The sequence below is a fragment of the Chitinophaga agri genome (assembly GCF_010093065.1).
In the GTDB taxonomy this organism is placed as follows: Bacteria; Bacteroidota; Bacteroidia; order Chitinophagales; family Chitinophagaceae; genus Chitinophaga; species Chitinophaga agri.
In genome coordinates, this window is sequence record NZ_CP048113.1 from 5,536,460 (window position 1) to 5,622,500 (window position 86,041).

General features: G+C 45.5%; 72 protein-coding genes, 2 tRNA genes and 1 pseudogene (2 of these 75 cut by a window edge). 34 read left to right on the forward strand and 41 right to left on the reverse strand.

Features of this window, described 5'->3' with window-relative positions:
* On the forward strand, positions 1 to 1,358 hold the 3' portion of the coding sequence (gene gatA, locus GWR21_RS22160; RefSeq protein WP_162333859.1) for an Asp-tRNA(Asn)/Glu-tRNA(Gln) amidotransferase subunit GatA. Its footprint begins 82 nt before the window's first position; 1,358 of the gene's 1,440 nt are visible here — the last part of the coding sequence; the start codon falls outside the window, past its left edge; the stop codon is at positions 1,356 to 1,358.
* 13 nt (positions 1,359 to 1,371) lie between these two features.
* Positions 1,372 to 2,724: a lytic transglycosylase domain-containing protein gene (locus GWR21_RS22165; RefSeq protein WP_162333860.1), complete on the forward strand. Its 1,353-nt coding sequence runs from the start codon at positions 1,372 to 1,374 to the stop codon at positions 2,722 to 2,724.
* A 255-nt stretch (positions 2,725 to 2,979) separates the two neighbouring features.
* Here GWR21_RS22165 and GWR21_RS22170 read toward each other — a convergent pair whose 3' ends face one another.
* The gene (locus tag GWR21_RS22170; protein WP_162333861.1) at positions 2,980 to 4,431 is read right to left on the reverse strand and encodes a cation:proton antiporter; all 1,452 of its coding nucleotides are present in this window, start codon (positions 4,429 to 4,431) and stop codon (positions 2,980 to 2,982) included.
* 134 nt (positions 4,432 to 4,565) lie between these two features.
* Here GWR21_RS22170 and GWR21_RS22175 point away from each other — a divergent pair, with 134 nt between their 5' ends.
* Positions 4,566 to 7,103, forward strand: coding sequence for a phosphocholine-specific phospholipase C (locus tag GWR21_RS22175; RefSeq protein ID WP_162333862.1), 2,538 nt, complete (start codon positions 4,566 to 4,568; stop codon positions 7,101 to 7,103).
* A gap of 178 nt (positions 7,104 to 7,281) precedes the next feature.
* Here the strand turns inward: GWR21_RS22175 and GWR21_RS22180 are convergent, their stop codons facing one another.
* From GWR21_RS22180 to GWR21_RS22210, 7 genes are all read right to left on the reverse strand, one after another.
* Positions 7,282 to 7,707, reverse strand: a complete 426-nt coding sequence (locus GWR21_RS22180; protein ID WP_162333863.1) for a SufE family protein — start codon at positions 7,705 to 7,707, stop codon at positions 7,282 to 7,284.
* A 240-nt stretch (positions 7,708 to 7,947) separates the two neighbouring features.
* Positions 7,948 to 8,856, reverse strand: coding sequence for a DUF4349 domain-containing protein (locus GWR21_RS22185; protein WP_162333864.1), 909 nt, complete (start codon positions 8,854 to 8,856; stop codon positions 7,948 to 7,950).
* Between the two features lie 135 nt (positions 8,857 to 8,991).
* Entirely contained in the window at positions 8,992 to 11,130 is a 2,139-nt protein-coding gene (locus GWR21_RS22190; RefSeq protein WP_162333865.1) for a type IA DNA topoisomerase, read from the reverse strand.
* 45 nt (positions 11,131 to 11,175) lie between these two features.
* Complete coding sequence (locus GWR21_RS22195; protein ID WP_162333866.1) at positions 11,176 to 12,846, reverse strand: FAD-dependent oxidoreductase; 1,671 nt, start codon at positions 12,844 to 12,846, stop codon at positions 11,176 to 11,178.
* A gap of 65 nt (positions 12,847 to 12,911) precedes the next feature.
* Entirely contained in the window at positions 12,912 to 14,318 is a 1,407-nt protein-coding gene (locus GWR21_RS22200; protein WP_162333867.1) for an ATP-binding protein, read from the reverse strand.
* A 198-nt stretch (positions 14,319 to 14,516) separates the two neighbouring features.
* Positions 14,517 to 15,566: an alpha/beta hydrolase gene (locus GWR21_RS22205; RefSeq protein WP_202928978.1), complete on the reverse strand. Its 1,050-nt coding sequence runs from the start codon at positions 15,564 to 15,566 to the stop codon at positions 14,517 to 14,519.
* 158 nt (positions 15,567 to 15,724) lie between these two features.
* Positions 15,725 to 16,654, reverse strand: a complete 930-nt coding sequence (locus tag GWR21_RS22210; RefSeq protein WP_162333868.1) for a helix-turn-helix domain-containing protein — start codon at positions 16,652 to 16,654, stop codon at positions 15,725 to 15,727.
* 364 nt (positions 16,655 to 17,018) lie between these two features.
* Between GWR21_RS22210 and GWR21_RS22215 the strand changes: the two genes are divergently transcribed.
* From GWR21_RS22215 to GWR21_RS22230, 4 genes are all read left to right on the forward strand, one after another.
* On the forward strand, positions 17,019 to 20,267 hold the full coding sequence (locus GWR21_RS22215) for a sigma 54-interacting transcriptional regulator (protein WP_162333869.1): 3,249 nt from the start codon (positions 17,019 to 17,021) through the stop codon (positions 20,265 to 20,267).
* A gap of 71 nt (positions 20,268 to 20,338) precedes the next feature.
* Positions 20,339 to 21,727 (forward strand): sigma-54-dependent transcriptional regulator, encoded by a 1,389-nt coding sequence (locus GWR21_RS22220; protein ID WP_162333870.1) that lies wholly within the window; start codon positions 20,339 to 20,341, stop codon positions 21,725 to 21,727.
* A gap of 86 nt (positions 21,728 to 21,813) precedes the next feature.
* On the forward strand, positions 21,814 to 22,590 hold the full coding sequence (locus GWR21_RS22225; protein ID WP_162333871.1) for an alpha/beta hydrolase: 777 nt from the start codon (positions 21,814 to 21,816) through the stop codon (positions 22,588 to 22,590).
* A 25-nt stretch (positions 22,591 to 22,615) separates the two neighbouring features.
* Complete coding sequence (locus GWR21_RS22230) at positions 22,616 to 23,029, forward strand: OsmC family peroxiredoxin (protein ID WP_162333872.1); 414 nt, start codon at positions 22,616 to 22,618, stop codon at positions 23,027 to 23,029.
* Positions 23,030 to 23,079: 50 nt separating this feature from the next.
* Here GWR21_RS22230 and GWR21_RS22235 read toward each other — a convergent pair whose 3' ends face one another.
* Positions 23,080 to 24,417 (reverse strand): Gfo/Idh/MocA family protein, encoded by a 1,338-nt coding sequence (locus GWR21_RS22235; protein ID WP_162333873.1) that lies wholly within the window; start codon positions 24,415 to 24,417, stop codon positions 23,080 to 23,082.
* Between the two features lie 65 nt (positions 24,418 to 24,482).
* On the opposite strand from GWR21_RS22235, the gene GWR21_RS31720 reads away from it, so the two are divergent.
* Positions 24,483 to 24,617, forward strand: a complete 135-nt coding sequence (locus GWR21_RS31720) for a hypothetical protein (protein WP_262888465.1) — start codon at positions 24,483 to 24,485, stop codon at positions 24,615 to 24,617.
* Between the two features lie 50 nt (positions 24,618 to 24,667).
* Here the strand turns inward: GWR21_RS31720 and GWR21_RS22240 are convergent, their stop codons facing one another.
* The 4 genes from GWR21_RS22240 to GWR21_RS22255 all read right to left on the reverse strand — a co-directional run bounded on the left by GWR21_RS22240 (position 24,668) and on the right by GWR21_RS22255 (position 27,782).
* The gene (locus tag GWR21_RS22240; protein ID WP_162333874.1) at positions 24,668 to 25,132 is read right to left on the reverse strand and encodes a hypothetical protein; all 465 of its coding nucleotides are present in this window, start codon (positions 25,130 to 25,132) and stop codon (positions 24,668 to 24,670) included.
* A gap of 170 nt (positions 25,133 to 25,302) precedes the next feature.
* Positions 25,303 to 26,091, reverse strand: a complete 789-nt coding sequence (locus GWR21_RS22245; protein ID WP_162333875.1) for an alpha/beta fold hydrolase — start codon at positions 26,089 to 26,091, stop codon at positions 25,303 to 25,305.
* Positions 26,092 to 26,170: 79 nt separating this feature from the next.
* A complete protein-coding gene (locus GWR21_RS22250) occupies positions 26,171 to 27,190 on the reverse strand; it encodes a helix-turn-helix domain-containing protein (RefSeq protein WP_162333876.1) in 1,020 nt (339 codons plus the stop codon).
* Between the two features lie 301 nt (positions 27,191 to 27,491).
* Positions 27,492 to 27,782, reverse strand: coding sequence for a winged helix-turn-helix transcriptional regulator (locus GWR21_RS22255; protein ID WP_089834650.1), 291 nt, complete (start codon positions 27,780 to 27,782; stop codon positions 27,492 to 27,494).
* A 159-nt stretch (positions 27,783 to 27,941) separates the two neighbouring features.
* On the opposite strand from GWR21_RS22255, the gene GWR21_RS22260 reads away from it, so the two are divergent.
* Positions 27,942 to 28,880: an alpha/beta hydrolase family esterase gene (locus tag GWR21_RS22260; RefSeq protein WP_162333877.1), complete on the forward strand. Its 939-nt coding sequence runs from the start codon at positions 27,942 to 27,944 to the stop codon at positions 28,878 to 28,880.
* A gap of 42 nt (positions 28,881 to 28,922) precedes the next feature.
* Here GWR21_RS22260 and GWR21_RS22265 read toward each other — a convergent pair.
* Positions 28,923 to 28,997: transfer RNA gene (locus GWR21_RS22265), tRNA-Glu, on the reverse strand.
* 101 nt (positions 28,998 to 29,098) lie between these two features.
* Here GWR21_RS22265 and GWR21_RS22270 point away from each other — a divergent pair.
* Both GWR21_RS22270 and GWR21_RS22275 read left to right on the forward strand, forming a co-directional pair.
* A complete protein-coding gene (locus tag GWR21_RS22270) occupies positions 29,099 to 29,485 on the forward strand; it encodes a response regulator (RefSeq protein ID WP_162333878.1) in 387 nt (128 codons plus the stop codon).
* 220 nt (positions 29,486 to 29,705) lie between these two features.
* Positions 29,706 to 31,004 carry a hypothetical protein gene (locus tag GWR21_RS22275; protein ID WP_162333879.1) on the forward strand — a complete coding sequence of 433 codons (1,299 nt, stop codon included), beginning with the start codon at positions 29,706 to 29,708 and terminating at the stop codon, positions 31,002 to 31,004.
* Here GWR21_RS22275 and GWR21_RS22280 read toward each other — a convergent pair.
* Both GWR21_RS22280 and GWR21_RS22285 read right to left on the reverse strand, forming a co-directional pair.
* Positions 31,001 to 32,263 (reverse strand): chloride channel protein, encoded by a 1,263-nt coding sequence (locus GWR21_RS22280; protein WP_162333880.1) that lies wholly within the window; start codon positions 32,261 to 32,263, stop codon positions 31,001 to 31,003. The two genes, GWR21_RS22275 and GWR21_RS22280, sit on opposite strands and share 4 nt — an antisense overlap.
* Before the next feature lie 93 nt (positions 32,264 to 32,356).
* Entirely contained in the window at positions 32,357 to 33,199 is an 843-nt protein-coding gene (locus GWR21_RS22285; protein ID WP_162333881.1) for a dienelactone hydrolase family protein, read from the reverse strand.
* A gap of 148 nt (positions 33,200 to 33,347) precedes the next feature.
* On the opposite strand from GWR21_RS22285, the gene GWR21_RS22290 reads away from it, so the two are divergent.
* On the forward strand, positions 33,348 to 34,886 hold the full coding sequence (locus tag GWR21_RS22290) for a PAS domain-containing sensor histidine kinase (RefSeq protein WP_162333882.1): 1,539 nt from the start codon (positions 33,348 to 33,350) through the stop codon (positions 34,884 to 34,886).
* Here GWR21_RS22290 and GWR21_RS22295 read toward each other — a convergent pair.
* A complete protein-coding gene (locus GWR21_RS22295) occupies positions 34,883 to 35,287 on the reverse strand; it encodes a response regulator (protein ID WP_162333883.1) in 405 nt (134 codons plus the stop codon). The two genes, GWR21_RS22290 and GWR21_RS22295, sit on opposite strands and share 4 nt — an antisense overlap.
* 161 nt (positions 35,288 to 35,448) lie before the next feature.
* On the opposite strand from GWR21_RS22295, the gene GWR21_RS22300 reads away from it, so the two are divergent.
* Positions 35,449 to 35,622: a hypothetical protein gene (locus GWR21_RS22300; protein ID WP_162333884.1), complete on the forward strand. Its 174-nt coding sequence runs from the start codon at positions 35,449 to 35,451 to the stop codon at positions 35,620 to 35,622.
* Between the two features lie 27 nt (positions 35,623 to 35,649).
* Here GWR21_RS22300 and GWR21_RS22305 read toward each other — a convergent pair whose 3' ends face one another.
* The gene (locus tag GWR21_RS22305) at positions 35,650 to 36,438 is read right to left on the reverse strand and encodes a glycoside hydrolase family 16 protein (protein WP_162333885.1); all 789 of its coding nucleotides are present in this window, start codon (positions 36,436 to 36,438) and stop codon (positions 35,650 to 35,652) included.
* Positions 36,439 to 36,668: 230 nt separating this feature from the next.
* The gene (locus GWR21_RS22310) at positions 36,669 to 37,232 is read right to left on the reverse strand and encodes a Crp/Fnr family transcriptional regulator (protein WP_162333886.1); all 564 of its coding nucleotides are present in this window, start codon (positions 37,230 to 37,232) and stop codon (positions 36,669 to 36,671) included.
* A 104-nt stretch (positions 37,233 to 37,336) separates the two neighbouring features.
* Between GWR21_RS22310 and GWR21_RS22315 the strand changes: the two genes are divergently transcribed.
* Together GWR21_RS22315 and GWR21_RS22320 are read left to right on the forward strand one after the other, a co-directional pair.
* A complete protein-coding gene (locus GWR21_RS22315; RefSeq protein ID WP_162333887.1) occupies positions 37,337 to 38,110 on the forward strand; it encodes a type 1 glutamine amidotransferase domain-containing protein in 774 nt (257 codons plus the stop codon).
* Positions 38,111 to 38,279: 169 nt separating this feature from the next.
* Positions 38,280 to 38,957, forward strand: coding sequence for a sterol desaturase family protein (locus GWR21_RS22320; RefSeq protein ID WP_238429958.1), 678 nt, complete (start codon positions 38,280 to 38,282; stop codon positions 38,955 to 38,957).
* Between the two features lie 83 nt (positions 38,958 to 39,040).
* Here the strand turns inward: GWR21_RS22320 and GWR21_RS22325 are convergent, their stop codons facing one another.
* From GWR21_RS22325 to GWR21_RS22340, 4 genes are all read right to left on the reverse strand, one after another.
* Positions 39,041 to 42,025 (reverse strand): glycoside hydrolase family 9 protein, encoded by a 2,985-nt coding sequence (locus GWR21_RS22325; RefSeq protein ID WP_162333889.1) that lies wholly within the window; start codon positions 42,023 to 42,025, stop codon positions 39,041 to 39,043.
* Positions 42,026 to 42,562: 537 nt separating this feature from the next.
* Complete coding sequence (locus tag GWR21_RS22330) at positions 42,563 to 43,156, reverse strand: hypothetical protein (RefSeq protein WP_162333890.1); 594 nt, start codon at positions 43,154 to 43,156, stop codon at positions 42,563 to 42,565.
* 55 nt (positions 43,157 to 43,211) lie between these two features.
* On the reverse strand, positions 43,212 to 43,553 hold the full coding sequence (locus GWR21_RS22335) for a hypothetical protein (RefSeq protein WP_162333891.1): 342 nt from the start codon (positions 43,551 to 43,553) through the stop codon (positions 43,212 to 43,214).
* Complete coding sequence (locus tag GWR21_RS22340; RefSeq protein WP_162333892.1) at positions 43,550 to 43,777, reverse strand: hypothetical protein; 228 nt, start codon at positions 43,775 to 43,777, stop codon at positions 43,550 to 43,552. The genes GWR21_RS22335 and GWR21_RS22340 overlap by 4 nt, the downstream gene beginning before the upstream one ends.
* Positions 43,778 to 43,920: 143 nt before the next feature.
* On the opposite strand from GWR21_RS22340, the gene GWR21_RS22345 reads away from it, so the two are divergent.
* Positions 43,921 to 44,436, forward strand: a complete 516-nt coding sequence (locus GWR21_RS22345) for a hypothetical protein (RefSeq protein ID WP_162333893.1) — start codon at positions 43,921 to 43,923, stop codon at positions 44,434 to 44,436.
* 174 nt (positions 44,437 to 44,610) lie between these two features.
* On the opposite strand, the gene GWR21_RS22350 is transcribed toward GWR21_RS22345, so the two are convergent.
* Positions 44,611 to 45,225 carry a hypothetical protein gene (locus GWR21_RS22350; RefSeq protein ID WP_162333894.1) on the reverse strand — a complete coding sequence of 205 codons (615 nt, stop codon included), beginning with the start codon at positions 45,223 to 45,225 and terminating at the stop codon, positions 44,611 to 44,613.
* A 360-nt stretch (positions 45,226 to 45,585) separates the two neighbouring features.
* Between GWR21_RS22350 and GWR21_RS22355 the strand changes: the two genes are divergently transcribed.
* Complete coding sequence (locus GWR21_RS22355) at positions 45,586 to 46,047, forward strand: MaoC family dehydratase (protein ID WP_162333895.1); 462 nt, start codon at positions 45,586 to 45,588, stop codon at positions 46,045 to 46,047.
* A gap of 127 nt (positions 46,048 to 46,174) precedes the next feature.
* On the opposite strand, the gene GWR21_RS22360 is transcribed toward GWR21_RS22355, so the two are convergent.
* Positions 46,175 to 47,041: an aldo/keto reductase gene (locus GWR21_RS22360; RefSeq protein WP_162333896.1), complete on the reverse strand. Its 867-nt coding sequence runs from the start codon at positions 47,039 to 47,041 to the stop codon at positions 46,175 to 46,177.
* Between the two features lie 65 nt (positions 47,042 to 47,106).
* Entirely contained in the window at positions 47,107 to 47,976 is an 870-nt protein-coding gene (locus GWR21_RS22365; protein ID WP_162333897.1) for a helix-turn-helix domain-containing protein, read from the reverse strand.
* 189 nt (positions 47,977 to 48,165) lie between these two features.
* Here GWR21_RS22365 and GWR21_RS22370 point away from each other — a divergent pair, with 189 nt between their 5' ends.
* On the forward strand, positions 48,166 to 48,753 hold the full coding sequence (locus tag GWR21_RS22370; RefSeq protein WP_162333898.1) for a Crp/Fnr family transcriptional regulator: 588 nt from the start codon (positions 48,166 to 48,168) through the stop codon (positions 48,751 to 48,753).
* Between the two features lie 50 nt (positions 48,754 to 48,803).
* Here GWR21_RS22370 and GWR21_RS22375 read toward each other — a convergent pair whose 3' ends face one another.
* The 4 genes from GWR21_RS22375 to GWR21_RS22390 all read right to left on the reverse strand — a co-directional run bounded on the left by GWR21_RS22375 (position 48,804) and on the right by GWR21_RS22390 (position 50,539).
* Entirely contained in the window at positions 48,804 to 49,388 is a 585-nt protein-coding gene (locus tag GWR21_RS22375; RefSeq protein ID WP_202928980.1) for a hypothetical protein, read from the reverse strand.
* A gap of 176 nt (positions 49,389 to 49,564) precedes the next feature.
* Positions 49,565 to 49,936: a nuclear transport factor 2 family protein gene (locus GWR21_RS22380; RefSeq protein WP_162333899.1), complete on the reverse strand. Its 372-nt coding sequence runs from the start codon at positions 49,934 to 49,936 to the stop codon at positions 49,565 to 49,567.
* Between the two features lie 67 nt (positions 49,937 to 50,003).
* Positions 50,004 to 50,204, reverse strand: a complete 201-nt coding sequence (locus tag GWR21_RS22385) for a hypothetical protein (protein ID WP_162333900.1) — start codon at positions 50,202 to 50,204, stop codon at positions 50,004 to 50,006.
* Positions 50,205 to 50,464: 260 nt separating this feature from the next.
* A tRNA-Glu gene (locus GWR21_RS22390) sits at positions 50,465 to 50,539 on the reverse strand.
* Between the two features lie 173 nt (positions 50,540 to 50,712).
* Between GWR21_RS22390 and gap the strand changes: the two genes are divergently transcribed.
* From gap to GWR21_RS22410, 4 genes are all read left to right on the forward strand, one after another.
* A complete protein-coding gene (gap, locus tag GWR21_RS22395) occupies positions 50,713 to 51,729 on the forward strand; it encodes a type I glyceraldehyde-3-phosphate dehydrogenase (protein ID WP_012789070.1) in 1,017 nt (338 codons plus the stop codon).
* A 116-nt stretch (positions 51,730 to 51,845) separates the two neighbouring features.
* Positions 51,846 to 53,042 carry a phosphoglycerate kinase gene (locus tag GWR21_RS22400; RefSeq protein WP_162333901.1) on the forward strand — a complete coding sequence of 399 codons (1,197 nt, stop codon included), beginning with the start codon at positions 51,846 to 51,848 and terminating at the stop codon, positions 53,040 to 53,042.
* Between the two features lie 85 nt (positions 53,043 to 53,127).
* Complete coding sequence (gene dctA / locus GWR21_RS22405; protein ID WP_162333902.1) at positions 53,128 to 54,384, forward strand: C4-dicarboxylate transporter DctA; 1,257 nt, start codon at positions 53,128 to 53,130, stop codon at positions 54,382 to 54,384.
* A gap of 39 nt (positions 54,385 to 54,423) precedes the next feature.
* Positions 54,424 to 57,552, forward strand: coding sequence for a sensor histidine kinase (locus tag GWR21_RS22410; protein WP_162333903.1), 3,129 nt, complete (start codon positions 54,424 to 54,426; stop codon positions 57,550 to 57,552).
* 57 nt (positions 57,553 to 57,609) lie between these two features.
* On the opposite strand, the gene GWR21_RS22415 is transcribed toward GWR21_RS22410, so the two are convergent.
* From GWR21_RS22415 to GWR21_RS22425, 3 genes are read right to left on the reverse strand one after another with little or no spacing between them, the layout of a single operon-like run.
* Entirely contained in the window at positions 57,610 to 58,398 is a 789-nt protein-coding gene (locus tag GWR21_RS22415; protein WP_162333904.1) for a TPM domain-containing protein, read from the reverse strand.
* Positions 58,399 to 58,435: 37 nt separating this feature from the next.
* Positions 58,436 to 58,891, reverse strand: a complete 456-nt coding sequence (locus tag GWR21_RS22420) for a TPM domain-containing protein (RefSeq protein WP_162333905.1) — start codon at positions 58,889 to 58,891, stop codon at positions 58,436 to 58,438.
* A gap of 11 nt (positions 58,892 to 58,902) precedes the next feature.
* On the reverse strand, positions 58,903 to 59,493 hold the full coding sequence (locus GWR21_RS22425; protein WP_162333906.1) for a LemA family protein: 591 nt from the start codon (positions 59,491 to 59,493) through the stop codon (positions 58,903 to 58,905).
* Positions 59,494 to 59,920: 427 nt separating this feature from the next.
* Between GWR21_RS22425 and GWR21_RS22430 the strand changes: the two genes are divergently transcribed.
* Entirely contained in the window at positions 59,921 to 60,385 is a 465-nt protein-coding gene (locus tag GWR21_RS22430) for a response regulator (protein ID WP_162333907.1), read from the forward strand.
* Between the two features lie 12 nt (positions 60,386 to 60,397).
* On the opposite strand, the gene GWR21_RS22435 is transcribed toward GWR21_RS22430, so the two are convergent.
* Entirely contained in the window at positions 60,398 to 61,621 is a 1,224-nt protein-coding gene (locus GWR21_RS22435; RefSeq protein WP_162333908.1) for a FecR family protein, read from the reverse strand.
* Positions 61,622 to 61,676: 55 nt separating this feature from the next.
* The gene (locus GWR21_RS22440) at positions 61,677 to 62,042 is read right to left on the reverse strand and encodes an RNA polymerase sigma factor (RefSeq protein ID WP_162333909.1); all 366 of its coding nucleotides are present in this window, start codon (positions 62,040 to 62,042) and stop codon (positions 61,677 to 61,679) included.
* A 176-nt stretch (positions 62,043 to 62,218) separates the two neighbouring features.
* Between GWR21_RS22440 and GWR21_RS22445 the strand changes: the two genes are divergently transcribed.
* The 4 genes from GWR21_RS22445 (at position 62,219) to GWR21_RS22460 (ending at position 67,947) form a co-directional block, all read left to right on the forward strand.
* The gene (locus GWR21_RS22445; protein WP_162333910.1) at positions 62,219 to 63,589 is read left to right on the forward strand and encodes a dipeptidase; all 1,371 of its coding nucleotides are present in this window, start codon (positions 62,219 to 62,221) and stop codon (positions 63,587 to 63,589) included.
* A 74-nt stretch (positions 63,590 to 63,663) separates the two neighbouring features.
* Positions 63,664 to 64,056 (forward strand): RNA-binding S4 domain-containing protein, encoded by a 393-nt coding sequence (locus GWR21_RS22450; protein WP_162333911.1) that lies wholly within the window; start codon positions 63,664 to 63,666, stop codon positions 64,054 to 64,056.
* A 104-nt stretch (positions 64,057 to 64,160) separates the two neighbouring features.
* Positions 64,161 to 65,381 carry a diaminopimelate decarboxylase gene (lysA, locus tag GWR21_RS22455; RefSeq protein ID WP_162333912.1) on the forward strand — a complete coding sequence of 407 codons (1,221 nt, stop codon included), beginning with the start codon at positions 64,161 to 64,163 and terminating at the stop codon, positions 65,379 to 65,381.
* A 229-nt stretch (positions 65,382 to 65,610) separates the two neighbouring features.
* Positions 65,611 to 67,947: a GAF domain-containing protein gene (locus tag GWR21_RS22460; protein WP_162333913.1), complete on the forward strand. Its 2,337-nt coding sequence runs from the start codon at positions 65,611 to 65,613 to the stop codon at positions 67,945 to 67,947.
* Positions 67,948 to 68,103: 156 nt separating this feature from the next.
* Here the strand turns inward: GWR21_RS22460 and GWR21_RS22465 are convergent, their stop codons facing one another.
* Both GWR21_RS22465 and GWR21_RS22470 read right to left on the reverse strand, forming a co-directional pair.
* Positions 68,104 to 71,775, reverse strand: coding sequence for a BamA/TamA family outer membrane protein (locus tag GWR21_RS22465; protein WP_162333914.1), 3,672 nt, complete (start codon positions 71,773 to 71,775; stop codon positions 68,104 to 68,106).
* Positions 71,772 to 72,620, reverse strand: a complete 849-nt coding sequence (locus GWR21_RS22470; RefSeq protein WP_162333915.1) for an SdiA-regulated domain-containing protein — start codon at positions 72,618 to 72,620, stop codon at positions 71,772 to 71,774. Before GWR21_RS22470 ends, GWR21_RS22465 begins: the two co-directional genes overlap by 4 nt.
* 139 nt (positions 72,621 to 72,759) lie before the next feature.
* On the opposite strand from GWR21_RS22470, the gene GWR21_RS22475 reads away from it, so the two are divergent.
* From GWR21_RS22475 to GWR21_RS22495, 5 genes are read left to right on the forward strand one after another with little or no spacing between them, the layout of a single operon-like run.
* Positions 72,760 to 74,070 (forward strand): Pycsar system effector family protein, encoded by a 1,311-nt coding sequence (locus tag GWR21_RS22475; RefSeq protein WP_162333916.1) that lies wholly within the window; start codon positions 72,760 to 72,762, stop codon positions 74,068 to 74,070.
* Between the two features lie 23 nt (positions 74,071 to 74,093).
* Positions 74,094 to 76,157, forward strand: coding sequence for a polyphosphate kinase 1 (gene ppk1, locus GWR21_RS22480; protein WP_162335785.1), 2,064 nt, complete (start codon positions 74,094 to 74,096; stop codon positions 76,155 to 76,157).
* 18 nt (positions 76,158 to 76,175) lie between these two features.
* The gene (locus GWR21_RS22485; protein ID WP_162333917.1) at positions 76,176 to 76,688 is read left to right on the forward strand and encodes a thioredoxin family protein; all 513 of its coding nucleotides are present in this window, start codon (positions 76,176 to 76,178) and stop codon (positions 76,686 to 76,688) included.
* Between the two features lie 11 nt (positions 76,689 to 76,699).
* Positions 76,700 to 77,203, forward strand: coding sequence for a DUF4442 domain-containing protein (locus tag GWR21_RS22490; RefSeq protein WP_162333918.1), 504 nt, complete (start codon positions 76,700 to 76,702; stop codon positions 77,201 to 77,203).
* Between the two features lie 41 nt (positions 77,204 to 77,244).
* Positions 77,245 to 78,648, forward strand: coding sequence for an MBL fold metallo-hydrolase RNA specificity domain-containing protein (locus GWR21_RS22495; RefSeq protein ID WP_162333919.1), 1,404 nt, complete (start codon positions 77,245 to 77,247; stop codon positions 78,646 to 78,648).
* A 64-nt stretch (positions 78,649 to 78,712) separates the two neighbouring features.
* Here the strand turns inward: GWR21_RS22495 and tnpC are convergent, their stop codons facing one another.
* The 4 genes and pseudogenes from tnpC to GWR21_RS22515 all read right to left on the reverse strand — a co-directional run bounded on the left by tnpC (position 78,713) and on the right by GWR21_RS22515 (position 83,607).
* Positions 78,713 to 80,203 carry an IS66 family transposase gene (gene tnpC / locus GWR21_RS22500; RefSeq protein ID WP_162333920.1) on the reverse strand — a complete coding sequence of 497 codons (1,491 nt, stop codon included), beginning with the start codon at positions 80,201 to 80,203 and terminating at the stop codon, positions 78,713 to 78,715.
* Between the two features lie 49 nt (positions 80,204 to 80,252).
* Positions 80,253 to 80,486, reverse strand: a pseudogene (gene tnpB, locus GWR21_RS31960) (IS66 family insertion sequence element accessory protein TnpB); the annotation flags it as partial.
* Between the two features lie 122 nt (positions 80,487 to 80,608).
* Complete coding sequence (gene tnpA, locus GWR21_RS22510; RefSeq protein ID WP_162333921.1) at positions 80,609 to 80,941, reverse strand: IS66 family insertion sequence element accessory protein TnpA; 333 nt, start codon at positions 80,939 to 80,941, stop codon at positions 80,609 to 80,611.
* A gap of 128 nt (positions 80,942 to 81,069) precedes the next feature.
* Positions 81,070 to 83,607, reverse strand: coding sequence for a M1 family aminopeptidase (locus tag GWR21_RS22515; protein WP_162333922.1), 2,538 nt, complete (start codon positions 83,605 to 83,607; stop codon positions 81,070 to 81,072).
* A gap of 175 nt (positions 83,608 to 83,782) precedes the next feature.
* Between GWR21_RS22515 and GWR21_RS22520 the strand changes: the two genes are divergently transcribed.
* A complete protein-coding gene (locus GWR21_RS22520) occupies positions 83,783 to 84,283 on the forward strand; it encodes a biotin/lipoyl-containing protein (RefSeq protein ID WP_162333923.1) in 501 nt (166 codons plus the stop codon).
* 80 nt (positions 84,284 to 84,363) lie between these two features.
* Positions 84,364 to 86,041 carry the 5' portion of a hypothetical protein gene (locus tag GWR21_RS22525; protein ID WP_162333924.1) on the forward strand. 44 nt of this gene lie beyond the right edge of the window, so the window shows 1,678 of its 1,722 coding nt (coding positions 1–1,678); it begins with the start codon at positions 84,364 to 84,366; its stop codon lies off the right edge, out of view.

Consider the following 86,041-nt stretch of genomic DNA (forward strand, 5'->3'; position numbering starts at 1 on the left):
ACCTCGACCGTATCGGACAGACAAAACACCTGAATGCTTATCTGGAAGTTTTTGAAGAGGAAGCCCTTTCGAAAGCGCATGCACTGGATACCCGTATAAAAAACGGAGAACCTGTGGGAGCGCTAGCGGGCGTTGTAATAGGCATTAAGGATGTTATCTGTTATAAAGGACATAAAGTAAGCGCCGCTTCTCGCATACTGGAGGGATTCACTTCCCTGTATTCTGCCACCGCTGTTGAAAGGCTACTGGAGGCAGATGCCATTATTATTGGTAATCTCAATTGCGACGAGTTCGCTATGGGGTCTACGAATGAGAACTCCGCTTACGGTCCGGTGTTGAATGCGTTGGACAATTCCCGTGTACCAGGCGGGTCATCTGGCGGGTCCGCTGTCGCTGTACAGGCCGACCTGTGTATGGTTAGCCTCGGTAGTGATACGGGTGGGTCTGTAAGGCAACCTGCTGATTTCTGTGGGATTGTGGGACTGAAACCAACCTATGGCAGGATTTCCCGCTACGGATTGATCGCTTACGCCTCTTCCTTTGACCAGATCGGGATTTTTGGCAGGAATATTGCAGATGTGGCGTCGGTGCTGCAAGTCACAGCAGGACCGGACGAGTATGATAGTACCGCTTCCAGCGAAGCAGTACCTGAATACCAGATCGTACACAATAAATCCTGGAAAATAGCGTATCTAAAGGACGCGTTGTTTCACCCCGGCCTCGATGAGGAAATGAAGGAAGGTTATCTCCGCTTTTTTGAAGAGCTGGAAGCTGCAGGTGACAGTGTTACAGCAGCTGATTTCGCTTATCTGGATTATGTAGTGCCCGCATATTACGTGCTTACCACTGCAGAAGCGTCATCAAATCTTTCAAGATTTGATGGTGTTAAATACGGACATAGAACTTCGTTAAAGAACCTCGAACTGGCAGACTTTTATAAGAAGAGCCGGTCAGAAGGTTTTGGAAAAGAAGTAAAACGACGTATATTACTGGGAACTTTTGTACTTAGTGCAGGTTACTATGATGCCTATTTTGCTAAAGCCCAACAAGTTAGACGATTGGTGGTCGATAAGCTGAATGAAATTCTTTCAGAATACGACGCCATAATAATGCCAACAGTGCCGTCTACCGCCTTCAAAATCGGAGAAAAAACAAATGATCCGATAGCTATGTACCTGGCCGATATTTATACGGTACTGGCTAATCTGGCAGGGGTTCCGGCAATTTCCGTACCTTTGCAGCGGCATTCAAATGGGATGCCATATGGTGTACAGATCATCACAAAGCAATTTAGCGAAGCAAACCTGTTAAGTATTGCGGAACACGCGATGCAGTTACGACAGGTTACTCCTGTTTAAAATAAATATGTGTATGAGGAAAATCTTTTTACTACTGCTGTTGCCATCGCTAGGAGCAGTGCAATTGAGAGCGATTGGTGGCAATAGTGTACCTAAAGAGATGGTTACTCCTTATGGGGGACCGGATACTACGGTACTGAACCACAAAGTGCGTTTGCCCAAGGACACGATAGTCGTGCCTTCAGCAACGTCTCAGACTGTGCGTAAAAATGCGCAGAGTCTTCCGTCCAGCATCAGCAGCCCGAAGGTCTATGAACAGATCAACAACAACATCGTAGCTGGATACATCAATAACTTTGCCAGCAGGTATAGCCAACACCTGCAGGTGATGATCTCCAGGGGACAACCTTACTTCGTAATGGTAGAGAAAATCTTCAGGGAACACGGTATTCCCGAAGAAATGAAGTATCTCGCGGTGATTGAATCAAGCTTTAATACCAACGCACGTTCCCGTGTAGGTGCAGTCGGTGCCTGGCAGTTTATGTCTGGTACTGCGCGTATCTTCGGTCTCAGTGTGGGTAAAAAAGTGGACGAAAGGAAGGACTTCTATAAGTCAACTGTGGCAGCCGCTAAGTTCCTGAACGAACTGTACAATCAGTTTGGCGATTGGTTACTCGTGGTAGCTGCTTATAACTGCGGTCCTGGTGGCGTACAACGTGCTATGAACGCAAGCGGTCGCAGCGATTTCTGGGGAATGCAATATTTCCTGCCTGCTGAGTCCCGTAATCACGTATACAAATTCATCGCTACTGGTTACATCCTTGATAGATTTAATAACTTCTTTGGTGTAGGTAATGATGGTAATAATACAGTTGTCAGTGCTCCTGTAACAACCAATGCTGTAGCATTAACTGCGACAGAACTGACAGAAGAAGAAATGTTCAATACAGTTGAATTCAATATCTCCGGCAAATACCGCCTGGAAGCTATTGCAAAGAAACTGAGCATGGAAACTTCCGAACTGGAACATCTCAATCCGGATTTCGCCAGAATGATGGCCAGCCCGGAAAACAACTACGATCTGAGAATTCCTAAAGATAAAATGAAGGAGTTTCAGGCAGAGAAAGAGAACATCCTGAAAGAATCATTACAGATGATGCTGGATGACAAAGCAACTGCTGTTGACAAGTCCCGTTTCCCTGCTCCTGCGAAAGTAGGTGCTCCTGCTGAGGCGAGAGCAAAGAAAATTACGGCTACCGCTACGGCAAAGAACTCTAGTACTTCAAAAGCTACCGTTGCTAAAAAAACAACAGCAAAAGGTAAGGCAAAGGCACCTACCGCTAAAAAGAAAACAGTTGCAAAGAAAACAACTGCTAAAAAACCGGTAACAAAGAAGCCTGTTTTGAAGAAAACAACGCTGAAATAATCATACTGAAATAATAAACAGAGGCCTGATCAATTTGATCAGGCCTTTTGTTTTATCCTTTATGCCCACATTTATTCGTGGGCCAGGTTTATTGACAATGACTTAATCTGATTGCCACCTAGTCAGGGAACGTCCTCTTCTTTTATTCGTTGGCAACTGAATTATGTTCTGATGTCTCATTTATGGAAAAACGTTCTCAAAAGAAGAAAGCCGACGTCCATATATGCCACCTTTCCTATTCGGAATAAAATATTATCAACCTAACTGACTTGTGTGCAAATGGCTTTCTTCTACCTTTTTTACGATGTCAAGCAGTGGACCTGTCATAAATGTGGTAGCCAATGCCATCAGTACCATCATTGCGAATATCTCTGGAGATAGAATTCCCAGATCATATCCCATGTTCAGGACTACCAGCTCCATCAGTCCTCTTGTATTCATCAGCGCCCCTATACCAAGGGAGTCTATCCAGGACTGCCCCATTAACTTAGCGGTAATAGCGCTACCTCCCAGTTTACCGCCTACTGCCACCAGCATGATCATTCCGAACACTGCCCAAAGATGTCCCTGGCCGAGTAAACCAATCTGTGTGCGGAGACCAGTGAATACAAAGAAGATAGGCAGTAATAACAATACGCTCACATCTTCCAGTTTATCAGTCAGCAGTTTTTGTACTGATACTTCTGCCGGCATGATCACACCTGCGAGAAATGCGCCGAATAATGCATGTATACCTATTACCTCCGCAGCCCACGCCGAGAATAACATGGTCATAAACGCTACTGCCACAATAGACTTCTCTTTGTGCTGTTGTTGCAGGTGTGTGATCTTTTTTGCCAGCCATGGTTTTAAACCATACAGCATGATCACAAGGAAAACCATGGCAAGTGCGAGTGTCAGTGCTGCTGTCCACAAAGTACCTGCTTTTACTATAGCAATTACCACCGCCAGGATACACCATGCTGTTACATCATCAGCTGCAGCACAAGTGATAGCTAGCATACCCAGTGGCGTATTACTCAGTTTTCTTTCCTGTACAATGCGCGCTAATACAGGAAATGCAGTAATACTCATCGCAATACCCATGAATAGCGCAAAAGAAAGAAAGTTCACATTCGCAGGTGCGAACTGTGCATACATATAATAGGCCAGCCATACGCCCAGGAAGAAAGGGAAGATGATGCTGGCATGGCTGATCATTACGGCATCATGTGCCTTGTTTTTCATCTTATGAGTGTCTAGTTCCATACCTACCACAAACATGAAGAAGGCAAGACCTATCTGACTAAGAAATTGCAGGTTTTTAAAGCCTTCTGCGGGAAAAACAAATGTACTGGTTGCCGGTAATACCATTCCAAATAAAGATGGTCCGAGACAGATACCCGCTACGATCTCGCCAACTACTGAGGGCTGACCAATTTTATTTGCCAGCCAGCCAAAGACCCTGGCTGTAACTAATATCAGGATAACCTGTAATAGCAGTAACGCTAGAGGGTGTTGCACATTATGCACCATCGACGTCCACACACTCTCTGCTGGCGAACTCGCAGTTACTGTTTTGGCTGAACTTGCCGCATCCGCGGTGATTTGTGCGCTTGCAGGTGTTGTGCCGTCTGTGGTCAGATGACTACCCTTACTAATTATAAACCAGATCAGGCAGCCGAAAAAGCCTATAACAAGCGGGTAAAGCAACAGTCTCTTATTCATGTAAAATATCGGTTTAACTATCACGAAAGATAATAACAAAACCTGGCTGCCTCACATTAACGGGTATTAAATTACGTTGAAGATTGCTAGCTGATGATAGTACCTTGACTGACGTTGCGTATATTGTCATCATTATGGATACCAGGAGAGATTTTATAAAAAAGGCCGCGTTATTGTCTGGCGGCACCGGACTGGCAAGTGTATTACCTGCCTCCATTCAGCGTGCACTAGCTATTAATCCCGCTGCAGGTAGTACGTTCCTTGATGCAGAGCATGTCGTACTGCTTATGCAGGAGAATCGTTCATTCGATCACAGTCTCGGTACTCTTCGTGGGGTGCGCGGATTCAATGATCCCCGTGCGATCACGCTACCTGACAAGAATCTGGTATGGCTGCAATCCAATAAAAAAGGGGAGACATATGCACCTTTCAGACTTGATATAAAAGATTCAAAGGTCACCTGGATGAGTTCTCTGCCTCATTCATGGGAAAACCAGGTAGATGCCCGTAATAATGGGAAATATGACAGATGGCTGGATGTGAAACAATCTGGCAATAAAGACTACGCCGACCTGCCTTTGACCATGGGATACTTCACCCGTGAAGATATTCCGTTTTACTATGCGCTGGCTGATGCCTTTACAGTCTGCGATCAGAATTTCTGTTCTTCTCTCACTGGAACTACGCCTAATAGACTGTATTTCTGGACAGGCACGATCCGGGAGAAGCAGACTCAGGATGCAGCCCCCAACGTGCGTAACTCCGAAGTAGATTATGGTGTGCCTGCCAGCTGGACAACCTTCCCGGAAAGACTGGAAGAAAATGGTATCAGCTGGAAAGTATATCAGAATGAGCTGAGCGTAGGTGTGGGCTTTACAGGCGAGGAAGATGCCTGGCTGGCCAATTTTACTGATAACCCGCTCGAGTTCTTTGCACAATACAGACCGCAGTTCTCTGTCACACACCATAAACATTTGAAGCAAAGTCTGGAGAAACAGAAAAAGGCCGTGGCGGCCCTGGAGGAAAGACTGAAAACACTTTCAGGAGACGAGGCTGCTATCAGACAAAAGGAACTGGAAGAAAAGAAAGAGCTATTAGCCCTATTACAGGAAAGAGAAGAACGGTGGCGTCCCGAGAAGTTCGAGCTGTTGTCCGAACATGAAAAGAACATCCATAGAAAAGCTTTTACCACCAATGAAAAAGATCCGGACTACCATCAGCTGACCACACTTCAGTATCATGATGGTCATACAGAACGTACTATGCAGGTGCCCAAAGGTGACGTATTGTACCAGTTCCGTGAAGATGTGAAGAATGGGCAGCTTCCTACAGTATCCTGGATTGTCGCTCCCGAAAACTTCTCAGATCATCCTGGTGCACCATGGTATGGTGCCTGGTATGTGGCTGAAGTGATGGACATCCTGACACAAAATCCGGATGTATGGAAAAAGACCATTTTTGTGCTGGCATATGATGAGAATGATGGGGATTTTGACCACGTCCCTCCATTTATACCGCCGTATGGTCCGGGTACAGGACTGGTCTCCGAAGGAATAGATACGAGTGTAGAATATGTCACCCGTGAACAGGAACTCCGGAAAAAGGGGATGCAGGAAGAAGATGTGCGTGAAAGTCCTATCGGACTGGGATACCGTGTTCCGCTGATTGTTGCTTCTCCGTGGAGCCGTGGTGGTATGGTTAATTCTGAAGTGTTTGATCATACGTCCATTCTGCAGTTCCTGGAGCGTTTCCTGTCACATAAGAGCGGTAAACCCATCGTAGAAAACAATATCAGTGAATGGCGCCGGACGATCTGTGGTGACCTGACTTCGGTGTTCAGACCTTACAACGGAGAAGAAATTCCGATGCCTGCCTTTGGCGACAAAGACACTTTCATCGAAAGTATCCATAAAGCACAGTTTAAAGAGGTGCCTTCCGGTTTCCGGAAGCTGACTGCTGAAGATATCAGGGCCATTAATAATAATCCTGCTACAGCGCCTTACATGGCTCAACAGGAGGAGGGTATTCGTCCCGCCTGTGCTTTACCTTATGAGATGTATGCAGATGGACGCATTCACAACGGTACATTTGAAATTTCCTTTAAAGCGGGTAATGAGCTGGCAGGCAAGGCGGCCGCCGGCATTCCGTATCATGTGTATGCACCGGGCAAATACCTCGCGGCCGATAACACGTCTTTTGAGACAGTCAGAACATGGGCATATGCGGTTAAAGCAGGAGATAAACTATCCGATCAGTGGCCATTACAGGCATTTGAAAATGGTGTCTATCACCTGCTTGTATATGGTCCTAACGGATTCTTCCGTGAGTTTGCCGGTGATGCAAAGGCCCCACAGCTGGAAGTACTGTGTGACTACGAGCGCAAGGGTAAATCTTTTACAGGTAATATCGCCCTGCTATTGAACAACCCCACTATGCAGACTGTTACAATTGAAATCATTGACCATTCGTATGGAAAGGCTGCACAGAAAAAGGTATTGGCAGGCAGGAGTAAAACCAGTATTATGCTTGACCTGACGAAAAGCCATGCATGGTATGACTTCAGCGTACGTATTGCCGGGCAAACTACTTTTGAAAGGAGGTATGCGGGTCGGGTAGAAAATGGTAAGTCAGGATTTAGCGATCCAGCGATGGGGCGGGTGAAGTTGGCATAGTTAACGGTAACAGCAGAATTTGCTGAACTGATCCTGATGCAGCTGAAGCTAAACAGACGTACCTTTGTGAAAGAAACGGGAATTTGTGAACAACCCCGTTATTTAATCTTATCATATTGTTTTCGAAAAGAAAGGCCGCTCAAATTATTGAGCGGCCTTCCTCTATCAAAGTGTTTTACTACATGTGTTGCAATAACTGTATCTGGTATGCCACAGCTTGCGATTTCATTTTACGCAATATCAGTGGCCATTGTACCGTAAAGAACGGTTGAAACAGTCCTGATATCTCGCTCATGAAATAGATATCCGCATCAGCGATATCCTTTGGATGATTACCGGACAATACCCTTGCAAACATTGCCAGCAGGCTGTTACTCGCTTTATCTGTACCTGCTGCGGTAAACCATACCCTTTCCTTGATATATACAGCACGTATCCAGATATCTGAGATCCAGCCCTGCACCTGGTAGTGTTCATGCTTGTATTTATCTTCCATTAAAGGCAATGATTTGGCAATATTATCTATGTATTGCTGGCGGCTTACTTCATCGTCGAGGAGTAGTACATCCTCAATCAGCTTATCCTGTACTTCGTTTATTGACATAGATGCTCGTTTTAAGGTGAACAGTATGAAATTACGGATATAAGCTGGTTGTCGGTGAATCGAAAACGGAAAATCTTCAAACTATTCCATAAACGGATCCATCAGAATGGCGATGCTGTCCTAGAAAGATTGCACATAATTTCAATGGGGGGAGTTTATCATAAGTCCCCGTTGAAATTATAGTTAGACGTAACGGTAGCCGGATATAGTCAGCAATAACAATAACGCCTATATTATCTGTTATTCTTCCAGTTTTTTGGCGATCTTACTGATCAGTTTAAGTTTGTCAATGATCACAAGGAAAATAAACGCGCCGCACAATATACCTACTGCCGCGAACACCAGATAGGTGTAGTAATGTATGGTCCACTCCAGCGTTACTCTTACTCGGTGAATCATACTGATCTGTTTCTTTTCGGTGGCACCCTCGTACAGAGAAACTCTTACCGTACAAAATTCATTTTCCGTATCAAAATTGCCCAGTTCTACCCCCAGGTCCTGCAGCTTTCCTTCTGTCTCCAATATTTTATCATGCAGGGAAACCAGGTCAGTGATAGGGCCAGGCTTTGACTTCAGTTCATTTAGTGATTCAAGTGTTTTCAGCAGGGATGCTTTTTGTGCGTTCAGCTGACGATATTCATTGGTCTTATCTACTTTAGTGATCTGGGTAGATTTGATCACGCCTATTTTCTGAATGGCCAGGTAGAAAGAGTCAAAAGCTTCAGGATTTACGCCAATCATCAGATGGAGCTCTCTACTGCCTTTCAGCCCCAGTGCCTGTTCGTACTGAATGATTGCCTTGAATGATGTTGTTTGGTTTGCTAGTTGTTTGGCGTCTTCTTCAAAATGAGAGGATTTTGATTTAACAGAAGCTGTCTTTTCATATTTCTGGCTGGGAGTAGCCGCTGCACTAGGCGGTGGATTAACTGAACCTGCGGTATGCTGATAGCCTTTGTATTGTACTTTTTCAGAAGCGTAGTTCTTCCTCAGATCGCTGATGCTTTCAAAAAAGTCAACACTATAATCGCCTGTTGACCTGGTGTCGGTGGCGACATAACCGTAAATGAATCTAAAAATAAACAGTATAGAGAAAATCAGGGTTGCCCATCGCACCACCTTCCAGATGCGGGCTTTAAAGCTTTTAGTCATATAGGGTATAATTGAGTATGTAATTTAGCCAATAGTTGTCTACTACAGCAGTGTATTTCGTATATCTTATCTAATCTGAAATTACATAAGACAGCCATTGCAGGCTGCCACCAGGTTCCTATAGTGGAAAGGCGGTCAGGCCTTTTCTATCTCCGGTTCAAATGCTGCATTCAATATTAGCTTTCCCTCAGTATCGCCTGTTGTACCAGGTACTTTCCAGCCTTTTATTTTGCCTGTCTTTCCTTTTGTCAGCAGATCGGTCATTTGTTTGTCAGTGAGTTTTTTACCGAAGACCTCAAATGGTACCTTGAATCCGCATACATGGAAGTTAGCGCAACCGTATGCGGTATTCCCTTTCTTTAAAGGATGAGATTTGCATTTCGGACATTGCTGTTCTTCAATAGCGACAGCTTTCTTTGCTTCTTTGGGTTTTGCCTCTTTTTTAGGCTTTTCATCCTTCTCTTTCTCTGTCACTTCAGGTTGGTCATGTTTTACGATGATCACCTTGTAATTAGCGGTTTTAACTTCAATCGTCAGGTCTATTACCATCTGGATCAGCTCCTGTTTGAAGGTCTCCATGGCATATTCTCCTTTCTCTATGAGGCGCAGTTTACGTTCCCATATACCAGTCAGCTCCGGGCTTTTCAGCAGTTCAGTCTGAATAGTATCAATGAGGTCCATTCCTGTCTGTGTGGCAAAGATATTCTTCTTACGTTTCTCAATGTATTTTCGGCGGAAGAGTGTTTCAATGATATTGGCGCGGGTCGAAGGACGACCGATACCATTATCCTTCAATAGCTCGCGCATCTCGTCGTCATCTACCTGTTTACCCGCGGTTTCCATTGCACGCAGCAATGTAGCTTCCGTAAAGGCTTTAGGTGGCGTCGTTTTCCCCTGGTGGATCCTGGGTGTATGCGGACCGCTTTCGCCTACCTCAAATACCGGCAGGATCTTTTCTTCTTCCTCTCCCTCTTTTTTAGGTGCTACATCATTTGCATATACTTCCTTCCAACCCGGTTCCAATATTTGTTTACCGGTTACTTTAAACTCTACCTGACCGACTTTCCCTAACACGGTCGTATTAGCAATTTTACACTCCGGATAGAAAGCGGCTATAAAGCGTCTTGCTACCAGATCATAAATGCGCTTTTCTTCCATGCCCAGATTGGATGGGTATACGCCTGTAGGAATAATAGCATGGTGATCAGTCACCTTTTTATCATCGAAGACCGTCTTCAGTTTGGGAATAGGCTTCGCCAGTATGGGCGCCGTCAGTGCGGCATAAGGAGTAAGGTCCTGCATAATACCTGCAATTTTCGGATGCAGGTCTTCAGAGAGGTAGGTGGTATCTACCCTGGGGTAGGTCACCAGTTTCTTTTCATACAGGTTCTGGATGTACTTCAGGGTATCGTCTGCTGAGTAGGCGTATTTCTTATTCGCTTCCACCTGTAAGGCCGTAAGGTCAAATAGTTTGGGATTACCTTCTTTACCTTCTTTCCTTTCAAAGGAGGTGACTTCAAAAGGATGTTCTTTCAGATAAGTAAGTCCTTTTTCGGCTCTGTCCAGTACCTTGATACGATCGATGGTAGCGGTAAATTCCACTTCCCGGTACAGGGTTTTTAACTCCCAGTATTCTTCTGAAACGAATGCATTGATCTCTTTCTGCCTGGCCACGATCATCGCCAGGGTAGGAGTCTGTACCCTCCCAATGGAGAGTACAGTCTTTCCCATAGCAAATTTCTTGGTAAACAGCCGGGTGGCATTCATGCCCAGTAGCCAGTCACCGATGGCTCTGGCACTGCCGGCTGCATACAGATTGTTATATTGGTCTGCGTCTTTGAGGCGCTGAAATCCTTCACGGATCGCTTCTTCTGTCAGGGAGGATATCCACAGCCGTTTTACAGGTGCGGTACATTGGGCTTTGAGTAACACCCATCGCTGGATGAGCTCTCCTTCCTGGCCAGCATCCCCGCAGTTGATCACTTCTTCACATTGCTGAACGAGTTGCTCAATGATCTTAAACTGTTTCTGCACGCCTGCATTGTCAATGAGCTTGATGCCGAAGCTGCTTGGGATCATGGGTAGATCCTCCAGTCGCCAGAACTTCCATTGATCTGTATAGTCCTGGGGTTCCTTCAGGGTACAGAAATGTCCAAAGGTCCAGGTTACCTGGTACCCATTGCCTTCGTAATATCCTTCCTTGCGTTGTTTTGCGCCAATGACTTCGGCAATGTCTCTGGCAACACTCGGTTTTTCAGCGATGCAAACCTTCATAGTCAATTAAACAGGGAAGCAAATATCCGATAAATAGCTAAGAAGCTATTTAACTTCCGCAAGGTATTTATGCACAAAGCTGATCGCCATAGATCCTTCACCAACAGCAGCGGCTACTCTGTTCATAGCAGATGCCCGCACATCTCCTGCTGCAAAGATACCCGGACAGCTGGTTTCCAGCAGATAAGGATCTCTGTCCTGTTTCCAGATGCGTTTGAAGGCCTCACAATTATGCAGATCTCCACCAGTTTTTATAAAGCCTTTTTCATCTTTGATGATGTCCAGTGCTATCCATTCGGTGTAAGGTTTAGCACCTATAAAGATATACAGTGCATCTGCCCGTACTTCTTTCTGTTCTTTCGTGTCAATATTGCAAAGTACGAGCTCTCCCAATTTGTCGTGACCTCTGGCCTCGGCAATCTCCGTTTTAGGGCAGATCGTAATATTAGGTACGCCGGCAATCTGTTCGATCAGGTAGGCAGACATTGTACTGTTCAGGTCCTCCCGGCGGATAATGATGTATACGTTTTTAGCAAATTTGGAAAGATACATAGCAGCCTGTCCTGCAGAGTTACCACCACCGACTATATACACCTCCATACCTGTACAGGCAGCGGCTTCTGTCATGGCTGCACCATAATACACACCTGCGCCGGTGAAGTCAGGAACCCCTTTGGTCTCAAGCTGACGGTAATCAACACCCGTTGTAATGATGACTGCACGGGTATTTATTTCCGTACCATCTTCCAGCAGGATCTTTTTATAGCCATCTTTTTGGGTAATGTCCTTTACCGACTGTGGTGTGATCAGTTCAGTACCCAGACGGGTCGCCTGCGCAATCGCTCTTCTGGTCAGTTCCGCGCCACTCAGCCCACTGGGGAACCCAAGATAGTTTTCAATACGGGAACTTGTACCCGCCTGTCCACCAGGGGCACGTCGTTCTATTAGCAGTGTTTTGAGTCCTTCAGAAGCGCCGTAAACGCCTGCCGCCAGCCCTGCAGGGCCCGCGCCGATGATCACCACATCATACACATCCAGCTTTACCTGCGGATTTAAACCTACTTTGCTGGCAATCTCCATAATAGAAGGATTGGAGAGGTAGGTGCCATCTTCAAAGAATACCAGTGGCACGTCCTTGATCGTAAGATCATTCAGCGATAACAGTCTTGCTGCTTCATCTGAGTTCTGTACATCCAGCCACTGATAGGGGATGAGATTTCCTGCCAGAAAGTCTTTTACACTGTGTGACTTTGGAGAGAACTGGTAGCCTACCACCTTGATGCCTCTGAAGTCTGGTTTATAAACGCTCTGCCAGTTGCCCAGCAGGTCATCCAGCACAGGATAAAGCCTTTCTTCCGGCGGACTCCATGGTTTCACCAGGTAATAGTCCAGCTGCACAGAATTGATCGCTTTTATTGCCGCATCTGTATCAGAATAGGCGGTCAGCAATACTCTGCGTGCATCCGGATAGTACTCCATCGCTCTTTCCAGGAAATCAACACCTTCCATTTCAGGCATACGCTGATCTGAAATGAACATGGCGACTGTTTCCCCTTTATTTTTTAATTCCAGTAAAGACTCCAGTGCTTCACTGATAACGGTTGTACTGATGATCCTGTATTGATCACGGTATTGACTTTTGAGATCTCTGACAAGCGCACGTAACACCTGTGGATCGTCGTCAATACAGAGAATATAAGGTAAGTTCTGATTCATAATATTTCTGTTCTTAAAATGGCATAAGTCAATTCAAAATTAACTTATATAAACTTCAGTTTCACCTATCCCTGGATGGGAAGAGATACAATAAAACGTGTCTCTCCCGGTTTGGATTCTGCTTTCAGATATCCTTTGTGCTGGCGTACGATCTGTGATACGATGTCCAGTCCCAACCCCGTTCCCTTGCCAGGATCTTTTGTTGTAAAGAACGGGTCAAAAATCCTTTCTAAAATGTGTGCTGGTATGCCCGGACCATCATCTGTGATGATGACTTTAAGACAATCTTTATCCCTTTCTGTTTTGATGGTCAGTTTACCTTTTTTGTTTACCTCCATGGCATCAAGGGCATTATCAATGATGTTGGTCCATACCTGGTTTAATTCTCCGATCAGGGCACGCAGGGGAGGCAAACTGGTATCGTATTGTTCAGTCACCTCAATATTCCCTTTGCGTATTTTGTATTGCAGAATGGATAGTGTGGTGCGCAGGCCATCATGGATGTTGGTCAGCTGCTTGTCATATCCCTGGTCCATGTGGGTGAATGTTTTCACGGAACCTACAAGATCAGCGATACGTTTGGAGGCTTCTTCAATATCAGAGACGATCTTTTCTGTGATCAGGTTGTTGTTGATCCAGTTGAATACCGGAGATACATCTTTCGCTCCCAGTTTTTGTTTGAAAGTATCGAGATCGTCAATGGTGAAACCAAATTCTACAAAATTTTCGGCCAGCTCTGCACTGTTTTCCACATCCAGGTCATCCAGCCAGTCCGTGAGGTCGTCTTCCATTTGTGAACGCTGAATGAGTGTCAGTGGTGTTTTATGTGTATTATGCTTGGATAATATTTCAAACATCTTCTCTTTTACAAGATCAATGGCAGCTTCATCCATTTTTATCTCCATGATCTTTTTAAAGAATTCTGGTTGTAACTGCAGGTGTTTCTTCATAGAATGAGCCCCACGTACAACGGCTGCGGCAGGATTATTTAGCTCATGTGCCAGTCCAGCGGAGAGTTTACCCAACGCCATCATCTTTTCACCCTGACGAATGAAAGAGGTGTAATCACGTACACGATTGGTCATGATATGTACAAGCGCCTGCGTCAGTTCAAAGTGATGCCTGATCATGGGCTCTATTTTGTCCATGGGCAGGGTGTATATAATCACGTCACCAATGGCTTCACCCGCCACAGACGAAGTCATTCCGCGTGAGAATGGCAGGTAGCCAAGGATACGCCCTGACTCAGCGATCATCAGTTCCCGCAGTTCGTTATTCTGCATCTGACATATTCTGATTTCGCCTGATAATATTACATGTGTGCCGGTCATTGGTTCGCCTACATTAAAAGCGAATGACCCTGCTGGTATCTCTCTGCGTTCACTGTTGTCAATGAACCATTGCAGCTGGTTATCGGGTACGCCATGAAGTGTTTCAATAGCGCGCATCCACTCAACGGTGATAGTAGTCATGGAACTTTGATTATTGGGCAGAAAGGTACTTATTATTCGGGTACGATTTTCAGGAGATCATTGTACGGATCCTAGGAAAAATAGGATAAATCAGAGGAGGAGTTATGGGGATTGCTTTTAATATAAGAAGGATGCCTCGTGCTGGTTGCGCATTTGACGCATAATCAGCACAAGACACCCTTCTTATGATCAGGAATACTACTTTAAGGCATTTTTGAGTTCTGCCGCAGCGGCTCTTAGTGCTGATTGTACTGCCGGTACGTCAGCCAATGGGTTCAGCAGCCCGTAGTCATGTATCATCCCTTGTATTCTGACAAGCGTAACGGGTACGCCTGCTTCATCCAGTTTACGGGCATATGCTTCTCCTTCATCACGTAGTACGTCATTTTCTGCCGTTTGTACCAATGTAGGGGGTAAACCTTTCAATTGCTGCAGACTAGCCTGTAATGGTGCTGCATAGATCTCTTTACGTTGTGTTTTTGGAACGTAGTTATCCCAAAACCATATCATCATGTTTTTAGTGAGAAAGCGGGACGTTGCAAACTGGTTGTATGAAACCGTTTCAAAGTTAGCGTCCGTCACCGGCCAGAAGAGTAGCTGGAACTTCAGTTCAGGTCCTTTCTTGTCTTTCGCCATCAGTGCCGTGGCGGCGGTGAGGTTGCCTCCTGCGCTGTTGCCAACTACGGCAAGACGTGTACCGTCAATGTTTACTTCGGCACCGTGAGCCGCAATCCATTTGGTAGCAGCATAGGTTTCGTTAAGTGCCACCGGATATTTTACTTCCGGGGAGCGACTGTACTCTACAAATACTGCGGCTACACCAGCATACACTACCAGGTCCCTTACAAAGCGCTGGTGGGTTGGGAAATCGCCCAGCACCCATCCTCCGCCATGAAAGAACATGAAGGCCGGTAATGGTGTTGTTACACCAGAGGGGCGTACAATAAAGATCTTGACGTTGACGCCATCTTCCGTAATCATCTTTTCTGTAACATCGATTCCTGATAGGTCAACCTTTACCGATGATTGTGCTCCTTCAAGTACTTTGCGGGCATCTGCAGCGGTCATTTGTTCCATTGGCTTGCCTCCACCGCTGTTCAGCGCATTCAGAAAGGCTTTTGTACGTACTTCTATTGCCGGGTCTTTTGCTGGATCGAGTACTTTGGTCTGTGCCTCTGCATTATTCACTACACTGGCAGCTGCAATCGTACCTGCGGCCAGGATGTTCTTCATTGATTGCTTTGTCATTTGCTTCTATTTATGATGTTTGATAATATCCGCTATCTACAAAGCTATCATATGCGTATGCGGGCGTCAATGGAGGAATAGTGTGGTCAGTTGTATATTTGGGTGAATAGTGTGTCTGTGCTGACGTGAGAAATAACGTGATGTCAGTATCTGCATCGTTAAAGAGTGCTTTCTGCTGTAACTTCTGTTAATCCCTTTTTAAAGCTGGTAAAGTTCATACCAGAGTTGTTCTTGAAATATTTACTGAAGTGTGAATGATCATCAAACCCCAGCAGGTAGGCAATTTCCTTCATACTGACATTGGAATGCAAAGCCTGTCTTTTCGCCTCCATGATGATATGTTGTTGTATATGTGAGCTGGCAGGCGTGCCGGTTATTTTCTTCACAATCCGGTTCAGATGGTTTGCGGTCACACATAGTTCACTGGCATAATCTGCCACAAATTTCATTGTTCTGAAATGTACTTTTACCAGGGCAATAAACCGCTGTACCAGTTCTATTTCTTTTGATTGTACCAGTTCGTTGACCCTGATCTGCTGGCGCCGGGAGAAGTAGATGACCAGTATGTTAAGGAGACCAGCCAGTACCTCAGAACGTAATAGATAATGGTTAGTATATTCCTTGGACATTTTGGTCATGAGGTCTTCAATCTCGTATTGCATGTCCGCATCTGCTGCTATAACGGAAAGGCCCGTACCATATATGTGTGTGTCCAGCCATGTGGTACCCATGGTATAGGTGGCCCAGCGATACAGGAAGTCCTGTGAGAAAGAGATATAATATCCCCTTGGATCATGCCGGAGGTTACACTGCCTTACCTGTCCGGGTGTAAGACAATAGATCATATTGCTACGGATGGTATGTTGCACTGTGTCAATACCAATGCAACCCGTACCGTCCTGCATCCAGATGATTTCAAAGTATTGTAGCCGTTCCTGCTGTCCATTTACCAGATGATGGTCTTTCCTGATTGTTTCCAGTCTGTGAAATTCAAAGTGGTCATTCTTGTCAGCCTTTACTGGTTTACGGGGCGCCTGGGTTGCTGGCATTACATCTGCTACTGTGCCGTATAGGATTTTACTGCTCATAATGTAGTGGTTTCAGTTCGAGGATATAGTATGCTAATCTGGTGCCATGTTGTAAGTTGTTGTTTATTATGCTGTTATGGATGGTGCGATTTTTCTTTAATAGTCATATATCGTTAATTGGTCACTTTATTATTGGTATTTCAGGACTGAACCGTAGGCTAAAAATGTACTTTCAGCCATAGCAAGGCAGTTATTCATATTTCGATAATTTTTTGGTAATTTGTTCATATATGAACAATGTTACAAGGAAGGTTGTTCTTTTAAATAACTTATAACCAACTATTTAGGAGCGTGGCATAACGCTTGACGATAAGACTTATAAAAGTGGCCGTACTGTGCATCACCCGGCGAAAAAAATCACCACATGCCTCGATCAAAATCTGTCACGTCGAAAGACCGTTCTTCCACAGCTGTAAAGTCCTGGGAACAGGATCCGGCATTGCAGCAGCTATTGCTGTCACTCACGATGGATATAGCCAGGGTAACAGCCAAGAGTGAATTGATGCACCTGATGAAGGAGCGTCTCAGCAGTATCTTTCCGTTTACACATTGTACTATTTCGGTCCCCTCTCAAGATAAACGTTTCTACAAAGCGTTCATGCTGGATACTTCTTCTATAATAAAAGGGCATGAACAATACCAGGAACTGGTTACCAGTGAATGGCCGGTAGGGGAGGACTGGATAGCGGACGCTATCGCCACTGGTGAGCCTTTCGTCTGCTCATTGAAAGAAATGAACGAGAAGGGGCAACTAACCGCTAATATGCTCATCATATATGAAGCGGGTGTACAGGAGACACTGAATTGCGGATTACTTTCCGAAAATGAGATCATTGGTGTGCTATCATTTTTCTCAAAGACATCGGGAGATTATTCTTCTGCGATATTCCCGGTGGTCAGGTTAGTGGCTAGTCATATTTCTCTTGCAGTGGTAAATATTATGTCGAGAGAAGAGATCGAACAGCGTATGCGGGAAAGGGAAGCCATGCTCACACTCAGTGACGCGATCAGCAGAGTGAAAGACAGAAGTGGATTGCTGGACATTATCAATACCGAATTGAAACAGTTGTTCAGGTTCACTTACAGCCTGGTAGTCAGGTTTAGTGATGATGGTCTCTCTTGTGCGGCGTTTTTGCTAGACCCGCAGTCTACCAGCCGCTCCGATCCTAATTACAATGAGATCACCTCCCGTTGGCATACTGTCAGAGATGGGATTATAGATAAAGTGCTCGCTGCTGATGCGCCGGTACTGATAGATACTGAAAAAGAAGCCAGCAGAGCTGATGCGCCGGAATATACAGTTATGCAGTTCCGCGCAGGCGTGAAGGAATGTGTAGGAGTAGCGCTCAGGGATGGTAGTCAGCAGGCGTTAGGTATTATACTGTTCTGTGCTGATGGAAAAGGATGGTTTGGTGAGAACGCTATGAACCTGATCAGGGCAGTTTCTTATCAGCTGGCCACCGCTATGTCAAATATTTTTTATCATGAATACATACAGGCCAGAGATAGTGAAAATGAAATGCTGCTATCCATCAGCCATGCCATTGCCAGTATTTCTGATAGAAGGATACTCATACACCGGGTGAAGAAAACCTTGCAAACACGTTTGAAGTTTGCTGACATTGCCATTGTACAGTATAATCTCCCTAAAGGTACCTATAAGACGATCCTGGAAGATTGCGAAACTACAAACCAGCACCAGGATTTTGAAACGATTGCTTTCCGGGAATATCCGCTACAGGACGGCCTGCATAATGTGGTCATGGAAGCTGAAGGGGCTGTATTGCTTTCTGTAGCACAATTACAGCAACGGGGGGGCATTCATTTTGATTTTCTTGCCGATGCCGGAATAGCTGAGATAGCGGGTGTACGACTGATCCATAACAATGAGATCTTTGGTGGGATGGTATTGCTGGCGGAAAAGGCTCATTCATTCTCCGCGTCAGACCTGCGACTGATAGAGCGATTTTCTTACCATCTATCCGGTTCTGTAGCCAATATGCTGGCCAGCGAGGCTATTCAGCAAAGGGAAAAAGAAAAGGAGATCCTGTTGTCTCTGAGTGCAGATATAGCCAGAACAAGAGGTACGGAAGCATTGATCGCTGTAATGCGGCAGCGACTGAGAAGTATCTTTCACTTCAACGATATCACCGTCGGATTATTCAATGCAGAAAAAACAGCCTTCAGGGTAATGGTAGCACATGTTGGTGACGGACGGGCCATGCATCCGGCATTTAAGGAGATCGCTTTCGCAGAATATCCTATTGCTGATGGTATTCATGATATATTGTTACATTCTGATAAGCCGGAACTCTTTTTTATAGAGAATTTGTTAATGAAGAACCCAGGCAAGCATCCTGGTATCCAGTTTATATTTGATCAGGGAATTAAGGAAATAGCCGGTGTCAAACTGGTGAACCAGAATGAAGATATTGGTTTTATTACCATGCTATCTGAAGAAAGAAATTCATTTCGGCAGAAAGACCTGCATTTGCTGAAAGGCGTATCCGATCAGGTGGCCGTAGCCGTGGCTAATATACTGGCAGACGAAAAGATTGCCCAGCAACTAATGGAGATCAATGGGTATAAAGAGAAGCTGGAAGAAGAGAAGTTATATCTGCAACAGGAGATCAGCAGCGCCTATACCTACACCGACATTATAGGTGCAGGTCCTGAAATGCAGCGCGTATTTCATATGTTATCGCAGGTTTCTTTTGCTCAGAGTACCGTCCTGATACTGGGAGAGACTGGTACAGGCAAAGAGCTGATCGCAAGGGCCATTCACAACTCATCACCCAGAAAACATAAACTGATGGTGAAAGTGAATTGTGCCGCATTGCCTGCAAGTCTCATAGAAAGTGAGTTGTTTGGTCATGAGAGGGGAAGCTTTACCGGCGCTGTAGAACGCAGGATCGGCAAATTTGAACTGGCTAATCATGGTACGCTTTTTCTTGACGAGATAGGAGAAATGCCACTGGATCTGCAGGTAAAGTTGCTACGTGCTATCCAGGAAAAAGAGATTGAACGAGTAGGAGGGAAAAGTACTATCAAGACAGATGTAAGGATCATTGCGGCGACAAACAGGAATCTGCAGAAGGAAGTAGCAGAAGGCCGTTTCAGGAGTGATCTTTTCTACCGGTTAAACGTATTCCCGATCGTATTGCCACCGTTACGGGATAGGAAGGAAGATATTCCCTTACTGGCAGCTCATTTTATGGAACGCTTTGCGAGAAGCGCCGGAAGGAAGAATATTAAGTTGTCCAGTACCGCCATGAAACAGCTGGTGGCTTACAACTGGCCAGGAAATGTCCGAGAACTGGAACATGTGTTAGAGCGGAGCGTATTGCTGACGCAGGGAAGTGTTATCCGCGAGATCAATTTATCAGCGCAACCCCGGTCAGACATAAAAGTAAAACAGGAAGAAGATTTTACAAGAACACTGGAAGACGTAGAACGGGAATATATATTGGGTGTATTAGGTAAGTGTCGTGGCAAGATATTTGGCCCCGGTGGTGCGGCAGAAATACTGGGTATGCATGTGTCCACCCTTAATCATAGGATCAGAAAGCTCGGTATTCTTAAAGAACAGAATTATATCGTCAGGAAGCCATAACCTACCTGATCCGCGTTACACGTAATTATACCAACAGACAGGAGCATATTCAAATCATTCAGGAACAAGACATGAAGGAAAAAATACTGATAGTAGAAGATATCTTCATTGAAGCGAACAACCTACAGATGATCATGGAGCGTGCCGGCTACACAGTAAGCGGCATCGCTGTTTCTGTGGAAGAGGCATTGCAGATGATTGAAGAAGATATCCCTGACTTTGTGCTGGTGGATATCTATCTGAAAGGTAAGCAAACCGGTATTGATCTTGCCAGAATATTACGTCAGCAGAATATTGCATTTATCTACCTGTCTGCCAATTCGACCAAACAGACGCTTGATCAGGCGAAGACCACCTTCCCGTATGGTTTCCTGGTAAAACCTTTCCGGGAAAGAGAAGTATTGACAACATTGGAGATCGCGCGTTACCTGCATGCAAACAGTCTGGATGCTATCATGCGGAAAGGCGTGGACAATAATAAAAGATTTGTATTGCCTGACTTGCGGCAGTATGGGTTTGTAGGGGACGGTTTGCGGCTCCAGCAGGTATTGCAGCATCTGTCCATCGTAGCTCCTTCTGAGACTTCTGTGCTGATAACGGGGGAAAGCGGGACTGGTAAGGAAAAGATGGCTGAGCTAATACACCGGTTGTCCAACAGGGCATCCCGGCCATTGATAAAGGTAAATTGTGCTGCCCTACCGTCCGAACTAATAGAATCGCTGTTATTCGGCCATGAGAAAGGAGCGTTTACCGGTGCGCTGGAAAGACGGATCGGTAAGTTTGAGCAGGCAAATGGTGGGACTATCTTCCTGGATGAAATAGGAGAGATGCCGGTTGATATGCAGGTGAAATTGCTTCGCGTATTGCAGGACAGGGAAATAGAACGTATCGGTTCCAGCCACGCACAAAAGGTGGACGTACGGATCATTTCGGCTACCAGCAGGAACCTGGAGAAGGAAGTGGCCGACGGCCGGTTCCGTATGGATTTTTATTACCGGCTGAATGTATTTCCATTACATCTGCCGCCATTGAGGGAAAGGCGTGACGATATTCCGGCACTGGTAGATTATTTTCTGGACATCCATTGCCGTAATTTCGAGAAATCCGCAATGGCTGTCAGTCCTAAGGTCATGGAAATGCTAACATTATATTCCTGGCCGGGGAATATCCGGGAGCTGGAACATCTCATCGAGCGGGCCGTATTAATGTGCGAGGGGAATACAATTAACCATATCATTTTGCCGGAGAAGATCGACTATACCCCTCCACCCCGGGAAGAGCGTGTAAAAACGATACAGGAAAATGAACGGGAGCACATTGTTGAAGTGCTGAGGCGATGTAATGGTAAGATCTTTGGAAAAGGTGGGGCAGCAGAGCTGTTATCCATGAATGTCTCTACACTGAATTACCGTATCCGTAAGCTTGGAATTAATAAGGAAGAATTACGCTTCCGCGAATAAAATGTACAGCGGAATAACCTGATTTTACATTGATACAGCTCTGGTACTAAGGTAGCTTTGACAGCAGACCTTAAATATCAACCGCTATGGAAAAGATCAGATCAAAAACCATTGTATTTCTTACCGGAGCATATGTGAGTAACCGTTGCTGGGATGACTGGAGCCGTTATTTTCAGAGCCAGGGGTATAGAACAATTGCACCCGCCTGGCCTCAGAAGGAGGGCGATCCTGCAGCGCTAAGAAGCCGTCAGCCCAATATGGCCCTGGCGGCTGTAGACCTTCCGCAGGTATTAGAGCGACATATCACCGAGATCAAAAAACTACCTGAGAAGCCTATACTGATAGGTCACTCGTTTGGGGGTATGATGGCGCAGGTATTGCTGAACAGAGGGTACGGCGAAGCAGCTGTTGCCATTCAGGCTGTACCTCCTAAAGGAGTTTTCCCTATCGAACTGAATTTCCTTAAATCTAATACAGCAGCGCTGGGATTTTTTTCTACAGTCAATACCACCTACCTGATGCCATTCAAAACATGGCAGTTTGCTTTTACAAATGGCATGTCGCTGGCCGAGCAGCAAACCAGCTATGAGCAGCTCACCATTCCTGAATCGAGGAGAGCGATCAGAGGAGCCCTGAGCAATACCGCTAAAGTCGATTTTAAAAAGCCACAGGGGCCGTTGCTGATCCTCGCGGGAACAGAAGATCAATGTATACCACCTTCACTCTCAAAACGTGTATATAAGCGTTATAATAATTCCTCCGTAGTAGATTTTCAGGAAAGAGACCGTAATCACTATGTGTTAGGTTTACCTACCTGGAAAGAAGATGCAGACAATATCCTGAACTGGATAGCGCAACACTGAATACGTACCTAAAGTGACCCGATCCATGAAACGTTATGCGAAGGCCGTATGGCATGGTTCAGGGAAAGATGGCGGCGGGCATATGACTACACAGAGCGGAGCGCTTGATAAAAATATCTATTCTTTTGCCAGCAGGTTTACCAGTGACCGAGGCACCAATCCGGAAGAACTGCTGGCAGCTGCGCATGCGGGATGCTTTACCATGAAGCTGAGCTTTGTGCTGGATGAAACAAGCTACTTTCCTGAAGCGTTGGAAACAAACGCCTATATTAATTTCGAAAATGGCGCTATCACTGCCGTTCGTCTCGTGGTGACAGGAAAAGTGAGAGGGATGGACCAGGCTGCATTTGAAGCGTGTGTTCAGGAGGCAAAGCGGAACTGCCCCATTAGTATGATATTGAACATTACTATTACAACAGAAGCAATTTTACGTAACTAGGGCCGTCCGCCATTCCTGTATGAGTGAACTGGCGGACGGTAGTTTTTAGTCTATATTTTTGGTGCCCAGCCATTCTCATACTCTCTCTGCCAGAGTTGTGCAGCTTCCGCATTATTGAGGATATGTCCATTGGAAGGGTCAGTATGTAATATGCTGCCGCTGCGTTGTGCAATATTTCCCAGGAGCGGCAGTAGTGTACTACGGTAGCCGATATTGATCTCCGCATTCAGTTTTGCCTTACCCCTGATGCTCTCGAGGAAGTTACTGATGTGAATAGCATCGTAATATTCACCTGCAGGACTCACTAGATTGGTGGCCCGCTGCTCACTTGGTGCGGCCTGTTTTACCTCTTTGACCACTTTCCCCTGATTGTCCACTATCTTATAACTGTCATTACCGGGAACGTATAACGTACCATTTTCTCCAAAGATAGCAAAGCCCCGGTCGCTGCCTTCCAGTCCGTAGTTATTACAGCTCCGGCCTTCCCAGGAGATCGCCTTCCCGCCTTCAAACTCGAAGTTGAGCGTCTGTGTATCAGGTGTCTCCCAGTCGTCTTTCGGATAAGCATAGCGTCCACCAGCTGATGTCACTTTAGTAGGGAAGTCCAGGTCCATGAACCAACGTAGGCAGTCCAGTTCATGCGTGGCGTTATTACAGGTCTCTGCCGTGCCCCAATGCCAGCGCCAGTGCCAGTCATAATGTACGATGTTGTCCAGATAGTCGCGACGGGGAGCAGGCCCCTGCCAGAGATCCCAGTTAAGGGTATCAGGAACAGGCACTTTTTTGCCGGTGCCGATTGGCTTACGGTTGTTCAGATACCAGCTTTTGCCATAATAGACCTTACCCAGTACATGTTGTTCTTTTATTTCTCTAAATGCCTGTTGCATATTGGGCCAGGAACGTCGCTGACTGCCCATCTGTACAAGACGGTTGAATTTTTTTGCAGCAGCAACCAGCATTTCCCCTTCCGCCGGATTATGAGCGCAGGGCTTCTCTACATATACATGCTTTCCAGCGGCAGTTGCCATGATAGCTGCTGGTGCATGCCAGTGATCAGGCGTGGCTACGAAAAGCGCATCCAGATCCTTTCTCTCCAGCAGTTTCCGGACGTCCCTGATAACTGTTGGTTTCTTTTCCTGCGCACCAGCGATGGCCTTCAGTCCTTTTGCTATAGCGCCATCTTCCACATCACATACATAGCCTATTTCAGCGCCTGGTAGTTTAGCTGCACATTGTGCCAGCCAGTTTCCTCTGGAATTGACACCCATAACGCCGAGTACCAGCTTATTGCTGGGGGCGTTTTTCCCGAACACAGGAAAGTTGAGTATGGTTAACCCTGCTCCCAGGCCGGCGAGGCCGCCTGATTTAATAAAGTTTCTTCTTTTCATAACGGTGAACCTGTTTTCAATTTAAGATGGATTCATGATAGGTAGTCTAATGTATAAAAATTAAAATGAGCAAGTGGGAATTTGTGATGAGTGAGCAGGGGGGCAGCGGGAAGATAGGTGCGATGGGTAGCATAAATAAGGAACGCCTGCCAGTAGACCAGGCGTTTAAAGCGTATGTTTATAAGTACATTCTATGCTAAACATAAGTGCCACTGTTGAAGAAGCATGGTATGATAATGTGTGAATACGCTTAGGTATTATTTCCCTTTGCCATGAATGCTTTTTGGTGAACAAAGGCATTCATAAGCTGCAGGAGTTCGTCTTTTGAGTATCCTTCTTTTGTGCTGATCTGAAATTTCACCTCCTTATTCTCAATAATATCCAGCACTGAAAACCATGACGACGGGCCTGGCATACGCTTTAGCACAACATCGAAATGATCTCTCAACATCAATATAGTGTCTGCAGTCCTGAACTGACGTTTCCTGTTTTTGAGAAGTTGCATATAGGTTACTTCAAGTACTGGCCCATCGAGTAATACCGTTTTTGTGAAAGTGCGTTTTGTACGAAGCATGGCTATAACAAGAGCCAGAATGACTGCCAGCGGCCATATATCCTGAATGATCAGGGGAACGAAGAGGGGGATCAGTAAACTATAGCCTTGTAGTTTTAATAAAAAAAAGGAGATATAACTTTCTTGCGTTATTAGCTTCATAGATATTATTGATCCTCCATTTATTCAAAGCGGAGCCATTTCTGCACACATGAGCATAAAAGGTCTGAAATGAAAAAAGGTTATTCATTACTGAATAACCTTTTCTTCTGGTCGTACAACGGACCGGACATGTATCGAACTTTTTTGTACAAGATTTTCTTTTGATAAGATTAGCATACAAACTGTTCGCTTCTACAGAAATCATGAATTAGTTCAGCCACTTTTTCAGGTTGTTGTACCATTATCAGATGCCCTACCCGTGGAATAACCACCATTCGGACGCCAGGTATTATTGCCACCAATTCAGCCTGCAATCGGGCGGGGGAGTCTACAATATCATTTTCGCCGGCAATTATTAGTGCTGGTATATTAACAGATGATAATCCGGCAGACACATCCTCCGTCAATGCTGCGGCAGGCCATCCCAGCCGGGATGCTGTATTGTGCAGTTGCATATCCTCCACTATGGTTTGTCTGAGAGCAGGCGGTAAATCTGAGGCGTTAAATACATGATCTATTGTCTGATTAATATTATCCAGGCTGGTATAGGCATTTTCCATGCCCATTACCATTTCTGCTGGCAGGATAGTGGAAACGGCCGGAGATGGAGCGACCAGGATTAACTTTTTTAGTCCGGCAGGCATTCTTGCCGCAATTGCCTGGGCGATCTTTCCTCCCATTGAATGACCTACTAAAATGTAATTGTCCAGTTGCAGCTGACTGACGAGACCTAATACATCATCTGCCAAAGACTGGATATCATATCCAGTTTGTGGTTTGTCTGATTCACCCCATCCGCGTAGATCCATCCGAATACAGCGATAATCTTTCTTTAATAAATCAGAGACTTGTTTCCAGGTCCTTGAAGATCCACCCCAAAAATGAAGAAATATTAAAGCGGGATTATTGTTTCCTTCGCTTTCTACCAATAGCCGGACATCGTTTACTTGATAATACATATGATCTGATTTTTTACAGATCAAAGGTCAATATAATGGCGAGGCAGAAAAAGGTGTAAAAGTCCCATTTAGTGGTAAATTATTGCCTGTCAGAAGGGTGATGAAATTTCCGGAAAGCAGTAGGGGTTTTCCCGGTATGTTTTCTGAAAAACTTGATAAAGTTAGTTGGATCTGTGAAGCCCAGAGAATAGCCAATACTTTTACCAGCCTCGTTATTGTAAATTAATAGTCGTTTAGCTTCCAGCAACAACCTCTCGTTTATTAATTGCTTTGGAGTTTTACCGGAAAGTTTTTCTGTGGCACGGGAGAGCGCTTTTCCTGAAAGATTTAGTTGTTCAATGTAAAAGGCAACTGACTGCTGCTCCTTAAAGTGTTTCTCCAAAAGATCTTTAAAATTAAAGAAAACTTCAAGCTGGTTATCTGTAGCAGTAGCCTTATTCATAGTCAGGCCCGCTTCACGTTCTGCCTGTAGTAAAAAGTTTGCCAGGTGATTTCTTAATATCAATGGCTTATAGCTGTCGATTACTGTCTTCTCTTGCTGTTCAATCAAGTTCCAGCACTCTTTCAACGTATTTGATTCCTTTAACAGGCAATATTTGTTATTATCATATTGATTGAACAAAGAAGTTCTGGTTAAAAAACTATTATCACTAATGGTAATAGAAAAGAATGTATCTGTAAAAAGCAGCACTTTAGCTTTAAAGAGGGTATGCTGATCAAAGAATTGCAACCTGTTTTTTCCGACAAAAAGGAAGCTGCCAGGCTTAATTGTTACAGGTACGAAATCGATCATGTGTGTTGGAGCGCCTTCAATGAACCATAGCACGCAGAAAAAGGACGCTCTGTGAGGCGAGGTCAGGCTTTGGCTTTCCTGCACATAACGGTTGTCAATCGGGATGATTTCTAGGCCAATGGGCATAGTATCATCAAACTGCAGAGGTATGATTTTTCCTGGTTTCATATGATGTGCAACGATACGGAAGTTTGCCCTATTAAAGGTAGAATGTTGTCTGAGTGCTTTTAACTGTGGATAAGAAACATTACTTGATGTTCCCTTTTCCTGTACAGCGGGCCTGACAGATGTTCGATCTGGTATCATCTTTGGATGATAAAAACAGTTGGTTGAGCGCTGCGACTAAGCGTCATTGTGTCGTAGAGGTATGGCGGGTTCGAATTGCTGACTTAACATAATTAAAATCTAGTAATATCTCGGCATCGAAGTCAACTCCTCAATTCTCCTGCATATATCAATTCCTCCTTGAAGGCGGACTACTTTGTAAATATTAAAATGCCCGGCTTCGCTGACTAAAGGTACTGGTTGTTGCGTAGAAATATCATTATAGAATGTATGCAGTGCTACTATGTCTGACATTAGTTGAAGATTTTGAACGACTTTTTAATTATCCCTTCAGGATCATTTCCCTGTGTTCCATTCCCCAGTTAGTTAACTCCAGTAATATCTTTTCCAGTTTTTTTCCATATTCAGTAATCTCATATTCTACTGTAATAGGCTTGGTATTACATACCGTGCGGGAAATTAATTTATGCATTTCCAGTTCCTGCAATTCTTTCGATAACATCTTTGCAGCGATCCCATCTACTTCCCTTAACAGTTCCATAAAACGTTTCTTCCCTCCAGCCATCAGTGTACCTATGATTAGAATCTTCCATTTGCCATTTAATACTTCCATAGCATCTCTGATTGCCAGGACCAATTTTGGTTTTTGCGTGCAGGGAGTAATGCAGTTCTGTATATTCATTTGATTATCAGATTGGTTTCGTTGTGGAAACTAGTTACTAAAAGTAAACGCATAGCAAAAGTAAACTATAGGGGACTCATTTTTGCAATAATGAAACACAAGAAAATGCTGACAGGAATAATTGTTTTTATAATAGTATTGATGACAGGGATGTTTCTTTACCTGTATCGCTGGAATGTACTACATCCGTTGAAAAGTGCCACTTTAAAAATCGAAAGCAGGGAAAGGACTTTTTTATACCACTTGCCAAAGAAGATAACAGCGCATCCACGGCTAATAATCTTATATCATGGTTCCGGTATTAATGGTAATATCATGCAAATATTCACCGGGCATGAATTTGATGAGCTGTCTGATAAAGAACAACACACAATTATCGCATATCCCAATGGGTTTAAGAATAACTGGAATGGTTGCAGAAAAGTAGCTCCCTATCCTGCGGGCCAAATGAATATAAACGATATTGAATTTACAAAACAGATCATCCGTTATTTTAAGGAAAACTATCATATTGATACCTCCGAAGTATTTGCTGTTGGTTATTCAAATGGGGGAGAGATGGTAATGAGCTTAGCTAGACAATATCCTCAATGGTTTAAAGGATTTGCGGTTATTGATGCTAACCTGGGTACGCCTTCAAATGATAAATGTGAAAATGCAATACGTCCGGTATCGCTGTTTTATATAAGCGGACAACAAGACCCCATTGTTCCATACAAAGGAGGTGAGATCTTTTTGAATGGAAAAAGCTTTGGAGAGGTGAGAAGTTCGAAAGAAACTTTACAGTATTGGCTGCAACAGGATAAATTCGATATTCAATCCACAATTGCTATCACTCAAAATGCGACGCTATCAAACTATGCCACAGCTGCCGGTAAACAGATTTCTTTCCTTGATATATCGGACGGAGGACACACCATTCCTAACAGGAACTTCAGGATACCAATCAGTAAAATGGGCAATATGACTAAAGGGGTAGACGCTCCTGCACTGATATGGGATTTTTTTAAAGGGTTGAATCAGGAGTAGCATTGCATAAAAAAAAAGGAACATCATTCGATGTTCCTTTTTTGGTACCGCGTACGGGAGTCGAACCCGTCATTCCTCCGTGAAAGGGAGGCGTCTTAGCCGATTGACCAACGCGGCTGATTGCGTTTGGGATTGCAAAGGTAGACAAAATATTCATTCTGCAAAATTTATTCTAAAATATTTTCAGAAATCTCAGAATATCCCACCTTTGTACAACTATGGGAAAACTAAACATACTTATAGCAGAAAACGATGTTGATGGCAAAGTGCTGATTCAGGAGTCCTTTGCTGATACCGGTTTGTTCAATGTATTGGCCATTGCGGAAGATGGTGATAACCTCAAAAATCTCATGGAGGAATCCGATATCCTGTTTCCGGACGTTATCCTGTCTACCGCAGGACACGGATATGATATCCTGTATTATCTGAAAACAAGTGACGCTTTCAGGGAAATACCTGTGGTGACCTTTTCCGCTTCAGCAACCGGCACCGACGAAAAGAAATGCCAGCAGATGGGCGCGTTGAAACACTTTATCAAGCCGGAAAACGCACCTGGTTACCAGAAAATGGCAAAAGAACTCTATGACCTCCTGCTGGGAGAGTAAAAGGGAAATAGCGGTATTATCAGCATAGTGCCATGACCTGACAGGTCATGGTTTTTTATGCCCGCAGTGTTGCCTGCATTGTTACCGGTAACTACCTGACCATATACCCGCTTTTATCAGCTAGCAGCTGAATGCCTCAACCCCGTAGGGAGCTCTCTTAAACTGGAACAATTGAGAAAGTTATGTAATTTGGCCCCTCCGCAACTACAAACAACTAATTATGAATAGGAAACAGCTGTTTCTGCTCCTTCTGGGACTCTTTATCTTCCGGGTTATTTATGGCTTATGTTCGGAATTCTGGTTTCCTGATGAATTACAGATCTACCTGATCGGATTGAAATCATACACTACCGGTACCTGGCCTACTTATGGCCCCGATGTGGTGTATACCAATACCCAGATTCCCGGAGGCCTGCAGGGACTGTTGGTAAGCGCCGGTTTTTATATTGAGAAACTGCCCGAAATGCCTGCCATCTTACTCAATGTAATGTCTTTCGCCAGCCTTTCATTGCTGGCCTACTATATTACACGCAGAATAAAAGGCATTCCTGCCTGGATCATTTGGGTATTGTGTATGACCACTCCCTGGGTATTATATTACAGTACAAGGGTCGTAAATCCTTCCTATGCCATTGCCCTGGCAATTCCTTTCTTTATTTCCCTGCTGGAAATATTACCGGTCACAAAGGATAAATTCATCGCTCCATGGGCCGCATTTCTGATAATGGGCCTGGTGACCACCCTGATCATGCAGCTGCATATGTCATGGATACTCCTGCTGCCTTATGCAGGTATTGGTTTCCTGTTCTTCCTCCGTACAGAAGGATTTAAAAAGACTGCCGGCTGCTTAGCGATCTATCTCCTCGGACTGATCATCGGTACAGCCACATTGATCCCTACCTGGCTGCATCCCGATCCGCAGGCGGGGAACGTAGGTGCTAACATCGTTTTTAACTGGAAGAATGTTTCCAACGCGGTTACTATTCTTACCAGGTACTGGTCATTCGCTGCTTTTGAAATTCCTTATGTAGTAGGAAATTCAGAAGAAAAGTGGCAGTTGCTGAAGGAACAGATGTGGATAGCGCCACTCTTCCTGTTCCTGCTGCTGGTTGGATTTGCACAGGTAGGCCTGTTTATCCTGTCTTATTTCGTGAAAACAACCAATGAGGAATGGAAGAAAATGAGGTGGCTGAATCTCTTTACCTATCTGCTCGTATTTGCCAGTTTCTTCTTCTCTATAAAAGGGCCATCATCACATACATTCTGTATGCTGTTGCCGCTTCCTATGATCTATTCGTTTTATTGCTACGAATGGTTGGTATCGAAGAAAGCTTTCGTATTGAAACTGCTGAAAATCATCGTCATCAGTGGATTATTATTCCACCTTGGACTGGGTATTTTCAACTATCAGCACAGGTCCCTGTATAAAGACAGAGAGAAAGTGGTGAAGGCGCTGGATCAGATGAATTATAAAATATTGGGTACCAGGCGTTCCGACGATCTGGGATATGGCTACTAATGAGCCACCTGATCTTTATAGCTGTACACTGTATAAGGATAGATCTTTTTGGCAGTATACCTGGCTACTGTACTGGCGATCAGCACCGGAATGGTCAGCACAAATCCTCCCGATAAACGGCAGGCCAGTGAAGTAGAAGTCAGTGGTGCATGTATACTGCCACTTAATACAGCAGCAATACCCATGATAATGAAATTAGCTACGATCAGATGGGTATGGAAATAATGATTGCAGAAGGTCGCCAGCAGTAAACCTAAAAGCGCTCCTATTACAATACTCGGGGCAAATACGCCTCCATCTCCACCCGCGCCCAGCGTTACAGAAGAAATAACTGGTTTCAACAAAACAATGGCCACCAGCGTCAACGCAAACGGAATAGTAAAAGCTTCGGTCTGTGAACGGCCAATCATATCAGTAACAGCACTATAGCTGTCTCCGAACAATGCAGGCAGCACAAATATGCCAATACCAACAATAGCAGCCCCTGCCAGAATACGGGTATAATCATTTTTTACAGTACCGAAACGATGTTTGATGGCAATGACTGTTCTGGTAAAAAATACCGAAACGATACCTGCTATGATGCTTAATCCGATAATGTAAGGAATGGCGCTCATTTGCCAATGAGTGATACTCAGGTTTAACAACGGCTTTTCATGCTGTAACTGCAGGAAACCCCAGGCTACAAGTACAGCTGCACCTGTGCTGAGCAGTATTGTCTTAGTTACTTTACGGGCAATGACTTCTACTGCAAAGAGTAATCCTACCAGCGGACTACCAAACAGGGCGGTCAAACCGCCAGCCACTCCTGCACAGATCAGTTCTGTCTTAAAGCGGTTAGCAATATTGGCCTTTTGCCGGGTAACGGCGCCAATAGTAGCGGTTGAAACCACTGTAGATACCTCTACTCCGGTCGATCCTCCGAAGATAACTGTCAGGAAACCATTGATAAAGTGAGAGGGTATTTTATAGCTGGGTAATTCGTTACGGCGGGTATCCAGGGTCAGGTAGATCTCCTTGATGCCCTTATTAGGCTTCTTCCTGAAAGCATATTTGCGGAGAATATGTATCAGTAGCAGCCCGATCAGCGGGAAAACAAGGAACAGGTAAGAATAGCCAGAGATCCGCTTGAAGAAATGATCTTCATAATGCTCGGTGATGTGCTTCAGCACGCTGGCCAGGAAGGCTGATAACAATCCCGCCATGACAGAGGCAATAATAAGTTTCACATAGTTGGCCTGTATTATCTTCTTACGCATATGAGCATTCCCTTTTGCGCTGCAAAGTTAGGGCATGAAAAATAAAAGGAGCGCCTTATTTCAAGACGCTCCCTTAAAATCAGGTTAAAGCTCTTATTTAAAGATCTCTCCGAAGAAGGTACGCATGTCATTAAAAGATGCGGTGTCGGCAGCAGCATTATATTCAATTGGCATATTGAACTTCTTGCCATTAGCTGTTGATGCCGGATTTGTAAAAGCGTGTGTAGCACCCGCATATTCCTTGAAAGTGTAAGGAATGCTCAGGGAGTCCAGTTGTTTTTTGAAGGTTGCTACATCCTGTGCTGGTACAAATGGATCCGCCGCACCATGACACACCAGGATCTGCGCTTTTGTCAGTCCTTTCTGTGGAGGTACGGTTGCCAGTCCGCCGTGGAAGCTTACTACGCCATTCACTGGCAGCCCCAGCTTTGCACCGTTCAGGACCATGGAGCCACCAAAGCAGTAGCCAATCGCGGCAATGCGGGTAGTATCTGCCTGCGGGAAGGTCTTCGCTTTAGCGAGCGCGGCTTGCAGTCGGCCGAAACCCAGCTGTGGATTCATGTAAAATGGTGTTGCGAATGCTTTTGCCTGCTCAGGATTGTCCGCATGCTTACTGCCTCCATAGAAGTCAATAGCAAGTGCCAGGTAACCGAGTTCTGCCAGTTGCTTCGCACGGCCTTTTTCATAGTCACCCAGTCCCCACCATTCAGGAACGATCAGTACGATCGGCTTTTTAGTGGCCGTGTCGCTGCTGAATGCAGCAAAACTGTTAAGGGTAACGCTGTCTGCCTGAATGGCTACCGCTTCTTCCGTAATGGTTGGTTTGGTAGCAGTGCTGTCTGCCGTGTGGGCTGATGTAGCAGGTTGGTTGTTGCACGCAGCCATGCTCAGGGCAATAGCTACGGGAGCGATCATTGTTGCAATGTTGAATTTCATGTGATAGTATTTGAATATTAGATGTTATATGGCAATAAAGAGCAAAAATAGCTTTTCTGTTGTTTAGTCCGGTTACTGATTATTTAAATAGGAAGTGCTCTCCTGGCATTAAAATTAGCTTAGGATTATATAATTTCAACGGATGGACATGGGATTTAACACTGTAATGGCAAACAGATTATTAACGGAGGCAGGTATCTCACCTATCACTATGATACAGTTGCTACCCGTAGCCGCCTGCATCTGTGATGTGTCTAACCGTGTTATTTATGGTAATGACGCTGCTGTGCTTTTATTGGGAATAACGCCGCCTGCTAGTGGCATCATCTTCCCTAAAAACACAGCGGACGAACAGGTACCTGTGTCTTATACATGGCAGGAGGCCGTTCCTCGCCCGGGCCTTTCTGCTATCCTGGTCAGTGGAAACGCCACACCACTCAGGGATCATCAGGGAACGGCAATAGGGTGGTTGCATTATCTGCAGGACATACCTGGAATCAAACTGCCCGGGTCGGAGGTACGTACCGGTCATACTACCCATCTGAATGAAAAGCTCCTGCAAAGTGAAGAGCGTTATTATAAGATGATCGAGGAGGTAGAAGATTATGCGATCTTGCTGCTGGACAGCGCCGGCGTGATCCAGAACTGGAATAAAGGCGCGGAAAAAATCAAGGGATATCAGGAGTCGGAGATCATTGGCAGTCATTTTAGTGTATTCTATCTGCCAGAGGACCGTAATAGAAAATTGCCGGAAAAGCTGATAGCTGAGGCTATCCGTACCGGGAAAGCTGTGCAGGAAGGTTGGCGTATGAGGAAGAATGGCACCCGTTTCTGGGGAAGCATCGTCATAACAGCACTGCATGACGCAGAAAGAAATGTGATCGGTTTCTCAAAAGTAACAAGAGACCTGACGGAGAAGAAGTTATCTGAAGACAGGATACGGCAATATGCCAGTGAGCTGGAATTCCAGAACCGGGAACTGGAGCAGTTTGCCTATGCTGCTGCACATGATATGAAAGAGCCGCTGAGAAAAATACAGTTCTATAGTAACTATATATTTGATAATGCAGCTGAGGCTTTGCCCGCCAAGGAAAGAGAATATCTTAACCGGTCTATTAATGCAGCTTCCCGTATGCAGGGGCTGATAGACGATCTGCTGACTTATTCAAGGGCCTCTTCCCAATTAAAAGAGATGGAAGACACCGACCTGAATGCCATGGTTAATGAAGTACTACTGGCTCATAGTGAAACGATCGACAAGCTGGAGGCCATCATCGAAGTAGGACCACTACCTGTGATGCGCATCATTCCTTTTCAGTTCATCCAGTTGTTTGATAACCTGATCAGTAATGCGCTGAAATACCATCATCCTGAACGAACGCCCCGCATCATTATCAATGCTGAACAAATGTATATACCAGCCGGAGAGGAAGTAAATGAGGTACTGGAAGGTGCCTGTTACAAAATCTCTGTCTCTGATAATGGATTGGGATTTGAACCTCGTCATGCAGAAAAGATCTTTGATGTCTTTCAGCGCTTGCATAACCGCCCTGAGATTACAGGTACCGGCATAGGGCTGGCTATCTGCAAAAAGATCGTATTAAATCACCGGGGGCAGATCAGGGCACATGGTGTACCGGAGGAAGGTGCCATATTTGAGATTTACATTCCCTGTCAGCAGGGCTAATCTTTACCCAGATCGAGCATTTGCCTGGCGATATTATCCAGTTCTTCGGTTTTCGTGGGTTTTACAAAATAAAGTGCTGCACCCATATCCATACAGCGCTTCGCATGATCGGCCTGATTAGATGTACTCCATACCACTTTAGGGATGGTCTGCAACTGTGGAACATCCGCTATTCTCTCCAGTATTTCTACTGCATTAAAGATGGGCATTTTATAGTCAAATATGAGAAGGGAGGGTAAGTCATCGTCCGGACAATTGATCAGATAATCAATTGCCTGCTGGCCATTCATAACAGAGTGAATATTCACGGACGGCGCCTGTTTCAAAATTGCATCCTTCAGAATTTCCTGATCTTCAGGATCATCGTCCGCTAAAAAGATAGTTTTGGCCTTACTCGCCATATCAGATCGGTTTATAAACTTCCATATTTCAGCTCTTAAATTATGTAATCTTTTTAAAATAAACCCAATACTATATTAACCCGCGGGAGAAGCCGGCTGGCAGCAGTGCTAACTAATGATAAATATTATCTGGCAGACTGGTCAGATGCGCTGATAGCAGTATGTTTTGCTGTATCCGTGTTGGTGGAGACGATGTTTTCCGGTTACTGGATGACCTGATCAATGATAAAAGTGGGGATGATGCTGTTTTCAGAGAGAATATATATACAGCGGTACAGCCAGGTCATATAAATGAGAAAAGGGTTAACCAGAAGGTAGAAACCTTCCTGGCGTAACCCTCTCCATTACAAGACTTACATCATTTACGCTGCGGTAAATGAGAATGAGTGTATAATGATTTCAACTTCCTGGCTATTGGATGGTGCATTACCATTGAACAGCCAGAGATTCATGTGTACCGGCAGGGATAATGTGCTTACATTATATCCGGCTGGTGTTGTCCATGGGAAGAATGAATTTGCTTCGATAAGATTATGACCGTGATAGCCTTTATAGGAAACGGATGTTGCCGTTCTGGTGAACTTGTAAGACGTATAGGTGCCGTTCAGCGCCAGTTCATACGTCTGCGAAACATTGCCGGAACCCGTAGCCGGATACACGGTGTAATTATAATTATGCCATGCGGAATTTCCCCAGCGGGCAAATTCAATATCCACTTCATGGTGACCATCATCACCGGATTTGTAATTGAACAGACCCAGTACGATGTTCTTATCCAGTTTATCCACAGCACCTTCTATCTTCCATACATATGTGCCATACCCGAAAGACTGGGTAGACGTTACTTCGGCGCATAACCATCTGCCTGTGGCAGCGTCTTTTCTTATTTTCAGGTGCAGATGGCCATCGCTGTCCACCCATACACTGTTGGAGGCGCCGCTCCAATAATTGGGTCCTGGGCCGGAAGTACCGGATTCATTCCTTACCTCCCAGGTATAGCCACTGAAACTGATCACACTTGCGGCTGCAACCGCCTGACGGGCACCGGTATTTTCCATACCAGTAGTGGTCGTATCAGTCGTGGGAGCCGCGTCTTTTGCGCAGCTACTGAAAAAGCCAAGTACGGCTATCAGCATTGTGAGTTTGTACATAGGATAATGGTTTATTTTAAGGAAAATGAGGGCTTTTGTAATATGACAACCGACAGGATGCAGTACTTTGATATAATGGAAAGATTTTTTTGGTGTCCGGGAGACACAGAGACCTTTACTGCTGACTAATAGAGCAGTATATAGTAGTGTGTGGTGCTGTAAGTTGTTGTTGTATAATTATTTGCGCGTGTTGCCGTTGCGCGCGGACATCATATGGATGAGCTGTCTCCCTACCTGTGTAACCGGCTGAGGGTTTCCCTGCTCACCCCCAGATAAGCCGCTATCAGCGCTTTAGGTACACGCTGGAATAGGGTAGGATACTGATTGAGCAACTGCTGGTACCTGGACTGTGCATCATTTTTCAGTAATGCCATGACCCTGTTCTGCATACTGATAAAGCCAGCTGTGACTTTAAGCCGGCAGAAACGTTCATATTGATGGATCTCATCGCAAAGTCTCCTTCTGTCCTCATAGGAGATATACAGTAGTTCTACATCCTCCAGGCACTGAATATAAAAGGAAGAGGCGAGGCCGGTATGTAGCGCCTGGTAATCGGATACCCACCAGTTCTCCATAGAAAATTGCAGGATATGCTCCTTGCCGTTGTCATCCAGCAGGAACGTCTTAAGTAATCCTTTCTGTACAAAATACTCATGACTAACAGCATCGCCTGGCTGGAGAATGATGGAATGTTTCTTAAACCGCTTTTCACTGAAACAGGTGGCTATACGCTCAAATTCGGCATCTGTCAGTTCGGCCAGTTCTGCAAAATGTTTTTTCAGTGCCGGATACATATAGATCAGTTAAAGGTTGATGTGATCTACATCACATCAAATCCGTGATGCAGGTCCTTGGCGCAAGGTACCATCTAAACCTAGCTTTGTGAAAAAATAAATATATGACACGTAAGATTAAATATGTTTCAGCATTTATAGCCCTGATAGCTTTACTGGCGTTAAATATCACAAAAGCCTCCGCACAGAGAACAAAGAAAGTGCTCATCGTGGTGACTTCTTTTTCTGAAATGAAAAATGGTACTAAAATGGGCCTCTGGCTGGAAGAATTTGCTACTCCCTATTATCAGTTAAAAGAAAATGGTATAGAAGTGACCATCGCATCTCCGGCAGGTGGTAAGGGCCCCATTGACCCAAAGAGCATGTTACCTGATTATCTGACACCATCTGCAAAAAAGTTTCTGGGTGATGCCACTGCACAGGCAGCACTAAATAATACCGTGAAGCTAAGTGCTGTAAAGGCTAAAAACTATGATGCTGTATTCTATCCCGGTGGACATGGCCCTATGTGGGACCTGCCCGAGAATGCGCAGTCCATTGCATTGATACAGTCATTCGTAGCACAGCATAAACCAGTGGCGTTTGTATGTCACGCTCCCGCTGTATTGAAGAATGTGAAGACAAAAGAGGGCGCTTACCTGGTAAGTGGTAAAACAGTTACCGGTTATTCCAACAAGGAGGAAGTAGATGGTAAGAGTACCGATGTAACACCTTTTCTGCTGGAAGACATGCTGAAAGAGCGTGGTGGTAAATATGAGAAAGCAGCTACTCCATGGGCGCCATTTGCAGTGCAGGACGGTCTGCTGATCACCGGTCAGAATCCGGCATCTGCTGAACCAACGGTACAGAAATTGCTGGCTGCATTGTCTGCTAAATAAAAAGTTTGCTCCGGAACAGATATACTATTCCGGAGCAGATTATATCATATCCCGGATGTGTGATCAGTGATGTGATGTCCTGGATGGCCGCTGCCCTAAGATGAATATCAGATACGTCAGCACACTACACTGTTGCCATAGAAATGTTTACATTTACCCTGCTGTCAATATGGAACACCTGCTCAACTATCTGTTGCACCTGCCATTGTGGGCAGTATGGAGTATTTTCCTGTCGGAAAATATTATGATCACATTCGCTGTATTGCTGATAGGCAAATACTTTTACAAAGGGGAGTATACAGCGGGAGAATGGGGGATCTGTGCTGTTACCAATGTTTTAAATACAGTAGTCACCTATGCAGGATTCTGGATGTGGAAACATCACATTATCCATATCACCACTGATATTTCCTGGAAGATCATCCCTGATTTTCTTTCGTTGTTTATGGCGATGGACTTGCTGATGTTCGTTTTTCATATAACGATTCATAAGACATTCCTATATAAAGCAGTACACCGGCTGCATCATGGATCGGTTGATCCGAAACCGATAGATCTCTTTGTTTTACATCCAATTGAGGCAATTGGCTTTGGTGGGTTATGGCTCTTATTGCTTGTAGTATATCCATTCAATATGTATGCGATCCTCATGTATCTTACTATCAACGTGGTGTTCGGTCTGGCAGGGCACCTGGGAGTGGAGCCTTTACCTGCAAAAATGAGAAGTCTGCCGATGATTAAATATCTGGGCACGTCCACATTCCATCATAATCATCATCAGGATATACAATATAACTTTGGGTTCTATACCAGCATATGGGACCGGTTGTTCAGGACGTATAAATGACTCATGGGTATCATACTATAAAATGCAAAGGCTTCTGCCGATAACAGAAGCCTTTGCATTTTATAGTAGAAGCTCAGCATTATTTATTGGATCATCAGTTTGGTACTCATCACCTTTTTAGTCCTCGTACTTACTTCCACATTGTAAATACCTGTCGGGATGAAGTAAGGAACTGATATCGTCTCATTAGGTTTTGTGATCTTTCTCAGTACTACCCTGCCCGACATATCTGTCAATGTCACCATCACATTCATGATCTCAGGATCAGATACCCGTAGGGTGAAATAGCGGTGTGTCACAGGATTAGGATAGATAGCACTGGTCAGTTTTGGGATATTGGCCGCGGGCTTTGTTCTTGCTCCGGATTCTGTGCCGTTGGCTTCAAAGTGAGACCAGCCATATGGTGCTACGTAATGCACGTAGTACTTACCGTCAATCCTCGGAGGCAGATTGTTAGACCATTTATTGGTAAAGTCAACACCATTGATCTCCAGCAGACTCAAATTCCATGAATTGATATAAGAGATATTTCCAGTGATCACATAGCAGTATTCTCCTATACCATCTTTCTGGAATGGTAATGTGACCGCTGTAGGATTGTTACAACTGCCCTGGTTGGAATCCTGAATGAAGTTTGCTGTGACAGACAGGTTGCTGTTGACCGTTACTGCTAATGGATTGAGCGTATCAGAAAGGCCGCCGCTCCAGTTACTGAACACATACCCATTACCTGGGGTTGCCGTCAGGGTGACTGTAGTGCCTTCATTGTACGTGCCGCCAGCGGGGCTTAATGTAACTGTACCTGTGCCGCTGGTTGCCGTAGTCAAAGTATACTGTTTAGGTGCTACAACATTGGATACATAGATGATGATGCTGTCGCGGAAGCTGCCATCTACAGTAGTGGCAGTCACTACGGCACGACCGGCAGTCAGTGCTGTTATAAGGCCGGTACTGTTTACCGTTGCAATAGCCGGCGCGGTGGAAGTCCAGGTAACGGCCTTGTTGCTGGCATTGGATGGAGTGATAGCCGCACTGGCTTGCAGTGTGCTGTTGATGTTGATAGTATCTATGGCAGGTGTTACATCAACACCAGTAACTGCCACTACCTGTGGTGGGGTAGGGGTATTGCCATATACCAGTGCATTATCCACATACAATGGAATATTTCCCACTTCTTTCAGATTGCCATCTACGTTTTGAGAAGACCAGTCATTTGCCGGGTTCCAGGCGCTTGCAGGCGCTTCGTAAGGCAATCTTATCCGGATCTGCGATTCCTTTCTGGATTCACCCTGCCCCCCCGGCCAGATCTTAACAGTGGAGTTGAAGGTAACCTCCGTATAATATACATTCCCGGTTGTGCCCCAGCGTTGCAACGGCGTAAAAGTGACGTCTGTATTATTGGCGGATACGACATAACTGGCCGGCGTATAGCCTGCGTTCAGTCCTTCGGTAATATCCACAAACAGGCGGTAGGCGTGTTTGGTGGCAATACGTGCGGGCCATGCGGTATGGTTATTCACCCATACTGACCATTCTGTATATGTAGGGCCACTACCGTTGATCTTTGCTTCGATGATAAATTCCCCTGAAGGTATTTCTGCCACCGGGAAACCAGCGAGAGGTGTGCCCCCGTAATCCTGTATCATCTTTGACAGCAAACCGGAAAATGCAGCGTTGTAATCACAGGCTACCTCATTGTTAACGTAGTTACCACGATTGTCTGTATAGGCGTCGTTATTACCCGGACCGCCTACCAGTGCGCCATAGAGGATATGCCTGGACGCAGCAGGAGGGCCGTTGAGATTATTGGACCAGCATCCATGTGCCGTACGATGGTGTGGCTGGGTAGGGGGATTGGTGCCAAATCCGCATACATAGCTACGATTGTTCGGATTACTGCCAAGCGCATAGTTCATCTGCGTTTGTGCGAACGTATTATATTTAGTGCCCTTCGCCGTAGTGGTAGCTGCGTCTTTGTAATAGGCAGCCACAAACCCGGTATTGATGGCATATCGTAGTGCACCCCAGACATCCAGAAAAGCCAGCCCGCCGGGAGTATAGGTGATCCGCTGACCATTATAACCGTCTGTCCAGTAATCAAGATGCCTTTCTATGTCTGTTTTGTACTGGGTCTTTCCTGTCAGCTTTGCCAGTAATGCGTAGCATCCGTAGGATTTATCATCCCAGGCCAGGCCCCATTTGAAGGACTTTATGGTGGATTGTGGTTCGGTGGACAGATTAGCGTAGTAGGATTCCGCTTTATTCAGCCAGGTGGTATCGCCGGTAGCCCGGTACAGCCATATGGCGCCCCATACCAGTTCATCGTTGTAGCCACTGTAAGACTGGTAATAGCTGGCAGCATCAGTGATCGCAGCCGTATAGATACCGCGGTAGGTATCTGCAAAATTATACAGCTGTATCGCATGGGCTAACAGGGTAGCACTGTATGCCGGATCATCGGTTTTAAATACAATACTGGCAGCTGCCAGTGCGGCCGCAGTTTCACCCGCCAGGTCTGATCCGGGATGTGCCTGATCGATCTTATATGAAGTGCGCGACATGGCCATTACTTCTGCCGATCCCCACCAGGCATGGTCGATCCCACCATTGCCTACCTGCCCGTACAACTCGTTCGGGGCGGTATGACAGCGAATGAAATAGTCATTTACAAAGCGGAGATTCTTCTTCAGATAGGGGAGTTGCCCTGATGCCGTATATCCGCCGGGAAAATCGATCGCTCCCCATGCCAGCATGGTAGCAGAGAAGGCCATAGGAAAGTTGAACTTGACATGATCGCCGGCGTCGTACCAGCCACCCGAAAGGTTCTTTCCTACATCACTTCCGTCATTCACGGCAGAGTTACCACGCCAGGTAACGCGGTTGTCTGAAGGTAAAACGCCTGAGCGCTGGCACTCGTAAAAGAACATGGATTTCTGCAGGACTTCTGCATAATTGTACTGCTGAGCGTGGGTTTTGCCAAAGGCAACCATCAGCAGGAAGGTTATGAACACAGGTAGGCGCAATTTGTTGCTACGACTGGTTCGCATGAGGGAAAATCTGGTTTTCATCGTATACCGTTTAGGTGAAAAGAAAGGTGGCCAATGGGATAATTGATTGGGCCTTTTAAAAGATATTATGGTTTTACAGTTTGTCTTTTAACGTCGGATCGATATGGTGGTACAAGTTTACTTGAATTCTATGCGATATACAAGCATTCCGGGGAATGATAGCCCCCTATTTTTATAACATGCTCTGTTTTAATAAGAATCGGGTGAAAAAACATTTATATGGCTGAGTAGAAGCACTGTAAAGGTGCGGAACGGCGGGCATTAAGGGTACCTAATGCACGCTTTCGCGCCTTTCAGGTCCTGATAGTGCTTTTACAGGCATCTGATCGTCTCATTATCAGGGCACTTTAAGGTCACCAAAAGGGCACTTCAAGGGCACCTCAATATCCAAGGGATATTGAAGTGCCCTTGAAGTGCCCTTTTGGTGACCTTAAAGTGCCTATTTAGTAACGGGATCAGGTACTGTGTTCATACAGTCCAAAACATATAATAAACAATGTTAATTACTTCTTTTCCAGCTACGTTAATGGTGCGGTGTCATAAGCTTCGGATAGGAGGGGGAGGAGCGTCGTTTACATCAACGACTTTCGGTGTTTTGATCTTCCTGGCCTGCTTTAACTGTTGAATAACAGGCACATACTTCTTCAGCGCACCGGGTGTTGTTGTAAAGACAATATCTTTGATCTTTGGTGAGATCCTTTCTTTCGTCGCATCGGTCCCTTCAAAAACTACTTTTAATGCGGCAAACGGTTTGATGCCTCCTTTGCTGTCTTCTACCACCAAAACCTGTTCATACCAGATACTGCCATCTTCATTTGGTTGTGTATCAAGAGTAAGTGTTGCCGCGCCATTGTTAAAGTAGTCTTTTGGAAATGCCTTTCTGAAAGGAACGGCTTTCATATCAAGGCTGTCAAGATTAATTTGACTATTGGTGCTGAACTTCAGGTGGTGTGCTTCTTTGAAAGATTTACCATCTTTTGCGAGATACAGGATATCAGTGATATAGCCAGTGAATAACATATCCCTGCGTTCGCCGTTCCTGTTGGCGATCGAATAAATAATCGACTTGCTTTGGGAAAATGCGGGTACGGCTGCAAGTTGAAGGATGACAATCCAGAGAATTTTTTTCATTGGTAAGGGATGATTAGTGTAAAAGAAGGCGCTTCAGTTTGGGCGTGTGTGGCTTCTAACGTGGATTCCTGCGTCTGTACGCAAGGATCTTTGTCAAAGAAACCAGTTCGCTGATAAACATCAGTCCGATCATAAATACGAAAGTAGACCGGTCCATACCTAACAGGAATACGATGGCAATCGCAACAGGCACCCATAACATGCCGTATCCGCGCCAGCCCAGCAATCGTTGGAACAGGGAGATGAGCAACGCCCAGATCAGACTGTAAAATGCTGTTCCTGAAGCTAAGAGCAGGATGAGCTGGCTGGACTTCTGAGGAGACATGAAATGATAGAATAATATGCACCAGGCCACCGCCAGTATGAGATATAACAGAATGTAAGGAACAATTTTCATTGCGTATTTATAAAACGGCTGTAAATGTACAAATTAGAAGGGAAGTTCTGTAGTGTTACCCTGCCATGAAGAATGCAGTAATTAAAGAACTGTTTGGCGGTCTCTTTATCTCTTTGATATACGGCATCCCGGAATGTTTTCAGCTGGTCTATCCAGGACTGGGCGAAGCCGTTTGTGGTAACTGCGAATAACAGTAGTAGCAGGTAAGGGATGATTCTTTTCATCTTGGGATAAGTTTCAGTAGCAAATATGGATAATTTCTAAAGTTAACTTAAATAAAATAGGTAAAGCCACTCAATATGTCTCCCTGGCTGGTTAACAGTGTAACTTCTGTACTCCTGTATCGTTTCACGTTAAACCTGTCGTTATGAAAATATACGTTTACCCTGTTCTATTACTGATAATCTGTAGTTTATTTATTGCCTGTAAGAAAGATATGGAGTACGCAGATAATTTCCATACCAGTGAGCGGGTGTGGAGTAACTTCAAAGCATCTGCTGGTAATTCATACAGTTACATGGTCACTACTGGTAGCTGGACCGGTACGGTGACAGAAACCGTCCTGACTGTCAGGAATGGGCAGGTGGTAGCGCGTTCTTATGTGCACAAAGAGCGGGAGGGCACCGGACCTCAGCTGGTGGTTCTCGCGCAGTGGGAGGAGAACAATACGGATCTCGGTTCACATCAGGAAGGAGCAAAGCCTTTTACGCTGGATGACATTTATGCGCAGGCGAAGAGTGACTGGCTGAAAAAGAGGGGCGACGCGAAAACCTACTTTGAGACTTTGAATGGGGGAATGATCTCTCTATGTGGATATGTACCGGATGGATGTGCAGATGATTGTTTCAGAGGGATTACTATTGGATACATCAGGAAACTATAAGTTCTATGGCACACAACCGGTAAGGGCATCCGCTGTTACTGATGCCCTTACTGGTGCTATTACCTTGCTGGAATGACGTATCTATCTCAGTGCTGATATACACATAAAAGGAAAGCTGTCGGTACTGACAGCTTTCCTTTTATGTTATAGCGATTATCCTTGTAAGAGCACTCCTTAGCGCCCGGGCGGTGGTGGTGGTGGCGGAGGAGGAGGAGGAGCGAGTTTTTCCTCTTCCTGCATCTTCTGTATCTCATCCTTACGTACGTCTTTAAGTCGCTTTACAAATGAGACATATTTTTTAAGCATCTTAGGGTCTGATATGATAATGATGTTTTTAATCCGCTGTGTGCCTTTTTTATTGCCGGTAATATTATCATCATAGATCAGTTTTATAACCCCGAATACCTGAATCCCCCCTTTACTATCATCCCTCAGATAGATATTTTCCACCCAGGGGCTTTCCTTCGCATGATCAGGATCCATATTAAAGGGAAACACGGGAGCGCCGTTTTTATCGAAATCGTTAGGCAGACTGTTTTTAAAAGCAATGGCCGGTTTGTCCAGGCTGTCCAGGTTAATATGGTTTTCCGGACTCAGTCGTTGCTTGAATGATAGATTTTTTGTGAACGATATTCTTCCCATCACGGAAGCATACATGCAGCTATATTCCTGGAAGTACTGCCATGACTGGACTTTGTCCTCACGATTGAATAGCTGATAAATATAGGATTGAGAGAATGCCTGAATGGTTCCCAGTTGGAGGACCGCCATCCATAGTATTTTTTTCATTCGGGTATAGGTTTGGGGTGCAATAATACTTAATCGGCCGGATTATCACTCCTACCGCTGTAGAGGAATGCATCAGGCGTGAAACGACAACTGGATATTAAAGGTCTCTGGTATGATGTACTCAGGTGTAAGCTTATCATTTGTTGTTGTAAAAAATAATGAAATTCAGTAAGTTGTATTTTTGTTTATCCCTTATGCGCCTATGGGGTAATGCTTTTGCAGGGGTAGATACCTGCTAATTTTCGATGCAGCAAAATGAAAAATGTTTGGATACATGAGCAAATAGGTTATAAATTCGCTTTGTCCTGGTGACATTTGTTCTACCAGGCTCTTCTAACTTTAACACTAAACCAAAGAATTGTGGTAATTGTCAATAGTTTCGCAGAATACAAAGCCTACGAAGGCAAGGAAATCGGAGTTTCTCAATGGCATACAATAGACCAGGACCAGATCAATAAATTTGCAGATGCAACGCTTGATCATCAATGGATCCACTGTGATGAGGAAAGAGCAAAGAACGAAGGTCCCTTTCAGTCTACCATTGCCCACGGTTATTTGACACTATCTTTAATTCCTTATCTGTGGAAGCAAATTGCAGATATCCGCAATGTTAAAATGGAGATTAACTACGGTATAGAACAGTTCAAGTTTGGCCAGGCAGTGCTGGTGAACGACGAAGTTCAATTGAAAGCGAAACTCAATACTATAGTTGATCTGAGAGGTGTTACAAAAGTAGTGATCGGTGCTACGCTCAGTATTAAAGGAAAGGCGAAGCCGGCCTACACGGGTGATGTGGTATTCCTGTACCACTTTAATGACTAAGTATTTTCTTACTGATCTTATGCTATCGCTGACCGTCTCGTGCCAGGGGTAGATGAGCTGGTAAATGAATAACTCATATCATTCAAACAGGGATAATACATCTGTACTATCCCTGTTTGTGTTGGTATTACTGCGCTTTAGTCAATCCATCCAGTTCTTTCATGTCCTCGGCGGTCAGTGCGATACCAGCTGCCTTTATATTCTCTTCAAGGTGAGCGACGCTGGAAGTACCCGGGATCAGCAGAATATTATCTGCGTGATGTAATAACCAGGCCAGTGCCAGCTGATGCATGGTTACCTGCTTACGGTTCGCAATGTCTTTTAGTTGGCCTTCTAACTGTACCATCCCTCCGCCTATCGGGAACCATGGGATGAAAGCGATACCCTGCGATTTACAGTATTCCAGTACCGGCTTCCACTGCCGATCCAGCACGCTATAGCGGTTCTGAACAGACGCCACCTTAAAATGTTGCTGCGCCAGCTTAATATCGTCCACAGAAACTTCTGAGAGTCCCAGATGTCTGATCTTACCTTGTTGTTGTGCTTTGGCAAGAAAGTCAAAGCTGATCTCAGCAGGTACCTTCGGGTCAATGCGGTGAAGCTGGTAAAGTGCTATCTGCTCCAGTTTCAGTCTGCGTAAACTACCATCAAGTGCATCCTGTAAATGTTGTGGACTGGCGTCGTTGTTAATATCTGCCCATGGGCCGAAACGTACAAGCCCACCTTTAGTACCCACGACTATATGTTCCTGATAAGGATGTAATGCTTCAGCGATAAGCTGTTCAGAAGTAAACGGGCCATATTGATCAGCAGTGTCAATGAAGTTTACGCCCAGTTCAACAGCCCGTTGTAATACGTCAATTGAGTGCTGCGGATTCTCTGGCATTCCCCATATCTGCGGACCAGTTATACGCATAGCGCCATAGCCCATGCGATTGATCTCGAGATCGCCACCTAATAGATACGTTGATTTAAAGCCTGATGATGTCTTCATATGAACAATTTTATGAGGACAAAGCTAGGTAGGCTGGTGTTGTCAGTCAAAGACTTTTCAAAGGACTATTTATACTTTTCAAAGTTCTTGCGGTAGTCAAGAGGAGTGATGCCAGCATGCTTTCTAAAGAAGCGATTAAAATAGCTCTGGTATTCAAATCCGAGTCCTGATGCGATATCAGCTACGCTATAATCAGTATAACTCAGTAATGATTTCGCTTCTGCAAAGAGCCGCTCACTGATGTGCGTGGTGGTTGACTTACCTGTGGCTTTTTGCACAACCATATTCAGATGGTTAATGTGAACGGCAATACGGTCGGCAAAATCGGCTGCTTTCTTCAGTGCTATAGGCTGAAGGGGCATGTCAACCGGGAACTGCTGGTTGAGCAGGCGGATGAATTCGTTGACTACCCTGGAAGCGCCAGTATCTGTCTGCTTTTCAGTACGCCGCATCTTTATAGCCTCATGAAATATCAGACTAAGATGGCTGCGGAACAGCTCATCCTTGTCAGCATAGTCCATATCGGCCTCGGCCCGCATACGCATGAATAGCCCTGTCAGGAATTGTTTTGTAGCAGTGTCAGGAAAGTAGACAGGAGAGTCCTGCGTGGTAAACAGGCGATCTGTAAGGCCGGAGAGCTGTGCACTGGTGCGAATGAACTCATCGTTGAAAACACAGAAATATCCGTCGGAAGGAACCTGCCTTTCAGGTAGGGTCCAGTTATAGGGCACTATAGGGTTGACCAGTACCAGTACTGGACGGTCAATATAAATATCTGGCAATGAGCCATACCGAAGGCTGCATGGCGAACCTTCCGTCACAAGACTGATCTTATAGAAATCTCTGCGGTTATAAGAGTCAAGTGTGCATTTGCCCTCATTGATCCCAGCTACCCTGAATTGTCCTTTTGCCTTTTTTGTCGCTAATGCTGCCATTTGCCAAATTTATACAATTCAAATAATATCCTGGCACCCGGACAGCTCACTATATGGGTGAAACATTTGTTAAATTGGTAGCAGGTTTTAACTTAAGTTAACATGTAGTGAAGTGTGATTGGTGAAATTGGGTTTTTTTGTTGGCTACGATAGTTTCAAAGAGAACGTAGACTTTTTATTAAAACGATTATGACTGCAAATAATGAGATCCTCGCACAGCACCTGAAGAACTTTGCTGCATTATCGGATAAGGATATTGCGGAAAGCGAGGCATTCTGGAAAACGCGTAAGATCAGGAAAGGTGAATTCTTTAATATGCAGCGTATGGTCTGCAATGATCTCGGATTGGTAGTAAGAGGTATCTTCCGCATTTACTATCATGATCCAAAAACGGAATCAGATAAGAATATTTTCTTTTTTTCTGAAAATCAGTTTGTCGTTTCCTTTAGAAGTTTCATCTCCCGGAACCCTTGCTGGTACTTCATAGAGGCGATGGAGGATGCGGAAATTATCTTTATTTCCTATAGAGATCTCCATCACCTTTATGAAAGGAATACCAACTGGCTGCATTTCGGAAAGCTGCTGGCAGAATTGTTTTTTGCATATGCACAGACACGTGCGGAAGAGTTTATGTTCTTCTCACATGAAGAGCGATACCTGCGGCTATTAGACGAACATCCAAATATCATTGAACGGATTCCCGCGTATCATATTTCCTCTTTTCTGGGTATTACTAATCCGTCGCTCAGCAGGATCAGAAAACGCCTGAAAAAGTAACTGTATGTCTTGTTTGAGCTGATGCCGGCGACGCTGACTGAAGATTGCTGTTAAGCCGTTGTCTTCCTATTAGCAGTGCCAGATAGACGGAATGCGGCAAGCAGATAGTAAAAGGCGCCAAAGGCTGCATATCCGGCGAGGCTGTGGATACCCATCGTTGGTGCATGAGCCATCACGATGAAGGAAGTGCCGCCGAGTACCGATTGCCCTCCACTAATGATCATCGGCCATTGGCCTCCTAATAATTTACGGCGGCGTAGACCTAGCACCAGCTGGATGAGTCCTGTACCGATGGCCCATATACCAAACACGATCAATGCTGCCGGGATACCTTTTTGTAAGGCAAGACCCACAGCTATTGTAGTAATAGCACTGATCACAGCATTTACATATTGAGGTGTTTTGGATGCACTATTGCGGTTTGCCTGTATATCCAAGAAAGTACCTGCTACATCCCAGGCCGGATAAATGATCAGCAGCGTATAAGCCAGTGCCGTAGAGGTGTTAGCAAATAGCGAAACAAGGATCACCCAGGTGATGGAAAATGCCGCACGGAAAAAGTATAGTCTGCGTAATGACCGGGCAGTTTCAATTGATTGACTGTCTATTGACGCGTTATAAGATGATGTTGACATGACTTCAGATTTTTAGTGTGTTGTCATGTCAAAGGTCCGGAGTACTGGCCAGTTTAATTTTCACCTAAGTTAAAATCGTGAATAAGTGATAATATGCTGTGCCATGCGATACGGCCTATGCTTTAAGACGTGTGCGGTATAAAGTATTCCCGGGTGTAGATAAACAGTGCAGATCGTTACATTTTCTTTGGAGACCTGTTATAATAGAACTTCTCGCTTTCTATTAATCCTTCATGCCAGTGTTGCACAGATACCTGTATCCGCTTGCTGGATTTACCTGTTTCTTTGTTGGTGAAGTTCATTTCCCATTCGCTGAAAACAACATTGCCGGCTTCGTTGATCGCCTGATCTATCAGGATATAGTCAAGATCAAAAAGATCGAGTATCATTTTTTCATGTTCTATACACGCTTCTTTTCCTTGCCTCGGGCTATCTTCATTCTCCTGCATCTGTACATCATGTGCATAGAATAACTCCATGGCCTTTAAGGTGTCATGGCTGATGATAAGGTTATTCAGTGTATGTACGTTCTCTTTTAGTGTGGTCATGCGGAAAGTTACGACGAATAAGTTGAATGGGAGCGGCGTGTTAATTCCGTTATGCTTAAAAGGCAGATTACATAACGTTGGAAGACTTTCTCCAGAACCGGATGGAAAGGACCATGAAAATTACAGACATACAGATAGCGAATGGAAGTATTGACATCCTGTTATTGGCAATATCGGGAGCATTTGAAGTTAATATTCTGAATGTTTCTTTCAGCGCTCCAAATGTCATGAGGCTCATGAATATTGCATAAATTTTCCACTTGTTCATGTGTAGATAGGGATTTATATATTTCCGGGAAGATTGGTAATACAGCAAAAGGGAAAATATTTTGATGTTACCTTTTAGTTGTTAGTACGACAGGCAGTACAAGTATACTTTCCTTTCATTCTCCCGCAAAACTAATAGTTTTCCCTTGCTTTACAGCTTTGGGTCTTGATAAGGAGTCTTCCACTCCATCGCCCAACTGGCGCACGAATTACCACAAAAGAAAAACGGCAACAATACTTTCGTATTGTTGCCGTCCTCTTTGGTACCGCGTACGGGAGTCGAACCCGTCATTCCTCCGTGAAAGGGAGGCGTCTTAGCCGATTGACCAACGCGGCTAATCTTTAACTCCCCTTAGACATGATCACCATGTTTAAGGGACTGCAAAGGTAAGCGGTATTTTCATATTTCCAAAAAAAAGTTGCTTAACTTAAATTTATATTGCTTTATCCCACTATAGCTTGTAAATTCGCTACTCAATTTTTTTCAATCTCAACAAACTCAGTGTAAAATGGGAACTACTCTTAAAATCGGTATTAATGGTTTCGGTCGTATTGGCCGCTTAGTATACCGTCAGATCTACAAGATGCCAGGCATAGACGTGGTAGCTATTAATGACCTTACAAGTCCCGCTGTATTAGCTCATCTGCTGAAGTACGATTCTGCACAGGGTCGTTTCGATTCAGAAGTTAAGCATTCTGATAACGCCATCACAGTTGACGGTAATGAGGTAAAAATATACGCACAGAGAGATCCTTCACAAATTCCCTGGAAAGAGCATGGTATTGATGTGGTGATTGAGTCTACAGGTTTCTTTGCAGACAAAGATAAAGCAGCAGCTCACCTGACTGCTGGTGCTAAAAGAGTAGTTATCTCTGCTCCAGCTACCGGCGATCTGAAAACAGTTGTTTTCAACGTAAACCATGATATCCTGGATGGTAGCGAAACTATCATCTCCTGCGCTTCATGTACTACTAACTGTCTGGCTCCAATGGCTAAAGTACTGGATGATTCCTTCGGTATCGAACTGGGTACTATGACAACCATCCACGCTTACACCAACGACCAGAACACCCTGGATGCTCCTCATCCAAAAGGTGACCTGCGCCGTGCACGTGCCGCTGCAGCTAACATCGTTCCTAACAGCACCGGTGCTGCTAAAGCAATCGGTCTGGTACTGCCTTCCCTGAAAGGTAAACTGGATGGTAACGCACAGCGTGTTCCAACTATCACCGGCTCCCTGACCGAACTGGTGTCTGTTCTGAAAAAGAAAGTAACTGCAGAAGAGATCAACGCTGCTATGAAAGCTGCTGCTAACGAATCTTTCGGTTATACCGAAGATGAGATCGTAAGCACTGACATCGTTGGTATCAACTACGGTTCTCTGTACGATGCTACACAGACCAAAGTTATCACTGTAGGAGACAAACAACTGGTGAAAACCGTGTCCTGGTACGATAACGAAATGAGCTACGTATCACAGCTGGTACGTACCGTTAAGTACTTCGCGGGTCTGATCAACAAATAAGCCTTAACGCTATATTGTAAATGGTGAATGGTAAATGGTGCGCGTCGCAAGCCATTCACTGTTCACCATTTACGTTTTATTTTGAGCACACTTCTCCACTTTAAAATAATTGAATAATGAGTCAATTCTCCGACTTCAACTTCAGCGGCCACAAAGCTGTGGTACGCGTAGACTTCAACGTGCCGCTTAACGATAAATACGAGATCACTGATGATACCCGTATGACCGCCGCTGTACCAACTATCAAGAAAATTCTGAAAGATGGCGGAAGCGTTATCCTGATGTCTCACCTCGGCCGTCCAAAAGATGGTCCTACCGAGAAGTATTCCCTGAAGCACCTGGTATATCACCTGGTTAAATTACTGGATGGTGTAACAGTTAAATTCGCGGAAGATTGCGTTGGTCCCGTAGCAGAAACAGCAGCTGCTAATCTGCAGCCTGGAGAAGTGCTCCTGCTCGAGAACCTGCGCTTCCATAAAGAAGAAGAAAAAGGTGATAAGGCCTTCGCTGAAAAATTATCTAAACTGGGTGATGTATATGTGAACGATGCCTTCGGTACCGCTCACCGCGCACACGCCTCTACAGCGGTCATCGCTGAGTTCTTTGCTGCTGACAAACGCATGTTTGGTCTGCTGATGGAAGCGGAAGTAAGCAATGGTGAAAAAGTACTGAGCGGTGCTGGTAAACCATTCACTGCTATCCTGGGTGGCGCTAAAGTAAGCGACAAGATCCTGATCATCGAAAACCTGATGGAAAAAGCTAATAACATCATCATTGGTGGCGGTATGGCTTACACCTTCCTGAAAGCACAGGGTAAAGAAATCGGTAACTCCCTCGTGGAAAACGATAAACTTGACCTGGCCCTGGAACTACTGGCTAAAGCTAAAGCTAAAGGTGTTCAGCTGATCCTGCCTGTTGACTCAGTAGCTGCTGATAAGTTCGCCGCTGATGCAAACACGCAGATCGTTAGCAACGATAACATCCCTGCTGGATGGATGGGTCTGGACATAGGAGAAAAATCCGTAGCACTGTTCAGCGAAACTATTCAGCAATCAAAAACGATCCTGTGGAACGGTCCTATGGGCGTATTTGAAATGAAAGCTTTCCAGAACGGTACCAAAGCTGTTGCTGATGCTATTGTGATCGCTACTTCACAGGGTGCCTTCTCCCTGGTAGGTGGTGGTGACTCCGTAGCTGCGGTAAACCAGTTTGGCCTGTCTGAGAAAGTTAGTTATGTATCTACCGGTGGTGGTGCTTTGCTGGAGTTCTTCGAAGGTAAAGTCCTTCCTGGTATTGCAGCTATCAAAGGCTAGTCACCTACCCGTTATATTAAAAAGACGCTTGGCGCAGCATACTTCCTGGTATGCGGCGTTAAGCGTTTTTTTGTATCTTGATCGTATGAGTAAACTGTTCCGCCATCTCTATTTCCAGGTTATTATAGCTATCCTTATCGGTATTATCACTGGCGCCCTGTTCCCCTCCGCTGCCCCTACCGGTAAAATGATGAGTGAGGTTTTTATCAATCTGATCAAAATGCTCATTGCCCCTATTATCTTCCTTACCATCGTACTTGGTATCGCCCGTATGGGTGATATGAAAAAGGTCGGCCGCGTAGGAGGAAAGGCCCTGCTCTATTTTGAGATTGTTACCACATTAGCTATTGTCATAGGGCTCTTAGTTGCCAATATCCTGAAGCCCGGTGCCGGAATGGTCCCTCGGCAGGAGCATGCCGCCGAAGTGGCTAAGTACCAGCAACAGGCATCCGGCTTCAGCTGGTCTGAATTTCTCATGCATATCGTTCCTTCCAATGTGGTAGATTCTTTTGCTAAAGGCGATATTATTCAGGTGCTCGTATTTGCTATCCTGTTCGGCTACGGACTCACTAAAATGAAAGAAACGGGTAATTCTCTGCTAACCACCTTCGAAAAACTGTCGCAGGTCTTTTTCAATATACTTAAGTTCATTATGCGCCTGGCCCCTTTGGGTGCCTTTGGAGGTATGGTATATACGGTGGGTAACTTCGGGCTGACGGCTTTATACCCCATGCTTAAACTACTGGGATGTGTCTATCTCACCATGTTCCTCTTCATTTTTGTTATACTGGGACTGATCGCCTGGAAATATGAGTTCAGCCTGTGGAAATACCTCGTATTTATCCGGAATGAACTACTGATCGTACTCGGTACCTCCTCTTCGGAATCTGCCCTGCCGGGACTGATGGAGAAACTGGAAAATCTGGGATGTGCCAGGCAGATCGTCGGATTGGTGGTCCCAGCAGGTTATTCTTTCAACCTCGACGGTACCAGTATTTATCTTTCTATGGCAGTGATATTTCTGGCTCAGCTTTCTAAAGTACCTTTAGACCTCGGACAGCAGTTGACGATAATCGGTATACTAATGATCACTTCGAAAGGAGCTGCTGGCATCACTGGTAGTGGCTTTATTGTACTGACATCAACGCTTACAGCCATGAAAGTGATACCGCTGGAAGGGCTAGGGGTGCTGATAGGAGTAGATCGCTTTATGTCCGAAGCCCGTGCCATTACTAACCTGATAGGAAACGGCGTAGCAACGATTGTCATGGCTAAAAGCGAGGATGCATTTGATCTCGGAAAATATATAGCAGCTACCAGTAAACCACAAAAAACAACTTAACGTTTTCACCTCTTGACGAAGCTGTACTTATCGAAATATTTGTGTATATCAGCCTTTCTGCTCTGGCTGATGATCGGGCCATGTGCATTTGTGAAAGGGCAAGGCTCGTCTTACACATTCTCTCATCTGGACCGGACTGACGGTCTGGCCAGTAATCACGTGTCCGCCATACTGCAGGACAGCAAAGGGTTTATCTGGATCGCCAGTACTGCCCTTCAGCGTTATGACGGTATTAACCTGCTTACCGTAGCCAGTTTTGATAAAGTACCAGGCTCTATTTACTACGATGATATCTGCCTGTGTGAAGATAATAAAGGTCGCATCTGGATGGGCGCGCCGGATAATATCCGCTACTATGATCCGGCTACTGCCACTGTTTCTGTGTTGAAAATAGATATTCCGCCCTCCATACATGGAAGCCTGAGTTGCAGCCGTATCATTCAGGACCATGCGGGTGTTATATGGGCTACCACACAGGAAGGATTGCTCCAATATGACGACGTGCATAACCGTTTTGTTAAACCTGTCAATATTCCTGAGTCAATCCGGCGGGACCTGTATAGTACCATTATTGAAGACCGGAAAGGCAACCTGTGGATCAGCGGACGTAAAGGCATCTATAAGCTGGATCCATCGCGAAAGCGTCTCTATTATGCTGATAATAATCCTGAAAACGACCCGTTGCTAGCTATCCGAAGTAGTGTCAGGCGGTTTTATCTGGATGGGCAGCAACGTATGTGGATAGCAACCCGCGGAGGTGACTCCCTGTATCAGTATATCCCCGATACCCGTGACTTTCATGCATTCTCCTTCTCTCTGCCATTTGCCAACGGGAATATGGTGACCGATATCATTGCTGACAGGGAACAGGATATCTGGGTCTCCACGGAGAATGGTGGTATCTACAGGTATAATGAGCGATCGGGTAAGTTTGATACCAATATCCGGTCGAATAATGAAGATGATCAGGACCTGCACTATGACTTTGAAGTGAACTGTTTCCTCAATGACCGTAATGGCCGTCTATGGGTTGGAACCGATCTGGGAGTGAACATCCTGAGTATGCCTGCCGGCTCTTTCCGGATCATGGACCATCGCACCACATTTAAAGGAACAGACGAGCGGTTGCCCCGGGCTGAGGTCACTGGACTCTTCCAGGATAGTCATGGAAATATCTATGCCGGTTACTGGGGGAGAGGCATTTGCTGGCTGAATCCCTCCCTTGACCTGATGGGGCAATATCTGCATGATGCCAAAAGTCCCGCTTATCAGCTGCCGGAAGAGCGTAGCCTGGTATGGAGCTTTGCTGAATTGAGTGACGGGAAGGTATTGGTAGGACAGGAAAATGGCCGGCTTTCTGTATTCGATCCCAATAAAGGAAGATTTCTGCAGCACTATCATGTGCCCATATTCGGAGATCAGACGCTGATGACCATGTCTCCGGAAGGAGATTCTATCGTATGGATAGGCTTATATAAAAGAGGACTGGTAAAATGGAATACTGATACAGATTCCTTCACGGCTTATCCCAGTCTGCTGGAATATGTGAACAGACCGATCACCGTCATGGATATTGCCCGTAGGCATGACTCTGTGCTCTGGATCGCTACCAGTGATGCCGGGTTGCTCCGGTTTAATAGTCATAACGGACAAGTGAGTGGTTCGGAGGTCTTTACGCACGATAAATACACAGTCAGCAATATTACCTGTATTGAGTTCCTGGATGATACTACACTCATCGCAGGAACTGATCATGGCCTCTGGGTTTACAACACAGATAAAGGAACTGCCCGCCCGCTGATGATCAATGGGGCACTCTTTAATGAATGGGTCCTTAATCTGCAGGTCAATGATACGCTGGGCGTCTGGTTCAGTACGCAGTATGGTTTCTATCACTTCAACCGTAACCAGGGCGCTATAGAAACATTTGTACAGACAGGCGACATCATCGATAATAACAGAAAGGTGCGCAGGTCGGTTAGTATGCTGCTGGACGGAAGGCTGATGGTGGGTGCATCAGATCACTTTGTGATCTTTGATCCGAAAGTCCTGCAGGTAGCGCCGCCGCCACCGGATGTGACCATTCTCAGTTTCCGTACTATGGATAGTGTGGTCAATCTGGGTTTGGAAAGAGGTCGTTACGCCCCTGTGACACTTTCTTACCGGCAGAACTTTATCAGTATAGAATTTAAGAGTCTGCTCTACCACCATGAAGCGGTCGGCTATTTATACCAGATGGAAGGGGTGGATGAAGGATGGGTAAAAGCGGAAGGTTTACTCGTAGCCAGATATACCAATCTGCCACCCGGCAGTTACCTGTTTAAGGTACGTAGCGTGAATCCTGCCGGTACATTTTCTACGGGTATTACCACACTGACGATTAATATCCTGCCCGCCTTCTGGCAAACAGCGCTCTTCAGGATACTATGTGTATTACTGATCGTTGTGCTGGTCTATGTCTACTTCAAACTACGTGTGAATGCTGTTAAAAAGGAGGCCCGCCGGAGAACGGCTATCCAGCAGCAGATCGCTCAGCTGGAAATGAAAGCACTACGTGCGCAGATGAACCCACACTTTATTTTCAATGCACTGAACTCTATACAGACATTCATGATGAAACGGGAAACGGAGCAGGCATTGTCTTACCTGGGGCGTTTTGCCCGGCTGATCAGGAATGTACTGGATAATTCACAGATGAACAGTATTCCTATTTCCAACGAACTACGTATGCTGGAAAACTATCTGGAACTGGAAAAACTGCGTTTTGGAGATCAGTTCAGTTATGCGATTTCTGTAGATGACGAGCTGGATCCTGACTTTACAGATATACCTACCATGATCTTACAACCGTTTGTGGAAAATGCTATCTGGCATGGATTGCTGCACAAGAAAGGAAACGGACACCTGTCTATTACTTTCCATAAACGTGAGAAGAGCCTGCTTTGTGTGATTGAAGACAATGGGGTAGGAAGGGAGAGGGCCGTTGCGCAGCGTCAGCAGGGTAATGAACATCATTCCCGTGGACTACAGATCACTAGGGACAGGCTGGCATTATATAACAGACGTTTTAACCTGGATGCCACTTTTGAAATAGAAGACCTTTACGATGAAGCCGGACAGCCCAATGGAACGAAGGTAAATGTCTGGTTTCCACTGAGTGAAGTATAAAAAAACTCCGCCAGGAATACCTGGCGGAGTTATAATAATGAGTCAGTTATACTGTGTTTACCAGTTTCCGCTGGCACCACCTCCACCACCGGAGCCGCCTCCGAAGTCAAAGTCGCTGCCACCGCCACTGTCTCCACCGCCCCATCCACCAGAGCCACCACCACCAAAGCCACCGAAGCCGCCGAGTCCACCAATGGGGCCCATCCAACCTCCGTAACCTCTTCGGCTAACGGTAGTGCCTCCACCACCTCCACCACGGTTTCTCATGATGATGAGAATAACAATGATGACAAAAAGACCCATAAAGAGTGCATTCTTGTTTTTACTCTTGCCTGACTTTATACCAGTGCCTTTATACTCTCCGGCGGCCGCTTTAATGATCATGTCAGTGGCTTCATCAAAGCCGCGGTAAAATTGTTGTTTGGGGAAATTAGGCCTGATCGCTTCATCAATGATTCGGTTAGCGATAGCATCCGGAATGACGCCTTCCATTCCATAACCGGTTTCTATCCGGACCTTTCTGTCCTCGATAGCCGCGAGTATAACGATACCATTGTCTTTCCCCTTTGTACCTACACCCCAGTCACGAAGTATTTTGAGTGCTACTTCGCTGCTTTCGTAGTCGCCAATGGTTTTCATCGTTACGATTACGATCTGGGTAGAGGTACTGTCATTGTAGGCGCGGAGTTTCTGCTCCAGCATTTCGGCTTCATTGCCTAATAATACGCCTGCCAGGTCATTTACTGCCCGTGGAGGACTAGGTCTGGGCGGAATGTTCTGTGCCCTGACAGTCAACCCGGAAATCAATAATAAAACCAGCCATAACCAGCATATTTTCCTCATCATATAAAATTTTACAGTCCGGCAGGAACCAGCCTGTCGCTTATCTGCCGATCACTATATCGTCTGGTAATTCGTTTTCATCGTCCCCTTCAAAAGGGAAATACCGGCAAAGCGATTCCCCAATTTCCCTGATACATGTGTCAATACCGGCTATCAGTTCATTCCTGGAGAAATGGCTGACTAGTAACTCCGCTTCTTTTACCCAGAATGCGGAGCCTACTTTTTCGTGTATGCCTTTGTCGCCCAGTATGGCAAATTGCCGGTCTTTCAGAGCGATATACAGGATAACGCCATTTCTGCGTTTAGTGTTTCCCATGCCCAGCCGCAGGAATATTTCCTTTGCGCGCTCCATGGGATTGACGTATTTACAATGGCTCTCCACATATAATCTTATCTCCCCACTCGTGAGTCTTTCGGCATCACGTATAGCCTGTACCAGTTGTTGCTTTTCAGCTTCCGTCAGTAGTTCTTTTCTTTTGAATGGGAATATGCTCATGCCGGTTGCTTTTAGAATTGCACTTTAGGAGCACTATCAGCACCAGCCTGTGCTTCGAAGTATGGTCTCTGCTGGAAACCACCGAAACCTGCGATAATGTTATTAGGGAAAGTGCGGATACCGCTGTTATATACTCTTGCTACTTCGTTGAAGTCTTTACGCGCCACAGCAATGCGGTTTTCTGTACCTTCTATCTGAGCCTGCAGATCTCTGAAGTTTTGGTTAGCCTGCAGTGTAGGATACTGCTCAGATACCATCATCAATCTGCCCAGTGCCTGGGTCAGTTGCCCCTGTGCTGCCTGGTACTGCTGGATTTTCTCTGGAGTCAGATCGTCTGCTTTCACCTGGATAGACGTAGCTTTCGCACGTGCTTCTATCACCTGTGTGAGTGTTTCTTTCTCGAAATTTGCTGCGCCCTTTACTGTAGCCACGAGGTTAGGGATGAGGTCCATTCTACGTTGATACTGGCTCTGTACAGTACCCCAGGAAGTTTTTACAGACTCGTCAAGATTCACGATCTTATTGTACTTAGAGATACCACAGCCGCCAAATAATACTACAACGGCAATGATAATTACGATTACGAGCGTGCTTTTTTTCATTTTTATCAGAATTTAAGTTTAAACCAGGTTGTTTATAGATTTATATGCAACAGTACCATTTCATTTTGGTTTATCGTAACTTAGGAATGCAGTTTGGGGGCATCCATGTGAACCTCCATGAATAGTCTGGATAGTAATAGCAAACATAGGAGCTTTTTTTTAATCTGCAAGGGTATTGAGAAATACGATAAAACGGCATTATTTCACTTTCACAGAAAAGATAGTAGCATTGTCAAAAAAAACGGGCCCTGTATGTACGTTTCTCTATAATTTTAAAGCCATTTCACAGCTGAAAGGGTACGGAACAGCTTGTATTTAAAGAAGTTATCCATAATTAGGTTAGTTTAACCGCTTGTTTTTTCAGTGTTTATCTTTCATTCGTTTGTAACGCGTTTATTGTTAATTATTTGAATCCAAGGTTGCGTCAATGAGTGCACAACACATCCATATCCTGTATATTGATGACGAGGTACATAATTTAAATGCTTTCAAAGCCTCCTTCAGAAGACTATATACGGTGTTTACTGCTACTTCCGCGGAAGAGGCGGAAGAAATACTTGCCAAACAGGATATACAGCTTATTATCTCTGATCAGCGTATGCCGAAAATGACGGGAATTGAGTTTTTCGAATCTATTCTCGACAAGTATCCTGAACCGATCAGGATGCTGCTGACAGGCTATGCTGATATTAATGCGGTGATCGATGCTATTAACAAAGGGCAGGTCTATAAGTACTTTTCCAAGCCATGGAATGATGACGAGTTGAGACAAAACATAGATAAGGCATATGAAGTATATGCCCTTCGTAAAGAAAATAAGGAGCTCACAGCGAAACTGCTGGACGTTAATGAGAAGCTTGAATTTCTGCTCAGACAGAAACTGATCTCCTAGTTTGTTCCCCTGTTATCCTTTCTGCAGCGTAAAGTGTACAGTGCCGTCATAGATCTTGTAATCCAGCTTTTTCTCCCAGCACAGCTCATCCAGGAAATTAGTAATAGATTTCTCTTTTTCAAGATCGCCGGTAAACTGAATATTCGCGATGGCAGATGAAGTGAAGATAACCTTCAGCCCAAACCAGCGCTTTAACACCGGTACAATTTCTTCCAGTGGCTTATTATGAAAGCGGAATATACCGTCTCTCCAGCCAAGAGTAACGTTCTCGTCAAAACGTTTTACCCTAAAACGTTCACCGGGCTTATAAATAGCTTCATATCCCGGTTTTAACGTTACATCAAGACTATCGCCTACATCTGTTACCACGCTGCCTGTTACCAGGGAAGTCGTGATCAGATTGTTATCGTATGAATTCACATTGAAAGTCGTACCAAGTGCGATGACTGACGTTGTGCCCGTATGTACAATAAACGGATGCTTCGGATCGTGAGCCACGGTGAAATAGGCTTCCCCTTCCAGGTATACTTCCCTCGTTTTACCCGGGAAGATGAAAGGGAACCTTAGCGTGGAACTTGCATTCAGATGTACTTCTGTGCCGTCTGACAATTCAATGCGGTAGTCCGTCTTAGGGGGAACAGTCAGCGTATTCCACTCAATAGCACTACTCTGGTAAATAGTGTCATGCGTAATTCGTTTTAATGGCAGGGTTGTAAGGCTGTCAGCAGGCCTGGCCACATCTTCCCCAGGCAGCAGGGCACCTGTTGTACTGCTGATGCTGGCGGCGGTATCTGCCGGAAGTGTGTAATTGATCGTTGCCGGTTTGCCCGCGGCAGTCGTTCTGGGTTGGCGGTATGCAGTAACCGCCCGGGTGATGGATGGCCTGTCAGATAACCTGTAGTGATGTTCCAAGGCATACCAGCCCGCCGCAAATGCGGTAGCTGTCACCAATATAGCGGCTGCTGTACTATGACGTTTCACATAGCTGAATATTCTCGCATGAATGGGCTTCGGAGTAAGGATGGCTGCAATGGTGCACCAGTCGTGCTCTACACGCAGATCATCCAGGAAGGCACTGTCAGTGTAGAGTATGGCCTGTTCCTGTTCATGCCAGCATTTACGAACCTGCTCGTCGGTCTGCATGACCTGTTGGAGCAACTGATCTTCCACTTCACTTAATTCGCCAAGTTGCTTACGCAGGAGTAATGTGTATATATACTCTTGGTCGTATTTCATTTTAGTACCGTGAAGGTGATTGAGGGTTATAAAGTTGTGTGTATCATTGGTCGGGTCACGAATCTAGTAATACAGCCAGTGGATGAGGCAGTGGCTTGGGTATAAGAGCCGGCCCCGTCTTACACGGCAAACAGGCAGTCGCTGTCGTTACCTGCTGCTGCTTCACAGACAGGCATCGCTCATATAAAAGCTGATAGAAAAATCCCCCAGGTGAATGTGCGATCTTTCTGTAGGTACGGTCAAGCCATACTTCAATAAATAGCTGCTGCACCTCCTCTTTTGCTTGTTCCACATTTCCCAACATCTGGCAGGCTTTGAGGCAGAGAGGCTTGTAGTATTTCAGAAAAAAGTATCGATAAGCCTCTAATTTGTTATCCTGTTTAAGCGCGGATAACATGATGGTGTCCTCGCTGGTTTGCATACGATTGGATAATTGGTTGTAGTGTGTACCGGATTCTGTGGTAATTTCGAACAAAAGAATCAGAAAAGTGTTAACGGGCTGTTAACGGGAACAAATTTCGACAGCGGAAACTGACAAATCAATATTTCGGACTTTCCCTTAAATTGCACCTTTCTAAAAGTTTAATTTACTGGAACATGCAAGTTTGGAAAGATTATCAGGTACAGAATAAAGATCGTTTCCTGGAAGAACTGCTGGAACTGCTGCGCATTCCCTCTGTTAGTGCGGACTCCCGCTTTAGCCCGGATGTTAAAAACTGCGCTGAAGCTGTAAAAGCCCGTCTGGAGGAAGCCGGCGCCGAAAAAGTGGAAGTATGCCCTACTGCAGGTCATCCTATCGTATACGGTGAAAAGATCATTGATCCTAAACTGCCTACGGTATTGGTATATGGTCACTATGACGTGCAACCTGCCGATCCACTGGAATTGTGGGACAGTGGTCCGTTCGAGCCTGTGATCAAAGATGAAAAGATCTACGCACGTGGTAGCGCTGACGATAAAGGTCAGTTCTATATGCATGTGAAGGCATTCGAAACTATGTCCAAAACCAACACCCTCCCCTGCAATATCAAATTCATGATAGAAGGTGAAGAAGAAGTTGGTTCTGCTAACCTGGGTATTTTTATCAAGGAAAATAAAGAAAGACTGAAAGCGGATGTGGTGCTGATCTCTGACACCGCTATGCTCAGCCTTGAAAACCCATCCCTGGACACCGGCTTACGTGGCCTGTCCTACATGGAAGTAGAAGTGACCGGTCCTAATCGTGACCTGCACAGTGGCGTTTATGGTGGCGCCGTAGCAAACCCTGCGACCATCCTCTGTAAGATGATCGCTTCCATGCATGATGAAAATAACCACATCACCATCCCGGGCTTCTATGACAAAGTACAGGACCTGAGCCAGGAAGACCGTGATGCCCTGAACGCTGCTCCGTTTGACGAAGCTGAATACAAAGCTGACCTGGGCATAAATGAACTCTGGGGCGAAAAAGGTTATTCCACTATTGAGCGTACTGGTATCCGTCCGACGCTGGAAGTGAATGGTATCTGGGGTGGCTACACCGGCGAAGGATCCAAAACCGTACTGCCTTCAAAAGCATTCGCGAAAATATCCATGCGTCTCGTACCTAACCAGGACTGGGTAGAAATATCTCAGCTGTTCCAGGCTCATTTTGAAAATATCGCTCCTAAGAGCGTAAAGGTAAAGGTGACCACTCACCATGGTGGCAGCCCTTACGTAACGCCAACTGATCATGTAGCCTTCAAAGCTGCCAGCGAAGCGATCAATGCTACCTTCGGTAAGCTGCCGATCCCAATGCGTGGCGGTGGAAGTATTCCGATCGTGGCACTGTTCGAAAAAGAACTGGGCCTGAAAACCATCCTCATGGGCTTCGGTCTGGATAGTGATAACCTGCACTCTCCAAATGAAAAATACGGTCTGGCTAATTTCTATAAGGGTATCGAAACCATCCCTTACTTCCACAAGTACTTTGCGGAAATGAGTAAATAGTCTTATCACACCATATTTTAATAAATTTGAAGGCCGGCTCGTCACAAACGTGCCGGCCTTATATATTATACAAGATGAAAGCAGTAGAAAAAGTAAGACTCGACAAATATCTCTGGGCCATCAGGATCTTCAAATCCCGCTCCCTGGCTTCTGCCGGTTGTGAATCTGGTAGGGTGAAAATGAGTGGCGTACAGATCAAGGCTGCCAGAAACGTGGCAGTAGGTGACACTTACGAAATCAGGACCGAAGGCCGTAAATGGGTGATCCAGGTGACCGCCCTGCTGGCCAACCGGGTACAATATACCGAGGCCATCAAGTTCTATAATGACATTACGCCTGAAGAAGATAAGGCGCAGGCCCGTGAAGCCTCTTTCTTCCAGACCGGTAAACGTCCAAGCAAGATCGGCCGTCCAACCAAGAAAGAACGCCGTGAACTTGACGATTTCATGGAAGGCGAGGAAGAGTAAATAAAAAATATCCGTTTTCAGTAGTAAATTCGCATGCTTTTCGGGCGGCCTTGGCCTATCATCCGTCGCCTGCATGTGAAATTTTGTAAATCATTATCCAATAGATGTCTAAGCAAAGCGATCTTCTCCCTGCCGAATTCCTTGTAAAGGTGGCTGAGGAATTTGGAACTCCGGTATATGTATATCATGCTGAAAAAATAAAGATCCAGTACGAAAAGCTGCAAACGGCTTTCCACAAGACGGATGCTCGCTTTTTCTATGCCTGTAAAGCACTTACCAATATTAACGTACTGAAATATATCAACTCTCTGGGCTGCGGACTGGATACTGTATCCATACAGGAAGTTCACCTGGGCCTGAAAGCTGGTTTCACCCCGGACAATATCATCTTCACGCCTAACTGCGTAGACCTGGATGAGATTATCGCTGCGAAAGATCTGGGCGTCAATATTAACATCGATAATATTTCCATCCTGGAACAGTTCGGTAACCGCTTCGGCGATTCCTACCCGATCTGTATCCGCCTGAACCCGCATATTATGGCGGGTGGTAACTATAAGATCTCCACCGGCCACGTTGACAGCAAGTTCGGTATCTCGATCCACCAGCTGCGTCATATCGAGCGTATCGTAAAGAGTACCAAGCTGAAAGTGACGGGGCTGCACATGCACACCGGTTCCGAGATCAAGGATGTAGACGTGTTCCTGCGTGGCGTTGAGATCATGTTTGAACAGGCTGTTCACTTCCCTGACCTGCAGTTTATAGACCTGGGTAGTGGCTTTAAAGTGGCCTACCAGGCCGGTGATCCTGAAACTGATATCAACCTGCTGGGTAGGAAACTGTCTGACGCTTTCAACAAATTCAGCGCTACCTACAATCGTCCTTTACAGGTATGGTTTGAACCGGGTAAGTTCCTCGTAAGTCAGTGCGGATACTTTGTTGTAAAGGCCAATGTGATCAAACAAACCACCGCTACCGTGTTCGTAGGCGTAAATTCAGGCTTTAACCACCTGATCAGACCTATGTTCTATGATGCGTTCCACCTGATCAAGAACATCTCTAACCCGAAAGGAACAGAGCGGATCTATACCGTCGTTGGTAATATCTGCGAAACAGATACCTTCGGATGGGACCGTAAAATAAATGAAGTGAAGGAAGGTGATTACCTGGTATTCTATAACGCCGGCGCCTACGGATTTGAAATGTCCTCTAACTTCAACTCACGCCTGAAGCCTGCCGAGGTGATGGTAAAAGATGGGAAAGCTCAGCTGATCCGTAAAAGGGATACCCTGGAAGATTTGCTGCGTAATCAGATAGAGATATAGTAGCTAAATAGCTAATACTTAAAATATTAATGCAGATTTGTATAAGCAAATCTGCATTTTTTTTGAAATGTTGTAACCAGTTTTAACATAACTTTGCCAAATAATCACCACACATTCCTGCTTTTACCTGCCACTGTATAACACTGCTAAGTACCTTAAAATATTTTCTCGAGCCATTCGTCTCTTATATTAACAGTATAAGATGAGTGTTTTTTATACATTTTGATTTATGAAAGTTTTATCTGCTAAGTCCGAGGTGTTTACAGAAGAAGAAGTGCTGATAGACAGTCATATCTCGTTCGGTCCTTACGTAAAGTTCCTGAAAGAGAGGGCTGCCCGGAAGTCGGATGCGCGTGCCACTTACTATCAGCATATTGTAAACCAGTTCGAAGGTAATCCCGCCTTATTAAGTCCCATTGCTGGTGCGGACGATCTGTCTGCCTACCAGGAATACCTGGATCTCGTTGTTTCCACCATATTCCCTGTCACAGTTGATATGGATAAAGATATCTATGGCATAGGTATCCCTCACAAATTTGCCATCTTCTACTACTCCGATCTGTTCAAAAAGCTTTTCGCTGCTAACGGTGATAAGCTGGTCGCCGTGCCGGAGGGGATCTCCGTAGAGAAAGTGAAGAAAGACAAACTGGAATGGTTATATAAACTGATCCTGGAAAAAGTATATGACTTCCCGGTAGACTACCGGAATGAGATCATCCATCATGTTACGATACCAGACAGTAATGGTCTGAAGAAATATGTCAAACTGCAGATCGACGCCCGCTTTGTGGATGTCATTGTAAAAGGTGACCTGCCTAAACTCAGTTATGATAACGTTTGCCGTAACAAGTTCTCACTGGATGTCCTGCAGGAAATGCTGCCACTGCGCAACTTTGCGCTGGAAGGATTTGTGATCTGGACTATACAGGATGTGACAAAAGATGAGGTGCAGAACAGTATGAAAAATCTCATACTGAATATGCACGATGGCAATGAACAGCAAACCTACCGCCGCATGGAAGAGGAAGTAGCATCTCTCATGCAGCAGGAAGATGTCAGCGTGCATATTGTACCGATCCCTAAGATCAATGGACGTTATGTACTGGAATGTGATCTATGTGAAAGTGGTGTGATGCTGGGTGTGATCAATAACGGCAAGCAGCAGCAGCAATTATTTCAGCAGCTGCTTGATCATCTGATCCTGCAAAAAGAACCACTGTTTATTCCCGAGGTAACAGAGGCGACTTTGCTGTCTTTCCCTTTCCTGCGCTATCTGCCGCTGAAAGGTATCAGGAGTTATGTGATGGCACCGGTATGGCATGAAGGACAGTTACTCGGCATCATTGAACTGGCCTCTTCCGAACCAAACAAGATCACCGCGGAAACAATGGGCAGGGCTATGCCGGCTTATCCGCTGCTGATCATGATGCTGACCCGCGGCGTAGATGTACTGAATAATCGTATCACCCAGGTGATCAAAGAACAGTTCACCGCCTTACAGCCTTCTGTCGAATGGAAGTTCATTGATGCGGCATGGCACTATCTGCATACACCAAAAGAAGATCGTAAAGACATTGGGAATATCGCATTTGAAGATGTATACCCACTATATGGTGCCGTAGACATCCGTAACTCTTCGACTGAACGTAGTAACGCTATTCACGAAGACCTTCGAGAGCAACTGTTACTGATCAAGGAAACACTGGAACATATCAGTGAGGCTATTTACCTGCCGCTACTGGAAGAACTGAAGTTCAAAAATGAAGAGCTGATCACCGGTATTACCAGTGGGATGCTGTCAGAAGACGAGCTGAAGACCAATAACTACCTGGACGAAGAGATCGGCCCCCTGTTCCGCCATCTGCACGAAAGTCATCCGCTGCTGCAGCCAGCACTGGAGCGTTATTTCTCCCTGGTAGATACAAGCGAAGGACATATCCTGCATCACCGTCAGGAATATGAAGACAGCCTGGCCAGCATTAATACAGAGATCAATAAATACCTGGATAAAGAGAAAGACAATATCCAGCATTCCTTTCCATGCTACTTTGAAAAGTACCGTACGGATGGTGTGGAATATAATATCTACATCGGTCAGTCTATCGCCCAAAACCGCAAATTTGACCTGCTGTACCTGCGTAACCTTCGTCTCTGGCAGATCTCCTCTATGGCAGAAATAGCTAAACTGACCAATAAACTGAAGGCTAATCTGAAAGTGCCGCTGCAGACTACCCAGCTGATACTGGCCCATAGTAATCCGATCGATATTAGTTTCCGCCAGGATGAACGCCGTTTCGATGTGGAAGGAGCATATAATATCCGGTACGAGATCATTAAGAAAAGGATCGACAAAGTGCATATCCGCCAGACGGGCAAACGTCTTACCCAGCCGGGGACTATTTCTATTGTGTATGCCTATGCCAAGGAAATGGAGGAATATCTGAAATACATCACCTTCCTGCAGAATAAAGGTATCCTGCTACCTGATGTGGAAATGTTAGACCTGGAAGATTTACAGGGAGTAAGCGGACTCAGGGCCTTACGCGTGAAGGTAAACATGGACTAATAAGGATCACAAAACAATAGGTCTTCTTTTATCTGATATCGGTTTGACACCGCTTTGATATTACTGGTACTGCGTTCATATCACGTTTATGAACATAAGATGAACGCAGTATCAGCAATATCAAGCGGCGCCAACTGAAAGTCAATCAGCCCCGGATCAGAACCGGAACCCGAAAGTAATATAAGGTAATACCCCTTCTTCAGAGCGGCCCACCACAGCTGACAATACCACCAGATTAGCCGGCGTAAAGTAGAAACCTCCACCATAACCATCATGCCAGATGCCAGACTTTTGATTCTGGTACCATACTCTACCCACATCATTAAATGCAAGCAGTCCTACACTGGCTGGGAACAGATATGAGCGAAAATCAAACAGCTTGATACGCAGTTCCACATTATTATACACAGAAGCATTACCACTAAAGCGTGAATTACGGAAACCACGCAGGTTCTGTACACCGCCCAGGGTCGCAGCCTGGAAATATTCATAATCGCCCCAGATCTTATTGGCACCGAAACGGGTGACTAACACCACACTGGTAGGTACATGGAAGTTTGTGTAAAGGCTCAGATCGGTTTGCACCTGCACATAGTTACGTTTTTGTGCATTCAGTCCCTGACTACCATATACAGACGTATTCCAGTTGATACCTCTTGTTGGGATCATGCTATTATCACGGGTATCGATCTTTAATCCCACACGTAAACCTGCATAGGTTTTAGACTGGAATACGGCGAGGGAGTCCAGCCCGTTTTTCGGAAAGTCGGAGGTGATGCGACCTACCGTCTCATCTTTATCCAACGTGTAGTAAGTAAATGATGGACCGTAGTACAGCTGCAGATGATCAGAGAGTTTTGTATTCAGCAGCGGCTCTACATTATACAGGCTGAAACGGGTACGGTAATACCGGATACCGAGCGACTTATCAAAGTCGGACTCATTACCGAAACCGAAGAAGTTCACTGTATTGTTAGGCGCCTTTACATTGGCGGCGAGCGTCAGGTCGGAATTACCGATAGCATCTGTGAACTCTCCGAAATAACGGAACTGCCATGCATTGGTACCAAGAGAATGACCTGCCAGTACGGTGTGCCTTGTGGCGAATGGTTTCTTACGGAAGCCCTGTGTAGTATACTGGAAACCAAGACCAAGGGACAGACCGTCATCCTGGTTGAAGGCAGCGGTTGCCAGTGGCATCAGTTTGTTATACTGGTTTCGGAAGAAAGTACGTTCGTAACGGATAACGTCCGGGTTGGATGACAGTCTGAGTCTGTCATTACCATGCATATCGAAAGTATCCTTCTTATTGGCCAGGTCATAGATCAGGATGCGTTTACCCGCATGACTGCCAGTGCTGTCTATATAGGCATCTGCATCTTTACCACCGATGATACGGATCTTGATAGGAGAACCATTATCACCTTTTACAATGAACCTGTCTTCTCCTCCGAGGCCGAATATTCTTAACTCACGGGTATCTTTCGGGTCGAAGAGACGGTGATAGATCACCTGTTCCAGTTCACCTTTTTTACTGATCTTGGTAACGGTGACATCTATTTTCCCTTCCGGCTGACGCTCAATAGAGAACAGTTCATTCTTTTTACTACCCGTGATCTCCACTTTTTTGGAAATAAAACGGTAGAATTTCAATGCTTCATCTTCCAGGATATCACGACGTGCCTTCAATGTTGTATACACACGTTCGCCTACCTGTGCTTTGACCGGCTCAGGAAACTGGTTAGCCGCTGTTCTGATCACAGAGTCTGTGATACGTTGTACAAAAGCATGCGAGATATCTTTCCATTCCTGTTCGCTCAGTTCGTTCATGAAAGAACGGTCAAATGGCTGAGCAGTAGGGTTCTGTCCTTCAATATACCTGATCTTCGGACGGAAGCCCTGGATATTAGGCAATGCCCATTTCCTGGCAGCAATACGTGGCAGGGTGCCTTCATTGACAAAAAATGCCTGGTCACGATCACGCGGGATTGGAAAATAGACTTGTCTTTTTGCCTTCTTACCTTTTTCTGCACCCCATCTCCACTGGTCATCGTGACGGTCCCAGTCGGCTATCAGCCAGTCTAGTAAACGGGCATTCAGTACAGCCTGCTGATTGACGGTATTATCATTATCTCCCAGTATCTGCTCCAGTAGTTTCGGCGTATTCAGTGTTTTACCTTTTACGTCAGGTTCTCTTTCTTCGAATAGATACACATCATCACCATAAGTGTTCGCATACACGCCCAGTACGGTGTCTTTAGGCAGATATACAAAGGTGGGATTTGTATGATGAACACCGGCAGCATCCGCCAGTGGCACGACAGCGAGTGGCGCATAAGGATTGGCTGCAGAGATCTGATCCTGTACGACGTCTTTAGCCACGGTTTCGCGTAGTGCTTCCGGTACTGCTTTCGCAGGATATTTCTTCAGAGAACGGAGTACCCATTCGGTACCGTTCTTATCTTCCAGTCGCAGGGACAGCGTTTGCATACCACCACCACGTTTTAGGATCTTTAAGCCACCTTTTTCTTTGTTCAGGTCCAGTACATGGAAGGGGAGGGGAGTCGCCCACACTTCACGGTAGTTCCTGCCCATCAGCCAGTAATGAAAACCTGACTTACCGGTATACTGGGAATCTGCCGGCATAGTGACCGTAGCAGGTAACTGGCTGGCAGAAGGACTGGCATTGGCGATGGCGCTTGAACGAACGTCCTGTATGCTGAACAGCTGTTGCGCATAGGCAGGACCGTCTGTTTTGTCAACAGTATAGTATTTCGCTTCTACACGACCGCTTTTAGATATTTCCAGTACGGTATAACCATTTTCGTTACTGGCGTATAATGATTTCGCGCCTTTCTTTACACGGGTCTCTTTGGCACCAGCGCCACTTACTACATAAAAGTTCTCATCATCTTTGATAAGCTGTAAAGTATGATCATGGCCCGATACGAAGATAGCCGGGCCGTGTGGTTTGATTGCCGCTTCCACACCGCGTATCATAGACTGATAGGTCGGGTTGGGGATATCTTCCGGAGTACCGAATACGCCACGCGTAATAGGATAGATAGAACCTATGATGGGCAGTGGTATATACAGGCCTTTCTTGAGATCGGTGAAGGGGAATATATGTTGTTTGATCGTATAGTAGCCACCATGTATACTATAGCTTCTGAAAGGGTGGTGCGCTGCAAATATGATCAGTTTATTTCTGTTACGGCTCACAATGTCACTGATCTCGGTCAGGACCTCTTCCCTTGTTTTAGTATCGCAGGAAGATTCGGAACCAGGCTTCTGATAAGGGAATAACCACCATTCAGTATCCATGATGATGAGGGTGGTATTATTATCAAGATGTACTTCTTCCGGTCCCGGACAACCGTCTTTGGGCAGGAAGTTTACATTGGGCAGTTGTAATGAATCGACATACAGCTGCTGGTTGATAACGGTTTGCCATCCATCAGGCTGCGAGCGTTTCCAGTCGTGGTTACCCGGAATGAAGATGGCTTGTGTAGCTGTATTTCTTACCAGGTCCACCTGGTAGTCGAGTATCTTTCTGGCCTCATCATATCTCGCAGAACCGGCATCAGGTAAGCCGAGCGGGTATACATTATCTCCCAGGAACAATACTGTGTTTCTGGCATCCTGGAGGTTGATGCGTTGTTTCACCGCGTCAATGACAGGGTTGTGACCGTCTTTGTGCAGTTCCCCGGCGTCGCCAATGAGGATAACTCTGCGGGCGAGACTATCATCTGTCATCTGAGCCTGTGAGAGCAATGGGAGGAATAGAAGGGGTAAAAGGTGTCTTGCTTTTGGTAAAATGCTAATCATCGTGATGAGTTGTACTTAAATTTCAGAATATTGGCCTGTGATTCGTCTACCGCCTCGTTAGATATGTACATGTCGCCGTGAGCAGTGAAGGAGATGCCTTCAGGCTGCGCGAATTTGCGATGTCGTAGATTATAAGCCTCCTGTACTTTGCCATCGAGATCAGTAATAACCAGTAAGCGGTTTACTGCCGATACAATATACAGGCGATGTTCAATGGGATGGACGGCTGCTGCTGATGGCTTGAAACGGCCTACATCGCCGCCGGTAAGTCTGGCAATTTCTCCTACGTTGATACGGAATGCCGGAGTGGTATCATACTCCATAGTACTCAGCCGGAACCGGAAGGCAGAAGTAAAACCTTCATGTTTGTCTTCTTCACAGGCTTTGCAAATGAGCACCAGGCTGCTGTCTCTTGCGTCAAAATAGAGGCTTTCAAATTCCCTTTTACCGGGAACAGATAGTTTGTAGTGAGTGGCGTCGGCTGTATCGGTGAACATACCGTTCACATGATAGAGGTGCCCGTTACTTTTGAGTACGAACCAGTCATTACCAGAAGTAGCGAGATCTTCGTAGTCGCCGCTTTTGTCAAATTTGGAAGTAGGGTAAGGCTTTTCAGTATCCAGATCGATCGAATAGATCTTGCCCTCCTCGTCATTGATGGCCATAATATGATGCTCATCGGGAGCGAGAACAATTCCGGAAATCTCCTGCATTGATTGCCTTACACGGTAACGGGTAGGCTCCGCCAGATTATAACCCTTTGGAGAGCTATATTGTTTATCCTCCTGATTGAACACATTACAGGATAAAAACAGAAAAAAGAACGCAATATATCTTACTTGCATAGATGAGTGGTTAATAGTCAATGCAAAAACACAGCGAGCCCATTGCCCACTGTATTCCTCATTGCTTATTTGCAGAATAAAATTAACTTAAAAATGCAGTAACTTGCTGATCTCAGTTTTGCTTTTTTAACTAAGGCTTATGCACACAGGATTAATCATAGAAGCAGCAGAAACATATGTTGCGAAGCAATACCAGGATCGTCCTCACCCTAACCTGGTCTATCATAATTTAGAACATACAAAGCTGGTAGTTGCAGCAGCACAGCAGATTGCAGCACATTACCGCCTTGCAGATAACGACCTGCTAATCGTATGTGTAGCGTGCTGGTTTCACGACCTTGGCTACCTGATGGGGGAAACGAAAATGCATGAAGAAAAGGGTGCAGAGATGGCAAGAGTGTTCTTAAATGTACAACAGATTCCAGAGGATATACAACAACAGGTAGCTGGTTGTATCATGGCCACCAAAATGCCGCAGAATCCTAAAAACCTATTGGAAGAGATCGTTTGTGACGCTGACCTCTTTCATCTGGGAACGAAGGACTTCAGGGACAGGTCCAGGTTGATGCGACAGGAATTTGAACTCACATCAGGCAGAGAGATCTCTGGTGCTGAATGGAATGCGGGATCGCTCCGGCTGCAGGAGACCCACCACTTCTTTACTGCTTATTGTAAGGCACTGCTGCAACAGCAGAAAGAAGATAACATCGTTAAGCTGAAGAGTAAACTTGAGAAACAGGAGGAAAAGGCAGTGAAGAAAGGAAAGGCTACTGTTCAAAAGGAGCTTTCAGCTGCTGAAGATGCATTGGCTGCTGCCACCCCGGCAGCTATCGCTGCTCCGGTTGAGGAAGAAAAGAAAAAGGATAAGAAGAAGGATAAAGATAAAGAGAAGGAAGCGAAAGTGAAGGATGCCAAACCCGGAAGAGGTGTGGAGACCATGTTCCGTACTACCTCCACTAATCATATACGTCTCAGCTCCATGGCCGATAGTAAGGCGCATATCATGATTTCGGTAAACTCTATCATTATATCTGTTATCCTGGGTGTATTGGTAAGAAGACTTGAAGATTACCCAAACCTCATCCTCCCTGCCTTTATCTTTTTACTGACTGGTGTACTGACTATCATCTTCTCTGTACTGGCCACCCGTCCAAATATCAATGTGGGTAAATTCACTAAAGCAGATATTGATAGCAAAAAGACGAACCTGCTGTTCTTCGGCAACTTCCATGAAATGTCACTGGAAGAATATACCTGGGGTATGACCGAAATGATGAAGGACAATGACTACGTATATGGTAGCATGATACAGGATATCTATCATCTGGGCGTGGTACTGGGCAAAAAATATAAACAGCTGCGTATAGCCTATAACATCTTTATGTTTGGACTGATCATATCCGTGGCCGCATTTGTAATAGCAGCATTATTTTTCCCGGTGAAGAACTAAGCATGAGCAATAAGACGATTTCTATGAATGTTCCTTTATACGACCGCGATCTTAGCTGGTTGTCATTTAATTACCGGGTACTGTCTATGGCCAGAAATGAGGATGTTCCTTTGTATGAAAGGATAAAGTTCCTCTCCATCTTTTCTTCCAACCTTGACGAGTTCGTACGTGTACGCATGCCGGCCATACTGGCGGTGAATAAAGTTCTGGATAATAATCCTGCTGCCGCAGGTGAAGAGATCATCTCTCAGGACACCCTGCCCGCCATACAGGCAGAGATCAATAGTCAGCTGAAGGAATTCGGTCAGATCCTTACAAAGCAGTTACTACCTGCATTACGCAGTCATAATATCCACCTTTACTATAACGAACCTATCCATCCGGAACATATTGAGCCGATGCGGGAGTACTTCCTGACAAGGGTGCTTAGCTTCCTGCAGCCATTATGGTTACGGAAGAAAAAACCGGAAGAAGTGTTCCTGGAGAACAACCAGCTGTATATCGTAGTGTCTTTGTCTGAAGAGACGTCGCCAGACTTACTGCAATACGCACTGGTGAATATTCCGAGTGCCACACTGCCCCGCTTTATGGAGCTGCCGGCCCTGGACAATGTTCACTACATTGCCATGCTGGATGATGTAGTGCGTCAGCACATCGGGTTCCTGTTTCCTGGATACACCGTGAACGGATGCTACAGTATCAAGATCACCAGGGATGCCGAAACAGACATGAATGAGCTGGCACACGACATCCTGGAACAGGTAGAGACGATGATCGTAAAACGTGAGCTGGGTATACCTACCCGTTTCCTGTTTGACGCAGCCATGCCGCTTGCCCTGCAGAAGCTACTGGCGGTCTACTTCCATATACTACCGGAGGAAATGGTAGAAGGAGGCAGGTACCACAACCTGAAAGACCTGGTTGACCTGCCTATGCCGGTGAAATCTCCGGCATTCAGTTATCCGAAGCAGGCTTCAGTACAGGTGCCTTCTCTGGAAAGCGCTCCTCGATTGCTGGAAGAGGTACTAAAAAGGGATGTGCTCTTACATGCCCCTTACCAGCGGTATGACTATATCCTGCGTTTCTTCAATGAAGCAGCCGTAGATCCTTCCGTTCAGGAGATCTATATTACCCTTTACCGTATTGCCTCCAGCTCCCAGATAGCAAATGCGCTGATCAGCGCTGCGCACAATGGTAAACAGGTGACGGTGTTTGTAGAACTGAAGGCCCGTTTTGATGAGGCTAATAATATTCGCTGGGCGAAGAAGATGAAAGCCGCCGGGGTAAAGATCATTTATAGTATACCTGGTCTGAAGGTACATGCGAAGATTGCCCTGGTAAAACGTCGCCGTGGTTACCAGTGGGATTATGTCGGTCTGATGGCGACGGGTAATTTCAACGAAAGCACTGCCCGTTTCTATACTGACCACGTGCTGATGACAGCGCATGCGGGTATTACTCAGGAACTGGAGCTACTTTTCCTCTATCTTCAGGCCAGGGAGCAACCGGCCAAATACAACTATCTGACGTTCCAGCATCTGCTGGTGGCACAGTTTAATATGATGGCCCGCTTCAAACAGCTTATTGATCGTGAGATAGAGAACGCTCGTTGTGGAAAGCCAGCTAAGATCACCATTAAACTGAACAACCTGCAGGAAAAGGACATGATAGCCAGCCTCTATGCTGCCAGTCAGGAAGGGGTGCAGGTAGATCTGATTGCCAGAAGTATTTGCTGTCTGGTGCCCGATCAGCCGGAAAGCAGTAATATTAAAGTACGCCGGATCGTAGACCGCTACCTGGAACATGCCAGGATCTTTATCTTCCATAATAATGGGAATGAGGAGATCTATATGGGGTCGGCCGACTGGATGAACCGTAACCTGCATAGGCGTATAGAGGTAGTATTCCCGGTGTACGACGCGGGACTCAAGGCGCAGCTGAAGGAAATTATCCGTTTACAGCTGGCAGATAATACCAATGCGGTGAGACTTGATGAGAATATCCGTAATATTGAAATCACACCGGCAGTGGGAGAAGCGCCTGTGAATGCGCAGTCTTCTATTTACCGGTATATACAATCACTATAAAAACACCCTATCCTGCTTATGCGTAAGTATCTCTGGCTTCCTGTTGTGTTGTTAATGCTGCAAGCGCGCATGGCACACGCGCAGGAAAAGCCACATCTGGACCTTGAACATATTTATGATCCTGCTGCGGATGCCGCGGCTGATCTGGCAAAGGCGCAAAAACAGGCCGCTGCTGAAAAAAAGCATATTCTTATAGAGGTGGGTGGTAACTGGTGTATATGGTGTAAACGCTTCTATAAAATGCTGCATGAAGATGAGGCTTTAATGGCTCAGGCAGAAAAGAACTATGTGATCTACTATCTGAACTATAGTAAGGAGAATAAGAATCTGCCGATATTGAAGCAACTGGGTTATCCACAGCGTTTCGGTTTCCCTGTTCTGCTGGTACTGGATGCAAATGGCAATAGGTTGCATACCCAGAATACGGGGCTGCTGGAATCCGCAGATAACTATGATAAGAAGAAGGTGGCTGAAATGCTGAAGCAATGGTCGCCCGACGCGCTCAACCCGGCTTATTACACTACTCAATAAATCCATTGATGATGGAACAGGTGCTTTTTCCACAGGAAGCGCAGGCATTTATGCGTTTTGCCGGTCATCCGCTGAAGTTCTCATTGTATCTTTTATGGAAATTGCCCATTGCCTGGCTGGCCGGTGTCAGATTAAAACAACTGACACCGGCCAGTTGTGTGATAGTCGTACCCTTTAAATGGCTGTCACAGAACCCATTTCGTTCCACCTACTTTGCCTGTCTGGGCATGGCGGCCGAAATGAGCACAGGCCTTCCGGCCATGATGTATGTAAGAGGGGCGGCACCCAGAAAAGTTTCTATGCTAGTCACAGGTATGGAGGCCAGTTTCGTGAAGAAAGCAACCGGCAAGACCTGGTTTACCTGCGAGGAGGGTACCCGCATACGGGATGCCATAGCACGTACTGCCGCCAGCGGTGAACCTGAGACCATAACGGTGAACAGTATAGGCAAAAGCCACGATGGCACAGTAATTGCCTCGTTTGCCATTACCTGGTCCTTTAAAGGGAAGGCGTAAACAGGCATATACCATTACAGATCATCCTTCAATACCACCACATGAAAATTGCGTTTCACGGAGCCGCACGTACGGTTACCGGATCAAAGCACCTCGTATCACTTAAGAATGGCAAAAAGATCCTGTTGGATTGCGGTATGTTCCAGGGGATGGGACGTGAGACCGATGCCATGAACGAAGATTTTGGATTTGATGCGGCCAGTGTCACACACATGATCCTGTCGCATGCACATATAGATCACTCAGGGCTGATCCCTTTGCTGGTAAAGAAAGGATTTAAGGGAACGATCTATTGTACCCCGGCTACCAGAGACCTGACAGAGATCTTGCTGCTGGACTCGGCCAAGATCCAGGAAGATGATGCAAAGTTCACCAATAAGAAAATGCGTAAGGAGGGAAAACCTGAGATAACGCCACTTTATACCATTGATGATGCAAAACGGGCGATCGTTGCACTTAAAAAAGTCAGCTACAATACCTGGTTCCGCGTGGACGATGATGTAGAAGTGTATTTTACTGACGCCGGACATATTATTGGCAGTGCTTCGGTACATCTGCGTGTTACCGAGAATGGCAAGACTTCGCAGATCTCCTTCAGTGGGGACGTTGGCCGGTATAACGACGCCATACTCCGCTCTCCGGATGTTTTCCCACAGGCAGATTATATCCTGCTGGAATCTACGTACGGGAGCAGTCTGCACGCTGAGGCAGTGCCTTCTGACGATCTGCTGATAAAATACATACACGATACCTGTAAGGTGAGGAATGGAAAGCTGATCATTCCGGCTTTCAGTGTAGGCCGCACGCAGGAGTTGTTATATGCGCTGAACAGGGCGCAGCTGGATGGCAAGCTCCCGAAGGTGGATATCTTTGTGGATAGTCCACTGTCTAGAGAGGCGACGGATGTGGTGAGACACCATCCGGAGACATTTAATAAGACGGTGAAGAAGTTGCTGGAAATAGATGATGATCCGTTTGACTTCCCCGGTTTGCATTATATCCAGACCGTCGATGAGTCGAAGGCGCTGAACTTCCGGGAAGCTCCCTGTGTGATCATCTCTGCTTCAGGGATGGCGGAAGCTGGGAGGGTGAAACACCATATCGCCAATAATATCAACGACAGCAGGAACACGATCCTGATCGTAGGATATTGTGAGCCGCAGTCACTCGGGGGCCGGCTGATGAGAGGAGCGAAGGAAGTCTCCATATACGGAACAAGATACGAGGTGAGGGCTGAAGTAGGCGTGATCCGTTCAATGAGCGCACATGGCGACTATGAGGACCTGAGTCAGTGGTTGTCGTGCCAGGACCCGCAATATGTGAAGAAGTTGTTCCTGGTGCATGGGGAATATGAGGTGCAGACCATTTTCCGTAACTGGTTGCTGAAGAAAGGGTTCCAGGACATTGAGATACCAGAACGTCATTCGGAAGTAGGACTGGGATAGCCAGGGAGGTAATATATTAGTAAGTATCCGGTAGACAGCACCTATGTAATGATTTTGGAGAGCGTTACTTTTGCTTCGTGATCCAGATATGAGGTAGGAGCTCTTTGATTCTGTTGATGGGATGGTCGTTAATGACCGTTAAAACGTCCTTTAGCCAAAGGCTGGGATTAATGTTATGTAGTTTACAGGTTCCGATCAGGCTGTAGAGCATTGCAATTCGCTTTGCTGATTCATGGCTCCCGGCAAAGAGGTAATTCTTTCGGCCTATAACAGTCGCTCTTATAGATCTCTCAGCCGCGTTATTATCTGGATGTAGCTTTCCATCATACACGAAGGCACAGAGTTTATCCCAGCGTTTTATACTATAGGCAAGGGCTTTTCCTATCGGGCTTTGTGGAAGTACCTGCTTGTATTGGTCTTCCATCCAGCTTCCTAATTTCTTCAGTATAGGTAAGGAGTGCTTCTGTCTTGAAGCTGCTCGTTTTTCATTGTCGTGATTTAACGCCCTGCTATCGCGTTCAATCTGATAGACGAGCTGTAACTGTTCCAATACATATTCTGCTCTTTCTCGGTCGCTGTAAATAGCGTCAGAGAAGTACCTTCTTGCATGAGCAAGACAGTGGATCAATGTTATATTATTGGTATCAACAATGCTATTATATGCAGAGTAAGCGTCTGTTTGCAGCGTACCATAAAAATCTTTCAGCATTTCTGCGGGTCCTTCCCGGCCACGCCCGGGTTGATAATCAAAGACAAGCAGCTTGTTAATACTATCCTGATAGAGCCAATAATACCCCCGATGAGTGCTCCCTTTCTTATCCTTGTCGAGCACTGGTACCGATGTCTCATCAGCCTGCAAATAGTCAGCGTTGAGTACTTCTGTTACCAGCGCTCTGTAAATAGGAGTAATTAACGCAGCTGTCTTAGCAAAACCATCACTCAGCGTTGAGTATGGTAGCTTTATACCATCTCTTTCCAGACGTTGTTGCTGGCGATGCACGGGGAGATGATCGCAGATCTTCTCAACAACCAGTTGAGCCAGTAAGCCTGGCCCCATCATCGATTTTGCAACTGGTAATGTTGGCAAAGGTCCAACAATAATTTTTGACGACGTCTCATCCGCAGATGGGAGAAGGTACTTGTTACGGATGTAACGGACTACATAAATTTCAGCGGGTTTGTATTCCAGCACTTCAGTTTCAGTGGTGCCAATATGTTTACTACCAGCTGGTATATGGTCTGGATCTATAATTACATCTTCTCTTCGTAAGTGAGATGGTATGGTATGACGGCTATCTCTGGCTTGAGTCGCATCTTGTTTTACAACTTTCACATAAGTCACCTTCTTTGCATCTAACACGTTGCAAACAGCAGCAGATTGTTCTGTTGGAATATCGAGTGCCAGTTGATTCTTATCTGCGGGAATAAATCGCTCCTGACGAACTCCGAAAATCATCTTCTTGAGCTGATTCAATTCATGCTGCAGCTGCTCAACCTTGTTGATGGCAGACTCATAGAGCTGTTTGTAATCATTATCTTCTGCTGACGTACTCATTGCAATTGCAATGTTATCACATGTAAATCAATTATTTGTTAGCGCGATGTTAATGATCGGCAGATTGTCGAAAATACCGCCTGCGGTACTGGACTTTATCCATCTGAATGCCTTGCAGAATAAGCATCAATTGTGTAGAAGTAAGCGAAGACTGTACCCCACCTGGTTTGGGAATCTCAAATGTTCCCTTCTCAAGCCGCTTGTAATAAATCGCAAATCCATCTTGCTGCCATTGAAGTAGCTTGATATGTGTAGCTCTGCGGTTAAAGAAAATATAGACATCCCGGTTAAAGGATCCAAATGCATCTGTTGATTGACAATAGCCGCCAGTTTGTAAAAGCTACTACTTATCATGATTGGCTGAGTATACAGAAAATACCTGCATGAGGACGAGAGTGCCAGCATTTATTTACTGTTTAGTAGCTCTTTTAGCATGTCTGTATTGACCGCCGAATGAAAAATTATCCTGTTACCTGATAAAGATATCACCTCCGCGAATGGAAGTGCAATATCTGGTATACTCGCCCTAGAAGGTGTGAGCTGAATGAAATGTTTTCGTCTGGGAACTTTTGCAGGAGTGGCAAACTGCTTCCTCCAGTTCTTGAGCATGGAGACCGTGATTCCATGATTATCACAAAACACTTGCATCTTTACGTTTGACTGGCTCCATTGCATCGCGATATTCTTCTTCTCCGATATTGTAAATGAACGTATCGTGGAATTATTGGTTGGTTGCATACAGGGCATATTTAAACAACGCAAACATAAACCCTCAGACTTACATGCCGAAGATGCTGTCTACCGGAACCTTACATATATTATTAGCATAAAAAAAGCGTCCGCTTCATACGGACGCTTTTTTGTTATTAATTATTCAGCTCGTTGGCTACTTTTTTAAGATAATCGCTCTGTTTCAGTAAAGCGGCTTTCTTGTCAGGAGTAGCGATGGCAGCTTTTTCTTCCTTGTTCTTGGCGATAGGCTGGAGCATGCTTACCAGATATCGGTTAACCATCTTGTTATTGAACATGAGGGCCATTGTTTTGATATCATCCACACCTTTCAACACCTGGTCGGTGTTATCCACAATACCCAGGATCGCGAGGTATTGAATACCAGCTTCAAGTTTATCCTGTCCGGTAGCTTCATTGAATGTTTTTTCGAAGAATGCGAGATCACCTTCATTGCCTTTCTCTGCATAAACAGCAGCAATAGCACTATTCAGGGCGCCTTTTGATTCAGGCTCCATCTGTTTAGCGAGGGAGTATGCCTTTTCAGGATTCAGTGCGTTCAGGCTTTCCAGGGCAGCACCCGATGCCATATAGGAACGGTCTTTAACAGCTGTTTCAAAGAGTGGCGCCAGTTTAGGGTCCTTCAGTGAGCCCAGGGCGGTCAGTGCTGCCGCACGAACGGTAGCATTTTCATCCTTCTTGGCGATTTCCTGTAAAGCAGTGAAAGTAGCCTCTTTTACAACCGGATCAATTAGTTTCAGTGCCTGAATGGTCAGGCCACGTAAACCATAGTATTTGTCTTTCAGGGCAGCTGTCACCACCTTCAGTGCATTCGGGTTAGTGCTCTGCTCTTTCAGACAGGCCTGGATGGCCTCACGACGGTCCAGGTAGTTAGGTGCGTGTGCATACTGGAAGATATACTGGTTAATATCTTTATGTTCATGCCTTTCAGCCAGTAATACTTTATCCGCATCGAAGTTCACCAGGTCAGGCTGGATGTAAGACGGCAGGGTGAAAGTGCTTACCTTATTATAAACTGTTACGTTGTGACGTACTTTCTTCCCGCCGGCATAGATATCAATAGCAACGGGTAACTGGAAGATCTTGCTACCAGCCTGCTGCTGTTCTACTGTAACGGTAACTGTCTTGTTAGTAGCGTTGTAGGAAGACTTAATGTCCAGCACTGGGTAGCCCTGTCCATAATACCACTGGTTGAAGAACCAGTTCAGGTCCTGACCGGATACCTCTTCAAACGCCAGGCGGAGCTGGTGAGCTTCGGCAGATTTGAATGCGTTTGTTTTCAGATAGAGGTTGAGCGATTTGAAGAACGCGCTGTCACCTACTACGTTACGTAGCATATGCAGGATACGGCCGCCTTTCTGGTAGCTGATCGCATCGAACATATCTTCTTTATCATGATAATGGAAGCGTACGAGGTCTTTATCGCCGGAGTATTCTGCTGATTTCTCATAGCTCTGCATCGCTTTATAAGCATGATCATCGGCAGCGTCCTTACCGTATTTGTAAGCTATCCACAGATATTCACTATAATCAGCGAAGGATTCGTTCAGAGTCAGATTGCTCCATGACTCTGCCGTTACCAGGTCACCGAACCAGTGGTGGAACAGTTCGTGTGCTACTACCGCTTCGTTATAGTTATTATTATCCAGTAACTCCCTGTCTGTTTTCTGCAGGAAGTCGCCATGGATGGTAGCAGTAGTATTCTCCATTGCGCCGGATACGTAATCTCTTACTACTACCTGAGAATATTTGACCCATGGGTAGTCATAACCCAGGAGGTTGGAGTAGAAGGTCATCATTTCAGGTGTATTACCGAAAATGGCTTTTGCATAAGGAGCATATGCTTTCTCCACGTAATAGTTCACCTCTTTACCTTTCCACTGATCTTTGATGATAGCGAAGTCGCCTACGGCCATCATGAACAGGTAAGGAGAGTGAGGCAGGTCCATTTTCCAGTAGTCGGTACGGGTACCGTCTGCATTATTCTTCTGGCTGATCAGTTTACCATTGGACAGGGTTGAATATTTCTTGTCAACAGTGATGCTGATTTCCTCGGTCGTTTTCTGGTTAGTACGGTCAATGGTAGGGAACCATGCGGAGCTGGATTCTGTTTCACCCTGTGTCCAGATCTGAACCGGTTTATTTTTTACGGAGCTATCCGGATTGATAAAATACAGGCCTTTAGCATCGGTGATAGCGGAGCTACCCTGAGATTTTACTTCTTCCGGGCGGGCTACGTAATCTACATATATAACAAACGACTCTGTTTTCTGGTAAGGTTTATCCAGAGCGATATGCAGCTGGAGGCTGTCATACTGGAACTTCAGCGGTACATTCTTGCCACCTTTCACGATAGCGACCTGTTTGATATCCATTGCTTTGGCATCGAGGGTCAGTGAGTCGGTGGTATAAAAATGTGGCTTTAGCGTCAGCCAGGCTTTACCGAATAGGTATCTTTTAGCATAGTCGAAACGAACATCCAGTTTGGTGTGCGACAGGTCATGCACTTTTGTTGCGGTGGCGCGGTAGATTTGGAGGGCGGGATCAGCCTCTTTGGAAGGGGCCTGTTGGGCAGTAGCCGGTGTATAGTATATTATTCCGGAAAGACCGGCTAACAGTACACTTTTAAGCGATTGCTTCAAAGGTTTGAACATGATTATTAACTGTTTTTGCCACGAATTAACAGGATTTATCAGAAATAATTGTTATTCGCACTGTTAATATTGACCAAATCATGATAATTGGCTATAATTCATGATCATTCGCAAAGCCCCCGTCTGGTAAGTGTTTAAAAATGCTATTTTTGTCGTGTCCAGCTAAAACCATGTTATGATAAAAGCAATCGTGAATGGCGATTTGTCGTTTAAAATCGGAACAGAAAATGTTCGTGTCACCTGTGATGGTCAGTCAGTAAATTGGTCTGACGCATCTCTTTCTACTGGTAATCATAGTGTTATATTGGACGGCAAGAGTTATGTGGCACAGGTGACCAAGATTGACCGGGATACAAAAATGGTCACTATCGTAATAGACCAGCAGGAATATGAGGTAACGATCGAGGAGCCGATAGATCAGTTGCTGGCGGAAATGGGGATGAAGGATGCATTGAACCGGAAAGTGAATGATATGAAGGCGCCTATGCCGGGTTTGATATTAAAAGTGCTGGTGGAACCAGGTCAATCCATCAAAAAAGGGGATCCGGTGCTGATCCTGGAGGCGATGAAGATGGAGAATGTATTCAAAGCAGCAGCGGATGCGGTAGTAAAGGAAGTGAAGGTGAAAGAGCGGACGGCAGTTGAGAAAGGAGAGGTGCTGGTTATCTTGGAATAGTATTTGTAATTATTAAATCAACAATAAGTGATTAGGAATGACGGATTGATCCGTCATTCGCAGTTATTTAAGTAATGTCTATGCTGCAATTTTTTAAGAGATCTTTATTCACACTGTTCTTCCTGGCGATGGCGTTACAGATGACCGCTCAGGACCAGCAGTATTTTGTGTACATACAAAGTGAGAGATCTCAGCCTTTCTATGTAAGATATGATGGTAAGCTGATCCCTTCTTCTGACAAGGGCTATCTGATACTTTCCAAAATGCCTGCCGGTACCGCTTCTCTGCGTATCGGCTTTGCCAAAAGTGATGTACCTGAACGCCAGTACCTGGTACGCGTAAGTGGTGCCAATGATCAGGGATACCTGTTTAAGAAAGATGGCGATAGGGGCTATGCCCTTTTCAATCTGCAGACCTATGCAGTGACGCGTCCATCTGAGGATAGAAAAAAAGAAGACGTTGCGGTCGCAGAAGCACCTGCTGAGAAACCGGTAGCACAGGAAGCGCCGGCAGTACAGGTTCCTGACGTCGCAGCCAGTGTGCCGGATGCGGCAGGAACACCTGCTCCGGTAGCAACATCAGGAGATACACCGTTGGTACCAGCGCCGCCTGTGGCAGTAGCATCTGACGATACACAGAAACAGGCGATGATGGCTTCTTTGAAGAAAGATCTTGATTCTACCTTTCCAACTAAAGAAGGGGTGAGTGTTGGTCCGGGTACCCGTCCGGTAAAACAGACCAACAAATTTTCCCAGGCACTGGATAAGGTGGTAAGTGATGATCGTCCGGATGACATAGAAGAACCACAGCCGAAGGCGCCTGTGGCCGTTACAGCGCCAGTGGGCAGTAGTGTGGCTGCTCCGGTAGTATCGGAGGCTCCGGCGGAAACAAAGAAAAAGAGGCGCAAACGTGAACGCGAGCCATTGACAGATGAAGAAAAGGAATTGGCCAGCGCGATCATTGCTGAGGAGAATAAAGCAGCAGATGCGGCGCCAGTTGATCCGGTTACAATAACAGAAACACCGGCTCCGGCTGTCGCAGCGCAACCAGCCGTTGTATCAACAGAACCAGTGAAAGAGGAAGGTCAGTCAAGAAAAGAAAAGAAACAGCGTAAGAAGAAAGCTGAAGATCCTGCTTTTATCGACTTTGGAGATACAAATGGTCAGCAGACCGCTCCTTCTGGCACTCCTGCACCAGCTGTGATGGCAGAAACACCGGTGGCTACCCTACCAGTAATGGGGCCGGAAGAAGAGCCGGTAAAGGCTAAGAAGAAGAAACGGAACAAGCTGGCGGAAAAGATCGATACGATCGATACGGCAGAGCGTCCTAATAATGTAGTGAGTGATCCGACAGGTTATGAAGTGAGTGATCTGTCAATTGATCATTCGAAAGAGAGTAAAAGAGATAGGAAGAGGAAAAAGAGCGATGAGGAAGTAGTGTCTGAAGTAGCTGCTCCCGTAACTGCACCGGCTACTGAATCAAAGTCCGGCCTCAAAATGATCAATTCTGATTGTGGCAAGGTGATGGATGATGAGACGTTCAGGAAGACGCTGAAGAAGTATGCTGCTGCGAAAGATGATGATGCGATGATCGCTTCATTCGGTAAGCAGACGAAGGGTTATTGTCTGGAGTCTTCTCAGATCAGGACAATGGTACAATTGCTGTCAACTGACGATTCAAAGTACCGTTTACTGGATCAGGCATATCCAAAGGCTTATCATTCAGATGAATTTGCAGGGATGGAAAGCCTGCTGTCGG

What these genes read in the sequence shown, in the direction of transcription:
- GWR21_RS22165 (WP_162333860.1), top strand. Translation starts at nt 1,372, where the DNA reads ATGAGGAAAATCTTTTTACTACTGCTGTTGCCATCGCTAGGAGCAGTG.
- GWR21_RS22170 (WP_162333861.1), bottom strand. Translation starts at nt 4,431, where the DNA reads ATGAATAAGAGACTGTTGCTTTACCCGCTTGTTATAGGCTTTTTCGGC.
- GWR21_RS22175 (WP_162333862.1), top strand. Translation starts at nt 4,566, where the DNA reads ATGGATACCAGGAGAGATTTTATAAAAAAGGCCGCGTTATTGTCTGGC.
- GWR21_RS22180 (WP_162333863.1), bottom strand. Translation starts at nt 7,707, where the DNA reads ATGTCAATAAACGAAGTACAGGATAAGCTGATTGAGGATGTACTACTC.
- GWR21_RS22185 (WP_162333864.1), bottom strand. Translation starts at nt 8,856, where the DNA reads ATGACTAAAAGCTTTAAAGCCCGCATCTGGAAGGTGGTGCGATGGGCA.
- GWR21_RS22190 (WP_162333865.1), bottom strand. Translation starts at nt 11,130, where the DNA reads ATGAAGGTTTGCATCGCTGAAAAACCGAGTGTTGCCAGAGACATTGCC.
- GWR21_RS22195 (WP_162333866.1), bottom strand. Translation starts at nt 12,846, where the DNA reads ATGAATCAGAACTTACCTTATATTCTCTGTATTGACGACGATCCACAG.
- GWR21_RS22200 (WP_162333867.1), bottom strand. Translation starts at nt 14,318, where the DNA reads ATGACTACTATCACCGTTGAGTGGATGCGCGCTATTGAAACACTTCAT.
- GWR21_RS22205 (WP_202928978.1), bottom strand. Translation starts at nt 15,566, where the DNA reads ATGACAAAGCAATCAATGAAGAACATCCTGGCCGCAGGTACGATTGCA.
- GWR21_RS22210 (WP_162333868.1), bottom strand. Translation starts at nt 16,654, where the DNA reads ATGAGCAGTAAAATCCTATACGGCACAGTAGCAGATGTAATGCCAGCA.
- GWR21_RS22215 (WP_162333869.1), top strand. Translation starts at nt 17,019, where the DNA reads ATGCCTCGATCAAAATCTGTCACGTCGAAAGACCGTTCTTCCACAGCT.
- GWR21_RS22220 (WP_162333870.1), top strand. Translation starts at nt 20,339, where the DNA reads ATGAAGGAAAAAATACTGATAGTAGAAGATATCTTCATTGAAGCGAAC.
- GWR21_RS22225 (WP_162333871.1), top strand. Translation starts at nt 21,814, where the DNA reads ATGGAAAAGATCAGATCAAAAACCATTGTATTTCTTACCGGAGCATAT.
- GWR21_RS22230 (WP_162333872.1), top strand. Translation starts at nt 22,616, where the DNA reads ATGAAACGTTATGCGAAGGCCGTATGGCATGGTTCAGGGAAAGATGGC.
- GWR21_RS22235 (WP_162333873.1), bottom strand. Translation starts at nt 24,417, where the DNA reads ATGAAAAGAAGAAACTTTATTAAATCAGGCGGCCTCGCCGGCCTGGGA.
- GWR21_RS31720 (WP_262888465.1), top strand. Translation starts at nt 24,483, where the DNA reads ATGAGCAAGTGGGAATTTGTGATGAGTGAGCAGGGGGGCAGCGGGAAG.
- GWR21_RS22240 (WP_162333874.1), bottom strand. Translation starts at nt 25,132, where the DNA reads ATGAAGCTAATAACGCAAGAAAGTTATATCTCCTTTTTTTTATTAAAA.
- GWR21_RS22245 (WP_162333875.1), bottom strand. Translation starts at nt 26,091, where the DNA reads ATGTATTATCAAGTAAACGATGTCCGGCTATTGGTAGAAAGCGAAGGA.
- GWR21_RS22250 (WP_162333876.1), bottom strand. Translation starts at nt 27,190, where the DNA reads ATGATACCAGATCGAACATCTGTCAGGCCCGCTGTACAGGAAAAGGGA.
- GWR21_RS22255 (WP_089834650.1), bottom strand. Translation starts at nt 27,782, where the DNA reads ATGGAAGTATTAAATGGCAAATGGAAGATTCTAATCATAGGTACACTG.
- GWR21_RS22260 (WP_162333877.1), top strand. Translation starts at nt 27,942, where the DNA reads ATGAAACACAAGAAAATGCTGACAGGAATAATTGTTTTTATAATAGTA.
- GWR21_RS22270 (WP_162333878.1), top strand. Translation starts at nt 29,099, where the DNA reads ATGGGAAAACTAAACATACTTATAGCAGAAAACGATGTTGATGGCAAA.
- GWR21_RS22275 (WP_162333879.1), top strand. Translation starts at nt 29,706, where the DNA reads ATGAATAGGAAACAGCTGTTTCTGCTCCTTCTGGGACTCTTTATCTTC.
- GWR21_RS22280 (WP_162333880.1), bottom strand. Translation starts at nt 32,263, where the DNA reads ATGCGTAAGAAGATAATACAGGCCAACTATGTGAAACTTATTATTGCC.
- GWR21_RS22285 (WP_162333881.1), bottom strand. Translation starts at nt 33,199, where the DNA reads ATGAAATTCAACATTGCAACAATGATCGCTCCCGTAGCTATTGCCCTG.
- GWR21_RS22290 (WP_162333882.1), top strand. Translation starts at nt 33,348, where the DNA reads ATGGGATTTAACACTGTAATGGCAAACAGATTATTAACGGAGGCAGGT.
- GWR21_RS22295 (WP_162333883.1), bottom strand. Translation starts at nt 35,287, where the DNA reads ATGGCGAGTAAGGCCAAAACTATCTTTTTAGCGGACGATGATCCTGAA.
- GWR21_RS22300 (WP_162333884.1), top strand. Translation starts at nt 35,449, where the DNA reads ATGTTTTGCTGTATCCGTGTTGGTGGAGACGATGTTTTCCGGTTACTG.
- GWR21_RS22305 (WP_162333885.1), bottom strand. Translation starts at nt 36,438, where the DNA reads ATGTACAAACTCACAATGCTGATAGCCGTACTTGGCTTTTTCAGTAGC.
- GWR21_RS22310 (WP_162333886.1), bottom strand. Translation starts at nt 37,232, where the DNA reads ATGTATCCGGCACTGAAAAAACATTTTGCAGAACTGGCCGAACTGACA.
- GWR21_RS22315 (WP_162333887.1), top strand. Translation starts at nt 37,337, where the DNA reads ATGACACGTAAGATTAAATATGTTTCAGCATTTATAGCCCTGATAGCT.
- GWR21_RS22320 (WP_238429958.1), top strand. Translation starts at nt 38,280, where the DNA reads ATGGAACACCTGCTCAACTATCTGTTGCACCTGCCATTGTGGGCAGTA.
- GWR21_RS22325 (WP_162333889.1), bottom strand. Translation starts at nt 42,025, where the DNA reads ATGAAAACCAGATTTTCCCTCATGCGAACCAGTCGTAGCAACAAATTG.
- GWR21_RS22330 (WP_162333890.1), bottom strand. Translation starts at nt 43,156, where the DNA reads ATGAAAAAAATTCTCTGGATTGTCATCCTTCAACTTGCAGCCGTACCC.
- GWR21_RS22335 (WP_162333891.1), bottom strand. Translation starts at nt 43,553, where the DNA reads ATGAAAATTGTTCCTTACATTCTGTTATATCTCATACTGGCGGTGGCC.
- GWR21_RS22340 (WP_162333892.1), bottom strand. Translation starts at nt 43,777, where the DNA reads ATGAAAAGAATCATCCCTTACCTGCTACTACTGTTATTCGCAGTTACC.
- GWR21_RS22345 (WP_162333893.1), top strand. Translation starts at nt 43,921, where the DNA reads ATGAAAATATACGTTTACCCTGTTCTATTACTGATAATCTGTAGTTTA.
- GWR21_RS22350 (WP_162333894.1), bottom strand. Translation starts at nt 45,225, where the DNA reads ATGAAAAAAATACTATGGATGGCGGTCCTCCAACTGGGAACCATTCAG.
- GWR21_RS22360 (WP_162333896.1), bottom strand. Translation starts at nt 47,041, where the DNA reads ATGAAGACATCATCAGGCTTTAAATCAACGTATCTATTAGGTGGCGAT.
- GWR21_RS22365 (WP_162333897.1), bottom strand. Translation starts at nt 47,976, where the DNA reads ATGGCAGCATTAGCGACAAAAAAGGCAAAAGGACAATTCAGGGTAGCT.
- GWR21_RS22370 (WP_162333898.1), top strand. Translation starts at nt 48,166, where the DNA reads ATGACTGCAAATAATGAGATCCTCGCACAGCACCTGAAGAACTTTGCT.
- GWR21_RS22375 (WP_202928980.1), bottom strand. Translation starts at nt 49,388, where the DNA reads ATGTCAACATCATCTTATAACGCGTCAATAGACAGTCAATCAATTGAA.
- GWR21_RS22380 (WP_162333899.1), bottom strand. Translation starts at nt 49,936, where the DNA reads ATGACCACACTAAAAGAGAACGTACATACACTGAATAACCTTATCATC.
- GWR21_RS22385 (WP_162333900.1), bottom strand. Translation starts at nt 50,204, where the DNA reads ATGAACAAGTGGAAAATTTATGCAATATTCATGAGCCTCATGACATTT.
- gap (WP_012789070.1), top strand. Translation starts at nt 50,713, where the DNA reads ATGGGAACTACTCTTAAAATCGGTATTAATGGTTTCGGTCGTATTGGC.
- GWR21_RS22400 (WP_162333901.1), top strand. Translation starts at nt 51,846, where the DNA reads ATGAGTCAATTCTCCGACTTCAACTTCAGCGGCCACAAAGCTGTGGTA.
- dctA (WP_162333902.1), top strand. Translation starts at nt 53,128, where the DNA reads ATGAGTAAACTGTTCCGCCATCTCTATTTCCAGGTTATTATAGCTATC.
- GWR21_RS22415 (WP_162333904.1), bottom strand. Translation starts at nt 58,398, where the DNA reads ATGATGAGGAAAATATGCTGGTTATGGCTGGTTTTATTATTGATTTCC.
- GWR21_RS22420 (WP_162333905.1), bottom strand. Translation starts at nt 58,891, where the DNA reads ATGAGCATATTCCCATTCAAAAGAAAAGAACTACTGACGGAAGCTGAA.
- GWR21_RS22425 (WP_162333906.1), bottom strand. Translation starts at nt 59,493, where the DNA reads ATGAAAAAAAGCACGCTCGTAATCGTAATTATCATTGCCGTTGTAGTA.
- GWR21_RS22430 (WP_162333907.1), top strand. Translation starts at nt 59,921, where the DNA reads ATGAGTGCACAACACATCCATATCCTGTATATTGATGACGAGGTACAT.
- GWR21_RS22435 (WP_162333908.1), bottom strand. Translation starts at nt 61,621, where the DNA reads ATGAAATACGACCAAGAGTATATATACACATTACTCCTGCGTAAGCAA.
- GWR21_RS22440 (WP_162333909.1), bottom strand. Translation starts at nt 62,042, where the DNA reads ATGCAAACCAGCGAGGACACCATCATGTTATCCGCGCTTAAACAGGAT.
- GWR21_RS22445 (WP_162333910.1), top strand. Translation starts at nt 62,219, where the DNA reads ATGCAAGTTTGGAAAGATTATCAGGTACAGAATAAAGATCGTTTCCTG.
- GWR21_RS22450 (WP_162333911.1), top strand. Translation starts at nt 63,664, where the DNA reads ATGAAAGCAGTAGAAAAAGTAAGACTCGACAAATATCTCTGGGCCATC.
- lysA (WP_162333912.1), top strand. Translation starts at nt 64,161, where the DNA reads ATGTCTAAGCAAAGCGATCTTCTCCCTGCCGAATTCCTTGTAAAGGTG.
- GWR21_RS22460 (WP_162333913.1), top strand. Translation starts at nt 65,611, where the DNA reads ATGAAAGTTTTATCTGCTAAGTCCGAGGTGTTTACAGAAGAAGAAGTG.
- GWR21_RS22465 (WP_162333914.1), bottom strand. Translation starts at nt 71,775, where the DNA reads ATGATTAGCATTTTACCAAAAGCAAGACACCTTTTACCCCTTCTATTC.
- GWR21_RS22470 (WP_162333915.1), bottom strand. Translation starts at nt 72,620, where the DNA reads ATGCAAGTAAGATATATTGCGTTCTTTTTTCTGTTTTTATCCTGTAAT.
- GWR21_RS22475 (WP_162333916.1), top strand. Translation starts at nt 72,760, where the DNA reads ATGCACACAGGATTAATCATAGAAGCAGCAGAAACATATGTTGCGAAG.
- ppk1 (WP_162335785.1), top strand. Translation starts at nt 74,094, where the DNA reads ATGAATGTTCCTTTATACGACCGCGATCTTAGCTGGTTGTCATTTAAT.
- GWR21_RS22485 (WP_162333917.1), top strand. Translation starts at nt 76,176, where the DNA reads ATGCGTAAGTATCTCTGGCTTCCTGTTGTGTTGTTAATGCTGCAAGCG.
- GWR21_RS22490 (WP_162333918.1), top strand. Translation starts at nt 76,700, where the DNA reads ATGGAACAGGTGCTTTTTCCACAGGAAGCGCAGGCATTTATGCGTTTT.
- GWR21_RS22495 (WP_162333919.1), top strand. Translation starts at nt 77,245, where the DNA reads ATGAAAATTGCGTTTCACGGAGCCGCACGTACGGTTACCGGATCAAAG.
- tnpC (WP_162333920.1), bottom strand. Translation starts at nt 80,203, where the DNA reads ATGAGTACGTCAGCAGAAGATAATGATTACAAACAGCTCTATGAGTCT.
- tnpA (WP_162333921.1), bottom strand. Translation starts at nt 80,941, where the DNA reads ATGCAACCAACCAATAATTCCACGATACGTTCATTTACAATATCGGAG.
- GWR21_RS22515 (WP_162333922.1), bottom strand. Translation starts at nt 83,607, where the DNA reads ATGTTCAAACCTTTGAAGCAATCGCTTAAAAGTGTACTGTTAGCCGGT.
- GWR21_RS22520 (WP_162333923.1), top strand. Translation starts at nt 83,783, where the DNA reads ATGATAAAAGCAATCGTGAATGGCGATTTGTCGTTTAAAATCGGAACA.